Here is a 105,746-nt window from a genome sequence, read left to right as displayed (position 1 = left end):
TGGTCATCGGGCAGGCCGAACAGCCGGGCGTGCTGGGCGCGGCGGTGGCGGCATGGACGGGACTGGGCCGGTACGACAGCTTCGCGGCCGCCCAGGACCGGCTGGTGCGCGTGGCGCAGCGCTACGAGCCCCAGCCCGACCGGGCCCGCGCCTACCGCCGCATGTACGCGCAGTTCCGCGCCGCCGAAGCCGCGCTGGCTCCAGTGTCGCGGGCCCTGGCGGGCATCAGCATGCAGCCGCGGGTATAAACTACGACGCCATCGATGCCGGGCACGGGCCCGGCATCCGCACCATAATCAAAACGCAGCAAGGGTTGAGTCGATGCGCGGCATCCTGGAAAAATACGGCACGGCAATCGCGGGACTGGTCCTGGTCGGATTCTTCGCGTTGGCCGCGCCGAATTTCGCGGCGCCCAACAACCTCTTGAACATCGCCAAGGAAACCAGTTTCCTGGCCATCATCGCGCTGGGCTTCACGCTGGCGCTGGTGACCGCCGAACTGGACCTGTCGGTCGCCGACGTGGCCAGCCTGGCCGCCGTCGTCACCGGCGCCCTGGTCCATACCGGCCAGCCTGTGCTGCTTGCCATCGGAGCGGGCCTGGGCGTGGGGCTGCTTTGCGGCCTGGCCAACGGCGTCGCCGTGACGCGGCTGCGGGTGCCTTCCCTGATCGCCACCCTGGGCATGGCCGCCATGGCGCGCGGCTTCGCTTTCATGCTGACCGACGGCGTGTCCTACGTGGGCCGCTGGCCCGCCGCCTTCACCGACCTGGCCCGCGGCAAGCCCTTCGGCATCCCCGCCCTGGTGCTGTGGATGCTGGGCGCCGTGCTGTTGGCCTTTTTCCTGGTCAAGTGGACCCGCACCGGCGCCCGCATGACCGCCACCGGCGAGGCCGGCGAATCCGCCCGCCTGGCCGGCATCGACATCCGCGCCATGAAGAGCATCGGCCTGGCCCTGTCCGGCCTGTGCGCGGGCCTGGCGGCCGTCCTGCTCACCGCCAGCCTGTCGTCCGCCGCGCCCAACATGGCCGGCGATTACTTCCTGTACGCGATCGCCGCCGTGCTGCTGGGCATGACCATGTTCAATCCCGGCCACGCCAACATCCCTGGCACGCTCGTCGCGGCGCTGATCCTGAAGGTGCTGGGCAACGGCCTGGTCCTGATGGGCGCGCCGTACTACGTGCAGGACATCGTGCTGGGCTTCATCATCATCGCGTCCGTCGCGGTGTCATCGGCCGTGCTGAAGAAAGCGGCCTTCAAATTCTGACCGGAAGGGGAAACCACCATGCGTAAATCCTTGACGCGCACCCTGGCGCTTGCCGCGTTCGCCGCGCAGGCGCTGGCCGCCAGCGCCGCCGCCCACGCCTTCGACGTGGGCATCGTCGCGTTCCAGATGTCTTCGGAAACCCACGCCCGCGTCGCCAACGCCGCGGCCGGCGCCGCTCGCGAAAAGGGCTGGACCGTCACCCAGTTGAACGCCGAAGGGTCCTTGCCCAAGCTGGCCGAGCAACTCGACACCCTGGTCAACAAGAAGGTCGACGCCATCGTCATCGCCATGGGCAAGCCCGTGGAAACCGACGCCCAGCTCCAGGCCGCGAAGGAAAAGGGCATCCCCGTGGTCGGCGTCATGTCCGGCGCCAGCCCGCACATGCTGTTCGACGTCGAGGTCAATGAATACGCCACCGGCGCCCAGTCGGTCCTGTACCTGCTGGGCAAGATGGGCTACCAGGGCAACATCCTGTCCGCCCGCTTCGACGGCAACTCCGGCACGCGCATCCGCGGCAAGATGCTGGACGCCGTCCTGACCGAGAACACGGCCGTTAAGGACCTGGCCAAGTTCAGCATGGCCCGCACCCAGAGCTGGCGCGACGACGTGCGCAACGGCATGCAGGCGCTGTTCCTGCGCCACCAGGGCCAGTTCAAGGGCGTCTGGGCCTCGTTCGACGGCCAGGCCTACGTCATCGACGACCTGCTCCAGGCCCAGGGCCTGAAGAAGGGCGACATCACCCTGGTGTCCGTCGACGGCGGCCCCGAAACGTATCGCCGCATCGCGGATCCGGCCAGCCTCATCACCGCCACCATGATGATTCCGTTCGAACAACTGGGCGCCACCGCCGTCGACGCCATCGACCGCATCGTCGTCAAGAAGGAGCCCAGGGAGAACGTCGCCGCCGGCCCCTACCTCTTCATGGATTCCGTGCTGGTCGACGCCTCCAACGTCCAGAAATTCCTGCAACCCGCCAAGTAAGAGTCCAGCCGCCATGTCCGCCGCGTTGTCGCTACGCCAGATCAGGAAATCCTACGGCGCCGTCGAGGCCTTGAAAGGCATAGACCTGGACGTGCCGCAAGGCAAGGTCATGGCCATCTGCGGCGACAACGGCGCGGGCAAGTCCACGCTGATCCGCATCGTCTCCGGCGCGCAGGAACCCAGCGGCGGCGAACTCAGCCTGGACGGCACGAAGGTGGTGTTCGCTTCGCCCCATGACGCGCTGGTGCAGGGCATCGCCACCATCTACCAGGACCTGGCGCTGGCCCCGCGCCTGTCCATCTGGGAAAACATCTTCATGGGCGCCGAACTGGTGCGCCGCGTGGGCCCGTTCAGCGTGCTGGACAAGCGCCGCATGGCGCAGGATGCGCGCGGCTACCTGCAGCGCCTGTCCGTGCCCATCGACGACATGGAACGCCCCGTCGAGCGCATGTCCGGCGGACAGCGCCAGGCCGTCGCCATCGCCCGCGCGCTGCGCTGGGATGCCCGCGTCGTCATCATGGACGAACCCACCGCCGCGCTGGGCGTCAAGGAAACCGCGCTGGTGCTGAACCTGGTGCGCAAGCTGCGCGACGAAGGCCGCACCGTCATCCTCATCAGCCACAACATGGCGGACGTGGTCGCGCTGGCCGACCGCGTGGCGATCCTGAAGAGCGGCATGAAGGTCATCGAACGCGACGTGGCCGGGCTGGACGCGGATGCGCTGGCGCATATGGTGATGACGGGCAGGGAGTGATGCGGCTTCTTGCCGCAGGGCCCAAAAATAAAAAAGCCGCTGCCAGGGAGAGCCCGGCGGCGGCATTATTCTAAAAACAAGCGGAATCAGACCGGCGCTTCGTCCGCGTTGTAGCTGAAGAGCCACTCGTAGCGTTCACGCACACGGGTTTCGTTCCACTCGCGGTCTACATATTCGGCCGCGCCTTCCGCGTGCTCCAGCGCCGGATTGTGGAAGCGCCGCGCGTTTTCGGCCGAACCGCGCACCACTCGCGATGCCCGCTCCACGCGCGCGGCTTCGTAGTGTCTGAAGGCCTGCGGAATATCGCCGGGCCGCGATTCCAGCGCGCGAGCGAGCACATAGCCGTCCTCGATCGCCATCGCCGCGCCGGAGGCCAGCGTGGGCAGCGTCGGATGGCAGGCGTCGCCCAGCAGCGTTACCCGGCCCTGCGACCATACCGGCAGTGGCTCGCGCAGCATCAGAGCCCACTTGTAGGGTTCGTCCAACGCATGGATCAGCGTCTGCACATCCTCATGCCAGCCCTGGAAGTCCCGGGCGCATTCCTCCACGCTGCCTCGCTCGGTCCAGGATTCCACCTGCCAATCGTCGCGCTCCAGAATGCCCACGAAGTTCACCAGCTTGCCCTGCCGCAACGGGTAGTGGATCACGTGCGCGCCAGGCCCGACCCAGTTGCAGGCGTAGGGCTCGCGCAGATGCGCCGGCAGCTTCTCGGCCGGGATGACGCCGCGCCAGGCAACCGTGCCGGAGAACGTTGCGGCGTCCGCGCCGAATAGCGCCGCGCGTACCCGGGAATGCACGCCGTCGGCCCCGATCAGCGCCGTGCCATCTATGCGCTTGCCCGATTCCAGCGTCACTGTGACGCCGCTTTCGTGCTGGGTGAATTCCGCAACGCGCGCGCCCAGCGTGATGGCCTCGGGATCATTGGCCATCACAGCGCGCGCGAGGATCTGATGCAGATCGGCGCGGTAAATCGTCAGGTACGGATAGCCGTAGCGGGCAACCGATTCCGCGCCCAGATCGAACAGCGGCCAGGTCCGTCCGCTGGACCACAGCCGGATGCGCTTGCCAGCCGTGGGGCGGGCGACTTCCATCAACGCGTCCTCCAGGCCCAACTGGTAGAGCACGCGGTTCGCGTTGGCGCTGAGCTGGATGCCGGCGCCGACTTCGCGCAGCACCTGCGCCTGCTCCAGCACGCGCACGCGCAGGCCGCGCCGCTGCAGGGCCAGCGCGGCGGTCAACCCGCCGAGGCCTGCGCCGGCGATTAGGAACAGGGGATCGGACGTCGATGTGTGAGACATATTGCTGCGTCGGAAGAAGGTTAGTCCGGCTTGATGCCGGCTTGTTTGACGACCAGGGACCACTTGTCCAGGTCGGTGCGGATCGACTGCGCGAACTGCTCGGGCGTATCGCCCACAGGTTCGAGGCCGAGGTCGGCGAGTTGGCGCTTGACCTCGGGATCGCGAGCCGCGGCGCCCAGCGCTTTGGTCAGCCGCTCGATAACCGGCTGCGGCGTATTGGCGGGGGCCATCAGGCCGAACCAGGAATACGCTTCAAAGGGCTTGCCCAGCACTTCGGCAACCGTGGGGACATCGGGCAATTGCGGGTAGCGCTGAGCGCCGGTGACCGCGTAGGCGCGCAACTTTTGCGCCGCGATCTGCGGATACAGCAGCGTCACCGTGTCGAACAGCAGATCCACCTGGCCGCCCAGAACATCGCTCAGCGCCGGCGCGCCGCCGCGATACGGGATGTGCAGGATTTCCACGCCCGCGCTGCGGTCGAACAGTTCTGCGGTCAGATGGCCGACTGAACCGGTGCCGGCCGACGCCACCGTCAGCGGCTGGCGCCGCGAGAGATCGAGCAGTGCCTTCAGGTCCGGGCTGGGCAGGGCGGGGCGACTCACCAGAATGAGGGGGCCTCGCACCGCCATCCCGATCGGGGTAAAGGAAGCAATCGGGTCATAGTCCAGCTTAGGGTAGAGCGCCGGCGCAACCACCATGCTGCTGGTGCCGCCCCATAGCAAGGTGTAGCCATCGGGCTGCTCGCGCGTGACCGAAGTGGTGCCTACGGAACCGCCCGCGCCCGCGCGGTTTTCCACGATGACGGGCTGACCAAGCTGCTCGGCCATTGTCTTGCTGAACAGGCGCGCGCTCGTATCGGTCGGACCGCCCGGCGGGAAGGGCACCACCAGCCGGATGGGCTTTTCGGGGAAGGCCGCCAGCGCGGCGGACATGGGGGCAACGGCCGCGCATGCAATGGCGAACGCCGCGGCGATTCGCGGGGAAAGTCGGAACAAGTTCGTCTCCTGAAGGGAACTGCGCTTATTGTTTTGAGCCATCTCAATCGGAAGGCAACGCATTGATCTATTGCAACCTAAACGGATAAACAAGTAAAACTACGCTATTTTGTTCATTAACAACTTTTGATTGTTAATACCTTGCAGGTCCGTACATGAATTTCTCTCTACGCCAGTTGCGCGGATTTCTGGCTGTTGCCGAACACGCGAGCTTCACCAAAGCCGCGGCCCAGTTGCACGTGACGCAGGCTGGGTTAAGCGCGATGGTGCGTGAATTCGAGCAGACGGTCGGGTGCCGGCTGTTCGAGCGCAGTACCCGTGCGGTGCTGCTTACCGACGCGGGCCGCACGCTGCTGCCCGTCGCACAGCGCACGGTCGACGAATTGGTGGAAACGATGCGCCAGTTGGCCGCGGCCAACAAGCCGCGGGCGCGCGTGCTTCGGGTCGGCGTCACGCCGCTCATCGCCAGCAGCATCTTGCCGCAGGTGCTTCGGGCCTATGCCGAGGCGCAGCCGGAATGGCGCGTCGAAGTGGCCGACATGGACCGTGGCCTGATCCAGCAGGGAGTGGAGGACGGCACCCTGGACGCCGGATTTGGCGCCTTCTTCCAGAAGACCGCCGGCATGCGCAGGCGCGGGCTGTTTCCCGCTGAACTGGTACTAGCCCAGCCGGCGACGCTGGCCCCCAAAACGCGCCGGGCTCCGTTGTCGTGGCAGCGGCTGGATCCCGCCAGCCTCATCGTGCTGCCGCCGAGCAACCCCATCCAGCAACTGATAGACCGGCACGTCCCGAGCATGCCCGACGCCGCGCAGTCCACTGCGCGTCGTGTCTATAGCCATCTGGAAACGTTGCTGGCCATGGTCGAGGCCGGCCTGGGCCAGGCTGTGGTGCCCTCGTTTGCCGCGCTGACGGGTACGCGCTGGCGCGTGACCCTCCGTGACCTGACGCCGCGCGTGGCCCTGGATTACGCCATCGTTACCCGCAGCGGGCGTCGCGACAGCGCGGGCCTGAACGCCTTCGCGGATTGCCTGCGCGCGGCGGCGCAGCCCGCCTGAAGTCGCAATCCGAAGGCGGAAGCAAATGAAAAGGCCGCCGCCAGATCTTCTGGCGGCGGCCTGTTTGCTGGAATCCGAGAGACTCAGTCCTTGCGGCTGGTCACTTCGACCAGGTGGTAGCCGAATTGGGTCTTCACCGGGCCCTGGACCACGCCGACCGGGGCGCTGAACACCACGGTGTCGAATTCCTTGACCATCTGGCCGGGGCCGAACGAGCCCAGGTTGCCGCCGTCGCGGCTGGACGGGCAACTGGAGTTTTCCTTGGCCAGTTGGGCGAAGTCGGCGCCGTTCTCGATGGCGGTCTTGAGTTCGTTGGCCTTGTCTTCGGTGGAGACGAGGATGTGGCGGGCGGAGGCTTGTGCCATGAGGAGGCTCCTTGCGGGAAATGATAGGGGAGGGGAGAGTAACGCATTTGGGCGCACTCGCACTCCGCCATCATAAACGGGCGGCGAAGGACCGCCGCGACGTTTCGTTACACGGTTGCGGACGCGCGCAGGCACGCCTGGCCGCCGCAATGCAAAATAGGCATCCCTACCCAGACAGTCAGGACCGCCTCCGATGACGGATTCATCTTCAGCAGGAAAGCCTCGGCTCTTTTACTCCGAGGGATCGCCCTATGCCCGCATCTGCCGCATGGCGTTGCGCGAAAGAGGGCTGGCGCAGGCCGTGGACGAGGCGGTCACCACGCTGCGCGACCCCGCCGCCGCGGTGTTGCCCTACAACCCCGTCGGCCGCGTGCCCGCGCTCGCGCTGCCGGACGGCACGACTCTTACCGAGACCACGCTGATCCTGGGCTGGCTGGACGGCCATGGCGGCCGGCCGGGCATGATGCCCGCCAGCGCCTCGGGCCAGGCCGCGTACGGGCGCGTGCTGGGCCTGCTCGACGGCGTCGCAGTCTGGAACCGCGAGCTGCGTCGGCCGGCATCCGAACGCAGCCCTTCCGTCATTGCGCTGGAGCTTGGCCGGGCGAACCGGGTCGCCGATGTGCTGGAATCCCAGGCCGCGCAAGGTGCATTCTCGACGGTCGATGCGGGATTCCTCGCGCTGGCCGCGGTGCTGGGATACGCGGAGCGCCGGCACACCGTCTGGAAGTGGCGCGAAGGCCGGCCGTTCCTGGATCAGTGGTTCGCCCAGGCTTCCGGCCGCGCCGCTTTTTGCGAAACCCTGCCGCCGCCGAGCGGCATCTGACTGTTCAGGCGTCCATCGGCCACTTGGGCCGCCGCACGCGCCGATAAGGCAGGGCGCGCAGATCGAGCGCCACCGAACCCGGCGCGTCGGCGTAGACGATGTGCCGGGCCACCTGTGAAAACGCCGCGTGGAAGTGCTGCGCGGACTTGACCACGATCAGCGCCTTTTCCTCCAGCCGGCAGCCTAGCTGGGTGAAGACGTCGGTATGCAGCGCCTGCGCGCGCACCGTGATCAGCACGATCTCGATGCCGTCGGCCTCCACCAGCGCGGCATTGCCCACCGCGGCCGGCGAGCCGGACAGCCCCGTCATGATCATGCCCGGGACCAGGCTTTTCACAATGCAAACCAGATCAAGGGGCGCGCCCGACAGGGGCCCGATCTTGCCGCCGATGCGCAGCGGCAAGCGCGCGCCCACCCCGGCGCTGAAGGCGATGCGCACGGCGACGGGGTCCCACAGCGGCCCCACCGCCACGTTGCCGATCCCGCGTTCGCGCAGGCGGCGCAGCATGAAGGTGGAGTCGCCCGCGCCGCCGCCGCCGGGATTGTCGGCCGCGTCCGCGATCACCACCGGCGCCGCGCCGCAGGCAAGCGCCTGGTCGATGGCCTGGTCCGCATCCGGGTAGACGGGGGTGAGGCGTTCGCGCAGGCCGATCAGTTCGTCGGCGAGGCGGCGGGCGAGGGCTTGCGCGGCCCGCGCGTCGCCGTCCGCGTACACCAGCAGTTTGGTGCCCATATCGGGCACGTCGCCCCAGGGGAAGCCGTGCACCACCGAGATGGAAAGGATCCCGTCCTTGTCCTCAAGTGCGCTCAGTCTGTCGATATAGCTTCTGGCCGGTTCTTGTGGAGTCCGGATGGTCACGGCCATCTCGCAGTCCACCACCGCGGCCACCGGGCAAATGCGCCCTTCGGCCTGGGCCGCGCAGAAGTCCACCAGCTCCAGCGCGCGCTCGCGGATATCGGTGTGGGGGTATTCCTTGTAGGCCACCAGGATGTCGGCGTTCGCCACCATGGCGTCGGACAGATGGCAGTGCGGGTCCAGTTCGGCGCCCACCACCACGCCTCGACCCACGATCCCGCGCACGCGGGCCAGCAGGTCGCCCTCGCAATCCTCGTAGCCGTCGGCCACCATCGCGCCGTGCAGGCCCAGCACCACCATGTCGACGGGCAGCGCCTGGCGCAGGTCGCGCAGCAGTTCATCGCGCAGCGATTCATAGGCATGGCGGGTCGTGATGCCGCTGGGCTGCGCGCCCGCGGCCATGCCTTCGATCACTTCCCAGCCATGCTGCGCGCCACGCTGGCGCGCGGCCCACAGCGGTCCGCTGAAAATCGTCATCTCCGGCGGATGGGTGCCGGCGGGGAAATAGCCCCGATCGGCAAAGTCATCCCGCGACGTGGGCAATGGGGCGAAGGTGTTGGTCTCCGTCGCCAGCGAACCGGTAAAAACGCGCATGATACGAAAGCCTAGTCAGCGGTGGCGCCGGAGGCCTTGACCACTTCGCCATATTTGGCGATTTCCGAGGCCACGTGCTTGCGCAGTTCTTCCGGCGTGCCGCCGCCCGGCGTCGCCACCATGCCGGCGAGTTTCTCCTGGGTGTCCTTCTCTTCCAGGATCGCGTTGACTTCCTTGTTCAGCTTGTCCACGATGCCGGCCGGCGTGCCGGCGGGCACGAACAGGGCGTACCAGGACGTCATCTCATAGCCCTTGACGCCGCTCGCGTCTATCGTCGGGATCTCCGGCGCGAAGGGCTGCGGGCTGGCGCTGGTGACGCCCAGCGCGCGCAGCTTGTCGCCCTTGATGAGGGGCATGACGGACGGGGCGGTGTCGAACATCACCTGGATCCGGCCGGCCATCAGGTCCGTGAGGGCCGGCGCGCTGCCTTTGTATTGGACGTGTTCCATTTCCACGCCCGCCATCATCTTGAACAGTTCGGCCGACAGGCGCGTCGACGAACCCGCGCCCGACGACGCGAAGAAAATGCCCTTGGGATTCGCCTTGGCATAGCCGATGAACTCCTGCACCGACTTCGCCGGCACGGTGTTGTTCACCACCATGATGTTGGGAAAGCGCGTCAGCAGCGCCACCGGCTCGAAATCCTTCTGGAAGTCGAAGGGCAGATCCTTGTACAGCGACACGTTGATGGTGCTGGCGTTCGAGCCCAGCAGGATGGTGTAGCCGTCATTGGGCGATCGTGCCACCGTGGCGGCCGCGATGTTGCTGGCCGCGCCCGGGCGGTTCTCCACCACGAAGGTCTGGCCCAGCTTCTCCGACAGGCGCCCGGCCACCAGCCTGGCCACGGCATCGGAAGAGCCGCCCGGCGCGTAGCCGACCACGATCTTGACGGGCTTGGACGGATACGCGGCTTCTTGCGAGGCAAACGCGGCCTGTTGACAGAACACGCTCAGGGTGGCGGCTGCCAGGAGGGAAGCGATAGGTTTCATGCTTGTAGGCTCGAAAAGGCGTGACCTCGCATTGCCGTCGATGATGGCGTCCAGCCTCGACCGCAACCGAGCGGATTGGAAAGTAAGCGCATTATTCGCAATCGTCGGCCTGTGAATCAATGTAAGCTCACGGAAATTTTGTTGCCTTAAAGGCAACGATTTCCGGAAATCGTAGAAAACGAAAAGGAAAGAGACATGGTCGGCGGCCTGAGCGCGCGGCGCTTGCAGTATTTCTTCGAAGCGGTCACCACCGGCTCGGTGCGCGGCGCCGCCGAACGCCTGGGAGTCGAGCCGTCCATCGTCAGCCGGCAGATCCAATTGCTGGAGAAAGAACTGGGCGTGGCGCTGCTGGAACGCAAAGGCCGCGGCATCGTGCCCACCGACATGGCGGCCATCGTGATGGACCATTGCCGCGACCGCCAGGCCAGCGAGCAGGCCCTGCGGGCCCGGCTGGACGAAGCCAACGGCCTGCAGCGCGGCGACGTCCAGATCGTCGCCAGCGAAGGCTTTGTCGATCTCCTGATGAGCGGTGTCGTGGACGCCTTCTGCCGCGAACATCCGGGCATCCGCGTATCGCTGCGCGTGGCCGGGGCTTCCGACGCGGTGCGCGCCGTGGTCCACGACGATGCGCACATCGGCGTCGTGCTCGGCGCGCCCGCGGACCTCGCCATCCGCGTGGTCGACGCCCGCACGCATCCCGTGTGCGTGATCGCCTGGCCGGACCATCCGCTGGCGCGCCAGCGCAAGCGGCCGGCGCTCAAGGACGTGGCGCGCTATCCGGTCGCGCTGATGGCACCCGGCTTCGGCTTGCGCCAATTGATCGAAATGGCGGAGCTGTCGGAAAACATCGTCCTGGCCCCCGGCTTCATCGCCAACTCGGTCGTCACGCTGAAACGCTACGTCGAATCCCGCCTGGGCCTGACCTTCATTTCGGCGAACTCCGTCGTCAAGGAAGTCGCCCGCGGCGAACTGGTGGCGCTGCGCACCACCAACCCCATTTTCGAAGCCGCGCAGACACGCCTGCTGGTCAGGGCCAACCGGCCCCTGACGGGCGCCGTGCGCGGCATGCTGGAACGGATCCAGGCGTCGCCGCTGTTCCACGCCGGCAGGCAGCAAGGGGCGTAGAAGTAGGCAATGGCCTTGCCTAGCTCCTGGGGGGATAGGTGCCGAGCACCTTTTCGATCATCTTGCCGAACTCCTTACCCACCTTCCGGTAGCCCTTGGGAGTGAGGTGGATCTCGTTGATCCAATCGCCGGACTCTCCCTTTTCTCCGGGTTTCGCGGGCTTAATCCCGCCCATCGACGCGGAATCGAAGACGTGCAGCTTTGGGATGGCGTTTGGCGATCCGCTGCCCTGGTCCAGCGACAGCATGAACAGGCGCAATTGTTCAAACAAGTGGTCGCAGACCGGTTGCCAGAAGTCGGGCGGAACGCCGTAATTGTTGAACGCGGGATAGAGCCAGCCCTTGTCCCTGGGCAGCACGCCCGACGGACGCACCGTGGGTTTCGCGTAGGTATGGACAAAAATTGGGCGTCCCCGGTTCTTCCCCTGGTCGCGACGGCCTGCCATGGCCTGGAAATTCTGCAAAAGATAGCGCGTCAATGTCGCCCAACCCGCCGTGCTGACATAGCGTTCCGGGCCTGTCAGGGTGGAGCTTGCGGTTTCGTCCGGGCGCAGCAATATCCGCTTTTCGGCAGGCGTCGGCTTTCCTTCACTGTCTGTAAGCGGCGTGGCCGTCGCGTCGATGAAGTCGTTTCCACCCGCGGAAAGCAGAATGGCGTCCCATTTGTGCTCGAACCGCGGCAGATAAAGCAGCCTGTTGAACGTGCTTCGCTCCACGCTTTCGACCATGTGCTTGAGCGTGTCGCCCGGGTAGGCGCAGTTGAGGATCTGCGTGCGGATGGAAAGGCCCAGCTCGAACAGAAGGTTGCTCAGTCTCGACCCTTTCAGGGTGCCGAGCGTGTACCAGGAATCGCCTTCGGCGAGGAACCGGCGCCCTCCGGACAGGACCGGCGGCGGGTATTCATTCATCGTGTCGGCGGGATGGACCTGCGGTCGAGTTGCCATGACGCCTCCGTGGATCGACGGCCGATGGCCGGCGATCATGAATGGCCGTCGCGGGAGGCGACAGGCTTAGCAGGAGGATAGGAAGCGGGGAATGCGGCGTCGACTCTGCATAAGGATGAGAGCGTCATGCCGGAGGAGGAGGGCCGGATCTCATCCTGGGCGCGATTCGCCACGAAAAATACCCCCCGCGCCGCGCACGCTACGCGCGCTTGTTGCCCCAAGGGGGCGCTTTTGTCTTGGGGCGGCCCGGCTGCAAAAAAAGGGCAGGCCTTTCGGCGCTGCCCTTACGGATTTGTGGGCGGCTTCAGCGCACCGGCCACCCATACATCAGCCCGCCATCCCGGTACGACGCGTTCAGGCCGCGGGGCAGCTTCAGCGGGCTGCTCGGGCCCAGGTTCTTTTCGAAGCTTTCACCATAGTTGCCGATGGTCTTGATGACGTTGTAGGCCCACTTGTCATCGACGCCCAGGTTCTTGCCCATGCCCGGCGTCACGCCCAGCAGGCGCTGCACGTTCGGGTTGGTGCTCTTCAGCATTTCATCGACGTTCTTGGAAGTGATGCCGTATTCCTCGGCTTCCAGCATGGCGAACATGGTCCAGCGGACCACGTTGAACCATTGTTCGTCTCCCTGGCGCACCATGGGGCCCAGCGGTTCCTTCGAGAAGTTCTCCGGAAGAATGTCGTACTTCTCCGGATTCTCCAGATTGCTGCGGGCGGCGGCCAGTTGCGACTTGTCGCCGGTGAACGCGTCGCAGCGGCCGACGGCGAAGGCGCGGATGATCTCGTCCAGGCGCTCGACGACCACGGGCTTGAACACGATGTTCTGCGAGCGGAACCAGTCCGCCAGGTTCAGCTCCGTGGTGGTGCCGGGCTGGACGCAGACCGTGGCGCCGTCCAGTTCCTTGGCGCTTTTGACGTTCAGGGACTTGTTCACCATGATGCCCTGGCTGTCGTAGTAGTTCACGCCCACGCCGATCAGGCCCAGGGTGGTGTCGCGCGTGAGCGAAAGCGTCGTGTTGCGGGGAAGCACGTCGACCTCGCCGGATTGCAGGGCGGTGAAGCGCTGCAGCGCGCTGACGGCCATGATCTTGGCCTTGGAGGCGTCGCCGAACAGGGTGACGGCCAGCGCGCGGCACAGGTCCACGTCCAGGCCGATCCAGCCGCCCTTGCTGTCGTTCACCGAAAACCCGGCGACGCCGGTGGATACGCCGCACTGGACGAAGCCCTTGCTCTTGACGCTATCGAAAGTCACGCCCGCGCTGGCGGTCCACGACGAGATGAATAACGCGGTGCCTGCCGCAACAAGTTTCAGTGCCTTCATGATGTCTCCGCGCGGTCGGCGCAATGCAATGGTGTGTCCGTCAGCCGGTAGGCCTAGGGTGCGCGGAATGGTAGCCATCGGCCCGGGGTGGGAATATCAGGGAATTCCCGTTAAATTCGCCCATCGGAATTTACCCGGCGCGTCGGGCGAGATTGCCCGACGCGGAGGGATCGCCCATACTGGACCGACCCTCACCGCCGGTGGACGGGGTTGCCGGCAAGGTTGAATCATGAAAAGACAAGACGATCCGGAAAACGGTGGCGGCGGCCATGGGCCCTGGTTTTCGTTCGCCTCGGCCAGGGAGCGGCTGCAGGCGGTGTGGCGCGACCTGATCCGCGTCAATGCCAGCGACCGGCGCTGGGAAATGCCCTTGGCCGCGGCGCTTTCGTCCGGCCTGCCCCTGATGGTGGGCGCCTATTTCGGCCGCATGGACTACGGATTGATGTCCAGCCTGGGCGGCATGGTGTTCCTGAGCCTGCCCAATTCCTCGCTGCAGCATCGGATGATGATGCTGCTGGCGGCGTCCTTCGGCATGGTCGCCTGCTATGCCGTGGGTGCGCTGACCCAGTTCTGGCCCGCCGCGATGATCGTCGCGCTTACCTTGATCGCCATGGTGGTGAACATGGTCTGCCGATGCTACCGGCTGGGTCCGCCGGGCAGCCTGTTCTTCATCATGGCGACGGCGATCGCGGCCTACACGCCCGGGCGCGTGGAGGACGTTCCCCTGCGCGTGGGCATGGTGGCGTTGGGCTGTCTGGTCGCATGTCTGGTCGCTTTCGTGTATTCCCTGCACATGACGCGGGTGGCGCCGCCGCCGCCGGAAGCCGAACTGCCCAAGCCCACCTTCGATTTCGTGGTTTACGACTCCGTGATCATCGGCCTGTTCGTGGGCGTTTCCCTGCTGGTGGCCGAACTGCTGCAACTGCCGCGGCCCTACTGGGTGCCGGTCAGTTGCCTGGCGATCATCCAGGGGGCGAGCTTGCGGGCCGCCTGGAGCCGGCAGATGCACCGCATCCTGGGAACCGCCGTGGGATTGTGCGTGGCATGGGCGCTGCTCAGCCTGCCGCTGAACGTGTGGACCTTGAGCCTGGTGATGATGGCGCTGTCGTTCGGGATAGAAACGCTGGTGGTGCGCCACTACGCCAGCGCCGTGGTGCTGATCACGCCGCTGACGATCTTCCTCGCCGAAGCGCCCCATCTGGGGCAGGGCTATCCCGCGGCCGTCATCGAGGCGCGGTTCCTGGATACGGTGATCGGCGCCTTCATCGGCGCGCTGGGCGCCGTGCTGCTGCACAACCAGCGCATCCGGCCTCTTCTTTCGCGGTGGATGCGCGCGGTGCTGCCCAGGCGGGTGAACTGACGCCGTGGCGATGCGCCGACCGCGCGTCCGTTTTCCTCAATGCGCCGACACGCCCCCGATCTTCTTGATCAGCGCCGCCCATTTGGCGACGTCTTCGCGCAGGTAGGCGTTGTAGTGATCGGGATCGTCGGCCACGACCGTGCCGCCCTGTTGCAGTATTTTGTCCTGGAAGGCCTGGTCGGCGGCGGCCTCTTTGATGACGGCGTATAGCTGGTCGACGATGGGGCGGGGCGTGCCGGCCGGCGCGAGCAGGCCGAACATGGTGCCGATCTCGATATCCAGGCCTTGTTCGGCGAAGGTGGCGACGTCGGGCAGCACGGCCAGCCGGTCCTTGCTGGCAACGCCCAGGGCTTTCATCTGGCCCGCCGACAGCATGCCCTGCGCCGAAATGTAGGTGGTGAAGGTCATTTGCACCTGACCGGAGAGGACGTCGGTCAGCGCCGGGGCGGCGCCGGTATAGGGGACGTGCACGATGTCCAGGTTGGCCGCCTGTTTGAACATTTCCCCGGCCAGGTGGGGGGCGCCGCCGGCGCCGCTGCTGGAGAAATTGAGTTCGCCGGGATGCGCGCGGCCGTAGTCGATGAGCTTCTTGAGGCTATTGTCGGCGAATCCGGCCTTGGTCACCAGCATCATGGGCGCGAACGCGACCATGGTGACGCCGGTGAAGTTCTTGATCGGGTCGTAGGGCGTCTGGGGAATGACGGCCGGATTCAGCGTGAGATTGGTGCTGGTGAAGAGCAGCGTGTAGCCGTCGGGCGCGGCCCGCGCCACGATGTCGGCGCCGATGTTGCCGCTGGCGCCCGCCCGGTTTTCGACGATCACGGGCTGTTTGAGCGCCTTCGTCAGCCGTTCGGCGGTGGTGCGCGCCAGGATATCGGTGCTGCCGCCCGGCGCCCACGGAACGACCAGCCGGATGGGCTTGGATGGATAGGCCGCGGCGGCCCCGGCGGCTTGGGGAACGGCTAGACCGCATAGGGATACCGCGATGGCGTAGAGGACGCCGCGCAGACGCTGCTTCATTCCTGTCTCCTGATTGTCGGTGTTGTCCGCGCATTCTTGCGCGCGCGCGGCCCGGGCAAGAAGGCCCGGGGATCGAATGCTCCGTTCAACAATTCCGAAACGGACGCCGGCGCGAGCATTCAAGATAAGTGAATCGCCTCTTCGATCTCTTCCGGTTCTCCGATCGGCACGGGACGGGCAAAATGCCCCGCAAACCCAATACAAAACCAATGACAGGAGATGACCGTGAAGCGCTTCAAGATTTTGTTGGCCAGTGGCATGCTGGCCAGTCTGGGCCTGGCCGGCGCGGCCCAGGCCGACTATCCCGAGCGGCCGATCCGGCTGGTGGTGGGCTTTCCCGCGGGGGGCGCCTCGGACGTGGCCGCGCGCGCCATCGCCGGGAAGATGGCGGTCTTGCTGGGCCAGCCCATCGTCATCGAGAACAAGGCCGGGGCTGCCAGCAATATCGGTTCGGACTATGTGGCCAAGGCGGCGCCCGACGGCTACACGGTGCTTTTCGGCACCATCTCGCTGGCGGTCAACCCCAGTCTTTATCAGAAACTCACCTATGACCCGTTGAAGGACCTGGCCCCGATTGCGCAGGTCGCTTCGACGCCCTTCCTGGTGGTGGTCAACCCCGGCACGCCCTACCGTTCGGTATCGGATCTGATCGCCGAGGCCAAGAAGCCGTCCGAGAAGCCCATCTACTTCGCCAGCGCGGGCAATGGATCGGGCGCCCACCTCTTCGCCGAGCTGTTCAACAGCCAGGCCGGCGTCAAGATGCAGCACGTGCCCTACCGCGGCGCGGCGCCGGCCATGTCGGACGTGCTGGGCGGGCAGGTACCGCTGGCCTTCGACAACATCGTCACCACCCTTCCCCTGGTCAAGAGTGGCAAGCTGCGCGCCCTGGCGGTCACGACCAAGACGCGTTCGCAGGCCGCCCCGGATATTCCCACCTTGGCCGAGTCGGGCGTGCCCGGCTATGACGCCACGGCCTGGTTTGGCCTGTTCGCGCCCGCTGGCACGCCGCCCGACATCATCCAGAAGCTGAGCGCGACGGCGGCCCAGGCCACGCAGGCGCCCGAAGTGCGCGCCGCGCTGGAGGCGGTCGGCTGCGATCCGATGGGAACCAGCCCCCAGGAATTCGACGTTTTCTTCAAGTCGGAAGTGAAGAAGTGGGCCAAGGTCGTCGACGAGGCCCACGTTCGCGTGGATTGATCCACAACCCGTCCTATACAGTGGTTATATGAAAATCTGGCATCAAAGCTTTACCGTACTCAGCGACCTCGGGCCCTACAGCGAGGCGCTCAAGCGCCACTTTTCCAAGGTGGCGCGGCCCGACACGCAGATCGACATGCACGGCATGCAGGCCGGCACCTACCGCAGCAACTATCCCGGCAACGATATCCGCCATGCGGCCTTCCAGTATGTGCATGGCTTGCAGTTCATGGCGGCCGCGGTGCAGGCCCAGCAGCAGGGCTACGACGTCTATTCGCTGAGCACGCTGCCCGAGCCGGCCTTGCGCGAAATCCGCAGCCTGGTGGACATTCCGGTGGTGGGCTATGGCGAGTCCGCCATGCTGACGGCCTGCATGCTGGGCCGCAAGTTCGGCGTGCTGCTCTTCATCGACGACATGAACGAACTCATCGCCGAGAACGTCAAGAACCACGGGCTCGAATCGCGCTTCGTGGGCGCCATGCCGGTGGGTTTTACGTTCAGCGACGTGCTCAAGGGCTTCAGCGACCCCTCCGAGCTGATCGAGCGCTTCCAGGCCACGGCGCGCAGGCTGATCGCGCAGGGCGCCGACGTCATCATTCCGGGCGAGGCGCCGCTCAATGTGCTGCTGGCGCAGAACGGCGTCGTCGACGTGGACGGCGTGCCCATCCTGGATTCGCTGGCCGCGTGGGTGAAGCAGGCCGAGACCATGCACGATCTGCGGACCCTGTGCGGCATCAAGACCTGCCGCAGGGGCTATTACCACAAGCCCCCCGAGCCCGACCGCGTCAGAGAGGTTTTCTCTTTTTACGGCCTGGACCGACTGCAATCATCGTCGTGACGCTGGGGCGGCGCCGCGCATCGAAGATTTCCAGCAGGAAGTCGATGAAGGCGCGCACCTTGGGCGCCGCGAAACGCGATTTGACCGTCACGGCGTGGAAGGTCCGCTTGCTGGTCTGCCAGTCGGGGAAGAGCTCGACCAGCTTGCCCTGCTTGACCAGGTCGCTCACGAAGACGTCCAGCACGTAGATCAGGCCTACGTCCTGCAGGGCGGCCTGGATCAGCGCCGCCGTATTGTTGAAACTGAGCGGCCCGCCGGGGTTCACCACCACTTCGTCCTCGTCCTTGGAGAAGCGCCAGGGATTGGGCGCGTGGTTGCCTTCGGCGAACAGCCCCAGGCAGCGGCCGGGGTCCAGGTCGCGCGGCGTGGCGGCGCGCATGGCGCCGACCACTTCCGGCGTGCCGCATACGATGTATTGCGCTTCGTAGATGGGCCGGCCCACCAGGTCGGCGTCTTCCACGCGGTCCATGCGGATCGCCACGTCGGTGGCGCGTTCGATGAGGTTGTGCGGATCGTTGGTCAACGAAACGGAAACGGACAGGCCCGGGTGGCGGCGGGTGAGTTCGACCAGGGCCGGGCACAGCAGATTCTGGCCGATGGCGAACGGCGCCTCCACGCGCAGCGGGCCGACGACCTCGCTGCCCTGGATCTTCACATCCGATTCCGCGCGCGCCACGCTGCGCAGGATCTCCTGGCAATGCGGCAGGAATATCCGTCCCTCTTCGGTGAGGTGCAGGTGACGGGAGTTGCGCTGGATCAGCGTTGTGCCCAGGTGCGCTTCCAGGTTGCGCAGGCTGGTGGTAACGGTGGCGTTGGCGAGATCCAGCGATTCGGCGGCGCGCGAGAGGCTGCCGCATTCCATGACGCGTACGAACACCTCCATGGCCCATAGTTTGTCCATGAGTCTCCTTTCGATTTTTTCTAATTGCGCATTAGCCGCCAAGGGCTAACACACGGACAGCGAGCATCCTACTCTATCGAGTGTAGCGCCGATAAATACGGCGCCGATGTCTATTTCCCAAAGGATGGAGAGCATGGAACGTACATTCGATGTCGTGGTGGCCGGTTGCGGCGTGGCGGGCCTGTCCGCGGCCGTGGCGGCGGCCGAGCGTGGCTTGCAGGTGGCGGTGCTCGAGCGCGCCAGCCGCGCCGACCGGGGCGGCCAGAGCCGCTACACCGAGGCCTACCTGCGCATGAAGGCCATCGACCAGGTGTCCGATGACTTCGAGACGCATCTGGCGGAAAACGCCGCGGTCTACATGGACCCCGATTTCGAGGCCGAGATGGCGCAGGGCCGCGAGTCGTGGTCGCACGCCGCGCGCGCGTTGCCGGTGCTGGACCCCGAACTGATCAGTTGCTTCGCCGACCATGTGCCGGAAACCATCGCCTGGCTGCAGGGCATGGGCGTGAAGTTCGACTTCCTGCCCACGCAGTTCCTGACCAAGACCCAGCCCCGCCTCTTGCCGGTGGGCGGCGGCGAGGCGCTGGTCGAGGCCCTGGCCGCCAAGGCCGAAAGCCTGGGCGTGACTTTCCTCTACCACACCACCGCGCGGCGCCTGATCGTCGATGACAACGGCACGGTCCAGGGCTTGCTCGCCCACCATGCGCAGGAGGGCGGCTTGCGCCTGATGGGCAAAGTGGTGCTGGCCTGCGGCGGCTTCGAAGGCAACTCGGCGCTGATGGCCAAGTACATCGGCCCGCGTTCGGTCTACCTGCGCCCGGTGTGCAAGGGCGGGTACTTCAACCGCGGCGAAGGCATCGAGATGGCGTTCGAGGCGGGCGCGGCGCCCAGCGGCGAATTCGGCAGCTACCACGCCGAGCCGGTCGACCCGCGCTCGGGCGTGTCGGAACCGTCGATCTTCATCTTTCCGTACGGCGTCCTGGTCAACAAAGCGGGCCAGCGCTTCACCGACGAGGCCCCGGGCACGGTCGACGCCTATTACGAACGCGTCACCCGCCGCATCTACGAGCAGGAACAGGGCATCGCGTACGTCATCCTGGACCAGCGCGTGAAGGACGTGCCCAACTATCGCTTGGCCATCCGCACCGACCAGCCCGCCATCGAGGCCGACACGCTGGCCGCGCTGGCCGCCAAGATCGGCCTTCCGGAAGGCGCGCTGGAGGCCACCGTGGAAGGCTACAACGCGGCCTGCCCGGCCGAGGACGGCTTCAAGCCGCTGGAACTCGACGGCCTGGCCACGCAAGGCCTCGCGCCGCGCAAGTCCCATTGGTCGCGCCGCATCGAGCAAGGCCCCTTCATTGCCTATCCCATCATTTCGTCGAACGTCTTCACCTTCGGCGGCCTGAAGATCAACCCCTCGGGACAGGTGCTCGACACCGACGGCAATCCCATGGAGAACCTCTACGCGGCGGGCGAAATCGTGGGCACGTACTACACCAACTACACCGGCGCCACGTCGGTGCTCAAGGGGCTGGTGTTCGGCCGCCGGTCGGGCAACCATATCGCGGACGCGCGTTAGGCCGGGACCGGACATGGCAGCGGACAGTACATCGCTGAGCATCGAACTGGCGCAGGCCCTGCTGCAGGCGAGCCATGCCGGCGTGCCCGAGGATATGCGGGCCAAGACGCGCCTGCACATCGCCGATTCTCTCGGCATCGCGCTGGCGGCCCGCGGCACCGAGCTGGGCGGACAGGTGATCCAGGGCTTGCTCGCCGGCCATGGCGCGGGGACGAGCGGCCTGGTCGGCGGAGGGCGCGCCGCGCCGCTGGCGGCCGCTTTCATCAATTCGTCGCTGATCCACATCCTCGACTACGACGACATCCACGATGTCGGGCGCCTGCATCCCAGCACCTGTGTGCTCCCGGCCGCCATGGCGGCCGCGGGCCTGACGCGGGCCACGGACGCGGCGGTGGTCGACGCGGTGGCGCTGGGCAGCGAGTTGATGTGCCGGCTGGGGGCGATTTGCGCGCCGCAGGGCGAAGGCCCGGGCGCGGAATGGTTCCTGACCCAATTGTTCGGCTATCTGGGCGCCAGCGTGGCGGCCGGGCTCGTGCTGGGGCTGAACCCGCGGCAACTGGTCTCGGCGCTCGGCCTGGCCTATATGCAACTGGCCGGCGGCAAGGAGGCCGGCTTCGGCACCGGCGCGACGGCGCGCGGCATCTATCCGGCGTTCGCTGCGCAGGGCGGCCTGCAGGCCGCCCTGCTGGCGCGCGCCGGGGTGACGGGGCCCGCCGGCGCCATGGACGGCGCGGCCGGGTTGTTCCGCCTGTATCTCGCGGGCGCCCTGTCTTCGCGGCAGCGCGCCATGCTGCTGGATTTTTCGATCTGGCACGCGCGGCAGGTGGACATCAAGCCCTGGCCCAGTTGCCGTTTGTCGCATCCGTACGTCGCCGTCGCGCTGGCCGCGCGCGAGGCCTGTCTGGCGCATCCCGAGGCGCGGCTGCGCGTGGCGGTCAACCCCTCGGCGGGCCGCCTCTGCCGGCCGCTGGCCCAGCGCCGGCGGCCCGCCACGCTGCAGGACGCCAAGTACAGCATTCCCTTCATGACGGCCTATACCCTCGTGCATGGGGCGCCCACGCTGCAAGGGCTGTCCAGCCAGGCGCTGGCGGACGCGGCCGTCCTGCGCATGGCCGAAAGAATCGAGCTGGAGGACGGCCTGTCCGACAACCCGGGGCATCCGCAGGCGGTGCTGGCTTTGCTGGAGAACGGGCGAGTGCTGCGGCAAGCCTCCTTCCAGGCGGACGATCTCCGGGTCGACGGGACGCTCGCCAGGAAGAAATTCGATGACTGCCTGCGGCACGCGGCCTGGCCGGACCGGGCCGAGGCTTTGTGGACCACCCTGATGCAAGGCCGCGTGCAGGCGGCCTTCGATATGACTTTCAAGGAATCATGACATGTATCGCGATGATCTTTTCTCGGGCCGGGTCGCCCTGGTGACGGGCGGGGCCGGCGGCATCGGGCGGGCGGTCTGCACTGCTCTGGCCGCGCACGGCGCGCAAGTCGTCGCCGCCGATCGCGCGGCGTTCGAGCCGCCTGTTCCCGGCGTCCAGGGCGCGTCCCTGGACGTCACGCGCCGCGACGACATCGTGCGCTGCATGGACGATGTCGTCGCCCGGCTGGGCCGCCTGGATATCCTGGTGAACGTGGCCGGCATCGTGTCCATGGGCAACGCCGAAACCCTGGCCGAGGCGGAATGGGACCGCGTCATGGACATCAACCTCAAGGGCACCTTCCTGTGCTGCCAGGCCGCCATCGGCCACATGAAGCGCGCAGGCGGCGGCCGCATCGTCAACATGGGCTCGGTGATCGGCAAGAATGGCGGCAATCCGCGCCCCTGGCTGGCGCCAGGCGAACAGGACCGCGCCAGCAATGTTGCCTACGGCGCGTCCAAGGCCGGCGTGCACATCATGACGGCCTTCCTGGCCAAGGAGCTGGCGTCGGCCAACATTACGGTCAATGCGGTGGCGCCGGGCCCGGTCGCGTCGGCCATGACCACCAATTTTCCGCAGACCCTGCGCGACCTGATTCCCATGGGCCGCATGGGGGCGGCGGACGAAATCGCCGCGGCCGTGCTGTTCCTGGCCGCGCCGCAATCCGGCTTCGTCACCGGCGAGATACTGGATGTCAATGGCGGCATCTGGTGCGATTGAACGTTCTTTACCCAAGCAAACTTTTTTTAAGGCAGATTCAACCATGCAACAACCCCGAGCCCTATTCCTGGTCCTCGACATGCAGAACGACCTGGTGCACGCCGACGGTCCCAATGGCAAGAGCCCGCTGGGCGAGCAAGTGCGCGAACGCCAACTGATCGCCAAGACGGCCAGCGCGATTGCGCGCGCCCGCGCCGCGGGCATCGCCGTGGGCTTTGTGCGGGTCGGCTTCTCGGAAGGCTATCCCGAATGCCCGCAAGGCTCTCAGGTGTTCTCGGCCGCGCCGCAGCACGGCCTGTTCAAACTGGGCGCGTGGGGCACCGAGATCCACCCGGAACTCGAACAGAAGGTGGGCGACATCCAGGTCGTCAAGCATCGCGTCAGCCCGTTCTACTCGACCACGCTGGAAGCCCAGTTGCGCGCCCAGAACATCCAGCGCATCTATTTCTCGGGCGTCTCCACGCAGGCTGTGGTGCAGGCCACCGCGCGCGACGGCCATGACCGCGACTACGAAATGATCCTGCTCGAAGACCTGTGCGCGGCGCACAGCGCGCAGGAACATGCCAACTCGGTCGGCAGCATCGGCCGGTTCTGCAAGACCGAGAGCAGCGAAACCGTGGTGTTCGCTCACCCCTGACGCGGGCATGGGAGGATAGACCGTGAAAATCTGGCATCAGAGCTTTACCGACCTGGACGTGTTCGCGAAGTATCGCGACACGTTGCAGGCGCATGCCGATGCGGTCATGGGAGCGCGGGCGCAAGTCGTGGTGCACGGCCTGCGCCCGGGCACCTATCCTCCCGGCGTCGCGCCGATGAGCGTCAACAGCAGCGCGGGCATGCGCCTGCTCAATGTCCGCCAGGTCTGCGAGGCCGCCGAAACCGCGCAGGCCGCGGGCTACGACGCGTTCGCGCTGGGCTGCTTCTTCGACCCGGGCCTGGTCGAGGCGCGGTCCCTGGTGGACATTCCCGTGGTCAGCCTGACCGAGAGCTGCCTGTTGACCGCCTGTTCCCTGGGCCGCAGGGTCGGCATGATCGCGCTGACGCCATTCCAGAAAATGCAGACCGAAGACCTGGCGGCGCAGTACGGTTTGTCCGGGCGCCTGTCGGGCGTGGTGTCGATGAGCCCCGCGGTCGACCTGTTCGACCTGGAGGGCGACGAGGCCGCGGCGGCCTCCGTCCGGGACCGGTTCATCGAGGCCTGCCGCGTCGCCCTGGCGCAAGGCGTCGAAGTCATCATCCCGGGAGACGGCGTGCTCAACGAGTTCCTGGTGCGGCACCGGCTGCTGTCGGTGGAGGGCGCGGCCGTACTCGACGCGCTGGGCGTGTTGTTCCACCATGCGGCGTTCTTCGCGAACGCCCGCGCCGCCGGTTGTCTCGACATCAGCCGGCGGCAGCTCTACGCTTCGCCCACCGAGGCCATGAGGCGCCACGCCAGGCAGGCCCTGGGCGCGGCCGCCTATCCGGAAAGCGCATTCTCGGGCCGCGCCGGCTAGGCGCGGCCCGGTTCGTCAATTCGTCATTTCGACGCCGGCATCCTGGATGACCTTGCCCCAGCGCACGTAGTCGTCGGCCAGCCGTTTCTGGAAGTCCTGCGGCGTGTCCATGACCGCGGGCGCCATGGCGGCATCGGCCAGCGCCGTCTTCACTTTGGGTTGGGCCACTGCGTGGCGCAAGGCCGCATCCACCTTTGCGACGATGGCGTCGGGCGTGCCCGCCGGCGCGAAGATGCCCACCCAGTTCTCGACGTTGAAGCCCGGCAGGAATTCCTGGGCGGTGGGAACGTCGGCCAGGAAGTCCACGCGCTTCTCGCTGGTGACGGCCAGCGCCGTCAGGCGGTTTTCCTTGATCAGGCTGTAAAGGGGCGGCAGATCCATCACGATGCCGTCCACGTGGCCGCCCAGCGTGTCGGTAACGGCGGGCCCCGCGCCCTTGTAGGGCACGTGGAGGATATTGCCCTGGACCTTGCGGAGCAGTTCGATGGTCAGGTGGGGCAGGCCGCCCGAGCCGGAGGAGGACAAGGTTATCTGCTGCGTCTTGGCGCGATCCAGCAGTTCCTTCAAGGTCTTGACGCCGCTCAATCGGGGGCCGACGGCGATGGCTTCCGGCGTAAGCGCCATCATGTTGACGGCCTTGAACGCCTTGGGCGCGTAGAAGGGCGGCGACTTCATGGTCTGGGGCGCCAGCACGATGGGGCTGATGCTCGAGAGCAGCAGCGTATAGCCATCGGGGTCCGATTTGGCGACGTGGTCCGCGCCGATGACGCCGCTGGCGCCGGCACGGTTTTCCACCACGACCGAAGCGCCCAGGGCCTGGCCCAGTTCCGGCGCGATGATGCGCGCGGCGATGTCGTTGGAGCCGCCGGGCGGATAGCTCACGATGAGGCGTATGGGCTTGCTGGGGAAATTGTCCGCGGCCAGGGCGGGGGCTGCGGCCGCCAGGGGAAGAAGGGCCAGGAAAGCCGCCAGCTTGCGCAGCGCGCCGCGGCGGGTGGGGGGATGGTCTTGCATGGTTTGTCTCCGTCTTGTCATGGATGGTCTTCGCGTTCTGTGCCTGCGCGCCGCGATAGGGGTGTTCAAGGGGCTGGAATGGTATCCAGTGCGTCCAACAAGGCCGGCAGCAGAGTTTGCCACTCGGCGACGGCGCCAGCCTCGGCGACGTTGAAAATATTGGCTTCGGCGTCCTTGTTGATGGCGACGATGCGGGTGTGGGGATCGATGCCCGCCAGATGCTGGGGTGTACCCGAAATCCCGATCGCCAGATAGATGTCGGGGCTTACGTACTTGCCGGATATGCCCACCTGGCGGGTCACGGGCGCCCAGCCCGCATCGACGGCGGGCAGGCTGGCGCCGACCGCGCCGCCCAGCCTGGCCGCGATGTCGTACAGGAGGGGGAAGGCCGTGTCGCCGCCCATGCCGCGGCCGCCGGACACCACGATGCGCGCGCCGTCGAGACCGGCGTGGGGTTCATTGCGCGGCAAAGGCGTGAGCGGAAGCGCCGCCCGTGGGGCGGGCAGGCCGTCGAGCATGTGCATTGCGGTTTGCCGTGGCGGCGCGGACGCTTGCCCGGCCAGGGGCCGGACGGCGGCGATCATGGCGCCCGTGCAGGCATGGGTGACGGTAAGCCGGTTGCCGTAGGCGCCGCGCGTGGCGCGCAGCCCGCCTTGCGGGTCGAATTCAAGCGTCGCGCAGCGGCCCAGCGGCACCGCGCCCAGGCGCGCGGCCAGCGCGCCGGCGCAGGCCTCGTGATCGGGATGGGCGGCCACCAGCATCAGGGCATGAGGCACGTGCGCGGCCAGGCCTTCGGTTTGCAGCGCGCCGGCGAACAGGTCGGCGTATTGCTGCGGCTGCGGGGCGGGCGACGGCGTCGGGATGAACCAGGCATGGTCCAGCCCGGCGAGCCGCGCGCTGGACCATGCCGCTTCGCTTGCCGCCGGCGGTCCGGCCATCACGGCATGGGCGCCGCCGCCGCAGGCGTCGGCGAGTCGCCGGGCGTGGTCCATGAGGGCGCGATCGGCGGCCGGATCATCGCCGCAGTCCGGGACCAGGGCCAAGAGGGTGGGAGTATCGGACATGGATGGCATCTAGGAGTGGGCGGTCGCCGGCGCGCGCAGGTAGGCGGCAAGCGCGGCCGCCTGCGCTTGAACCGGGCCGGTGAACAGCTTGCAGGCCTGCGCGCCGCGCGCGGCGGCTTCGGCCGGCGCGGCGTGGACCAAGGCGGCGCGCGCGGCGGGCTGCGCCGCATCCGGCGTGGCCTGCTCGAATGTGAATTGCTTGGCCAGCGCCACGTTCTTCATGAGCGGATGGCGCAGGCGATTGCTCTTGTCGTTGCTGATGCTGGCCATGGCAGGCGCCGGAAGGGCCAGCGATTCGTCCTGTTGCGCGCCGCTGCGCAACAGCGTCCAGCCGCCTTCCGCGCGGGCCTGCACCTGCAAGGCCAGGCCCACATAGGGCAGGCCCCAGGTTTCCGCCAGGTAGGCCGGCGCCATGCCGTCGTCCAGATCGCCATGCTCTCGGCCGATCAGGATGAGGCCGGGCCAGGCATCGCCTTCGCGCAGCAGGCCGGGCGCATGCTGCGCCAGCCATGGCGGGTTGCCGCGCTGGGCGGCGGGCGGCGACAGGCCCCGCACCCGGTCGGGCTTGAGCGCCGCGATGGCCCGCAGCAGCGCCGGATCGTGGGCGCCGTCGGTGACGATGGCCGTGACGCGGGCCGCCGCGCCCTGGTCGCGCAACTTGAGCGCGATTTCCAGCGCCGCCTCGTCGAAGGGACTGAGCTTGTAGGAGACGGCGGCGGAGCCGGGCAGGTCGCGCCAGTCGCCCGAGGCGGGCTTGGGCAGCGGCTTCCTGGGATCGGCCACGCCGGCGAGGAGTACGGCGACATGCATGACTGTCCTCGTCTCAGTCGGCCAGCGCGGTACGCGCGGCGATGCGGCCGAAGATGGCGGCCTTGCCCAGGGCGGAGCCGGTCATGTAGGCCGCGCCATGCAGGCCGCCCACGACCTCACCCGCGGCGTACAGGCCCGCCAGCGGCTCGCCATAAACGTCCAGCACGCGCATGGCGGCATCGACGCACAGGCCGCAATAGGTCCCGTACACGGCCGCCGCGGAAGGATAGGCGTAGAACGGAGCCTTCTGGATTTTCACCAGCTTGCCGTGCTGGTGCACCAGGTGCTCGCGGCCGAATTCGGGATCGTGGCCGGCATCGACGTAGCGGTTGTAGGCGTCGACCGTGTCGACCAGCGCGTCGGCGGGCACCTCGATCATGCCGGCCAGTTCCTCCAGCGTGTCCGCCTGGATGACCAGGCCTTCCTCGTGGCGCCGTTCGATGTCCAGGATGCGGGTCTGGTTGTCGCCGCTATCGAAGATGGGCTGGTCGAAGATCTGGAAGGTGGCGCTATAGGGTTGCTGGATGCAGGCGTCGCCCAGCAGCTTGTACGAGATGGACTCGTCGACGTAGCGCTTGCCGTTCTGGTTGACGGCGATGGCGCCCTTGTAGACTGCCAGGAGGCTGTGGTGGTTGGTCTCGTCGGTGGGATGCTTGCCGTAGGTGCCTTTGATGTAGATCATGTCGCGGCAGTCGGCGCCCAGTTGCTGGGCCATCTTCAGGCCGTCGCCCATATTGCCCGCGCCGCCGATGAAGACGGCCGTCTCCTCGTTGTACTGCGGGGCATAGCGGTGGACAAGCCCGGCGTTCTGCACGAAACCGCCGCTGGCCAGCACCACTCCGCGGCTGCCCAGCACCTTGAAGGTTTCGCCGCCGCGCTCCGCGGTCACGCCGATGACGCAGCCGCCTTGCGCGTCGCGGACCAGGCGCAGCGCGCGGGTGCCGGCCAGGAGCCGGACGCGGCCGGTGCGCTGGGCGCTGGCCGCCAGCGCGCGTACGGCGTCGGCCGGATCCACATTGTGCACGCGGGGCACCGACTGGCCCGAGGAGGTTTCGATATGCGGTCCAAACTGCACGCCGGCCCGCTTCATCCATTCGTAGGTGTCGAGCTGGTTGTCGACGTAGGCGCGCACCAGGCTTTCGTCGTTCTCGAACTTGCCGACTTCGCGCAGGTCCTTGAACAGCAGCTCATTCGAGTCGTCGACGCCGTTGGCCAATTGCAGGTCGGTGCCGGCAAAGGCCAGGCACCCGCCCGACATGGCCGACGAGCCGCCGGTTTCGGAGAGCTTTTCCAGCAGGATGACATCGTGGCCGTCCTGGGCGGCCTGAAGCGCGGCCGCGAAGCCGGCCATGCCGGCGCCGACGACCACCAGGGTGGTATTCAGATCGGAATTTGTCATGCGGTATCCGTATAGGGTCGTGATGTCAGGAACGGGCTCATGCGCGGGCCAGCGACGCGGCGTGCGCGCCGGAAATGCGGCCGAGCACCGAGCCGGCGGTCAGGCCGATGCCGCCCGCGTACTTGACGTAGTACAGGCCGCCGACCATTTCGCCGGCCGCGTACAGGCCCGGCAGCGGATGGTCGTCGCCGTCGAGCACCTGGCCGTTCGGATTGACCTTGACGCCGGCATAGGTGCAAGTGATGCCGCAGGTGACGGCGTAGGCCACGAAGGGGCCGGTGTCGAGCGGATGGGCCCAGTTGGATTTGGGCACCGCCAGGCCGCGCGTGGCGCGGCCGTCCTTGATCGCGGGGTTGAAGGGCACGCTCTGGTCGATGGAGTCGTTGAACTCGCGCACCGTCTGGAGAAAGCCGCGCGGGTTGATGCCTTCCATTTGCGCGGCAAGTTCTTCCAGCGTGTCGGCCTGCAGGCGGGTGGCGTGCTTGACGCGATACTCGTCGGGCAGGAGGCCCGCGGTCTTGGCATCGAACACCTGCCAGGCCACGGCTCCCGGCTGGGCCAGCACGCGGGCGCCCATGCCCGAGTAGGTGTAGTTGCGGAAGTCCAGCCCCTCGTCGACGAAGCGCCGGCCATCGGCGTTGACCACGATGCCCAGGTTGAAATAGTTCTTCTGCTGGTTGAGCAGGTCGATGTCGCCGAAGGCGGGGGCATTCAGGTCGTAGAACACGGCGTGGCAGCCTGTCCAGTTGCCATGCGCGATGGCGCCGGCGCCCACCGCCATGTCGATGCCGTCGCCGGTGTTGTAGCGCGAGCCGCGCACCTTGGCGAGGTCCCAGTTGGGGCCCAGGTACTGGGCGCGCCAGCGCACGTTGGCATGGAAGCCGCCGGTGGCGAGCACCACGGCGCGCGCCCGCAGCTTGCGGGTGGCGCCGTTCTCCTCCAGGGCGACGGTCCAGGCATCGCCTTCGCGCTCCAGTCCGCAGGCGCGCGCGCCGTAGCGCAGATCCAGGCCCAGCTTCTCGGCGCGATCGTAGAGCGCCTGCATGAGGCCCAGGCCGCCGCCCGAGACCTCCACGGTCAGGCCGCCCCAGAACTTGTTCTTGCCGTCCACCTTGAAGGACTGGCGGCCGTAGATGGGCATGAAGCGTACGCCATGGGAACGCATCCACATCATGGTGGGGAAGCTCTGGGTGACCACCGTGTCGAGGACGTCGGCGTCGGCGCGATAGCCGCTCATGGCTACCGCCTCGTTGTAGAACTGGTCTTCCGTGTAGCTGCCGAAGTCGCTGTTGGCGAGTTCGTCCTCGCTCAGGTCGGGGATCAGCGTCTTGAGGTCGTCGTTGCCTTTGTACGCGATGCGGAAAGCGCCGCCGGTAAAGGCGGAGCTGCCGCCGCGGTTGTCCTTGGGGGCGCGCTCGATAACGATGACCCGGGCGCCCGATTCCTGGGCCGACAAGGCGGCGCACAGGGCGGCGTTGCCGCCGCCTATCACGGCGACATCGAAGATTTCCATCGTGTGTTTCCTATAGGTAGTAGTTGCGCGCCACGGCGGCATAGTCATCGCCGAGGTCCGAAGGGACGCCCGCGCCGGCCAGCGCGCCGTCGCGCAGGATGTAGTAGCGGTCGGCATGGCCCAGCGCCAGGGCCAGGTTCTGTTCAACGATCATCATGGTGGCGCCGCCGTCCTTGAGCACGCCCATGATGCGGCCGATTTCATCGACGAACCTCGGGGCGAGGCCGGCCGAGGGTTCGTCCAGCAGCAGCACGCGGGGGCGGCCCATCAGCGCGCGGCCGATGGCCACCATTTGCTGCTCGCCGCCGGACAGCGTGGCCACCCGCTGGTCGAGGCGCTCGCGCAGCCTAGGGAAATAGTCGTAGACGCGGGCCAGGTCGGTGGAGATATCGTCCTGGCGGGACACGGCGCCCAGTTCCAGGTTGTCGCGCACGGTCATGGCGGGGAACAGGTCGCGGCCCTGCGAGACCTGCACCACGCCGCGGCGGAAGACCTGATACGGCGGCATGCCGCCGATCGCCTGGCCCTGCATGCGGATGTCTCCGGCCGCGGGTTTGAGAAAACCGCTGACCAGATTGATGAGGGTGCTCTTGCCCGCGCCGTTGGCGCCCAGCAAGGCCACGACTTCGCCGGGGCGTATCTCGAGCGAGACCCCGCGCAGCGCCGCGGCCTTGCCGTAGCGGTAGGCCAGGCCGGAGACCGACAACAAGGCTTCAGTGCTTGCCAAGATACGCCTCCAGGACGGCGGGGTGCGAGCGGATGGCCTCGGGCTTGCCGTCGGCGATCAACTGGCCGTAGTTGAGCACGGCGATGCAGTCCGACACCGCCATGACGAGGTCGATCGTGTGTTCGACCAGCAGGATGGCGATGCCGTCGGCGGCCAGGCCGCGCAGCACGCGCATCAGATGGTCGCGTTCGCTGGCCGAGAGGCCCACGGCGGGCTCGTCGAGCAGCAGCAAGTCGGCTTTGGCGGCCAGGGCGCGCGTAATCTCGACGATGCGCTGCTGCCCCGAAGAGAGGTCGGCGGTCTTGCGGTCGGCCAGTGCGGCGATGTCCATCAGATCGAGCAGCGCATGGGCGCGCGCCAGGGCCTGGCGTTCGGCGGCGCGCGCCTTGGGCAGGCCGAAGAGCAGGCCGATCGCGGAGCTTGCCGTCTGCTGGCTCAGGCCGGACAGCACGTTCTCCAGCACGGTCATCGATGCGAAGGCGCCGCCGTTCTGGAAGGTCCGCCGCATGCCCAGGGCCGAGATGCGGTGCGGCAGCATGCCCCGCACATCGCGGCCTGCGAAGCGTACCGTGCCGGCGTGCGCGGGGATATAGCCGGTGATGGCGTTGAAGAGCGTGGATTTGCCGGCGCCGTTCGGGCCGATGATGGCGCGTATCTGTCCGGCTTCCAGCGTGAAGGACACGTCGGTCAGGGCGTTGAGCCCGGCGAAGGAGACGCTGACGCGGTCGAGTTCCAGCAAGGCCATGGCATCAGCTCCGGTAAAGGCGTTCGCGCAGCAGGGGCAGACGCGCGGCGAGTACGCCCATCAGTCCGCGCGGCATGAAGCGCAGCACGGCCATCAGCATCAGGCTGAAGAAGATCTCTTCGGCGCCCGGAACGTTGCGCAGCAACTCGGGCGTGGCGGTCAGGAGGGCCGCGCCCAGCAGCGATCCCCAGACGCTGCCCATGCCGCCGATCATCACCACCGCGAATTGCAGCAGCAGTTGGTTCAGGCCGAAGCTGTCGGGCGCGATGCGGCCGATCAGGACGGCGAAGAGGGCGCCGGCGATGCCGGTGACGAAGCCGCTGGCCACGAAGGCGGCCACCTTGTAGCGCGCGGGCCAGTAGCCCAGCGACGCGGCGGCGAATTCGTTCTCGCGGATGGCGACCCAGGCGCGCCCGATGCGCGAGCGCAGCAGGTTGAACGTGCCCCACACCACCAGCGCCACGGCGGCCAGTATCAGGTAGTAGCGCTGCGCCTGCGATTCCAGGGCCATGGCGCCCAGCGACGGCGCGGGGATGGCCAGGCCGCTGGAACCATGCGTATAGGCGTCCATGTGGATATAGCCCCAGCGCATCAGTTCGCCGAAGGCCAGGGTCACGATGGCGAGGTAGTAGCCCTTGAGCCGCAGCGCGGGCAAGCCCACCACGAGGCCCGCGGCGGCGCCAGCCAGGCCGGCCGGCAGGATGGCGGCCCAGAAAGACAGGCCGGCCTGTTCCATGAGAATGCCCAGCGCATAGGCGCCGATGCCGAAGAAGGCCATGTTGGCGAAGGCGAGCTGGCCCAGGTAGCCGAGCACGAGGTTGAAGCCCACGGCGGCCAGGCCATAGACCAGGATGAGATTCAGCACATACTGGACGTAGTCATTGGTGGCCAGGGGCAGGGCCACCAGCAAGGCTGCGACGACGAGGAATGCCAGGCGTTTCGGCACGCGGGTCTCCGATGCTAGACGCGTGTCAGGTCGGGCCGGCCGAACAGGCCTTGCGGCCGCGCGATCAGGACGACGACGATGACGAGATAGGAAAAAATGTCGATGAGCGCGGTGGACAGGTAGCCGCCCGCCCATTGCTCCATGACGCCCAGCAGCAGGCCGCCGACGACGGCGCCGCCCAGATTGCCGAAACCGCCCAGCGTCATGGCGGCAAACGCGCGGATGAGCGTCTGCCCGCCCATGTCGGGATAAAGCAGGGTCACCGGGGCGACCAGGATGCCGGTGATGCCGCCCAGCGCGGCCGCCAGGCCCCACATATTGCCGCTGAAGGCGTCCACGTCGATGCCGACCAGCGCCGCGCCGCGCGGGTTGGCCGAGGCGGCCTGGGCGATGCGGCCGAAGCGCGTCAGCTTGAAGAAGAGGAAAAACACCAGGACCAGCGCCAGCGTCATGCCCGCCATCAGGATGTCCTGCACCGTGATGATCAGGTCGCCGGCCTCGATGGGCGGAAACGAGAAGACCGGCGGCATGGGCAGCACTTCGCGGCCCCAGAACAGGCGGGCGATGCCGCGGAACAGATAGGACAGCGCCACCGTCATCATCGCCAGGATGATGTGCGGCGACAGGGAGATGGGACGGATGACCAGGCGTTCCACGCCGCGCCCGATCAGGAACATCGCCACGACGGCCACCGGAGCGGCCAGGGCGAACGGCGCGCCGACGTACTGGATCAGCACGTAGACCACGAAGGCGCCCAGCATGAAGAATTCGCCATGCGCGAAATTGACGACGCCCGTGGCGCGGAATACCACCGTCATGCCCAGGGCCAGCAGCGCGTAGATGCTGCCCTGGGCGATTCCGCTTAAGGTCAATTGCAGCAGCATGGATCTACTTTTGCGCGTCGGGCCAGCGCTTCACGACCACGGGCTTGCCGTCCTTGCCGTAGAGCAGGAAGGCGCCGCCCTTGACGCCGGCGTGGTCGGTCGGCGAAAAGCTGATCGGCGTGGCCGAGATGCCGGATTCAAAGTTCCGGATATTGTCGAGGGCGGCGATGAGCTTGGAGCGGGTCAGGTCGGGGCCCGCGTCCTTCAGCGCCTGCACCATGGCCAGCGCCCCGCTCATGCCCAGAAAGCTGAAGGCCTCGATGCGTTCGTTGGGGTAGTACTTGTGGATCAGGTCGCTCCACTTCCGCATCTCGGGGGTGTCGGTGGGATGGGAATAGGGGTAGTAGACGGCCATGTTGGCCACCGGCGCCAGGCTGCCCACACGGTTCCGGGTGTCCTCGAGCGAGATGGATTGCGGCGCCAGCACCGGGACCTTCACGCCGTATTTGTAGGCGTCGCGCATGAAAATGGCGACTTCGGCCGGATACATGAGCACCAGCACGAAATCGGCGCCGGCGCCGCGCAGCTTGAGTATCTGCGGGGTGGCGTCGGTGGAGCCGCGTTCCATGGTCAGGTCCAGCGCCGGCGCCAGGCCATATTTGGACTTGAGATAGGCGACGGCCGGGTCGCGGTTGGATTTCCCCCAATCGTCGGAGTGGCTGATGATGGCGATCTTCGCGGTGCCCGGCTTGGACATGGCGAAGTCGATCATCGACCGGCCCACCTCGTCGGTGGTGGCCACGGGCTGGAACATATTGGCCGCCAGCGGCGTGGCGATGCCGGGCGTGGCCGCGCCCAGGCCCATGAAAGGAATGCCGGATTTCTCGATGTCGGCCTTGGCCGCCATGACCACATTGCTGCACAGGCCGGCGTCCAGGGCGAACACCTGGTCCTGCGAGGCCAGCTTCTTGAAGGCCGCCAGGCCGCGCGTGGGGTCGCAGGCGGTGTCCTCGCGCACGAGCACGATCTTCCGGCCATGGATGCCCCCGGCATCGTTGACCGATTTGTAGACCGATTCGACGCCGAAAACGGCCTTGCCGAACAGCGCCGCGGCGCCCGTCATGGGGCCGAAGATGCCGATCTTGATGGTGTCCTGGGTCAGTCCGGTGGTTTCATCCGCATGCGCGATGCCGCCGGCCAATGCAAGGACGGCCAGCGCGCTGGCCATGCGTGAGAAGGTCGCCATGGTGTCTCCTGTGCCCGTCTGTGTGGCATGAGGTCATTTGTTCTTATCGATCTCTTCGGCAAGGAAAGCCGAGGAGACTCATGGCGATTGTGCGGCGCCGGGCTATGCAGGGGAATGCCGCCCAGTCGAAAGTGTTTTTCGATTTAATTGAACGTGTGGGATTTCCCGTGCCGTTGAACATGCGTCGGCGTGGAAGGCGCCCGATCGCCATTCCGCCCTCTGAAAAGGGCAAAAATAACTTCAAAAAATATCAACTAAATCCATATTGCTTCAACCATATGCAAGCTTCAGAATTCTGCTCATGGGCGTCGCGTATCGCCCGAGGGCGGAAAATGGACAGCAAGCATTCCACACATCAGAGGCAACTCACGGTCCGTATCTCTCGGGGAACCGAAGACGGAACCTTTTCGACCTACTCGGTCCCGTGGCGGGAGAACCAGACGGTCCTGGACGTCGTGACCGAAGTCCAACGGACGCAGGAGCCCGGCCTGTCTTATCGCTACGCATGCCGCGTCGGCGTGTGCGGGTCCTGTGCGATGACGGTCAACGGCAAGCCCCGCTGGACGTGCCGAACCCACGTGAGCCGCGTGGAAGAAGGGGGCGTGATCGTGATCGAGCCGTTGCGCAACATGCCGCGGATCAAGGACCTCGTCGTCGACATGCGCGAGTTCTTCCAGAAGTGGGCTCGCGCGGGAAACACCTTTGTCGGCACGGCCACGCGCAACGATCCGCCGGCGACGGTCTTGCCCCAGAGCAAGAAACGAAAGCTGGCGGACGCGGCCATCGAATGCATCAATTGCGGTGTGTGCTACGCGGCCTGCGATGTGGTTTCCTGGGACAAGGAATATCTCGGCCCCGCCGCCCTGAACAGGGCATGGACGCTGTTCAATGACGAACGGCATGCCGATCCGAAGGATGTGCTGCACAAGGCCACCTCCGGCAGCGGCTGCAATTCCTGTCATACCCAGGGAAGCTGTATGACGCACTGTCCGGTGAGCCTGAGTCCCACCGGCAGCATCGCAGGGCTGAAGCGCAGCTCCCTCTTGAGCCTGCTCAAAGGGGGCTGAAATGGAAGCCCGCCTCTTTGCGTTCCAGCGCCTCACGGCGGTGGTCATGGCGCCCTTCGTCTTCGTGCACGTCGGACTCATCATCTATGCGGTCCGCGGCGGCCTGACCGCGGGGGAAATTCTCTCGCGCACCCAGGGGAACTGGTTCTGGATCGCTTTCTACGGCCTGTTCGTGGCGAGCGTGTCGATCCACGTTCCTATCGGCGTCCGCAACATCCTGATCGAATGGCTCCGGATCGGCCGCAAGCCGGCGTCCGCCGTTGGGCTGGCGTTCGGCGCGGGCCTGCTCGTTCTGGGCCTGCGCGCGGTCGCGGCCGTGGGAGGGCTCGCGCAATGAAGTCAGCCCGCAACCACCGGGCCTACTGGGCCTTTCTGGGGCATCGCCTCTCGGGCCTTGCGCTGGCCTTGTTCCTGCCCGCCCACTTCTACGTGTTGGCCATGGCGCTGGACGAAGCGCGGCTTGACGGGTTCTTGAAGCTTGCCGAGATGCCGGCGATGAAGGTCGGCGAATGGGGGCTGGTGCTGCTGCTCACCCTCCACATGTTCTTCGGGCTGCGCCTTCTCGCGCTCGAGCTTCTGCCCTGGAATTCGACGCGGGACGCGCGCATCGCCTGGATCGGGTGGGGCTTTGCGGTCTCGATGGCGACGGGCCTGGTGTTCATCTCTGGAGTGATCTGACGTGCGGATCGATATTCACAAGACAGACATCCTGGTGCTGGGCACCGGCGGCGCGGGCCTGTTCGCGGCGCTGCATGCCAAGAAGGCGAACCCCGCCCTGAAGGTGACCGTGACCGTGAAGGGGCTGCTTGGCAAATGCGGCTGTACCCGCATGGTCCAGGGCGGCTACAACGTCGCGCTGGCCGCGGGCGACTCGGTGGAGCGCCACTTCATGGACACCATCGAAGGCGGCAAATGGCTGCCGCGCCAGGATCTGGCATGGCGGCTGGTCGAAGGCGCGGTCGAACGGGTGCGCGAACTGGAAAACGAGATCGGCTGCTTCTTCGACCGCAATCCCGATGGCTCGCTGCATTCCAAGGCGTTCGCCGGCCAGAGTTTCGACCGCACCGTGCACAAGGCCGATCTGACGGGCATCGAAATCATCAATCGGCTGATGGAGCAGGTGCGGGGGCTGGACATCGAAGAACTGGAGGAACACCGCGCCATCGAACTGATTCCCGCGGCCGACGGTTCCGGCATCTCGGGCGTCCTGTTCATCGACATGCGGGCGGGCACCTATCGGCTCATCCAGGCAAAGGCCGTGCTTCTGGCCACGGGCGCCGGCCCTACGATGTACCGGTACCACACGCCTTCCGGCGACAAGACCTGCGACGGCCTGGCCATGGCGCTGCGCTACGGGCTGAAGCTGCGGGACATGGAAATGGTGCAGTTCCATCCGACCGGCCTGCTCGGCGGACCGGACACCCGGATGACGGGCACGGTGCTCGAAGAAGGGCTGCGCGGCGCCGGCGGCTACCTGCTCAACGGCAACGGCGAGCGGTTCATGAACAACTATGACAAGCGCGGCGAACGGGCCACGCGCGACGTGGTCAGCCGCGGCATCTACGCCGAGATGCGTGCCGGGCGCACGGGGCCGATGGGCGGGGTCTACATCCAGATGAGCCATCTGGGCCCCGACAAGGTGGCCAAGACCTTCCCCGGCATGGTCAACCGTTGCAAGGACTGCGGATTCGATCTGGCCGGCGGCCAGGTCGAGGTCGTTCCGACTGCCCACTACCTGATGGGCGGCGTCGAGTTCAACGTGGACGGCTCGACCGCCTCGCCTGGCCTTTTCGCGGCCGGCGAAGACTGCGGCGGGGTGCACGGCGCCAACCGGCTGGGCGGCAACGGGGTGGCCAACTCCACGGTGTTCGGCGGGATCGCCGGCGACTCGATGGCCGCATATGTCGCGAAGGAAGGGCAGTGGCGCGACCCGGACAACCGGGTCATCGCGCAAGGGGTCGAGCGCGCCGAGTTTCCATTTTCCAGGCCGGCGGGGCGCATTCACGAACTGCGCGATGCGCTCGCCCAGACGATGTGGGACGACGTCGGGGTGCTGCGCCATCGCGAGGCGATGGAGCACGGCCTGGAAGCCGTGGCGGCACACCGTGGCGCCTTGCGCGGCATCGGCGTGGCGGACGGCGACCGGCGCTACAACCTCACCTGGCACGACTGGCTCAATCTCGAAAGCCTGGTCGATATCTCCAAAGTCATCACGGTCTCGGCGCTCGCGCGCGAGAACAGCCGCGGAGCGCATTTCCGCGAGGACTTCCCCGAACCGGGGGATCTGCACGCCAGCCATTACACGCGCGTGAGCGCGCAGGATGGCGACGTGCGGCTGGAGATGGTTCCGGTTTCTTTCGACATCGTAAAGCCCGGCGAATCGCTCATCGAAGGCGAGCCCGGAACCCCCCAGAACTGAGGCATCCCCAACCATGAGAATTCCTGTCCAGAAAGTTGAAGAGGCGGCGCTGGAGATCATGCGCCGCGCGGCGATCGAGATTCCTGCCGACTACAGGCAGGGCGTCCAGGAGCTGCAGAAAAAGGAAACCGGCAAGCTGCCGCGCTTTGTCATCCATGCCATGGTCGACAACTGGGACGCCGCCGACCAGGACCGGCGCCCCATGTGCGCCGACACCGGCCTTCCGCGGTACTACGTCAAGGTAGGCAACAACGCCTCGGTCGACGCCGGCTTCGTCGCGGTGGAACGCGCCCTGCGCCATGCGACGGCCGAGGGGACGGCCACCATTCCGCTGCGGCCCAATCGCGTGCATCCGCTCTGGCGCACCGACCACAACAACAACGTCGGCATCAACGCGCCCGAGATCGAGTGGTCCTTCGAGCCCGACGCCGACTGGATAGAAATCACGACGGTGCACAAGGGCGGCCTGTTCGGCACCGATTACCGGATGCTGTTCCCCGGCGACGGCATCGACGGCATCAAGCGCTTCGTGCTGGATACGCTGATCGCCTTCGGCAAGCGCGGGCTGGCGTGTCAGCCGGCCATCGTCGGCATCGGGTTGGGCGGGTCGAAGGACACCTGTATGCAACTGGGCAAGCAGGCCGCGTGCCTGCGGACGGTGGGCGACCGAAATCCCGACCCCAAGGTGGCGGAACTGGAGCTGGAACTGATGGCGCTGGGAAACTCCATCGGCATGGGCGCGATGGGTTTCGTGGGCTCCGGCATGGTGGTCGACTGCCACATCGAATGCGGGTACACCCACACCGGCGGAATGCCCATCAGCCTGCACACGTTCTGCCTGTCTTCGCGCCGCGCCACCGCGAGGATTCATGCCGACGGGGAAATCCAGTACCGCACCGATCCCCAGTGGTTCACCCCCTACATGCGCCGGGAGACGGTCGAATGGTAAGCAACGACGACGGAATCAAGGTCTTTCACCTCGACTTGCCGGCCAGGCGGGAGGACATCGCCAAGCTCGAACTCGGCTCGGCGGTCTATCTCAATGGCGTGGTGTACACGGCCCGCGAAGGCATCTACAAGAAGGTCCTGGACGAAGGTCTGCCACTGCCGGTGGATCTGCGGTCCATCAGCAATGTCAACTTCCATTGTTCGCCGGCCGCGGCGCCGGACGGCCGCGGAGGCTACAACGTGGGCGCCGTCACCGCCACCGCGTCGTTCCGGTTCTCCAAGTGGATTCCCCGATGGCTGGAACGGACAGACTGCCGCATCCTGATCGGCAAGGGCGGCATGCCCGCCGACGACTACAAGAAGGTGCTGGCGCCGGGCGGCGCGATCTACCTGACGACCGTCGGCTATGGCACGGGCGCGTTGCTGGGCCGCGGCATCAAGCGCGTGCGCGAGGTACATTGGCTGGACGAACTCGGCATCGCTCAGGCGATGTGGCTGTTCGACGTCGAAAACTTCGGGCCTTTCATCGTTGAAAGCGACCTGGACGGCAACTCGCTCTTCGCGCAGCACGCCGAAACGATCAACGCGGGTATCGAGAAGCTCTATGCGGGGCTGAAGCCCCCCGCGCTGCACCGCTACGGCGAGACGGACAATCGCAAGGACGAGGTGATGTAGGCGCGGTACTGCACGGCCCCCGCAACGAGTTTTCGGATAGAGACACTGCAATGATCATCGATTTTCGCCTCAGGCCTCCCGTGGGCGGCTTCCTGAATACGCTGATGTACTCGGCGGGAGAGCGCCGCGACGGATTTACCCGGACGGTGGGCTTCGAGCCTTCCGCGGCCGCGCAGCGGCAGTCGATGGACCTGCTCCTCCAGGAGATGGACGCCGCCAGGATCGATCGCGGCGTGGTCGTGGGCCGATTGGCGGGGGTGCTGGGAAGCGTGTCCAACGAGGACGTCCGCAATATCGTGGCCGGCCACCCGGGCCGGTTCATCGGGGCGGCCTCCATCGACCCGACCGACCGGCGCAAGGCATGCCAGACGATCAGCCAGGCGGTCGAGGACGGGTTCAGGCTGATCAACATCGAACCCGGCTCCTACCCGATACCCATGTATGCCGACGACCGGCGCCTCTACCCGATCTACGGTCACTGCGAGGACATCGGCGTGCCGGTGATCATGATGGTCGGAGGCACGGCGGGCCCGGACCTGAGCTATTCGGATCCGATCCGGACCGACCGGGTCCTTGCGGATTTCCCGGACCTGAACGTCGTGGTGGCGCACGGCGGATGGCCGTGGGTCAACGAGATCCTGCACCTGGGCTTCCGGCGGCCCAACCTGTGGCTGGCTCCCGACATGTATTTCTCCCGCATGCCCGGCTGGGAGGAATACCTGAAGGCGGCCGACGGTTTTCTCTCGGATCGGATGCTCTACGCCAGCTCCTTCCCGTTCTGCCCGGTGCTGGGATACAAGGAATGGTTCGAGAAGCTGCCGATCAAGGAAGATAACCTGAAGAAGGTCATGGGCGGCAACGCGCAAAGGCTGCTTGGCATCTAACGCTTCGTCCCCCCGCCTTTCAACGCTGGTCTCTACGAGGACGTATCTTGCATGGATATCCGGACGCTCTACACGCTGATAGCGATTGCAGACCATGGCAGTTTCGCCGAGGCCGGCAACACGATCGGCCTGTCGCTGTCGGCGGTGAGCATGCAGGTTCGCGCGCTTGAGGACGAACTCGGCATCACGATCTTCGACCGCAGCCGCCGTCCGCCGATCCTGACGGATACGGGGCTTGCGCTGGTGCACCGGGCCCGCGACCTGATCGCGCACTGGGAGAGCATGAGCGCCTCGCTCAAGAAAGGGACGTCGGCGGGATTGCTCAAGCTGGGCAGCGTCCATACCTGTGTATCGGGCGTGCTGCCGCTCGCCCTGCGCCATCTGCAAAAACAGGGGCACGGCCTGGAAGTCCATGTCACGACGGGACTGACGCATGACCTGGAACGGGCCATCTACCACCGCCAACTGGACGTGGCGATCGTGACCGAGCCCGACGCGCCCAGGTCGGGCCTCGATTTTCTGCCGTTCGTGGAGGAGGAACTGGTCGTCATTGCGCACCGTTCGGTGAAGGGCGCGAGCGACCAGGAGATTCTGGAACAAACCCCTTATGTCCGGTTCAATCGTTCGGCCCGGGTGGGACATCTCGTGCAGGAAGAGATGGTGCGCAGGCGGATAACCGTGCGCTCGACCATGGAGATCGACAACCTCGAAGGGGTCATCGCCATGGTCGCCAACGGCCTGGGCGCGTCGGTGGTGCCGGCCAGGCGGGGCAGGAACGAGTTCCCGCCGGGTATCCGTGTCATCCCGTTCGGCTCGCCGACCATCACCCGGCGGCTGGGCATCCTGGCCCCGAAGGAAAACCCGCGATCCCACCTCTCGCAGTTGCTGCTTGAGGCGTTGAAGTCGGTGTGCGCCGGCCAGCGCGAGCCTACGGAGAAGGCCGGCTCCGGCTAGTAGTCCGCCAATAAGAACCCCCGCAGTCCTTACCGAAGGAATCGGGCCTCTCGGCCCGAGGGATGGTTGTTGCCTGGCGAATCGTCTGCCTGCGGAACCCGGCAGGCCTCGCCGCCCCGCGAACTGAAGGAGACAGAGTCATGAAAAACACAACGCAATCCGCAACTACACGCCGCCGCATCGTCAAGGCCATGGGCGCCGGCCTGGCGCTTTCGCCATTTCTGGCGAGGCCAGCGTGGGCGCAATGGCCGTCGGACAAGGCCATACGGATGATCGTTCCGTTCTCGGCGGGCGGAGCCACCGATCTACTGGGCCGCGCGCTCGCGGTTGAACTGGGCAAGGGCCTGAAGCAGAGCGTGATCGTCGAGAACCGCGCGGGCGCCGGCGGCAGCGTGGGCGCGCAGGCCGTCGCCGGTTCTCCGGCGGATGGCTATACGCTGTTGCTCGCATCGGGCAGCATGTTCACCGTCAACCAATTCATCTACAGCAAGCTGCCGTACTCGCTGGACGACTTCAGCCCCATCAGCAAGATTGCCAGCGGCCCCATGGTCGTCACCGTCAATGCCAGCCTTCCCGTGAAAAACACCCGGGAACTGATCGAATACGCCAAGGCCCGGCCCGGGAAGCTCAGTTTTTCGTCCGCCGGCGTGGGCAGCCAGACTCATATGGCGGGCGAAGCCTTTACCGATGCGGCCGGCATCGAACTCATGCATGTTCCCTACAAGGGTGAAGGCCCCGCCTACACGGACCTCATGGCGGGCGTCATCGAAGTCGCCGTGGGCAACATCAACGCCATTTCCCCTTTGCTCAAGGGCGGGCGCTTGCGGGCGCTCTCCGTCACGGGCAAGGAGCGCTCCCCGCTGCTTCCCGACGTGACGACCACGGCGGAGGATGGCGTGCCGGGGTTCGAGTTCACCGGCTGGTTCGCGCTGATGGCGCCGGCGGGAACGCCTGGATCCTCGGTCGATCGGCTCCTGGCCGACGCCAGGGAAGCGGTCGAACAGCCGAACATGAAGCGCTATCTGGCGGACCAGGGCATGTATGCGACCATCGCGGCGCCGGCCGAGCTGAAAGACGAGATCGCCCGGGAGTCGGCCAAGTGGAAGGCGCTGGTGGAAAAGAAGAAGATCACCGCCAGTTGAGCCCCCCGCCCCAGCCATTTCCGGGGCTCCCATTGCATTCCGTGTCCCTCAAGCCCATCCTGCCCGCATGATGCCCGTCGAAACTCTCGCTTTTGTCGTTCCCGTCATCTTCGTCGCCTACGCTGTCTTCGGGATGACGGGATTCGGCGCGGCCATGGTGGCCGTGCCGGTTCTGGTCCAGTTCATGCCTTTGCAATTCGCCGTGCCGCTCGTCGTCCTGTTCGACCTGGCCTGCACCGCGCTGGTGGGCGGCAGCAACTGGCGGCGGGTTTCGCTCGACGAGCTCAAGCGGCTTTTTCCCTGGCTGCTGCTCGGCATCGGGCTGGGGGTCACGTTGCTGCACAACGCGGGCGCCCGATGGCCCTTGATGCTTCTGGGCGGTTTCGTGCTGGCCGTGTGCATCAGAGGGCTGCGAGGCTCGCCGGCCAAGACGAGCGTTCCGCTGCATGCATACTGGGCGCTTCCATTCGGCGTCTTCGGCGGAATTTTCAGCGCGCTGTTCGGCACCGGCGGGCCGATCTACACCATCTATCTTTCGCGCCGGCTCGACGCGCTGGACCAGTTCCGCGCAACGATCTCGGTCGTCATCCTGTCGAGCGGGGTCCTGCGGGCGGCGGCCTTCGGCGCGGCCGGACTTTACGGGCAAGCGGACATCCTGTCGGCCGCCGCGGTCCTGCTTCCGGTGTCGCTCGCCGGCCTTTATGCGGGGTCGCGCCTCAGGACTCTCGTGTCCCCCGGCTTGCTGAAACGAGCCATTCTGGTGCTGCTCGCCATCGCGGGCGCCGGCGCCCTCTACCGCGGCTGGATCTCGGCGTCGTGAAAGACGCCGCCGGCGCGCCGCGGTTGGGCCGCGCCAGGCGATCGGGTCTACTTCGCCGTCGGCATCGCGAACTCGGCGCCTTTGCCGATGCTCTCGGGCCAGCGCTGCATGATCGACTTCTGCCGGGTGTAGAAGCGCACGCCTTCCTCGCCGTAGGCATGCATATCGCCAAACAGACTGCGCTTCCAGCCGCCGAAGCCGTGCCAGGCCATCGGCACCGGGATCGGTACGTTGATGCCGACCATGCCCACCTGGATGCGCCGGCTGAACTCGCGCGCCACGTTGCCGTCCCGCGTGAAGCAGGCCACGCCGTTGCCGAATTCATGGGCGTTGATGAGGTCCACCGCTTCCTTCAGGTCTTTCACGCGCACGCAGCCAAGCACCGGGCCGAAGATTTCTTCCTTATAGATGCGCATGTCGGGCGTGACGTGGTCGAACAGGGTGCCGCCCAGCCAGAAGCCGCCGCCGCAGTTCGCGCCGGCTTGGGCGCCCTGGAAGCCGCGGCCGTCCACCAGCAGTTTCGCGCCCTCTTGTTCGCCCAAGGCGATGTAGCCGCTGATGCGCTCGTGGGCGGCGCGGGTCACGATCGGGCCCATTTCGGCAGCCGGGTTCTCGCCGTCCAGCACCTTCAGCGCCTTCGTGCGCTCGATCAGCCTGGGCAGCAGCCGGTCGGCCACGTCGCCCACCAGCACCGCCACGCTGATCGCCATGCAGCGCTCGCCGGCCGAGCCGTAGCCCGCGCCGACCAGCGCGTCCACGGCCTGGTCGATGTCGGCGTCGGGCATCACCACCATGTGGTTCTTGGCGCCGCCCAGGGCCTGCACGCGCTTGCCATGGCGGGCGCCGGTCTCGTAAATATAGTTGGCGATCGGAGTGGAGCCGACGAAGCTCACCGCCTTCACGTCGGGATGTTCCAGCAGGGCGTCCACCGCCACCTTGTCGCCTTGCACCACGTTGAACACGCCTTCGGGCAGGCCGGCTTCCAGCAGCAGCTCGGCGATGCGCAGCGACGGGCTGGGGTCCGTCGGGCTGGGCTTGAGCACGAAGGTGTTGCCCGCCGCGATCGCCACGGGGAACATCCACATCGGCACCATCACCGGAAAATTGAAAGGCGTGATGCCCGCCACGACCCCCAGCGGCTGGCGCAGCGTCCAGTTGTCGAGGCCGGTGGAAACCTGTTCCGTGTAGTCGCCCTTCAGCAGTTGGGGGATGCCGCAGGCGAACTCCACGATGTCGATGCCGCGCGCGACTTCGCCCTGGGCATCGGTGAACACTTTGCCGTGCTCGGCGGTGATAATGTGGGCGAGTTCGTCGCGGTGCCTGTTCATCAGCTCGAGGAACTTGAACAGCACGCGCGCGCGGCGGATCGGAGGCGTGTCCGCCCATTGCGGAAATGCCGCCTGCGCGCTGTCCACCGCGCGACGGACTTCGTCCGGCGTGGCCAGCGCCACGTGCTTCGCGACCGCGCCAGTGGCCGGATTGAAGATCGGCTGGCGGCTGCCCGTGCCCTCGACGTAACTGCCGGCGATGAAGTGCCCGGCATCGCGGGAGGCGGTGCTGGCCTTTGCTGTGTTCATGGTTTGCTCCTGTGCTCAAGAACGGCATGCGAGAGCTGGCAATGTCGCCCATCGCCAGCCGGCCGTCGAGACCGCGGCGCTGGAATCAGTGTTTGGCATTTCGAACAACGGAAGAAGGCATGACGAGAACAAGACGCCTGGAAGACCTTTGGTCACACATTCACTGCCTGGGAGTGCTGGCCAATACCGGCAGCTTCACGGCCGCCGCCCGCCGTTTGCAGATCAGCAAGGCATCGGTGAGCCAGCGGATTGCCGAACTGGAGCAGGCGGCCGGGGTTCCCCTCGTGCGCCGCACGACCCGCAGTGTCAGCCTGACCGAAGCCGGGCAGCGTCTGGCCGGCCAGACCGCCGAGGCCTACCTCCGCATCGAGGAAGGCTTCTCGGCGGTGCGGGACCTGTCCGATGCGCCGCGTGGCGTGCTGTCCGTGACCGCTCCCGTGGCGCTGGGACGCCAGATCATCGCGCCGCTGATACCTGGGTTCCTGAGCCGCTTCCCCGATGTCCGGATCCAGTTGGAACTCAGCGATCATCTGGCGTCATTGGCCACCGAGGGGTTCGACCTGGCCATCCGGCACGTCGCCGGCGTGCCGGAGACGCACGTGGCGTCGGTGATCTGCGAGACACGCTCGGTGCTCGTCGCGACGCCGGCATACCTGTCCAAGCACGGCACGCCGAGGACCCCGCTCGATCTCGCGGGCCACAACTGCCTTCACTACCTCCGGCGCAGCGGCGGCGCCACCTGGTCATTCGAGTCGCGCGCTGGAGGGAAAAGCGTGGTGGTGCCGGTGTCGGGAAGCTTCACGGCGAACAACAGCGAAGTGCTGCGGGAAGCGGCGGCCGGCTCGCTCGGGATCGCGCTGCTGCCGGATTTCAGCGCGGGCGAGGCCTTGCGCAGCGGGGTTTTGGTCGAGGTCCTGCCAGCCTGGCGTGTGGTCGGAGACTACGCGGAGCGGCTCTATGCGGTCCGGCCCTACACGGCGCGGGTGCCTCGGACCGTGTCCTCCTTCGTCAGTTTTCTTCGAGATGCCATCCCGGCATTCGGCGGCGCCGAAGGACCTGCCCCGGCGCAGCGCGCTCGCGGCTAGTTGATTTGCAGCCCCGATTTGGCCACCAGGTCGGCATAGATCGCGTCCCCCTGGCGGATGTACCGCTCGGTCTCGGCAGGCGACAGCACGTGGGGAATACCCCCGAAGTTGGCATTTCCGGCTACCCACTTCGGATCCCGCGCAATCTGTTTCAGCGCAGACGCCCATTTGTCGACGGCTTCCGGGTTCATCCCGGGCGGCCCGAAAAGCCCGCTCCAGCCTATGACCGCCTCTAGCTGAGGGAACCCCAACTCGCGCGCGGTCGGTATGTCCGGAAACTGCGCAATGCGTTCCGGCGTGGTCGTCAGCAGGGCACGCAGCTTTCCGCTTGCAAGAATGCCGGTCATCGAGCTCAGGTTATTGCAGGCGAAGTCGACGTCCTTGCTGAGCACCGCCAGCGCTACCTCGTTGCCCCCTTTGTACGGAACGCTTACCACGGCGTCCGCCTTCAGCCCAAGATTGCTGAGCAGCAACTGGGGCGCGAGGTTCTGCACCGTCGCCGGGCCGGAATGGCTGTAGTTGAGCATCCCGGGGTGCGCCTTCAACGCATTCGTCAGGTCGCCGAAAGTCTTGTACGGGCTGTCCGGATGCACCACACAGACCACCGGATTCAGTTCCAGCAGCCCGATGAAGGTGAAATCTTGGGAAGTGTACGGAGTCGTCTTCGGTTGCAGCGCGGGCAGCAACACCTGGGATCCGATCCGGCCGACCAGGAGCGTATAGCCGTCGGGCGCGGCATTCTTCACGGCGGTAGAGCCGATCGCGCCGTTCGCTCCTGCCTTGTTGACCACGACGACAGGCTGCCCCAGGGCGCCTTGCGCGGCGGCGGACAGATTGCGGGCCGCCATATCGGCGTCGCCGCCCGCGCTGAATGGAACGATGAGCTGTATCGGCTTGGCGGGATAGGTCTGGGCGGATGCCAGGCTGGAAAATGCGCCGAATAGACAAATCGCGGCGCGAGCGAACGCACCCGGGCGGGTGCCGGAAAGGCTGATCATGGGATGTCTCCTGTCGTTCTAAGGGACGAAACCGGACTGCAACCGTGCCCGGCGCGCCGAGGTCAATGACCGGTCGCGGACGGGTCCGATGCGCTAAAAGCCGGGGCGGCCTCTCCCGCCATGGAGACGTTGATACAGGCCGGCAGCCCGCTGTTGATCGCCAGCCCGAGCGCAGTCTTGAGGCTTTCGGCGTCATGGGCGGCGAAGCCGGCGCCTCCAAGCGCCGACGCCACATCGTGGTACCGCGCCGTCGGCGAAAGCTCGCAGCCGATCAGCCGCTGCGGGCCGTACGTGCGCACCTGGATCAAGTGCTCCGCATTCCAGCGCAGGTCGTTGCCGATCACCGCGATGATCGAGGCGTTTTCACGAACGGCGGTGTCGAGCTCCATCAAGTGAAAGCCCGCGGTGCCGTCACCCATGAGGACGACCACCGTCGCGTCGGGCCGGGCGATCTTCGCCGCGATCGCGTAGCAGACGCCCGCGCCGATTGCCCCGGACATCCCGTTGATGATGCGGGTGGGGGCTGTGCAAAATGCCTGCGCCCACTGGCCGAACTCGCCACCGTCGCAGACCAGGACCGGATCGGGCACGGACGCCAGGAAGGTCTGCACCGTTTCGCAGAGCGCGCGCGGCCCCAGCGGGGCGCCCGCGGAGGCGGCGAGACCGTGGCTGGCGCGGTTCCGGAGCGCCCCGTCCACCCGCGCGCGCCACGCGCTACGCTCGGCCGCCGGTCGCGCTGCCCGCAGCGCGGAAAGCACCGCCACGGGCTCACCCTGGAGCGTGAGCGCGAGGCGCTCGCCGAGGAGGCGGCCCGCGCGTTCGAGCATCCTGGCATCGGGATCGATCACCGCGACCCGGGCATGCTCGCCAAGCGCGCGCGTGCCGCCGAACCCCAACGTGAAGTCCAGGCACTTTCCTGCCAGCACGATGAGGTCTGCGTGGGGAATGATCTCGGACAGGGAGCCCAGGGAAGGGTCCTTGAGGCCGCGGGGGCTTTCCATCGGGACGACGGGAACCCCAAGCGCCTCTTCCAGCTTATCGAAGGCTGCGCGCATGTGCGATCGCGCGCCAGCCGGTCCCGCCAGGACCAGGGGGCGTTCCGCGCCAGTCACAAGCGCCGCGAGCCTTTCCAGGCTGCTCGCGTCGATCGGGGCGGCCGCCCGGCTGGCAGCCGGTTCGGGCAGTTCCTTCAGGCCCGTCTCGGCCGTCAACAAGTCAAAAGGGAGCGCCAGGTGGACCGGCCCGCGCCGAGGCGCGAGCGCCTGGCCGACTGCATTGTCGAGCGCGGGATAGAGTTCCTGTACGGTCAGCGGACGGATCGAGAGTTTGGTCAGCGGGCTGGTGATGGAGACCTGGTCCAGCTCTTGGAACGCGCCCGAGCCGTCTTCCCCCACGGAGGAATCGCCGGATATGAGCAACACCGGGCTTTCCGCCTGCGACGCCGAATAAAGGGGCGCGAGGCCATTGGTAATGCCCGGCGCCGCCGTGAGCATCGCGACTCCAAGCTCTCCGGTAATCTGGGCCCACGCGTCGGCCATGAAAACGGCGGCCGCCTCATGCCGCACGTGGATGATGCGGATACCAGCGTCGAGACAGGCATCATAGAGCGGCATGATCTGATTGCCAGACAAGCTGAAGATTGTCTTGACGCCCAGGCGATGCAGCGAACGGATAATCAACTGAGATCCAAGCACCTGTGTCTCCGTCATGGCCGCGCCTGGGAAAATCCGCGCGCGCATTTTCTTGCCGTCTAGGGGAGGGGCCAGTCTAACGACTATCCAGCGCCTGTTGGTTGATGATTTTTGAACCTACATGAGGGGCGCGCCGCCTGGAGATTGAAGCCGGCAGGCGCCGCGGAAAGTACTGACGCGGAGCGCGGACAGGCGGCTCGCACCGGTGTCTGGCACCCCTGCGAGATGACGATACGGCTTGAAAAGACGTTTCCCGGGTGCCAGACACCCGGCCCCGGATCGCATGGCATATCAAACAGCAGACTTGACGAATAACCAACCAACTAGTAGATTGGTTTCCTTGCCACGCTCATCGGCCGCCCCATCCAGGCCTGCCGCGGGCATCTTTGCAACCAGCCAACACCGACGATAGACATGGACACAGAACTTTCGCCCAGGGCCGCCGAGATCGCCGAGCACGCGAAGATCCTGCTCGCCGCGGGGGGCTACAACGGCTTTAGCTATGCCGACATTTCGGATCGGGTGCGCATCGGCAAGGCCAGCATCCACCACCATTTCCCCAGCAAAGCCGAACTGGTTTTGACCGTGGTCGTCCAGCACCGGGCGCAGTCCCGGGCTGGCCTGGCCGCGCTGGACAAGCAAGTCGCGGATCCGCGCGCGCGCCTCGATGCCTACACCGGCTACTGGACGGCGTGCATCCGGGACGCGACCTCTCCCATATGCATCTGCGCCATGCTGGCCGCCGAACTGCCGGCCGTCCCCCGCGAAGTCGCGGACGAAGTGCAAGGGTATTTCCGGGATTTGTCCGCCTGGCTCGAATCCGTGCTCAAGAAAGGCGCGGCCACCGGGCAATTCCGCCTCCAGGACACCGCGGCCGTCGAGGCCAACGCCTTCATGGCCACCGTGCATGGCGCCATGCTGTCCGCCCGGGCCTTCGACAACCCCGCGATATTCGAATCCATCACGCAGGCGGCGATCCGCCGGCTTGCGCCGGAAGCATGAAGTACATGCCGCCCATCCAGATGGGTCGGCTTTTTTTTATCGCACTAACCAACCAACTAGTTGATTGAATATCGAAGCAGCAGCCACCCACAACGGAGGCCTGCGCTCGATCCCAATCAGCGCCATCAGGAGCGAACCTTCATGTCCCACTCTCTTTCGCCACTAGGCATAGGCCATACGCTGATCAGCCTGATCCCGCTCGCCGCGGGGCTCTACAGCTTCGCGCGCCATCGCGGCATCGACCGCAACACGCGTTCGGGCAAAACCTATCTTGCGGGACTGATCTTGTCGGTGCTGACCTCCTTCGGCCTTTCCAGCACCGGCGGCATCAATGCGGGGCATGTGCTGGGCGTCCTCGCACTGCTTGCCGCATGCGCTGGCGTCTTCATCCATCGAATGCCGATTCTGGCTCGCCTGCACCCTTATCTGTCCGCCTTCCTGTTCTCATTCAGCTTTTTCCTGCTGGGCGTGCCCGGGATCGGCGAAACCCTGAGACGGCTCCCGCCCGCGCATCCGCTGGCCGCCAACCTGCAATCGCCGATCCTGCTCGGCACGCTGGCCTCATGGTTTGCCCTCTTCGTGCTGGGGACAGCATTGCAAGCCGGCTGGATCTGGTCACGACGCAAGACGCGGGTTTAGCGCACAAGCCCCTTGCTTTCCTTGGAGGATCCGTATGCTGTTGCCGATAGCCGCATCCGACAGACCGCACATCCATGCCACGCATCCGCTGCGGCATGCCGCCTACGCGGATCTTGCGACCCCAGCCCAAGCCGCCCACCAGATGCCGCCTTCATGCGCCGCGATGCTCCAACTGGCGGACATCGCGTTAGCCCCCCAGAATCCGGACGTGCTGCGGGACCAGTGCGCGGACGATCGTGTGCATCGCGCGGTGCAAGCATTCCAGGCTTCCGGCCGGGCGCTACCGGCCTGCGTCGGCGCGGCTTGGGGCTCAGTCGAATGCCTGCAGCGCTTCCAGCCCTATTTCGTCGTGCGCAGCGATCCGCCCATCGACACGGCCAATACCCCGGCGCCCGTCAGGCCATGGCGTCTGGCCGTGGCCGACACCGAACGCGCGACCCTGGACCGAGGCTTCGAAAACTCCCGCCAGCGCCGGCAATTGCCTGCCTGAGCCTTGGTTTCCCAAACAATGGATAGGCGATCACTCCATCGCGCTATCCATCATTTCTCCTGAAAATGCCGGGCTACCCATCGCTCGCAGACTACCCATAGTTGCGGGGCGCCCCTGGCGATGACAGGCCCATACCGGGCAAGCACCTGCTCAAGCGAAACGCCGCTTTCCTTCCAAGTGCCGCCGTCGGTGAACACATTCGTAAGAAGAGGCTGAAATCGATCGAGCGCCTTTGCGAACTTCGCGTCCTCGGTCTCAGCGCGCTCAAATTCTTGCCAAAGACCAAGGAATGCGTCGGCTTGCGGCTGCGGCAATAAGCCGAATATCCGCTCCGCAGCCCGGGCCTCCTGCTCGGCCTGGATTTCGCTCGATGTCCCGCCGTGGATCGGAAAATCGCCGACATCGATTTCGACGATGTCATGCAGCAAGAGCATTTGCATGACTCGATGTGCATTGATCGATCCGCATGCGTACTCGCTCAGCACCAAGGCGTACATGGCCAAGTGCCATGAATGCTCGGCCGAATTTTCCCTCCGGCTTCCATCAAGCAGTGGCGACTGCCGGGTGACGGCTTTCAGTCGATCAATCTCTCTCAAGAAAACCAGTTGCTGTTCCAGCTTGTTCAATGGCGTGACCCTCCTGGTTCTCCCTGATCGCAACTTGCGAATTACGCTTGCTGCCGCGTGGCGGCCAGGACGATTTCACGCACGCACACGCCATCCGGCTGCGAATAGGCGTAGTGGATGGCGTTGGCCACGTCCTCGGCGGCCAGCACCTTGCCGCCCATCTCGGCCTTCCAGGCTTCATAGCCCGTCTTGATGCCTTCATCGGTAGTATGGCCCAGCAACTCGGTTTCCACGGCGCCCGGCGCGATCGTCGTCACGCGCACATTGTGCGCCGACAGTTCTTCGCGCAGGTTCTCCGACAATCCGTGCACGGCGAACTTGGTGCCCACATAGGCCACATGGTTGGGAAAAGTCTTGCGGCCCGCCACCGAACTGATATTGATGATGTTGCCGCGCTTGCGCTGGACCATTCCCGCCGCGACGGCATGCACCCCGTTCAGCACGCCTTTGACGTTCACATCCAACATGCGGTCCCATTGGTCCGGATCCTGGCGGGTAATGTCGCCCAGCAGCATGACGCCCGCGTTGTTGATGAGGGCATCGGCCGGGCCAAAACGGTTTTCGCCTTCCTGGACGGCGGCGGCCAGCGCGGCGCGATCGGTCACATCCACGGACAGCGCCAGGGTGTGGGGCAGGTTCAGTGCCTGCATTTTTTCCAGCCGGCGAGCCAGCAACAGCAGGGGATGGCCGTGTGCCGAGAACAGGCGGGCGGTGGCCAGCCCAATGCCGGAACTGGCTCCCGTGATGATGACGAGGGGCTTTTTCAAGGAAGACATGATGGACTCCAGGTATCGGTTTTACATATGCTTTAGTGCTGTTCTCAATTCTATGGCTGCAAATAACCCTTGAGAAATGGTTTATTCTTTTGAGAGGAATCGGAGAAACTTATGGATAGCCGCCAACTCAAGGCTTTTGTCGCCGTCTTCGAAGAGCGCAACATAACGGTCGCCGCCCGTCGCCTCCATCTGAGCCAGCCCGCCCTGTCGGGAACGATCAAAAGCCTGGAAGACTTGCTGGGCACTCAATTGTTCATGCGCCAGGCGCGAGGTGTCGCCGTGACGGAGGACGCCCGTATCCTGTACCCGCAGGCGCGCCGCATCCTGTCGCAAACGGACTCGATGACCCACCAGTTCCGCCATGGCTCGCATACCTCGCGAATCGCTATCGGCGTCGGGGCGGATATTGCAGGACCAGACATCGTCGCTTTCGTGCACGCGGCGCGGCAAGCGGTGCCGGCGCTTTTTGTGAGCCTGCTCGAAGGCTGCGACGGCGATGCTCGACTGGCGACCGAAGACGAGCGCTGCGAGGACGAGCTGTTCTTGACGCTGTCCGTGGACCCCTACGTTCTGGCCATCCCCGAAGGCATCGGTGCCGATGCCGCATTGCCATGGATCGTATGCCCGAACCATCCAACACATCAGCGCCTTCTCCCCTTCTATGGCGCAGCGGCAAACATGCCAGCCGCGCACGCGGGGTCGCTGCGTTTGGCGCTGGAATTGACGGCAGCCAGAGTAGGCATCTGCGTGGCACCCGAATCCCTGGCGCGCAGCCAGGCCGGTGTCGAGATCCGACCTATGGACGGGTTGGAAATGTCGCGCCGCGTAGGTCTTTGCTATGCGGTGCAATCGCTGGACAAACCCGCGGTGGCCATGATCGTCGAGCGATTCCGGGAGCCGTCGGGCGCTTTGGTGTAGCGGGGGCGAAAGTGCGCACGGTGCTGCCCTGTGTCAGACACCCCTACGAAATGTCGGTACGGTTTGAAGAGACGTTTCCCGGGTGTCTGACTCTCCCAGGGGCAAATGTCGTCGCCATAGTTGGGTGTCAAACGCCAAACCTCGCCCAGCCATGAAAAAAGCCGTTGGCGCAAAAATGCCAACGGCTTTCAAATTCTGGTGCCCGGGGCCGGAACGAATCATCGACTTGAAAACCGTATGAATACTTGATGTGCGATTTTTTGTCTTTCGACATGCCGTCAAAAATACCGTCAGAAATGCGCCACTGGACCTGGACGGCCTGACAGGACGCTAGACGATTGGGGACGACCGGTTTGCCTGAACTCGTCAAGATCAGCACCCTTGCGGCTCCGCCCAGCTCAACGCAATGGAGTGGCGTTTCACCGCCTAGCCAACTCCGCTACGGGCGCTGAACACCTCGGGTCCAAAGTCAATTACCCCCCCGACAAAGGGGTAGGGCAAGGCCGGTTTTGTTGTGTCAGGAAACCGGCAACCTCGCATCAGCAGCCCATCTCGGTTTCGCCATGTCGGAGGCAGGTATTACGTCCGAGCCTGCCCTGGTCATCATACTCTGCGTCGAGACATGCCTCGACGCAGGACTAGCGGGCCAATACACTCCAGGGTACCGGTATTGGTGAAGTTGAAAGTTCACCGGGCTAAGCGTGGGCGTGCGCTCGGAAAACGAGTTCGCGACTCATGCCGATTGACACATCCCAGAGTTTGGCATGGGGGAACGCTTTGGCTGCGAGACTTACCGATAGGCGGGCTTCGGGAGAAATTAATGGGCCAAAGTACACGGCGCTGAGCTCCCGGCGATCAAACTTGTAGTCAGTAAAGTTGCCGGTATCCGCTGGTCGCTTGGAAGAAGCGATTCTCCACTCGGATTCGTACTTCCAATCGGACGATTTAGTGTAAGTCGCGACATCCAGAAGGGCCTTGACTGCAAGATCTTGGCGTAGGCACATGATTTCTGCCCATCCCTCCGCGGAGTATATCTGCGGCTTTTTCTCAGAATATGTCACTGGTTTTGCGATGAGCCATGGACTTTCGAGCTCATCGATGCAATCAAACTCCAGGACGATCCCGCGATATTTGTCTGCATAGTGATACCACATCGCAGTATGAGCGGCGCTTTCGGTGAGGCAGAGAATTCGATGGTCCGGAAGCAAGCGCCTCCAGAGGTTGCGCATTGCATCCATCCCCCCTCCCTCTGAGCGTTCCTCGCGCCCGATATCTTGAAGGCCGGAAAGCATCTCGGCCTTCAATTTTGCTGGGATGCCACGTTTGACCGTTTCGACCACGACGCGCAGCGTAGGATCCATCTGCGTCGTGTCGTCCGGAGGAGACTCGATAAGCTGCGTCAATTTTCGCCCCACTGCCAAATGGAGCGCCTCCCCGGTGATTCCGAAGGAAAGCTCCCTTGGCACATCGAACGGATCGTTAAAGAGTATCGGTGAGCTCCAGCGTAGGGTGCAGTTGGTGAGGACGAGTCGCGCCACATCGGCCGACATGTATTTGAAAAAGGATCTACGATCGTGGAGCCTGTTTGGGGAGCGCATTGATGTAGCGAACGAGAAATTTGGAACGATTAACCTATGCCGTTTCCAGTGGACGAGGCGTAGCACCGCGAAATTGAGCTGCTGTGTCTAAGACGTATCAGCCGTTGCCGATGCCAAGCGCGGCATACCCCCTTTCGATCTCGGGTAGCGTTAGGTATAAGCTGACAAACTTCGCGGGTCCGCGCAAATATTGCACAAAGATGACAGGGTTGCCTGGTGCGCTTTTATGCTGACTGATATCGACGTTCACTACCTCCTGGCAATAGGGTTCCCGTCTAACAATTTCCGCCGCTTTGTAGAGGTAGTCAGTGTATTGTTTCTGATCGGGCTTTAAGTAATCAGGATAGATTGCTCCCTCACCAATCGGTGCGAGGTTATCGAGATACTTCGGCGCATCTGCATATCGATCCGGAATGACCTTGGATTTCAACGCATAAGATGCAGGGGGGCTGACCACCTGAAAATACCGAACTCCGCGGCCAGCTAAAGCCTTCATGACCGAGTCAGTCACGTCTTCCGCGCATCGCAGGCCAAAGTACACTACTTGTACCGCTCGATAGTCATACTCATGCAGGCTTGGATGCGTAACGATTCGAACTTCTTCTTCATACCCCCATGGCTTGGATTTCATCCCAAGCATTTTCCGCAGAAGGCCGCTCGACGAGTTAGAGGTCAGATCAGTGGTGCATAGTGCTGGGATTTCGTCGCTGTACTGAACGTCTAAGATTTGATGTGCTGACGGCTCAAACGCGACAAGTGTTTCGATCTCATAGCCTATGCAGAAGCCCTGATGGGAGCCGCCATAATGTGCCCACATCAGCTCTTGCAGAGGGTTGAAGCTTAGAGAGAATACGCCGCTTTTATCCACAAACTCCAACACCTTCTCCGCGGCTTGCGAAACAGCGTCCAGTTTTGCTGAAGCAGCCGGCGCAGCGCCTGAAATCAATGACTTCAGCGCTGAGAACTGGATGTCATAAGCTCTACGATCGAAGCGACCCTCGAAAGGGTCATTCAAGGTGGATCTGACCGCTGCAAAAAAAGTCGAATTTTGCAACGACTCCAAATCACGATCGAGCGTGTTCGCACTACCACTGCGGTATTTGAATCCGATACGCGTGTCTGATGAAGTCACGACGTTGTATCTCCTAGCTTCGCGGTAAGCAAATATACAGCGCGCTTGTGCGCATGTTTAACGCCTTCTTCCTGAGAGGAGGGCCACAGACGGGTGATGATGGATAGAAAAATGCCCGCCATGTTTGTCGGCAGGCATTCTCAACATCTACCGACGCGTCCCAGAAATGCCTGCGTTTTCGCTCGAACGATCATGACTAGATCACCGGGCTTGCAACGCAACGATGTCTTAGTCATGGCGCGCGCCCGCGATGAAAGCGGCCAGCCCTGCCGAAAAGCCCTCGTCAAAGCCCTGGCACAGGGTCAGGAATTCAGGCGTTTGGGAGCAACCCAGCGCCAGCAGGAACGATGCGCGCTGCTGGTCTCGGCATTGCGCCAGCGTGAGCTTGTTTTGAGTTAGCCACGCCGCTACTCCGCTGCGACCGGCGTCGGCGGCCAATTGATGGATTGCAGGGGAAGATGTTTGCTCAGGACGAGCGAGGGCATTGGGACGCATGGCGCCCCCTATCAAGTCGTTAGACCCGCTCCCCACTTCCAAATGGAGTGGGCGGGCACAAGGCAGGGTTGGAAGACCGGCTCGATAGGACACCGGCGTGCGCAAGCGCACCCCACCCAAGGCCCGCCCATAGAAAAAGGCGCGCAAAGGCATACGGACGCAAAAATACCGCCTGACGGCGGTTGTCCGCCCATCGAATTTCCGGCTTCCACCCCGGGCTACCGTTGTTGCGGCAGCGAAGGCGGTATATGCCAGAACAGCGTTCACGATCTAGCGCCCCCGAGCACATAGACACCGACGCGATGCGGCACACCCGCTTCGGTGTAGCGCTCCATCCAGTGAGTGCTGATGTCGTACCCTTGCTTGCGGAGCTCGAAGACACGACGTGGCACATGGAGGATGTCCAGTTCGCGATAAGCCCTGACGGTATCGACGGGGCCTCGTTCCAACGCTGCCAACAAGCGCCCCCGTTGTGCTTCTGCACTGTTTCCGGAAACGGCCATGGTCAGCCCTCCGCAGTGTTAGCGGCCTGCCATGCGACAGGATCTGCTAGCCAGGTGCGCACGTCGGCCACCGGCCAGGCGCTGACGCGAGGCGACAGTTTGACGGGCTTGGGGAAACGGCCCTGGGCGGTCCAGGCCCACAACGTCGAAACCGCTATGCCCAGCACGCCGGATACGACGGGGGCGCGGGCATAACCCACGCCGGGCAGGGTGGCGCTGTAGGTTTCGGTAGTATGTACCGGCTTGCTAGACGGCGCGGTACGAGCCGAGTTGAGTTTGGCGGCGTGCATCTTTGCTGCGCTCCATGTCGTTGAACACAGAGGCAGCTTGCCCGCGATGAAAAAGGCTGGGTAGTTGGCTGCGCTAGCAGACGGGCCGCCTTGCTGGCGTATCGGATGGTCTGCTGGTTGACTGATGGGCGAGCTAGCTGGGGGCGCTGTCAGCTAGCAGGCCGACTATGACAAAGCGGCGGTCTTGCCCCATTCGCGGCACCAATCCTCGACGGTTCGCGTATTCACCAGATGGGCGCACTTCGTGAGCATGTCGCGGGCAAACGCCGCTTGGCTGGGGTAGCTTTCCGGCTTGGCCTGCCAGGCTTGCCAGCACTCACGCACCAGGGCTTTGTCGCGCTGCTTTGGGTCGGCTGACAATTTCGCGAGAGCCCCGGCTCTAGCTTGAGCCCGGCGCAAGTCGCTTTGAAGGTCAGGGTCTTCGCGTGCACAGTCATATGCGTTATTCCACGCGTCGAAACTGTCGGCTTGCACTCTCAAATCGTGTGCCTCGCAAACCGCATCCATTATTTCGGTGAGGGGAGTACCTCGCACCGTCATGGAATTGGCCTCGTGAAAAAAATAGCACGACGCCGCCGACAGAAGGTTACCCATCAGTCGTTCTTCATCGCCCTCAAGTAGCGCCTTCAACCTGGGGGCATGGGTGGTGCGAAGCATGGCTGAGAACAGGGCTTTTTGCTCGTCTAAAGACACGTTGAGCATCACGTTACCCCCGCCACCGTTGTGAGCAAGATAGCCCTTTGGGGTGGTGTGGCTTCGCGTGTAATCGTTGTCCAATATAGTGCCGCTGATGATGGATAGTTCGAACCAGCAAGCGCCATCCCACGCAGCGTACCAATACGCGGCGTATGCGCACGCAACAAATTGCGGTAGCTCATCCTGGAAGGCTCCATCTAGCCGAGTGAGTTCGGCGTCGTAGACTCTGGCAGTCGCCGGGCCAAGATGATTCAACGCCTTCACTAGGTCGATAGCGGACGGCAGCCCCATCTCCAAGGTCCTTTGGAGGGCCAGCGCCCCCACTTTTTCTCGAACCGCCTTTTCGGCGGCCCACAGTTCCTCGCGGCTGTTCCAGATCTTTATGTCAGCCTGCACCTCTTCCGTTGTTTGTTGTTCCGTCATACTCGCGCCGTCCTATGCGCCGTCCAAGGAATAGGAGCCAGCGCCAAGCCGGTGGACGTTCCGGCTTTTCGGGGATCAGCCTAGGCGCTGGCAAAGATGAATCTGAACGCCCCTGCATGATACTGGACAAAAAAACAGGACACCAGATGAGCGTTGTTCACGGGGGGCGTCGAAAGATGCAAGGGCAGGGGCGGCGCGTGCCTTGTCGGATATAACCCCCCCCATCGCCGCCGTGAAGCGGTAAGAGATGGTTGATCGCTCGGAAACCCGCATGAATCCTGGGCCTGGGGTAAATATTATTATTACCCCCTATGAACGCCCCCTGACTAGCGAGCGTCCCGGGTTCGAATTACCCTTGTCTGACCTCCTTTTGGAGGGGCCCCCGGGGCTTTGCCTACGAGGGCCAGCGCCTGCGCAACTGGGGGGCATAACTATCTGCCGGACATCCCCAAGTCACTGCAAATGGATTCAAGGTCCACCTGATATCCAGGTAGATCCCACCTGTCCATTACCTCGGGATGATGGTTTTTCACTAACCAATACACCAACAAACAGACGGGTTCGGCAAAAAACTCACGCGTGGCAGCCCTTTCAACTATACGCTTTCGCAGAATCGTGATGCTGGAGAACTGCTTTATTTCCGACTGCTGCGCCGTGTCCAACAGATGCAGATAAGTGTCGATCAAATGTGCAGCTAAGTGGGGCATCTCGACGCCGGGCCCAAGACCCAGGAGTTCATAAGACTCGCGCGCCACGCGAAGGAGCTGTTCGCGCGTGGAGACGACAGCATCTATCTCCTGCACCGCCTGGCAAAAAAAATCATCTGTGGATTCCATCAGCGCCATGCAACGCGCCACCATACGCTTCGCATTCACAGGTACACGCACAGAAGGCTTGTACACCCTATCGTGCACCAATTCAGCATAAGCGTGTTGCAAGAGTGTGCGGACTTGAATTTCGCACGCAGTCTCTGCTGGCACCAAGACTCCATCAATGTCGGTATCTTCTGGGCATCTCACGACGTAGTGGACAGACTGATAGTCAAATACTTCGGGATCTGCGAATACCTCCTGTTCGAAATGTCTGTCCCTCGTGCAAGACCATTGGTTCGAACGAATTATTACCCTGTCGAGCAGTTCAAGATCCGATCGCAACAAAGTTACGAAGCGCACCCCCACTAAGTCTGTCATTTGCACGGCTGGATGCGCGTAGCGCTTTTTCTCCAATTTCCTTAGGGCGGATGCTTCTTCCTTTACTCGAGGTTCAGGACGTATCTTGAGAAACTTGCTGTAGTGCTCTGGGCTCATCTCACGCTGTAACTGCTCGCAAACGGCCGACGTGACGAATTTCCCCCATGTCTCCAAGACTTGGCGGTGTTCGGTCAACCAGCTTGCGAATTGTTCAGCGTTCATTCTTGACGTTCAACAGTACCTTCGATTGTGACAGTGGTCTTGCCGTCAATGGCATCCCCCACAGTGACTAGTGCGATCTTATCGGCCGGTGTCGTAATCATCACGCCACTGGAAAATGCGAGTTTTTGTCGCCTGCGCAAGCGAGCAGTGATGTACTCCGTGTTTTTTGTGACACTGTGCGTGGGAAATGCACGTTGCGCCATAAACGCCGCATACTCGGTCGACTCGGCCCTATCGAGATACTTATCCGCAAACTCCTTGACGCTTACCGTTTGGGTATTGCTCCGCAGTTCTGAGCGCAGCGCCTCCCCGAGTTCTATCTTCTTAACTGGCAAATATCCACGCGAGTTCAAAAACTCCTGGGTAAGATTGAAAAAGTCTTGCGTTAGCCGCTTGTCCGAAGCCGCTACATCAGTCCCTAAAAAGGTGCCGTAAAAATAAAAAGCTGCATTGCGAGACTCAGTGCCTGTCACGAGATGATCAAAGAGGTGAACCGCAAAGTCCTCTTTCTTAAACTGGCCATCTTCCGCGCGTCCTGGCAGGGCGGGAAGTTGCTGAACAAAGCCGATTTTGAACAGGCGCTGACTGTCGGTCAAAAAGACCTTGTTCAAATAGGCGACTGTTGTGCGACCGTCTTGAACGTTTTCCGCCAGTGCATCCTGCATGTCCGCCTTAACCACGGCGAAGAATGGACGTTGCGCAGCACCTGTCTTCCCTCCCATCACGATCAACTTACTTGGTGTGTAGGGGCGCACCCCTTGTGCTTGACACAGCCGATAAGCAAATCGTGCCGAATGCGTCACGAAATCCTGTTCCGTCAGGTCCAGTGACGCCGCAGCCTCTTGAAAAAAGCTCGCTGGCCCATGCTCGGTAAAATCTACCTTTATCCCGTGAGAGCGGTGTCCTAAGGACTCGGCGATTCGCCGATTAAACATATCCAGTCCGTCGCCTTCAAGCGCGACGCTTTCAGTAGAAACGCCTGGAGTTGCAACTTGCTTATCCATCGCCTTGGGTATGTGATGGACGACCAAACGGTCGATGTTCAGGTACTGAAGATCTAACATGACATCTGTTCCATACGATGGATGTTTAACTTAGAACATCGACCTTACAATATGGAACAAAATGGTCCTACTGGTTATTTGTACAGCATACCTGTCACATGCGCAATGCGCAGAAGCGGAAACTCGCCGGCTTTCGCTTGGCGAGTTTAAGAATCGCCGGGTATTTCTGCTTCTGTTGCCCTGGCCGATGACGCTCTTGCCAATCTTCCCTTTGAGATCACACCGTCCGTGACAGCGGTACCAAGTTGCCGCCGATACGCAGCACGTCCAGATAGTCCGCCCATGCCTGCATCATCGCGCGGCGCTCCTTGATGAACTTGGTACGGTTGTAGGCGCCTTCCAGCAAGTCGGGCACGGCGTGGGCGAGCTGGTGCTCGATGACTTCCGGCTTCTGGCCCAGTTCTTCATGCAAGATGGTGCGAGCCATCGCGCGGAAGCCGTGGCCGGTGATCACCGTCCGAGTGTCGTAGCCCATCCGCCGCAAGGCCGCGTTGATGGCCGCGCCGCTCATTGGGCGTTCGCGGCTGCGCGCCCCCGGGAATACATACCGCCCCGTGCCGGTCAATGCGTGGAGGTCGCGCAGGACCGCCACGGCCTGACTTGATAGCGGTACGAGATGGGCGGTGTCGGTCTTGGTGATATGAAACCGTCACTCTCCCTTTTCCAGGTCGATATCCGCCCATTCGGCGGTGCGCAGCTTGCCTGGGCGAACAAAGAGCATCGGGGCGAGTTTGAGCGCGCAGAGCACGGGGAACGTACCCGAGAACGCATCAAACGCCCGGAGCATTTCTCCTACCTCCGGGGGATTGGTGATAGCAGCGAAGTGCCTTTCCACGGGTTGGGGTATCGCACCGATCAAATCCCGGGCCGGGTCGGTTTTGCACAGCCCTTGCTTGATGCCATACCGAAACACGCGACTGGTTTCACTGCGCAGGCGGTGGGCGGTGTATCGTGCCCCACGGCCGTCAACGCGCTTAAGTGCCGCCAAGACGTCGGGTGCATCGATATCAGTGAGGGCGCGGTTGCCTAGCCATGGAAAGGCATCATTCTCCATTCGGGCCAGCGTCTTCTTGTTCTGATCCTCAGCCACCAAGGATGCACGTTCCGCCATCCATGCTCGGGCTACCGCTTCAAAGGAGTTTGCCGACGCCTGCAATAGAGCACGGCGATCATCCCGCTTGGCTCGCATGGGGTCGGTGCCCGCCGCCAGTAAGGCCCGAGCGTTGGCGTGTCCATCTCTGGCCTGGGATAGCGATACGTCCGGATATAAGCCCAAGGCCATGGTCTTGCGCTTGCCGGCGTGACGGTAGTCCCAGCGCCAGTATTTGCCTTGCAAGTTGATCAACAGATATAGGCCGCCGCCATCGGCCAACTTGCGGGGTTTGTCGGTGGCTTTGGCCTGACGAATGGCGGTATCTGTGAGCGGCATGGCGGGCAGTCCTGACGGTGTCTATCGGCGGACGTGACGGTAGCCGCGCAGACGCTCCGTCATAGGGGAACGGCCCATTTGACGGTATGTAGTTGTCGGTACTGGCAACATACCGTCAAAACTACCGTCACCAGACGGTATCTGGCGGTAGATGGCGATAGATTACCTCAGACAACAAAAAAACCCGCATAGCCAGTGCTTATGCGGGTTTCGAGTTCTACGCTAGATGAATCTAGAGGGATATTTGGTGCCCGGGGCCGGAATCGAACCGGCACGCCTTGCGGCGGGGGATTTTGAGTCCTGTACGGATTGCTAGGATTCACGCGGCTTTTCAGCCAATCCGTTCCGCATTTTTTTGCCCTGACCATCGTAGGGGGCGGTGGCAAACGCGGAACGGATTTCAGCGTACCGGACGCAGGCGCGTGACCTTCGTGCGGTAGTGCTTCCGGGTAAGGTTGACGCTGCTGTGTTGCAGCAACTGACTTGCGGCTTCGTCGCTTTCGGACAGGTCGCCCGCGCGCTTGCGCATGTCGCGGAGGATCATTGCCCGGATACGCTCGGCAAGCTCCGTTTCCCCAGCCGCAGCCACGTTGAGAGCGGCCCATTCACGGGCGAACTCCCAGCGGTTGCGGAGCATCGTGTAAGTCACCGGCCGGCCTGTCGGCGTGCTGAGCAACATCAGGTGATGAGCGCGGACGGCCCGCCGGCGGTTGATGAGGCTCGGCAGGATCTCCGACAGTGACAAGTCAAAGTCGGCCTTCTTCCCGGTTTTGTTGGCGTGTAGGCGGAGCAGATCGCCGTCCGGCAGGGGTACGTTTATCGTGTCCTTGATCCGCATGCCCGTAGCCGTCGAGATATCCATGGCATCTTGCAGCACCTGATCGCCGGCCTGGTAGACCGCTTCGAAGAGATCATCGGTAACTTCGAATTCGCGCGCATTCTCTGGGTTCTTCCAGCGCGACTTCTCAAGCCCTGCCGCCGGCCAGTGGACCGCTGTGTATCCCTCCTTGCGCGCCCAGTTCCAAACAATCTGAAGAAGGGCCATTTCCCGGTTGCCGCGCGTCTTCGCGGTACGCCGGCGCAGATAGCCCGTAAGGTGCACCAACTCAACGGATTCCCAGGTGGCGGCGCCAAACACCGGCCGCAGCTTCTTCAGGCATTTGATGTATCCAGCCCGCGTTTCGGCGTTCTGGTAGGACGGCAGGCCGCCTTCCTTGTCGCCTTCCCAGGCTGCGAACGCCTCTTCAATCGTTCCGACGATGCGAGGGCCGCCTTTGCGGATCTCCTCCCATTTTGCGATTGCCTGTTCATAGTCGGTTCCAAGCGGGATATCGGGCTCGCCATTCTGGCGGCGGTCGTAAAAGTAATACGTGACGACCCGCCCACTCTTGCGCTTGCGCGTGTGGGATCGCAGGTTTGGATACTTATTGGTCATGTCACTGCTGAGAGGTTGGGGGCGGAATGGCGCGGGACCTCCCGGCCTTCCACCCAAGCGGTCACATGCGTGACCAAGACAATGGTGTGTTTGCGTACGACCCTGTAGGGGATGCCGTACTCATTGAGGACGCGTTGCTGGGCTGCTGCCTTCGTGTAGCCGGTCAACCGTTTCAACGCGGCATCGGATAGGATGGGATCATCCATATCGCCTCCAAAACGAAGCCCGCGCTAGGCGGGCTGTATCCAGTGCTTCTTTGTGGTGTCCAGCAGGCGCTGGATTGCTTCGGTCATTCCTTGTCTTGCTCAATTAATGATTCATAGATGCGACTAGCGCAATATTTATGGGCCATCGAGTGGGCTTCCGGAACCTTCCCGATTTCGACAAGGAACGCCATGGCGTCGGCGTATGCCCGCGATGTGCGCATCGGGTCCGGTCGTTCCTGGCCGATGACGTGGGCGCATTCCTGAAGGTGGGATGCGGCACGGGCCAGTTGCTCGCAGAGGCGTCCTATAGCCTGGGGGCTGGCCGCCTCAATGAACTCGCGCACTCCAGGGGCCATTGCAACGTCTGGATGCTGATCGAAGGGGTGGACTGTGCCGTGCAGGGCGCCGCCGTCGCGTCGGTCGGGCCCATCTTCGAACGTCAGCCGGCGGAACGAGCAGGAATCCCACCATTTCCAGTCCCGATTGCCGAGGGCGGCGGCAAGTTGCTGTATGTCATTCATAGACCGTGCCTCCATCGGTATGCTGGGTGGGCAGCCCTCCGGAAGGATCAGCTATTAGAGAATTTCGAATAGCTGCCGATTGCGGGGACGGGGTGGCAGGAAACCCCGCAATCGGTGTCCAGTGCGTGTGGTAGCCGGGCCAGTCTTGATAGTGCGGCGTACCGCACCAGGGCGCCTCACCCGCCCATTCGTGCCCGCACCAGGCCCACCACATCACCGGGCCGTCGTCCTCGTGCCACTCGTCCAGCGCGCGGGCGAGCAGGGGCGACACATCCCTGGCGCGCTGCTGGCCGTCCTTGGCCGCCGCGGGTGCGGGGTGGGTCTTGAGGACGCGGAAAGAATCGGTCTGATACCCTCCCAAGGCTCTGCGCGCGTCCCCGGTGCTGGCCAGGGGGGGGGCGGCGTACACAGGCACGGCCTCATATGTGCCGTCCCCGTTGTAAGGTCCGCATTCATAGTGCGTTATGGTTGCGCTGGCCCGGGGCGCGGCGCGCAGCTTCGCTGACACCCAGTGAGCCAATGCCTGCGCGGCCGGCTCCTTTCGCCCATCCGTCGACCCGATCACGCGGCGGCACTCCGCAATAACTTGGCGGCGCACGTCGTCCGGCATTGCCTGGGGCGCGGCATTCTCGATGGCTTCCAGGGCGCGCATCCACGGGCAGTTGCTGCTGCTGTGCTCACCGATTTCTACCAGCAGATGGTCGGCGATGGCATTCGCCAGCTTGTCGGCCATGTCGTGGTATTCGTCGCGCTCGGTCAGCGTCTGATCCCACAGAGCGTCATCAGATGGGCGGGCATGGCCGTTCAGGTAAACCAGTAGCGCGTCCATTTCACTGGCGGCCAGGCATGCTACCCAATGAACGCCTCCCTGGGGGCCGTCCGGCCCTTCGCTTCGGTCATCCTCCAAGGTGAAATCTTCCTCGGCGACGATGATCTGCCCGCTACCGTCAGGTTTCATGTGCAGGCTGGCGCCATCCATCGACAGGACGCCGCTGAGCCGACGCGACGTGATGCTGGCGGGCTGCGCCTCCCCGGCTACAGGGGCGCTTGCCAGGGCCGCGGGAGCGCCACTCAGGGACAATGGCCAAAAGCTGAAGTCATTATCCAAGTCGTAGCGGTCAAGCTTGACGCCATGGGGAAATTGCGCGGCAGCGAACAACGCTTCGGACTCTTCATAGAGTTTGTTCGATATCTCCGGATCCGCTTCGTTATACCAGTTGTTGGCATCTAAGCGCTCGTGGAGGTCGCGGCAATACTGTTGCAGATCGGCGGCGATTTGTTGGGCCATCGCTTCGGTCGGTACGGCCAGCAGCGGTCGGTCGCCACCGTTGTAATACTCGCGCGAGAGGCAGACCAGCCAGATATCCCGCTCATCTGCTACAGGGGCGCGTAGCGCGGACAGCACAGCGGCCTCAATCTCGCGAATACAAAGCTCGGCGCTGCCGGTGTTTACTCCGAAGACGCAAACCCAGTCTTTATAGAGTTCCCCGATCTGCTCCCGAGTCAGGACAGCTTGCTGGGGCGCCGCCTGGGCGGCGTTGTTCTGGTCGGTCATGCTGATTCCTAATAGCGAAGATGATGCCCATTGAGGAGCGCTGATATGATCAGCGTTATTAATCTCATCAAGGAGAGGGAAATGGCCGTGCAAAATGGGGGTGATGTGGGAACTTTGGAATCTCTGCGTGATGCGATCGAGAGAGGCTTGATACCGTCGACCGTAACCAGCGTCGAAGAGGCGAATTATTTCTTGCAGAGCAAGCTCATAAATGATCGCCTCGAAGCCATCGAAATCGACATTGACAAAATTGTGATGAGTCCCGTGGCGAAATCCGACCACACGAACCCAGCGTTCGCCGCGTTGATGCAGGAGAAGGCGAGGCTTCTGCGGGATAGCGATCACCTGAATATGAGCTGGGCTTCAAAGGTGACAGGCATTTCCCGTTAGTTGAGTCAGCGTTCCCATACTCACCTCCCGCCCTCGCTAGAAATGGCGGCGCTCAGCCTGAACCGCGACGGCGTCCAATCGCAGACCTCATCAGCGGCGATGAGGCCGTAGATCCCATTGCAGCGGCGGAAGTGCACGCAGTCGCCGCAGGTCTTGCCTTCGGGCAGGTTCATGTCGTATTCGTCGCGCGCCTGGCGCTTGTACGGTTGGCGGTCGGTAGCCATCAGGCGTCTCCTTTGCCCTGGGTGGCGTGATGCGCCGCCGCTTCCGCGGGGGTTGCTAGCTCGAAATGGGGATGCTCGATGCCGTCGGGCGTCACCACCACCATTCGGTGGGTCTTGAACAGCCCGCCCAGGCTCCAGTTGCAGGACCGGCCGTCGGGTTCCTTTCGGGGCGATCCTGCGCCCGTGAAGCGCCCGACGCAGTCAACGCCGACATACCGCGCCACGTCGCCCCAACCCTTACCCGCGCCGGCCGCTATGAAGTCAAGTCCGTTCTGCAACGTGCCGCACATCGGGCACTTCACGGTAGTCAACTCGCTACTGGGCGCCTGGGCCACGCAAGCGGCCTGGAACTCCTCTAGCGTCATGCGCTTCATGCTGCCTCCCTTTCAATGTCGCGATACATGCGGTCAACCGCCTTCTGCCGGGCGTCCAGCTTTCTTGTTCGCATCAGGTGGTCGTGCAGAGCTTTGTCGTAGGGTTCGATCTCGCGCAGCAGCCGGATCTTTTCTTGGATGTCGGTGGTCGCGTTACATTGGACGGCCAGGGCGTCGCGCTTCGCGAAGTCGGGTTTGTCAGTTGCCCAGCGGGCAAGCTCCGCATCGAAGTCGGCCATCAGCTTCTCGCTAGCAGTCTTCCAGCGGATGAAAAGCAGGTCTCGGCGACTGATGCGCAGGAAGAACCCCTTTTCACGCACGAAGGCGATGATTTCCTCCTTCGTGAACTCGTTGAGGACATCGAGGCCGTTTGTCATGCCTCACCGCCTTTGCCCTGCTGGGCGGCGCGGCGGACCCAGACGCAGACCGGCCCCCAGTCTTCGGTGTCGTGGATGGACAGGACAAACCAGCCTTCGCCCTCGGGGCGGGGCGGTTCCCAGGTGCTGATGTTGGAATCGCCGGCATCGCTCCAGTACGCCAAGGCTGCGGGGTGGTCCTCGGGTTCACTTTCCAGATAGGCGACGTGATATTCCAACTGCTGTGCCGCGAACCAGGCGCTCGCTTGCTCGTCCTGGTCCTCACCGAAAGCGGGGTGTGCCGGGTGCGTCCAGTAGCCGTCGCTGTCGCGTTGGACGGGGGCGGCCTGGATCGGGGGCGCGTTGGAGACTGCGGGGAGTCGAGTGTTGAGCATGAATTGCCTCCAGGTGTGCCGGGTGAGGGCACATACGCAGATGAGGGCGGCAAGGGCCACGCTGGCGTGGATCGGCTGTTGTAGGATCGCCGCTGCGATGGCGCATGAAGTCCATGCGACGATTGAGAGGGGGAGCGTCCAGTAAGTGAATAGGAAGCGGCGCATTAATTGCCTCCCTGCCGGGCGGCAATGGCGGCGCGGTCCAGGCGCTCAATCTCGGCCAGGACCAGGGCTCCGGCTTTGATGAGTTCACGGCGGCGATCCCCGGGCTTCCACCATGCGACGTCCCACGGCCAGAATTCGGGCGGATCGGGGATTGTGTAGTCGCCCTGGGGGAGCGCGTAGCACACTGCCGCAAGTGCCAACTGCTCGGCGGTGTTGTTGTCATCATGCTCCGGCGTCCAGCCCTCGGCGCTGATCTGGCGCTGGCGCTCGGCCAGCACGTCGCGCGCGGCATCGGTCAGTGCATCGCCCGCAGTTGGAGCGATATCGGTGCTGCGGATGACTTCGCACACCTTGTGACCGTGTTCCAACCATCGCTTTGCCACGGCCACGGAATCGGTGAAGAGGGCGGGGAAGGACCCTTCGCAGTACCAGCCGAGGATCTGGCGGGCTGTGTTGTGTGTGGCGTTCATGCGGTGGCCTCCTCCTGCGCGAGGTCGATAGGGGCTTGTGTATCGAGGGCGGCTTGCTGCGCTTCCTTGGCGGCCTTCTCGGCGCGTTTGGCGCGGACAGTTTCCACGGCGCCGTGCGCCTGGAACAGATCCAGGAGATCGTTGGCGTTTACCGTGATGGTTCCGTCCGCTACGCGCCCCTCTAGCGTGTCCAGCAGGATGACGCGCTGTTTAGCCGTCAGCCCGCCCATGAACTTGTCCACGCCGATGATGAGCGGGGAGACGACTTTGCGGGGCAGGACACGACCGTGGATGCTGCTGGGCGTCACCCTGGATTTGCCGGCAGCCTTGGCCTTTTCAAGCTGGGCTTGCAGGAAGGTGCCGGCGGCTTCGCCATGCTTGGCGATTGCTTCGATGGCGGTGGAGGCTTTGGCCGCGCCGGAGCGCACCAGGGCGTGTACATCGCTGTTGGCATGGGCGAGGGTGAGCATCTTTGCGACCCACTGCGGCGACACCTGGTCCAGGCGTGCGATGCGGTCGTTGTCCCACCTGAAGCCGGCCAGCTTGGCGTAGCCGAAAGCGATTTCAAGCGGGCGGAGGTGGCGGCCCTTGGCGCTGCTGATAACGCGGGCGGTTCGTTCGGCGTCGTTGCCCACGAATGCCACAACGTCAATCCAGACGATGCCATCCTCGTCCTGGAGCGGCGCGCCGGCTGCGATTGCTCGGCCTATCTGTTCATGGCGGCGGTGACCGTCCACGATCCACACGCCTACGCCGGGGCGGGGGCGGACCTCCAGCGGTGGAACCTTGCCGCCGGCCATGATGTGTTCAAACAGCGCTTTGTCGTCTTCCTCGGCGGCTTCGCGTTCCTCGCCTTCCAGGAGTTCGATAGGGGTACGCAGGTTGAAGTCGGGTTCGACGTGCAGATCCTCGTAGCGGACCTGCATGGCGTGGGCGCGCTTGATTTCCTTGGACAGGATCTTCTGCCGGAACGAAACGGGGGCGGTGGGTTGGTCGGTCACGGGGATACCTCGTTGGGGTACGATTTGGGCACCTACTACGGAGGGGCCATGGATAAAGAATTCGAATACCGGGGTTGCCGTGTATATGTCCGAGTACATGAGATCACTGGGGAGACGCCGGGATCCCTGTCGGGGCTGTGGCGGGCGCACGTAACGGTGCAACCACAAGGAACGGACTGGGCAGAAGTGGGGAACGGCATGCCATTCCCGGATCCTGATTCGGCCTATGAGGACGGCGAGGTCCGGGGCAAGGCGTTCATCGACGGCTTACCCCTGCACAAGGGTGGCTAGATCTTCTTTTCACCGCCCAGGGCGTCGACCAGTTCGGCCAGCAGCTTTGCCAGTTCGCCGGTCATCAGGGCCATGTCCGAATCGAATTTCTCGTCGTCGTTGCTGGCGATGGTGTCGTTGCCTTCCTTCAGCACGTCCAGGGGAGCGACGCGCTTGATGTCCAGGCCCTCGGTCAGCACGAACGAGATGCGGTCGGCCCAGGTCATGGCCAGGCGGGTGCATTGCTTGCCGGACTGGATGTGGCGGCGCACGTCGTCGGCGTCGATGGAGTGCTTGACGTAGCGGATGGCCGCGCCGCTTTCGCCCGAGGAGCGCAGTTCGGTGTCCTGGTCGATGGAGAAGTTGACCGGGGCCTCGTCTTCGGCCAGCCAGCCGGTCATCGCCGACGCGGGCGACTGCGCCACGTACAGGTTCTCGAGCGGGAAGGGGCCGATGCACTTGGCCAGCAGGCCGATGACTTCATCGGCCTTGGACGAGGCGGCGGCGTCGATCACCAGCCAGCGGTTGCGCGGGTCGATCCACACCCGAGTATCGCGGTACACGCTGAAGGCGCGCGGCAGAAGTTCGTCCGTCACGCATTCCTTGATTTCCTTCATCTGCTTGCGGCCGGGCTTGTAGCCCTGCTGCTCTTCGATTGCCTGGGCGCGCGCCTTGACGGTCTGGTTGATGACGCGGGCCGGTAGATGCTTGGATTCCACGCGCAGGGCCAGCAGGATCTGGCCGTTCACGACATGGGCCAGGCCGCCGCCTTCGCGCGGGGGGATCCAGCCCAGGCTTTGCATTTCCAGATTGGTGCCGGGTTTGAATGCCTGGCGGCCCAGGGCGGCCTCCAATTCATCGCCCAGGAGGGACCAGGGGGCGGAGAGGCGGTAGATTTTCAGGTTCTTGAACCACATGGGGGAAAGCCTTCTGTTTGAATTAATAGGGAATCCAGCCGATGACGGGCTTCTTGGTCGTTTTGCTGATGATCGGCGCGCCCTTGGCGTCCTGTTTCTCGCCGCGCACCATGACCGCCAGGCGGGAGGTTCGGTGCATTTGCCGGGCGAGCCTGATGTAGTCGTTGGCGAACTGGGGGGCGTCGAACGAACCGGATACCTGCACCGGTTTGGCTTTCGCCAGGAGGTATTCCGTCCTGACGGCGATCCAGTCGGCTTCGTCCTTATCCGTAAGCCAGCCGCGGACTTCCTTGGTCATCGTGGCAAGGTGCTTGTCCCAGGCCTTCGCGGCTGCTTTGCGGGCGATAGGCTCGGTCATGCCGAAAACGCAAAATGCGCTCATTTCTGCTTCCTTTTGGCTCGGGGGCGCGCAGGGCGCGGGGAGAGGCCAGCGGAACAGCGACCGGCCCAAATGTTGCTGATGGTTTGAGGGGAGACGCCGTAGCACTGGGCCAATTCGTAGGTGCTGAGCCGGCCGCGTGCGGAGCGGATAAATTCGATTTCTTCGGGCTTGATCGCTTCGGCCTTCGGGTCAGCCCACCGCAGGCGGCGGCGCGGCAGCGGCACGGGTGGCATCCACCCGGCGCGGTCGCGCACTATGAAGTCGATACCGTTCATACGATGAGGCGAACCAGCCAGCCAAGCGCCTGTGGGCCAAAGAAGAAGAACGCGGCAAAGGCGAGGGCGCCGGGCCATGCGTACCAGGGGATATCTGCGTTCGTGTCCCAGTTGCCCTTGCCCGCGTGGTCGCGGGGGGCGATCAGGCCGCCCAGCTTGCGGCAGACCTTGGCGCCCAGGGCCAGGGGGTGGATGCGGGCCGGGGGCGCGCTTGCGCGGATAGTGTTCATGTGGCGCTCCAGGGATCGGCCGCGATGTAGCGGCGGTTGAGGTGTTCGCCGATGGGAACCAGGGCCACCGCCACCAGGGCGAGCAGCGCCAGGCCCCACCAGATGGCGGGGATAGTTGAGGGCATGGGGGGATCTGCGCGGGGTGCGCGGTGGTTGGCTTCGGAGAGCGGGCCGGTAGCCCGGTGTGTTCCTGAAAGTCACTTTCAGCGCCGGTGACGTTGCGGCGCCGGCCCGCTCTCCGAAGCCGCCCCTATGGCGGGGCAGGCGTGCTGCTACTTGCTGATGTCATTGCCGAAGTTGGCGATATCCATCAGTTCTTCGATGAGGCGGATGAGGATGGCAAGCATGGTTATTCCTGGGGGATATTGCGTGGCCGAAAGGCTCGCGTCAGGTCTACACTGATGGTTAAACCGCGTTTTCTTAAAGCGTTGGCGATCCTGGCGCGGTCGTGTCTGGTATCGGCGTGGCGGAGAAGCCCGAGATAGCTGTTCCCGGTTTCGTAGAGGCTATCGGCAGGCGCAGCTTCGATACGGCGCAGCGCGTGACGCACCGTCCGCCTACGGGCCTCAAGCCTGTGGGGCTTGACCACAAAACCAGCAAAATCCACCCCGCGCGCCACGGGCTGGCGTATGGTTTTCGTCGGGTTGAGGGCCAGGTTCAACCCAGGAAGGAACGCATTGATTGCATCGTGTGCCGCATCAATCCAATCCCTCGATTCGTGCACAAGCACGAAGTCGTCCACGTAGCGCACGTAGTGCCGCGCCCTGATGTGGTGCTTGACATGCTGGTCTAGTTGGTTGAGCAGCACATTGGCGAAGAACTGAGAGGACAGGTTTCCAATCGGCAGGCCATGGTCCTTCGGCGCTGTCATAAGCCGCTTATGCTGCGGGACTTTCGTCAGAACTGAGGGCCGGCCACGTATATCCACGCTATCCCTGGGATCGTGAAACAGCACGGTGCGCGTGAGGTTTCTCCACCAGGCTGCTGGAATGCGATTGGCAAGGAGCGGCCACAGGGCGCGCTTGTCAATGCTCACAAAGAAATTGGCGAGGTCCATCTTGCAGTACATGGCTGGCCGTCGCCAATTCTGGGTCACGCTACGAACGTGTTTTTCCAAGCGCTGCGCTGCGTAGAGTGTTCCACGCCCAGGAATGCAGGCGCATGAATCCGCGATGAACCGCGGGTGAAAGATGGGCGCGAGGTGGTTGTAGACCAGGTGGTGAACAATCCGATCGGGGAAATCGGCCGCCCACACCTCGCGGGGTTTTGGTCTGGTTATGGCGAAACATACCGATTTCCCAGGTCGGTACGAACCGTTGAGCAGGTCTTCGTGCAAGGCGATGATGTTTCGCTCAAGGTTCAGTTCGAACCTCAAGGCGCTCGCGGTGTTCCGCTTGTGCTTCCTGCAATCGTAGTAGGCCTGCAAAAGCAGAGCGAACGTATAGCTTGAATCCATAGCAACACCCGATTTGATATGCGGAAAGGACGGACACGCCACTCGTTGTTACGGTTGTTGGTGTTGACGTTGCCGTTCTCGAAATCGACGACCCACACGTTGTTGCTGCCGTAGGGCGTCCTATCGTGCTATTCACGTCGTCTCGCCGAAGGCGTTGCCGGATCAGCGAGAAGACTGCGAGGGACTCGGCCGGAACGACCGGCGAGTATCCCTGTATCGCTTGGCGGTGGGCGGCCAAAGAGGAAGCGCCCAGCGGCACGACCAGATCAATTGCGCATTGACCCAGCCGCCTTGGCGACTGGATTGGCGAGCGCTTTTTCGGTTTGCTGCTTCCACCCGGTTGACTGCTTTCCAATGCTCTGCGTCAGGAGAATGACATCGGCCTGTTGGCGGGGAGTCAGCGCGCGGATGCGGCGGTCCGCGCAGATCCTGGCCGCTACTTCTACTTGACCAACAGCCCAGCGCAGTTCCTCTATATGTGCGATTCGCTCATTGCCGAAACGGCCGTTGGCGATCTGGATTCTCTGGATGATTTCACGGCAATCCCGGCGCATATCTGCGCCGATGGTGCCGCGATAGTTCCTATCCATCGTTGCCACATACCTATTGCACAGGACGGAAAGTTCGTGGGCGGTCTTATAGATGTTGAGTTCAGTGAAGAGAGCCATACCGGGCGCGGGCTATGCCCGCGAAAGGGGTAAAGGGATCAAGCGATGATGCTGCGGAAAGGACGGACACGCCACTCGTCGTAACGGTAGTTGGGGCTGACGCTGCCGCTCTCGAAATCGACGACCCACACGTGGCCGCTGCCGTAGGGCGTGGAGGTCATGTAAATCGAATCCCAGCCCGACCGCATGAAGTTGTCGGGCGCGTGGATGAAGGCCAACATCAGTTCCCGCTGGTCGGGCGCGCGCCAGTCGGAGAATCCGTTGATTCCGATGTTCGTCGGGCTTTCGGCCAGTTTGTTGAAGGAGGCCTTGATATCGGTGTCCACGCCGTCGGCAATGATGCCGTGGTGCAACTGGCCGGCTTTGACATAGGACCCGACGTAGCGGCCTCCCTGTTCCGGCCAGAGTGCGCCGGGTTGCGGCGGGGTGATCAGGATGGCGGGGGCTTCGGCAATGGCGTTCATACGCGTCTCCGTGGGTGTGGGCGAGGTGGGTTGCTACGTGAAAGAAGGCGAAGGGATTAATAGGTAAATCTGCGGAAAGGACGGACACGCCACTCGTTGCTACGGAAGTTGGTGTAGACGTCGCCGCTCTCGAAATCGACGACCCACACGCTGTAGCTGCCGTAGGGCGTGGAAGTGCAGTACCAGCCGCTCTTCTCGAACAGGTGAGGGGCATTGGCCTGCGCGATGATCAACTCCCGGCGGGCGGGGAGATAGAAATCGACGTGACCGCCTTCTTCGTGTTCGGCAGTCAGCAGGGCTGCGGGGTGCTTTTCGTCCCTGATGCGGTTCGTGTTCGACACGCCGTCCCAGTTGCTGAAGCCGTCATGCGTGCCGTCAGGGCCCCACGTTGCTTTGCCGGCATCCTTCTTGGCGGCGATCAGGCCATAGGTCACGCCATCGTCGCCGCGAATATCACCAACGAAGTGGCCGCCCTGACCGGGCACATACTCGCCGAGGGCGTAGCGGTTGGGTCGCGGTGCGCTGTGGTTCAGCAGACGGGCGGTCAGGGCCTGCGTGACCTTCTCGGCGGGCAGGGCGACAGAAGCCCCGCCGCCCAGGTCGATCTGGATAGTGTCGGTCATGGTTATCTCAGGTGAGGGGCCGCGGACGCGGCGAGGAAGTGGTGGGGCTTGCTTTCTGACGCGGGCAGTGGCTACCCGGGGCTGTTGGCATACCCGTCGGAGCACATTGCTGGCCCCACCAGCAATCAGGCACAGCGCCTGCCGATACCCCGCACGCGGGGCATGAGCCGGGGCTGTCAGGCGGCGAAGCGCGGCACGAAACACCTCGTCAGGCATCCGGTAGTTCGATCCATATGCGAGTCGATGCCGTACAGGTCATGCAGGAAGTTGAAGTCGTCGGCGTGGAGCCATTCAGCCAGGCGCAACGGAGTGCCGTTCAGGTGGCAAGCGCTGATATCCATTTCGCTGTTGATGCGGTTGCGCTTCTTTAAATGGCCCATCGTTTCGGCACGATCAAGGATCTGGTCAATCAGCGCCTTGTCCTCGTCGGTGGTATTCCAGTTGATTTTGGTAGGTGCAGGTTTGGGCATGGTCATTTCCTCAATGCTGTGGTGGAAGGCCAGGGGACGGGACCGGCACCAGGTTGCCGAAGTCGTCCATGACGCCGGGGTAGCAGTCGCCGGGCGTGAACTTGGTGCCGACAGCCCAGGCGGTCCAGTAGCGGCGGTCTTCGCTCCACCGGGCGCCGAAGAAGCCGTGCAGGCGGTCGGTCATGTAGTTGCAACTGACATCGTCAGTCGTGAAGATGGTGGTCATGTTCAATCGCCCTGGGTTGGTTGTTGGCGATGAGCCGATTCAAGCGGCGCTTGAGGATGGGCCGCAGGGCTGCATCCACTGCGGCGCGCATTTCGTCATCGAGGGGGATATCGCCGTAGCTGGTGCTGACTGCGTAGGCGCCGGCGAGTTGCTTGGAGATTGCATAGGAGAGGTCTTCGGCGTTTTCCATGGTGAGTTACTCGAATCGGATCGTGGCGGCCTTGGTGAACCAGCCCCAGCCCTGGCAGACGATGCCGCTGACATGGGCGCCGCCTGGCCCTTTAGCGGTGAAGCCGGTGCGGACTGTGTCGTCCTCGCTGCACCCGAACCAGCGGTAGCCGGTGATCTGGATGTCGGAATAACCGCTATTGGTCAGGAGGCGGTGCGCGTTCTGGGCGTCGGTGCAGCCGGCGACGGCCATCGCGAGGGCAATGATGAGAATGGCTTTCATGGAGGTTCCTTGCCCCGGCGCCCGGGGCGGGTGGGGTTAGGCAGAGACAAGAACCAAACGGGCTTCCTGTTCGGGCAGCATGTGGGCCGCAAACGTCACAGCAGTCGCTTTGTCCATCTTTTCGGACTGGCGCGCATTGCCGTGCGCATCCCACCAAATGACGATGTGCTTCCGTTCCACGTTGTTCTCCTAGTCCCTGCCGGTGCGCTCGGCCAGGCCACCAATGACAAAGGTGTCTCGGCAACCGTCATAGGGCCGCTCGTTCTTTATCGTGGATCCGGCAGGAACGAAGGGTGGTGCGTCCAGGCTGGCAACGTCGCCTTCGTGCAGCCAGAATCCGCTTCGCAGGTCGTGTGCGTTGCAGTTCGTTCCAGTGATGGCCCAGGGCTGGTCTGCGTGTCGAATGGTTGCCATGCTGTTCTCCTAGCCCCTACCGGGGCGGGTGGGGGTTAGGCGGCGCGCAGTCTCGTGTTGTGCTTGGCGGCCTTACCGCGACAGGCATTGCACGCGGCTTGGCCGAAGTAGCGCACGACCTCAGCCACGCGCGGGTCGGCTTCGATTTCCGCAATGTCAGCGAAGGACAGCGGCTTGCGGCAGTTGTGGCAGTCAGTAGGCATTGCTGTTCTCCCGTTCTCCCCGGGGTGGGGAGGTGTTGGCTTCGGTAAGCGCTGACTCGCAGCGCTGGCCGAAACCCGCTTTTGAGCGGTTCGGATGCCGGGATTCCAACCGGCGTGACTGTTTCTGTTCTTGGCCGTCTACGCCTCACCCTGTTGATCCGTGGACCGCGCTATGGCGGACTGGATACGGCAGGGACACCGCGCAGAGCCGCGGCCTTGCCCGCGGGTGCGATTGAGCCGGACGAACGCCCCACATAGGCGGGCGAGCAACATCGGCGGCAGGTTGTTAAGGAGCGGTTCCGTTTCGTGCGCTGCATCGAAGCGGCATGGATAGAAGTATTACCGAAACGGTAACACCAGTCAAACCATTTAGGTAACTTTTCAATTGGAATTTTTTACCTAATGGGTAAATTTGATAGATTTATGGACGAAAAAAAGCCGCCCTAGGGGCGGCTGGCGGCATGGTTGGCGCTTGAGGGTTACAACAGGCGTTCGTCAACACCGTTGCGAAGGTCATACGGTGACCACAGGATGCGGCCCACAATGCAGACATCGCGCCCGTCGTCTTTTTCGAGCGGGAACGGCTCGTATGCAGGATTTAGCGACTTTGCAAGCAGGGTTCCATCGCGCTCGCGCCGAATACACTTCACGATCATCTTGCCGCCGTAGTTGATGGCATAGACGGTCCGAGCGTCGATCAAACGCGGATCGGTTACTTTTTCCTCATAGAACAGCATTGGTCCCTCATTGCGAATGACCGGTTCCATGCTGTCGCCGTCGGCGTACACGATCTTCATCCGTTCAATGGGTAGCCTGAACGACTCAAGGAAGGATCGACGCAGGAGAATCTGGCCGATTGCAGTTTCGTGGTAGTTCTCGATTCCAAGTTTGCCGGCCGCCAGCCGCACGTCTAGCTCCGGGACGGCCAGGAACTCCTGATCGTTGGCCGAATATCCGGCGCGCGGAACGTGGCCCACATTGGCGATCCGACTCAAACGAAGGTTGTGGGCTTCCCGCTCCATTTGCTTGGTCGTCTTCCCTCCATCCCAGGGCGCTACGTCCAGGCCGGGAATGCGGAAGCTGAACTCGTCCGGCACCTCGTCAAAGTCAATGAGCCGGCCCGGCTTGTGCGCAGGAGGAGCCTTCGGCCCGGAAGGCGGACCGCTCGGTGTGACCGAGATTCCCAAGTTGAGTTGGGCGATGGCGAGCGCCATGGCGCCTTCAAGCGCTGTGAGCTTCGTGGGCGGCAGGGCGCGAATGTCACTTTCCGAAATCGAGGGGAACGGCCATGACGGTACGTCGGAACGGCGCACCACTACCTCACCTGGGTTCTCGTGGTCCGTGTCCATCCAATTAGCTGGAAGTTCAAACACCTCTTCCATCTTCCGGGCCGCGCGGTCGCCAATGTCCTTTTTGCCCGTCGCGTAGCGACTGACGAGCGAAGGCGTGGAGTATTCGAGACGTGCGGCGGCGTCGGTCTGATTACCGGAGCACTTTTCTTCGATGGCGCGCGCGAAGTTTGCGCGTCGAATCTCTTTGATGGACTTCATATCGGTCATTGGAACCGGGATTACCTTTTAGGTAAATAAACTGTTTCGGTAACTAGTTTTGGTTGAACTATTACCAAAAAGGTAATAAGATCAATCCCCATGAACAGAGCTAATCCCCCAGCAAGCTTCAAGACCTTCTACTTGGCGCTATCTACCAGAGAGCGCGAAAGGTTCGCTAAACGTGCGGGCACGACGGTCGCCTACATAGAGACCCATCTGCTCTATGCCCGAAAGGTTCCTCGCAAAGGAACGATGGAAGGGCTGTGGGAGGCGAGCCAAGAGTTCGGCGCGCCATTCGGTCGCGGTGACTTGCTCCGGTTCTTCTACGACATTCCTACAGCGCAACAGGAGAGCTTGCATGCATAACCTCTACGCCCGCCTCGTGCTTTGGTTGATTCGGCCCGCCCTTATCCGCCATGCGGAAGAGGGCGAGCGCATTAAGGCAACCGTGTTGGCATCTGCGGCCAAGGCTTTTCGTTCGCTTAAGAGGCCTCTGTGATGGCCCCCACTAGTTCCACTATCCGACCGAACTCCGCGTCGAAGCCGCTGCGCATCACGGCCCATTGTTCGTCCGAAAGTGCGGAATGGCCCGGAGCGTTCTTCAGCAGGTCCTCGACGATGACATCGCGCAGGTTGGCCAATCTGTCCGCTGCATTCAATGCATCTCCCGTAGCCCCTCGGGCCGCCCACACCATGGCGATTGCGATGGCAATTGTTTGGGCGGACGAGCGGCCTTGTTGTTGGAAGTCCATGGTCAGTTCCTTCTGGAAAAAGGTTGTTGTGTGGAAGCTCAATCATATCTGGCGGGAACTGGCCGCCTCTTTGGTCGTCGGCGCGCACTTCGGTCACCACCGGCTGGCGCCGGGCGAGGCCGCGTGGTTCTTCAATAGCCCGGCAGGTGCGGACGAGGAAGGGCGCCCTGAGCCCGCGCATGTGCCCGGTGACACGGCATCCCCGCCTGCGCCCGGCGCGATCCAGATTGGTCCCGCTGATGTATGAGCGATCAATGCAATGTCGCGCCGTCGCGCTCATCGTGGCCGGGGCCTGTCAGGTCCCGTTCGGAACAAAGCTCATGGAAGACATCCATGACGGCACGTTCGGATGGATTCGGGAACGTCCGGCCGGCGATCTGCTGGGCTTCCTGGAGGAGTCTTTCGGTCTTGGTCATGAGCGTATCGGCTTGGTTGTGATGACCGAGATTTTCCACAGGTTGACTCTGTTATCGACGCTGTTAGTTCATGAAATTTTCCTACCGCTTTTCTGCGAAATGTTGCATGGGGGCGCGGCCAGGGCCAGGCCGCGCAGGAACGGCCAACCGCCTGAAGAGAAAGGGATTTTCTTGGCCCTCTCGCCTGGATGGACATTGCGGCCGCCTGATGGCGAAGGTTATGGAACGCAATTTTCCCCCCTTTGACGCTGTTACTCATGCTGTTAGTCGATAGGGCACACCTATTGAAAGGCTGAAGGTATGCAATTCAATTCGGAGATTTTTTTTGCCGCGCCACGCGAAGCGCCGATGGAGCCCATGCGGTTTCTCGAACAGTCCGAAATCGCTCGGTGCGCGACCTACCGCCAGGCGGTGCGGCTGGCCTGGGAGCAGCGGCAGCCGCACGGGATGACCATGCGCACGCTGGCCGAGCTTTGCGGTATGTACCCGCAGCACGTCAGCAGCTATCTGCATGAAGACCCTTTGATGCCCAGCGGCGCGCCCAGGCTGAACCTACCCGCCGACAAGATCAGCGTGTTCGAGGCCGCAGTCGGCAACTACGCGGTCAGTCAGTACCTGATTCGGCTCGGTCACCTGACGATCATGCAGGAAGTGATCGCCACTCAGGGGCGTGCATGAGCAATGAGCAAGCTGAGGCGATTGTCAGGCGCGCTTATGAAGAAGAGTTGCGCCGGCATTCATGGGACCAAGCCAAGGCGTACGAGGCCGTGCTTCTGCGGGAGGGGCGCGAACCCCAACTGCGCACGGCACTGCTGCTGGTGGGCCTGAACCACGTATTTGCGACGAGACACTGAATATGTTGACACGGAACGATTCTGGAAGCCCCGTAAGAGCGCGTTGCGCGCCGGGGGCGGGCAAGGGGGCGGCGCTGTCTCGCGCGGCTGCAATGATGTGCAACGGCGCGAAATTCCAGCGGTGGGTTGTTTCCCGCATCGGCGCCGCCCCTGAGGGCGTGTCCGCGAGCCAGCACGCGGCGCAGTACGTGCGCGACATGTGCGGGATCGCCAGCCGCGCGGAACTGGATCACAACGCCAGGGCCGCGACCTTGTTCCATGAGGCCGTCCGCAAGCCGTTCGTCAAGTGGAGCGGGATCTATGGCTGACTGCCTGCATATGTTCAGGGGCTACCGCGTGCCGCCGGAGGCGGTGGAGGCGGTCCGCCAGGCCATTATCGAGACGCCGCGGCGGGTCGATGTCCGGGCGTTGCGGGAGGTGGTCGAACCGGCGCTGGTGTCGGTCAATCCCTGGCCCAGCACCACGCGGAGCGAAGCCGCCCGTTGCGCGGTCAGCGCCTTCCTGTTTGATGCAGTACGCGCCGGCCTGGTGAAGCGGCGCGTGAACGCCTGGCAGCTTCCGGCCTGGTGGCGCGTCCGCAAGCCCACGGGGGCGGCATGACGTTGCAACGCAAGACACCGCTCCGGCAGAAGGCGCCGATGAAGCGTGGTGCCCCGATGCGCCAGCGCTCCGGCATGAAGGCCGCCGGAAAGCGTATGCCCAGCCGCCGCGCTAGGCCGCGTGCCACCAAGACCATGTATCGCAATCCGGCATTGCTGGCCCTGGCAAAGGGCATGCCCTGCAAGATCCGCGTGCCGGGAATCTGCTGCGGGGATCCCGCGACCGTTGTTGCTTGTCACTCGAATCAATCACGCCACGGCAAGGCCGGCTGGCTGAAGGCGCACGACTGGGCCACCGCGTGGGGGTGCCGGACGTGCCACGCCTATATCGACCAGAACACCACTGGCGCGACCTATGAAGAGAAGGTCGCGCTGTGGGAGGCTGGATTTCAAGAAACCCGCTTGTCCCTGATCGTGCTGGGCCTCTGGCCCCTTGAGGCAGAGATCGGGTATTTGAGCTTGTATGGAGAGTCGCCATGAGCGTGAAAGTCATGGGGATGGTGTTTGACCGCTATCCGAACGGGGGCGGGGAAATGATTCTGGCCCTTGCGCTGGCGGATCATTCGAGCGATCAGGGCACGGGCATCTATCCGTCTATCGCGTCCCTGGCTGAGAAGACTCGGCAATCGGTGCGCGCGGTCCAGTACCAGTTGCGTGGCATGGAGCAGGCCGGCTGGTTGATCCTGGTGAATTCGGGCAATGGCGGGCGCAATCAGCGCCGCGAGTACCGAATTTCCGAGGCTTGGATAAAGGGTGCAAATTTTTCATCCCTCAAACCGGCCGCGCCGGAACTGGAAAACGGTGCAGATATTGCACCCCCCGAATCTGCAGGAAAGGGTGCAAACCACGACATAAAGGGTGCAACTGACGACCTAAAGGGTGCAAACCACGACATCAAAGGGTGCAACGGGTTGCACCCGCATATAACCGTCATAGAACCGTCAGAACCATCAAGAACCGTCAAAGGCGCGCGCAAGCGCTCGCCGGGATTCGACGCGCTGGACATCGAATTGCCGGAATGGCTGGACCGAAGCGATTGGGAGGTCTGGGTTGCCCACCGGAAGGAAATCGGCAAGCCGTTGGCGGAACAGGCGGTGAAGCAGCAGTTGAAAAGCCTGGCCGAGTACCGGGACCAGGGTTGGAAGCCCGCGACGGTCATCAGGCACTGCGTGAACGGCAGCTATCAGGGCCTGTTCAAGCCGCCTGGCACGCCGCCGAACTGCACGGGTGTCAACGGGGGCGGCAAGCCCGGCAAGTTCAACCCCACGGAATACGTGAATCGCAATCGCACGCAAGGAGGCAACGGCCATGACGACGGTCGCACAATCGACGCCTGAGCGGTCAGTCTGGGCCGTGCCGCTGGCGAAGCTGGAAGGCATTTCGCTGATCGACCACCTCTGGAACCGGCTTTCCGGCACGTACGGGGGGCGCTGGCTCAAGGACTTCCCGGACATGCAGAGCATCGAGAACTGGAAAGCGGCGTGGGCCGAGGCGCTGGACGAAGAGCGGGTGACGCCGCACGAAGTTGCCGAAGGGCTGCGGACCTGCCGCCGGATGTTCCCGGACTGGCCGCCGGCCATGGGCGAGTTCATCCGGGCTTGCCGGCCGGGCCTGATTCCGGAAAACGCCTTTCACGATGCCGTTGCAGGCATGACCGCGCGCCGCCGTGGCGAAATGGGGCAATGGAGCCATCCGGCCGTGTACTGGGCCGCAGTGCGTGTCGGATCCCATGACCTGCTGAACTGCGGTTACTCGGTCATGCAATCGCGCTGGGAGCGGGCGCTTTCGGACGAGTTGGGCCGAGGAGAATGGGCGGCCATTCCCGCGCCTGCGGTGGCGTTGCCGGCGCCGGGGGCGATTCATACCACGCCGGAAGAGGCCGCGAAGGCGTTGGAGGCGATGGGGGCGGGCGCGATCCTGAACCAATCCGGTCGTGATCCGTTGAGCGGTTGGAAGCGAGTTATTGCCGAAACCGAGAACCCCAAGGGCAAACGCTACTCGCCCGGGATTGTCGCCATGGCGCGCAATGCGCTGCGCATGGGAACGGATCAGGGGGCGCAGGCATGAAGCGCTGGCCGAGAATGGCGCCGACGACGCCCCGCACACCGACCAAGCCGCCCAGGAATCCAGGTGCTGTGGATGAGGAGACGATACAGGCTCAGGTGATCGCGTGGGCGAATATGCAACTGAAGGCTCATCCCGAACTGGCGCGCCTATTTCACGTTCCTAACGGCGGGCTCCGGCATGCCGTGGAGGCCGCGAAGATGAAAGGGCAGGGTGTCAAGCCTGGGGTGCCGGATCTTTGCTTGCCCGTGCCGCGCTTCGGGTGCCCTGGGTTGTGGATCGAAATGAAGACCGCAAACGGACGGGTTAGCCCGAACCAGAAAGACTGGATTGCATACCTCAAGGGTGCGGGGTATCGCGTTGTGGTGTGTCGAAGCTTTGATGATGCGCGCGCCGTGCTGCTCGACTACCTGAACCCGAAAGTGCCTTATTCCCCGGAGATTATCTGATGGAAAGGGGATTCCCGCGCTGGGTGGAAGATGAGCTTTGGAACTGGTCCAGGTGGTGTTGGCTGGGTGACTGGCCGCATCCCAATCCCAACGTTAGATGCGCATCGGCGGAACGCAACTATGTAGCTCCGACCGAAGAGGATGAGGTGGACGAGGATGACGAGCCGCGCCCGACTCCGGTTCATCACGACAACGCGCGAAGGGTTCAGGCCGTGTATGAACGGTTGGTGTTGGTTGAACAGCGTGTGGTGCAGGCCGAGTACCCGCGCCGACATGAGTACGCAGGCCTGACCGCTTCACAGAGGATTACTCAGGCCTGCGATTACCTCGGCATCAGCTCTATCTACTACAGGATTGCGTTAGGAAACATGAAGGAGCAGGTCCGGAGGGCGTTCAAGTGAAATATGCGAAGGAAGTGATCGATCTGCTTGCGGCCTATCCGGGGCGCCGATTCAAAATGACCCATATCTTGAATCATGTGGCGCCGCGTGCAACGGGGGCGGAACGGAATCGGGTGAAGATCGGGGTATGGCGCGCCCTGAATGCGCTTCGAGCGGCGGGTTCAGTCTCTTGCGAAGAGGCTGATCGTAGCGGGGCGCACGCTGAGTATTGGTGGAAAAGCGTTACATCGAGTGCTGGCGAAGCGTTACGCAAACCGTCACAATACGTCCGGGCTCTTGCGCCCTGAGAAAACGCAACGATTGTTGTGTGCGACGAAAGGCCTCGGCGGAGCAATCCCGCTGGGGCCTTTGTCCTTTTAGCGGCAGGAGCTGGAGCGATGATTGAAATCAGGATCGACTCGAACATGCGCGACGTGATGCGGCGCATCGACGCCTTCACGGCGCGTCAGCTTCCGTTCGCCATGGCCCAGGCGGTGAATGCCACTGCCGCACGGGTGCAGGCGGCAGAAACAGAGAATATCGAGACGACTTTCGATAACCCCACGCCCTTCACGCGGAAGTCGGTCGGCCTACGCAAGGCAAGGAAGTCGAGGCCCGAGGCCATCATCTATATCAAGCAGATTGCCGCGGCGTACCTGTTGCCCTATGAAACGGGTGGCACGCACAAGCTCAACGGGCGGGCGCTACTCAATCCGAAGGGCGCCAGGCTGAATAGCTATGGAAACCTGCCGCGCGCCGCACTGGGGCGCATGAAGGCTCGGCCCGATGTGTTCGTCGGTGCGATCCAGACCCGGGGAGGTCAGGTCGTCAACGGGGTATGGCAGCGCGTTGCACCCAAGCGTGCGAAGGGGGTGGCGAAGGTGAGACCCCCGGGCCAGGTGATCACGAAGGCGACGCCGGCACCCGCCGCCTCAAAGGGGAAGCTCAAGCTGCTGATTCGCTTCGGCGACGCGCTTCCCGTGAACAAGCAACTCAACTTCGGCACCACGGCCCGGGAGATTGTCGAGCGGCATTTCGCCGGAGACTTTGACGCCGCATTGGTGCAGGCTCTGAAGACTGCCAGATGAGATGGATATGAAGAGAACGAGAAAGGCTGTGCTGCATGATGTAACGCGCCTTGCCCGTGGCAGATCGGTTCGTATTGCTCGGCGCTGGCGGAGATTGGCGGCCAAGCAGTTGGATGCAGCCCTTCGTGCCGCCCAGCCCTTTCGGGGTGGGCGGGCGACGGCTGCGACGGTGGGCGACTTGACGCTCGCCATCCGGGGCGCCATTGCCATCGTGGATGACCGCCATGGTCGCCTGTATTCCTGATCGTGCTTGCCTCGCCGCTATCCGGTTTTCGGATGGGTCCCCTCCAGGGGGTCAAGCCACGCGGGCATTGCGCGCCGCGTTTTGGGCCCAGCGCCAAGGTGTGAAAGGTGTTCGCACCTGTTCGCACCGGAGCGCCAAGATCGCCGCAAGCGAGTATCCACGTGGCATTCGGGGATTTTTAGGGTGCAAACACCTGTTTGCACTGGTGTTCGCATTCTGTTCGCGCTGGCACGTTCGCGCTGTCAGCGGAAACGCAATGCGCGCGCGGGCTTGCGGCGGTTCGCGCGGCTGCAATCGCGTCTGGAATTGAGGTGCGAACAGGAAACTTGGAGGTGTTCGCACTATGGCAAAAGCGGAAAAGGGCCTTTCGATTCGAGAGTTCGCCCGCCGGGAAGGCTGTTCCGACACGCTGGTGCGGCGTGCGATCACGCAGGGGCGGTTGAAGGCGAAGAAAGATGGAACGCTTGACCCGGCCTTGATCGGTTCGCCGTGGCGCCAAGCTAATGCGACTGCCTCCAAGCCCGACGCGAAGCCCGCGCGACCGGCGTCATCTCGCCGGTCGGCCGGCTCTCAAGGCTCCGAGAAGTCGGCTCCTGGTGACGTCGACTCACTGGAGGCAGAAGCCAGTCGGCTGTTGAGCGAGGACGATGGGGTCGACTATGCCGAGGCCCTGCGTCGAAAGGAGAACTGGCTGGCGCTATTGCGGCAGATGGAATACGAACAGAAATCCGGGGCGCTGGTGGAGTTTGCCGTGGCCCAGGCCGTACTTTTCGAAGCCTTTCGGGGGCAGCGCGACGCATGGCTGAACTGGCCCGCGAAGATTGGTCCGCTGCTGGCCGCCGAGCTTGGGCTGGAAGAGGCCGACCGGGTCACCGAGGCTTTGACTGCGCATGTCCACAAACAAATCTCAGAACTTGGCGAACCCGCCGCCGACTTCAGCCCAGGGTAAGCAGGCGGCATTGTGGCGGGCTGCGCGCCAGGGGTGGACGCCGCCGCCGCGCATCAGCGTGCCGGAATGGGCGGACCGATATCGGAAGCTGGCGAAGGAAGCCGGCAGCACCTCGGGGAACTGGTCGACCAGCACTGTGGAGGTCGCGCGCGGCCCGATGCTCGCACCGACGGAACCTGGCGTACACGTCATCACGGCCATGGTCAGCACGCAAATGCTGAAGACCGCATTGCTGGAGAACATATTCGGGTATTTCGCCCACCTGGATCCCTGCCCGATGCTGCTGCTGCAGCCTAAGGAAGACGCCGCGGAGCAATTCAGCAAGGAGCGCATCAACCCCATGGTGCGGGTGACGCCGGTGCTGCGAGAGTTGGTGGGATCCAGCAAGACACGCACTGCCGACGAAACACTGCTGTTCAAGTCATTCCCTGGGGGCTTCCTGGCACTGGCGGGCGCCGGCAGTCCTGACAACCTGGCGCGCCGGCCGGTGCGGGTGATTCTTGCCGACGAAGTCGACAAGTACCCTGTCACCCGGGAGGGCGATCCTATCTCGCTCGCGGAAGAGCGTACGGCGAGCTTCGGCGCCAACTGGTTGTCGGTCCGGGCTTGCTCACCGACCGTGCAGGACGAAAGCCGAATCGAGAAAAGCTACTTGTCTTCGGACCAGCGGCGCGCCTCCGTGTGCTGTCCTGGGTGTGGCCATCGCCAGTTTCTGGACTTCTTCCGTCACGTCGATTGGAAGAAGCGCAAGGACGACAAGGGCGTGGTGTTGGAGCATTTTCCCAGGACCGCACGAATCTTCTGCGAGGCGTGTGGTCTAGGTTGGTCGGAAGGCGAGCGTCTGATGACGCTGCGCACCGTGCGTTGGCACCAGACGCGCCCCTTCAACTGCTGCGGCGGCCGTCACGTGCCCCTGGACATGTACGACCGCGCCTGGCGAGATGCAGAGGCTAAGGATCCTGGCAGTGGCGGCATTACGGCGGTGGCCGCCGTGTGGGACTGGTGGGCGAGTGAGCGACACGCCGTGTATCGCGTGAAGTGTCCGGACTGCGGCAACTGGGCCGTGGACAACCAGCACGCCGGCTTTCAGGCCAGCAAGCTTTATTCCCCCTGGAGCAAGGACAAGCCATCGGACATTGCGACGAAGTGGTTGGCGGCAAAGGATGACGAGGATCTGAAGCAGGCATGGTGGAACACCCAGATGGGCATGCCCTATCGGGCACACAGCGGCAAGGATCTGGATCTGGAAACGCTGGCCTCGCGCGGCGAGCTATGGGCGGCGCAGGTGCCCTTCGGTGTCGGGGTGTTGACTGCCGGCCTGGACGTGCAGCCGGACCGTGTGGAATGTGAACTGGTCGGCTGGGGGCGAGACGAGGAAAGCTGGTCCATCGACTACGAGGTGTTCGAAGGCGATCCAGAGACACCGGAACTGTGGGCACGCGTAGATGCGTACTTGATGAAGACTTGGTATCGCCACGACGGGCGGCCGTTTAACGTCTCGTCCGCGTGTATCGACTCCGGCGGCCACAACACGCAGCGCGTCTACGAGTTCGCGAAGGCCCGTTTGGGCCGTCGAATCTATGCGATCAAGGGGGAATCCGCGCGGAATGGACAGCGCTCGCCGGTCTGGCCGACGAAGGTCCCGAGCCGCCGAAACAAGGCCACCTATCGGCCGACCATTATCGGCGTGAACACCGCCAAGGACACCATCCGGAATCGGTTGAACAAGGACGCGCCGGGCCCGGGATTTATGCACTTTCCCGCGGATCGCGATCTGAATTACTACGCGCAGCTCACGTCCGAGCGAATCGTGGTCAAGGAAGCGAGCGGGCACAAGTACCGCGTCTGGGAACTGCCCTCGGGCCGCGCCAACGAGGCGCTGGACTGCCGGGTATACGCCTATGCCGCGCTCTGTGCATTGATCCACTTCGGTCTGAGGCTGAATCGGACCGTCGAGGACCTGGCCGAGGTTCTGCATGGTGCGCCGCCTTTGCCTGAGGGCGAAGTCTCTGTAGCGCCGACGCCGCAGGCTGGCGCCGCCCAGGGCGGCCCCTCCGTGCGGGTCAAGTCGGCCGCGCCAGGGCGCTCGCGTGTGAGCAAACTTGCATAACGAGGTACGCAATGAGCGTCTATGACGGAATGAGCAGGGCGGAAATGCAGGCGCGGCTGGCCGCTCTGAAGGCCGCCTATTTTGAACTCCTGACCGGGAAGCAGGTGGCAGCGGCCAGCTACGCGCAGTCGGACGGGTCTAAGTCGGTCACCTATAGGGCGGCCGATATGAGCCGGCTCCAGGGCGAGATCGCCCTCCTGCAACAACTGCTTGGCATCGCCCCTCGGGCACGCCGGCAGATCAGCTTCGTGATGCGCTGATGGAAAACTCTATTTCTATCCTCGACAGGCACGGCAAGCCATTGCCTGCTGTTCGCCGTCGCGGGGCTATGTTGGCGCCGGGCAGCAACGCGCCCTATGACGCCGCCGACCAGAACGGCGGCCACGTGCGTGATTGGCAACCATACCTCTGGTCTCCGGACGGTGAAGTCAACATGTATCGCGACCGCCTCGCGGCGCGTGCGCGTGACCTGATCCGCAACGACGGCTGGGCGACCGCCGCGGTGATGCGGACCGTCGACAACGTCATCGGACCTGATTTCCGGCCGATATCGAAGCCCGATTATCGATGGCTGCGGACTGTGACCGGCATCGAGGCGTTCGATCACCGTTGGGCCGATGAGTTTGGCCAGGCCGTGGAAGCCAACTGGCGCTCGTGGGCGAACGATCCTGCCTTCTACTGCGATTCGGAGCGGATGCTGTCGTTCCCCCAAATGATGCAACTGGGTTTTCGACATCACCTCATCGACGGCGACTCGCTCTCGATGCTGCATTGGCTGCCGCAGCGCATCGGGGTGGGGCGCGCTCGCTATGCAACGGCCGTGCAGATCATGGACCCGGACCGTCTTTCGAATCCGCAGCAGAACTTCGATCAGCAGGCGCTACGCGGAGGCGTGGAGGTCGACAGCTACGGCGTTCCGACCTGGTATCACATTCGGCGCGCTCATCAGGGAGACTGGTTCAGTGCGGGCGAAAGCGTGCGGTGGGACCGTATCCCACGAGAGACGGATTGGGGGCGTCCGATTGTGGTGCATAGCTTCGACCATGATCGGGCGTCGCAGCACCGTGGCGTTGGCTTTCTGACGCCGGTGATCCAGCGGTTCAAGATGCTGATCAAGTACGACAGCACCGAACTGGATGCGGCCATCATCAACGCATTCTTTGCGGCCTATATCCAAAGCCCGTTCGATCCCGATCTGGTCGAAGAAGCCCTGTCCGGTTCGGACAAGGTCAGCGCGTACCAGCGCGAGCGCTCGCAGTTCCACCAAGAGCGCCGAACCCGCATGGGCGATGTCGGCATGACGCACCTGTACCCGGGGGAGACTATCGGCACGGTGGCCTCCAGTCGCCCGAGCAGCAATTTCGCCTCGTTCGAGAGCGCGATGTTGCGGCATTTTTCGGCCGGGACTGGGTTGGCCGCACAGCAGATCAGCCAGAACTGGGCCGAGGTGAACTACAGCGCCTATCGTTCCGCGATGCTGGAGGCGTGGAAGACATTCGCCCGCCGACGGATCGGCTTTGCGTCTGGACAGGCGCACCCGATCTATTGCGCATGGTTGGAGGAATCCATGGACGTGGATGACTATCCGATGCCGCGAAACGCGCCTGAATTCATCGAGGCACGCGCGGCGTATGCGCGAGCTAAGTGGATGGGGCCCGGCCGCGGCCTGGTGGATATCGTCAAGGAGCGCCAAGGCGCGCTGCTCGGGATCGATGGAGGCATGTCGTCGCTGGAGGATGAATGCGCCGAGATCTCCGGCACTGACTGGCGCGATGTGGCCGACCGCCGTGCTATCGAAATGGAGCGCTACGAGCGATTGGGGCTTCCCATTCCCGCAGTGCTCCAGGGGGCGGACTCGAAAGACGCAGTCCAAGTACCGGAGGAAAAATAAATGCGTTTTGCGCACTTGGGCCAGCGGCTGTTCAACACGCCGCTGGCGATTCGCCAGGACAAGGCTGAAGTCATCATGGCCGCACTCGCCGAGCGGCTGGGCGTCAGCCAGATCATGCGTTTGGACGGAGCGAACCTGCGCCCGATGGCCTGGGATGACTATGACGACGACCTGACCAAACCCGGCGAGACGATTCGCGACGCCGGCTATGACATGGTGGGCGATACGCCGGTCGCCTGCATCAAGGTGCATGGCACGCTGGTGCAGAAGCTGGGCTCGCTCCGCCCCTATTCGGGCATGACGGGCTATGACGGTATCCGGCAGAGCATCCTGAGCGCTCACGCGGATCCGGCCGTCGAGGCGATTGTGCTCGACGTGGACTCGCCGGGTGGCGAGGTCGCGGGCTGTTTCGACCTGGTCGACACCATCTATGGCCTACGGGGCGACAAACCCATATGGGCGATCCTGACGGAGTCGGCCTATTCGGCGGGATACGCGATTGCCAGCGCCGCCGACAGGGTCATCGTGCCGCGCACTGGTGGAGTCGGTTCCATCGGCGTAATTGTGATGCACGTCGACCTGTCCAAGGCGCTGACGGCGTCGGGAGTGGCGGTGACCTTCATCACGTACGGGAGCCACAAAACGGACTTCCGCCCGGAGCTTCCCCTCTCGGAGGAGGCGCTGAACAGTGTCCAGGCCGAGATCAACACGATGGGCGAGCTTTTCGTGGAAACGGTCGCCCGCAATCGAAACATCGCGCCCGAATCCGTGCGCGACACACAGGCCGCCTGCTTCATGGGGGCGGCCGGCGTCAGCCGCGGCTTGGTGGACGCAGTCATGGCGCCCGACGCCGCCTTTCTTGAATTGCTGGACCTGCTGGGCCGGTAAACAACCTGTGAGACTACTGCAATGAAGAAGAAAACCTTCGCTTCTGCCCCCTTCGCCTCGTTGCTGGGCCTGGGGCGCGTCCGTGGCGCCCGCGCTGAACAAGATGACGAGGACGACAAGGACAAGCCGGACGACGACCGGAAGCAGCGGGAGGGCGAGTCCGACGAGGACTATGCCCGGCGCATGGAAGAGCGCGACCGTGAAGACGACGAGCGCGACGATGTTCTGGAAAACGGGGAAGACCCGGACGCCGAAAAGGACGACGACGGCGACGACAAGGAGAAAGATCAGTCGAAGAAGGCGGCCAGGGCTGCCGAGCGGGCGCGTTGCGCCCGCATCGTGGCCCACGGCCTGCGGCTGGGCGTCGCGCGCCAGGCGTGCGTTTTCGCCTTCGACACGGGCATGTCTTCCAACGCCGCGATCGCGGCTCTGGACGCTGGCCGAGCGGATCAGGCGCCGCCGGCACGCCGCACCCTGTCCGAGCGCATGCAAGGCACGATCATCCCCAACCCGGGTTCGGGGGGCGGCGACAGCCAGATGACCCTCGCGCAGAAGATCGTCGCGGCGGGCAAAAAGCGCCGCGGCGAGGCTTGATCCCCGCAATTCAGCTATTCAGGAGCAATACTCATGACGCTTCCCGTCAATCCCGTGGGGAACAGCCCCCAGAAGCCCGGCGTCCGGGCAGATGTCTTCGTTCCCGATCAACTCATTGCGGGCGGTCTGCAGATCGTCTCGCAGCCCATCATCCTCGCGGCGGGTAAGCTGCCGCGCGGGGCGGTGCTGGGCATGATCACGAGCAGCACCGCGGTCGCTACCGCCGCCGGAACCAACACGGGCAACGGCACCTTCGGCACCGTCACTGTTGGTGCCGGCGCCAAGCTGGGGAATTACCAACTCACCGCCACCGCCGCAACCACGTTCAAGGTGGTCGACCCGGAAGGCACCACGCTCGCAAATGCGACCGTGGGAACGGCCTACACGCAAGGCGGGCTGGGGTTCACCATCACCGCAGGCGCCACGGCATTTGCTGCGGGCGACTCGTTCGTTATCGACGTCAACGACGCCGTCGGCCAGTTCGTTCTCTCGGTGGAAGGGGCGACCGATGGCAGCCAGGTCCCCTCTGCCATTCTGGCGGACTATTCCGATGCGACGGATGGCCCGGTCAACGCCGGCGCCTATGTGCAGGTCGAGGTCAACGGCCGCGCGCTGTACTACGACCCGAGCTGGACGCTGCCCGCGCTGACCGCGGCCCTGCGCCAGTACGCCATTCACGTCAAGTCGTCGGTCTCGGCCGCTGACCCGATCTAAACCTAAGCGCAACGCATGGAAAAAGGCCCCGCCCAGCGGGGCCATTTTTGTATATACGCCAAGAATTTCTGGAGATGACGAATGTCCTCTTTGTCCTACACCACGATCGACCTGATCGGGGTCGTTCCGAACCTGAAAACCGCACAGTCCTTCCTGCTGGACCGCTTTTTCCCCAACATCGTGACCTCCGATACCGAGGAGGTCGCCATCGACGTTGACATCGGCAAGCGTCGTATGGCGCCGTTCGTATCGCCCCTGGTCGAAGGCAAGCTGGTCGAGCAGCGCCGCTTCCAGACCAACAGCTTCAAGCCGGCCTATGTCAAGGACAAACGCGCGCCGGACCTGCTCAAGCCGGTACGCCGCATGATCGGTGAACGCATCGGCGGTGATCTGACGGGCGCCGAACGCGAAATGGCCAACCTGGAAGCGGAAATGACCGACCAGGTGGATATCCTGACTCGTCGCCTGGAATGGATGGCCGCCAGCGCGCTGCGTTCGGGCCAGGTGACCATCGAGGGCGAGGGCTTCGAAACCGTGATCGTCGATTTCGGGCGTGATGCCTCCCTGACGGTTGCCCTGACCGCCGGCCGCAAGTGGACTGCCGCCAATATTGCCGCAGGCACGGCATCGCCGACGCGTGATATCGAAGCCTGGACAACCCGCATCCTCAAGAGTTCGGGAGCTACGGTTTCGGAGCTGGTGTTCACCCCGAGTTCGTGGGCTGGCTTCAAGCTCGACCCGGAGCTGAAGGGAGCCATCGTGCTGCCCGCCCAAGCCTCGTTCGGCAACGCGATCAACCCCGCCACCGAAGTTAAGCAGGGCGCGGTGTACAAGGGAAAGTGGGGCCAGTTCGACCTGTGGGTCTACAACGACTGGTTCGTGGACGAGAACGACGTCGAGCGGCCGATGCTGTACGACGGCGATCTGATCATGTCCGGCCCCAATCTGCAGGGCACGCGTGCCTTCGGCATGATCAAGGATCCTGCTTTCAATTACCAGTCGCTGCCTTTCGCGCCGAAGACCTGGGTCCAGGAAGACCCAGCGCAGCGTTTCCTGATGATGCAGTCGGCTCCCATCGTCATCCCCAGCCGAGTGAATGCCTGCCTGTCGGCCAACGTCTGCGATCCGGTGGTGGCCTGATGAGCGGCGCCACTACTCCGAAAGACAAGGCGCCGACCACGGCGAAGCTCGTTACCGCCGTCGTGGCGCACGGGCGCGTCCTCCTGGCGGAAGACGGCGAGTCGCTGATGGCTGGCGATGAGGTGGACCTGCCGGCAGACGAGGTTCAGCGGCTGCGGCAGCTCGGCTTCCTGGAAGATCCGGACGCGCCGGTGATTCGTCGGGACAATGGCCCGCGGTTCGGATCTGCTGCCGGTCCCCAGATCCGCCGGGGCTGACATGGTCGACTTTGACCAGGTCAACCAGGCCGTTAACGGCGCGTTTGGTGAGGAACTGGTCTATCAATCTGTGGGCGGCGGCAAGCCCGAGCCCGTGCCCGGGGTCTTCACCGATGCCTACAAGACGGCGTTCCAAGACGGGCAGGGCGGCGTCGGGTGGGTGACGACCGCACCGAGCGCAGGCTTTCGCCTGGCCGATCTGCCGCGGGTGCCCGCGAAGGACGACCGCATCACCCGCAAGAAGACCGGCGAATCGTTCCTTGTCTTCGAACAGCAGCCGGACGGCATGGGCTGGGTACACCTGAAACTGAAAAAGCTATGACCACGACAAACCAACTTCGCGCCTTGGCAGTGCAGGCGCTGACGAACACGACCGACGCGGGAGAGCGGGCGTACTCGCCGCGGGACCAGGCCTCCTGGGACGGAGAGTATCCCGTGCTGTTCGTGCGCACGAACGATGAGGCCGGCGTTTCGTTCGGTCGAAGCGGCGCCCCGGCGTTCACGGTGACTTCGGCACTGGTTGTCGAGGCGAGGGCAGATCACCCTGGCGAGCCGGACGACGCCGGCGCGGCTGCCTTGCTGGTCAAGCTGGAATCCTTGCGGGACCAAATCAAGGCTGCCGTCATCAACTACCCGCCGCTCATGCGAGAACTCAACCAGTTCTCCTATTTCCGCACCCGCATCGCGCCGGGCCCGGAAGACTCCGGGCACCATCTGGGCTCGGTGCTGGTGGAACTGGGGCTGGAGTTCGTGCAGGGGCCGGAGGATTTCTTCCCTGTGCCGACCAATCCCTTGGAAGGGGTGGATACGCGAATTCAAATGCCCGACGGCACCGCCGTTCCCGGCTTGGATATCGACCTACCGCAATAGGAGCGACCTATGTACATCAAACCCCGCGCCGGGCTGCAAGTGATTGACCCGGTGCGAAAACAGTTCATGCCCGAGGAGGGTATGGAAGTGGACGATTTTGACCTTTACTGGGCGCGCCGCCTGCGCGATGGCGATGTGGTACGCGCCAGCACGTCGGCTTCCGACAGCAAAGTCTCCTCTCTGGCCACCACTTCGGAGGTCACCGCCACGCCCAGTAAGGGGGGCAAGTAAATGAGCATTCAGTTTCCCAATATTCCGCAGAACCTCCGGGTGCCGCTGTTTTATGCTGATCTGGATCCGAGCCGCGCCAATACGGGGCAGTTCAACCAGCGCGCGCTCATCATCGGACAGGTGACGGACAGCGGTACGGCGGTGGTCAACAAGCCTGTGATTTCTCAGGGCGCTATCGAGGCTAAGACGATGGGCGGCCAGGGCTCCATGCTGGCGATCATGACTGCGGCCTACCGTGCCCGCGATAGCTTCGGCGAGGTCTGGTATCTGCCGCTGGCCGACGACGAGAACGGGGTTGCTGCGACGGGCGCCATCACCTTCACCGCATCCGCCACGGCCACGGGGGTGCTGTCGCTGTACATCGCGGCCTTCGCTGGCTCGCCTATCGTCTCCCTGGTTTGCACCCCCACGATGACGACGGCGCAACTTGCGACGGCGCTGGTGGCGCAGATCAACTCGCTGCCCGATCTGCCGGTGACCGCCGCCGTCGATGCTGAGGTGACATCCAAGGTGAACATCACCGCCAAGAACAAGGGCTTGGCGGGAAACGATATCGACCTGCGGCTGAACTACTACGGCGCGAGTAACGGCGAGACGCTGCCCCCGGGCTTGGCGGCGACCGTCGCGCCCATGTCTGGAGGCTTGCTGAATCCGTCGTTGGTCACCGCGCTGGCGAACTTGGGCGACATGACGTTCGACTTCATCGCCATGCCCTACACCGATGCGACATCGCTGAACGCGGTGAAATCGCTGTTGTCCACAGTCACGGGCCGCTGGAGCTGGTCGAAGCAGTTGTACGGCCATGCTTACGGAGCCTATCGAGGGACGCTGGGAGAGTGTCAGACGTTCGGCGCCACGCGCAACGACGAACATATGTCGATCATGGGCTTCAATGACTCGCCGACGCCCGCGTGGGTGATGGCGGCGGATATCACCGCTGCGGCCGCCGTCTCGTGCCGCGCCGATCCGGCGCAGCCGATGCAGACGGTGGCTCTGGCCTGCTTCCTACCGCCTCCGGTCGAAGCGCGCTTCGAGCTGACCGACCGCAACACGTTGCTGTGGACGGGCATCAGCACTTTCACGGTGGCTGATGATGGTACGGTGGCGCTGGAAAATCTGGTCACTACCTACCAGGTGAATGCGTTCGGGCAGCCGGACAACAGCTACTTGGAGGTCGAGACCATGAACACGCTGATGGCCGTCCTGCGACGGCTGAAAATCGTGGTCACGTCCAAGTACGCCCGAAAGAAGCTTGCCAGCAATGGCACGCGGCCGGCACCGGGGTCGAACATCGTCACGCCCAATACCATTCGGGCGGACCTCATCGCGGACTACCAGGCGATGCAGGACGATTCCGGGTGGGTGCAGGGCGCAGACGTATTCGCGAAGGGACTGATCGTGGAGCAAAACCAGTCGAATCCGAACCGTGTGGATGTGCTCTACCCCGCTGTGCTGATCAACCAGCTCCGCATCTTTGCGCTGCTGATGCAGTTCAGCAACATCGTTCCCGCCTCGGCCGCAGTCGCAGCCTAAGCCTGTTGCGAGCAATACAAATAGTCGCCTTCGGGCGGCTTTTCCATTTCTAGGAGCCGAAACATGGCAAAACTTCTGGCCGGCACCGCGCAGGTCACGGTTGACGGCAATTCCTACATGATCGAGGGGGCGGCGAAGTACAGCGCCTCTTCGGTTCGGCGCGAATCGCTGACGGGCATGGACGGGTATCACGGCGTGAAAGAGACGCCCATTCCTGGCTCGATTTCCTTCAGCGCACGCGATGCGGGCGACCTGACGGTCGAAGACTTCAATCGCATGCGGAACGTAACCGTCGTTCTGCAATTGGCCAACGAAAAGACTGTTGTTGGCCGCAACATGGCCTGCGTGGATGCGCAGGAAGTAGATACCACCGAGGCAACGTTCGATTTGAAGTTCGAAGGCCCATCGGTGTCCGAACAGACTGCGAGCTGACATGGCAAAGAAAGAACTGCAAGACGAACTGGTCGTCACCCTGCGCAAGCCCATCACGCTGGGCGCCGGAGCGGACGCTGAGACCTACACCGCCCTCAATCTCTGCGAGCCGGATGTGGAGGCAATCCTGGAATTCAATCGACGGGCGGCCAAGGATCCGGGCGATGCCATGCGTTATCTGATCGCGAAAATCTCTGGCGTTCCGCTCGCCGTCATCAACAAGGTGAAGGCGCGTGACTTCACCAAGTCCGCGGCTTATCTCACGGCGTTCATGGGCGATGAGGACGACGCCCAGGGAGATGAGGAACCCCCTGAGGGAAAGTAACTCGGCCGCGGCCTGATTGGGGGTTGATTGCCGCGGCCACCGCGAAGTTCTACGGCTGGTCGCCGCGCGATGTGAAGGGGCTCAAGCTCAGCGAGTTGCGCTGGTGGCATGACGCGGCGATCCGCCTGGGAGGTAGGAATGTCGAATGAACTTTCTTTCCGAATTTCGGCTATCGACAATGCGTCGAAGGTGGCGGATAAGGTGCGCGGCTCGTTTGGGCGTATCTCAGATCCTGTAGGCCGGATGAGCCAGCGCTTTTCCGAGGTGGGAAAGCGGGGGGCGGCAGCGCTCGGAAAGGTCTCTACCGGGCTGGATTCCATTTCCAAGGGTGCCCGCACCGTCGCTGATCGCATCGCGTCCATTGTTCCGGGCATGGCCGCGCTTACGGGATTGGCGGGTGCGGCTGGGGTGGGTGCGCTGGCTCAGCGCTGGGCTTCTTTGGGCGCCAACGTACAACGTACGTCGCGCCAGTTGGGGGTGTCGGCGCAAGGCCTGCGCGCGTGGCACTACGCCGCCCAGCGTGCTGGGGTCGCGGCGGAGCAGTTCGACCAGAGCATGATTTCCTCGCAGAACACCATCCGCGAGGCAGCATTCGGAGCAAATCCGCAGGCCATGATGTTGCTCTCACGCCTGGGGGTGCAGATTTCGCGGACAAAGGATGGGCAGATAGATTACCAGCGCACACAGCACGACGTGCTGACGGCACTTGGAAAAATCAAGAATCCCGCCGGACAACGCACTGCTGCCGATGCTCTTGGTGTGGGGGCGCTCCTGCCGATGATCCAAAGAGGAACCTTTGACGCGGACCGTCAGCGTGCCGTTCTGAATGGGTATGCCCCGGGGGAGGAGGCAATCAGGCGTGCGGCCGAATTCAACGACCGCATCAATGAACTGACCAGTGGCGCAGGCGCACTTGCAAGCACCATCGGCGACAAGCTGGTGCCAGTCCTGACGCCGATGGTGGAAAAGTTCTCCTCATGGCTCACGGAAAACCGCGTGAACATCGCGGACCGCCTTGCCGATGCAGTTGGAAAGCTGACGGGGTGGATAACCAGTGTGGACTGGGGCGCTTGGTATGAGCGTGTTAATGCCATTGCCGATGTGTTCGGTGGGTGGGGCAATGTGCTGACGGCCATCGTTGGCATCAAGTTTGCGTCCACGCTGCTGGAATGGACCGGCGCTCTAGCTGGTCTCGCATCGACGTTGACCGCAGCGAAGACGGCGGCCGAGGGGTTGAAGACGGTTGCGGGCGGGGCTGGGGCGGCCGGCGCAGCTTCTGCGGCACCCTGGTGGGCACGTGTGCTCAACCCGTGGGCGGTCGGGGCTGGCGCCTTGCTGTACAGCTCCAATCTTAATGGCGGCGAAGAGGAAATGTTGCGGCAGGCGCGTCAGGCCGACGGCAAGCGTTACCTCACGCCGCAGGAGAGCGCTCCGGGCGGCGCCAGTGATCCGAAGATCGTGGGCATCGCCCGGCGGCTTACGGAACTTGGTTGGGGTCAGGAACAAGCCGCGGGGATCGCCGCGAACATCCTTCGGGAGTCCGGGGGGAATCCCTATAGCGTCGGCGACGGTGGGCGAGCCTATGGCATCGGTCAGTGGCATCCGGACAGGCAGAAGGACTTCGAACGAGTATTCAAGAAGGACATTCGAAGTTCGACGCTGGACGAGCAAATTCGATTCTTCGACTGGGAGCTGCGCAACGGGCCGGGCCAGCAAAGGTACGCCGGAGACCTTCTCCAAAAGACAGGAAGCGCAGGTGCTGCGGCTGCAATCGTGTCTCAGTACCACGAACGTCCCCAGGATGTTGAGGGCGAAAAGGCCAAGCGTGCTGCTATGGCAGACCAAGTGCTGAGGGCTATGGGTGGCTCCCCGGTGGCGTCCTCGGGAGGGGCGGACGCAGCCCCCGCGTTGAGCGGTCCAGGGATGGATCAGATATCTCGCGCGCTTGAATCTTCGTTCCAGCGGCTGGCGTTGAACATCAACGTGTCTGCCCCGCCGGGCACGCGCGTGGAGGCGCAGGATGCCAATAGTGCGGCGCTGCCGACGAGGGTGAACTATTCGATGGGGCTTGGAGCGATGCCATGAGCATTACTGATGTGGTGAATGTCGCCGGAAGTATCGGGGGTGTTGCAAACGCCATCGGAGATTTGTTCGGTCCCGGGGCCGGCAGTTGGGAGGCCTCGCTACAAAAGGCATCCTTCGGTGGCGTGCCCTTTGGCGTGACTACCGCCCGGACGCATGCAGGCCGTCGGACGGCCGTGCACGTGTATCCCTATCGGGATGATGTGTGGGCGGAAGACCAGGGGAAGTTGCCCAGGCAGTTCCGTATTCATGGCTTTCTCATCGAGGACAGCCTTGTATACGGGGGGGGCGGGGTGGTTGCCCAGCGCGAAGCCCTGATTTCCGTGTGCGAGACGAGCGGGCCGAAGACTTTGGTCCATCCCACCTTCGGAACCGTGCAGAGCGTCGTTTGCGTGGGTGGCATCGAGGTGGAGGAACGCAAGGACCTCGGCCGGGTGTTTGAGTTCACCATGACCGCTATGGTGACAGGGGAGCGCCAATACCCAGGCACAGAGCAGTCCACGGAAGACGCGGTAGGGGAAGCGGCTGAGGAAGTGCGCGAAAAGAGCCTGCTTGACCTGGCCGGCGAAGTGGCGGAAGACATCCGGCAAGGTGCGGCGGTGGTACAGCAAGCTGTATCGACGGTCGTGGGTTATTACCAGATGGCCGTCGGCATCGTCAACAGGGTGAGGCGGGTTTTCAATGCTGTCTCCAACCTTGCGGGAAACTTCGGCCGGCTGTTCGGAGGGGGAAATTCCGGTTTTTCGGGGTCCAATCGAAGGGCTTCGCGCTCCACGTCAGTCGCCGATGCGTTGGCTGCTGACGTTGCTGCCTCCGCTGCGGTTGTCGCGGCTGGCGAGCGAATGCAACTCGCGGCGGCCAACATCGCCGATACGGATGCCTACGCGGTGACGGTCCGTGACTTTGTTGCGGCGGTTGCCGCGACAGCGGTGGATCCCGCGGATCGGATTTCGATGCTTAGTGAACTGGCTTCGTTCGCCCCGGCATCCATGCCGTCGACTTCACCTGTCGGCCAGGCTATGGCGTCTATGAGCGAGGCCATTGCGGCACACCTGCGCAGGTCAGCCATCGCTGAGCTTGCGGAGGCCGTCACGCAGTATCAGCCGGCATCGCAGAATGATGCCGCCGCTGTCCAGACGACAGTCACAGAAGTTGTGGATGCGGAGATTCTCGTTGCGGGCGATTCGGGGGACGACGCCAGCTACGAATCGTTGCGCGCGGTCCGTAAATCCATCGTCGCGGACCTCCAGGCGAGGGGGGCGGACCTTGCCGAAATTGGGGCCTTCGCATTCGCCGGGACGATGCCCGCGCTGGCGCTCGCCAATCGAATCTATCGGGACGCTGGGCGCGCCGATGAGCTGGTGCGGCAGGTCGATCCGGTGCATCCGGCGTTTATGCCCCCGAGATTTGAGGCCTTATCAAAATGACGAGCGACGACTTGACCCTGCGCGTGTCCACGCCAACACGCAATGGGAATGGGTACACCCTTTCTAATGCTCGGAACCTGGGCGGCTGGCAAGACGTCAGATTTACCCGGGGGGTCGAGAGGTGCCCCTCGGACTTCCAGACTTCCATGACGGACGTGTACCCAATGGCTGATCCGCCTGATATGCAGGTGCAGCCCGGCGACTTTTGCGAGGTCTTCCTAGGGGGGGACCGGGTGAGTACCGGCTGGGTCGACCAGTTCATTCCGGGCTTCAACGATGGGTCGCATACGGTCACCCTGACCGGGAGAAGCAAGTGTCAGGACCTAGTGGACTGCGCTGCGGTCTATGACGGGTTCCAGCTTAGCAACGCTAGCGTGCTTTATATCGCCCAGACGCTGGCCGCGCCTTTCGGCATTCGGGCCGCGCTCGCGCCAGGAACGGACCAGGGGGCACCCGTGGAGCAGGTAGTGATCCTCGCCGGGGAAACCGCCTATGACGTGCTGGAGCGCGTTTGTCGCTACCGCGGCCTTCTTCTCTACGACACCACGTCCGGAGACTTGGAGATTTCCAGCGTTGGTAAGGCGACCGCGGCAAGCGGCTTCCAGGAAGGCGTGAACGTTGAACGGGCAGTGGCGATGTACTCGATGAATCAGAAATTCAGCGACTACTACGCGATTTATCAGGGCCTGGATCAGTTCAGCGATATTGGCGGGGCGCCGAACCAGATCGCGCACCTGGTTGACCCCAGTGTGCAGCGATATCGGCCACGCGTCGTGCTGTCCGAAAACGTGATGGGCGGCAGCGTGATAGCTGAGGACAGGGCGAAATGGGAATTGTCGCGGAGGCAGGGGCGTTCGTTCCTCGTGAGATTGACGACGGATTCGTGGAGGGACGCTGCGGGTGCGCTGTACGCGCCCAACACGCTCGCGCCCCTTGTTCTTCCGTCGCTGAAGCTGGGAACGCCTCAGTCGCCGGTGATGTGGTTGATCGCGGAGGCCACCTACAAGCGGGGCAGGAACGGAACGACGTGCGAGCTGGTACTGATGCCGCCGCAGGCCTTCTACCAGCAGCCCTTTATCTGGGCGCAGTTCGGACCCGATCAGACGGTGCAATGACATGGAACAGATCCTGGAACGGCTTTTTCTTCGCCTTCGAATGATGGTCGGTCGGGGGCGGGTGGCGTATGTCGATGACAGCGGCCCCGTGCAGATTATGCAGGTCCGGGCGAGCGGTCTGGAACTGGCTGACCGCCGGGTCCGGCCGCAGGAGTTTGGGCTCACATCGAATCCGCCTTTCGACTCCGACGCGGTGCTCTTGTCGGTCGCAGGCGATAGGTCCGCGACGATGGTAACGGGCGTAAACCATCAGGGGAGTCGCCCGCGAGGACTGAAGCCGGGAGAAACTAAGCTCTACAGCCTGGATGGGAAGTACATCTACCTGACGGCCGGGGACGGCCTCGTGGTAGATGCGCAGGGCCAGGACGTGGTCGTCAACAACGCACGGGATGTGACGTGGAACCTGAGCGGGAAGCTAACCATCGCGGCACCCGGCGGAATTGATCTGAAGGCGCCGGAGGTCAGGGCGACGGGCGACATGCTGGACAACTACGAAACCAATGAACGCACGATGAAGGACATGCGCGAAATCCACAATGAGCACGACCATGATGTGGAGGGCGTGCAGCCCGGATCCGCAACGATCAGGTCGAAGAAACCGGAACAGCAGCAATGAGCGATATTCGGATTGTGTGGGATGGCGCGACGGTCCATGGTGACTGGGTGCTGGAGGGGGGCGATCTGCTTACCGACGGCGACCTAGCCACTGCCATGCTGCTCAGCGTCTTCACTGACGGTATGGCTGCTCCTGATGACGTGATCCCTGATGGAACTGGCGATCCTCGCGGCTGGTGGGGGGACCAGTTCGATCCGACCCGGCCGATAGGTAGCAAGTTATGGCTGCTGGAGCGCGAGAAGCAGACACAGCGGACACTCAACCGCGCTTATGACTACCTCGCCGAATGCCTGCAATGGCTCATTGATGATGGTGTGGTGTCGCGGTTTGACATCAAGGTGGAATGGACGCGCGAGACGTTTCTTGGCGCCCAGATTATCGCTTTTTCGCCCGGTGGAGATGCCCTGCATACGGGGAAGTACCTATGGGCCTGGAATGGAATTAACTGACATGCCATTTTCCCGTCCTACGCTCTCTGACCTGCGCAAACAGGTTATGGCGGATATCAATGCTTCAGCCTCGGGGGCGAACGCCTTTCTTCGAAAGGCGGTGCTTCGGGTGATGGCCGTCGCGCAGGCGGGGCTTGCGCATCTGCATTTCGGGTATCTGGACTATATCGCCAAGCAAGGCGTCCCCTGGACGGCCACAGGCGAGAATCTGGCGGCCTGGGGCGCCATGAAGGGTATCTATCAGAAGAACTCCGTGGCAACCAGGCTTGCTGTGGAGTTTTCGGGGACGCCTGGCCGCTCTATCAGCTCGGGCGTTAAGGCAACGCGGCGAGATGGCGAGCGCTACTCCGTGATGGAGTCCGTGACGGTGGGCGGCGATGGCAAGGCGCTTGTCATTGTGGAGGCCGTCACGCCAGGCACAGCGGGGAATTGCGCTGCTGGTGAGGGGCTTACGCTGGCGACGACGATAGAAGGGGTGCAGTCCACCGGCGTGGCGGTGAACACGATCACAACCGGGGTGGACGTGGAGGACTCGGAGGCGTTCGGGGAGCGCATCATGGATGCCTACCAGGAAGCCCCGCAGGGGGGCGACCGAGACGATTACAAACGATGGGCACTGGGTGTCCCGGGGGTTACCCGAGCGTGGTGCTCGCCAAATGGCTTTGGTGTGGGAACTGTGGTGCTGCGCTTCATGATGGATTCGGCTCAGGCGGCGCACGATGGTTTTCCGCAGGGAAGCGATGGCGTGTCGCAGTTCGATCAGGGCCCGGACGGCCTGCCGCGCGACCTGGTCGCCACTGGCGATCAGCTCACGTTGGCCGACGCCATCATCGACCGAGAGCCAGTCACCGCGCTTGTCTTTGCTTGCGCGCCCAAGCAAAACCGACTCGTCCTCACGATTTCGGGACTTTCCAATGCTAGTACGGCTACGCGCAACTCGATTGCATCCTCCATCACGGACATGCTGTTTCGCAACGCGGATCCGCGCGCGGGGACCATCAACCGCAATGACATTGAGGGGGCAATCAATAGCGTCGCCGGAACGTCGGGGTGGCTCATGGAGTCGATCACCGGGACCGTGGATGGGGTTACCACGCCGTACCCGGGGAACATCACCAGCGGGATGGGCGAGCTGCCCGTTCTTGACGAGATTATTTACCTGTAGGTGGGGCTATGGCTTTGAACCTGAGAGCCGGAGATTTTCTCCAGGCTTTTCTCAAGCTCTTGCCTCGCGGCCGCGTTTGGTCTCGGGATTTGAGCAGCGTGCAGAACCGAACGCTGCTCGGGCTCAACAAGGTGTATGAGACGAATACCGCGAGGGCAAACCAGCTTCTTGTCGATGTGTTTCCGGGCTCCACGTATGAGCTATTGCCGGAATGGGAGGCCACGCTGGGGTTGCCAGATCCTTGCGCGGGTCCAGCGCCAACTGTTCAGGCGCGAAGAGCCCAGGTCGTTGCTAGGCTGGTTGCCACCGGCGGCCAGTCCATTCCTTACTTCACGACCCTCGCGAAGAATCTGGGCTACGAAATAACGATTACCCAGTTCATGCCGTCACGCTTCGGTAAGCGCTTTGGGACGCCATTTGGCGGCGCCGACTGGGCTCATTCGTGGCAGGTAAATGCGCCTACCTTCACTGTAAATCGGTTGCGTTTTGGCGATTCCTTTGGCGGCCCGTTCGCCTATTGGAACAACAACGTCCTTCAGTGCGAGTTGCTTGCGCTCAGGCCGGCCCACACCGTGCTGAATTTTTCTTATTCGGAGTAGAAAAAAACATGGATCTTTTGATCGCGCCTCACACTGTCGCCAAGGAGCAGGCCGATACCGCTCCGGCAACGGGCACGCCCGGCTGGGCGACGGACGGGAACCCAGGAACGAATACTCCGGCGACGCAATGGCCTGCGTATGCCTTCAACGCCATCCAGGAAGAGTTGACCTCCGTTATCGTCGGCGCTCAGCTTTCGCCAAGCCGGAATGACAACGCGCAACTGATCAAGGCTATCAATAAGCTCATCACCGCAGCCGTTGCCGGACGCCCGCTTGCCTATTCGATTTCAGCGTTGCCCGATGAGGATGTTGGCCCTGTCGTCGTCATTGAGTGCGGGGAGGTCTGGATCTGGACCGAGACCCCGTACTTCACCGGCTACCGATCGCCGCTGTGCGGTCGGCCCGTGGACGGACACACCTTGACGCCGCTGGCGAGCGAGGTTGATGCGGTAGGGGGAGTGCTGCCAAAAGCGGCCTACGCGCGGCTGTGGGGATACGCCCAGGAAAATGGTCTGGTGGTTACGCAGACGTTCTGGAATGCAAACAAGGGTGGTCATTACTTCGTCGACATCGACGCCAATACGTTCCGCGTACCGGATCTGCGCGATATGTTCCGTCGTTTCACCGGGACTGACGCTGACACTGCAAATGCACGGGCGTTGGGATCTGCGCAGATGGACGCCCTGCAGCAGATCAGCGGAACCTTTGGACTTCGACGTTTAAACGATGGAAACTCCCTCGTCGGCAACTCTGGGGTTTCTGGGGCCTTCACTTTCGCCGCCGGCGCACGTGGACCGTCGCCGCGCTTGCAGTCTGCGACGGATGCGGCAACTTTGGCGGATGACCAGTTGACCTGGTCAGCTTCCTCCGGTGGCGCCCGGACGTCTATGGAGACGCGCGGCCGGAACACCGCTTACCACCCGCGCATCCATGCTTAGCGTCCTTGCCACTGCAAATGCAAGAGCTATGGGTAGCGGGCAAGCGGATGCGCTGCAAGGGTTCCGCGTGCGCTTTCGTTGGGGCCAAGATCCTGCGGGTAGCCCATACATCGGTGGCACCGGGACATACAGTGGCTACACGTCGTTCAATGAAGGTACACAGTCGCTTGTCAATGATGGAATTCACGGCACGCCGCGAATTTCTTATGAAACGCGCGGCCTCAACGTCGCGTATCACCCCCGAATTCACGCCTAGGCTATGCGTGGATCCGAGGGTGATACGCGGCGTTCGACCCGCGGGTTTCCGTCGACGTGCGTGCCACGCGGCTGGTGTCGAACGTGACAAGATCCAGGTTTGTCGTGCCCGGGTCTGTTGCCAAGATCGTGCCGCCACTAGCGCCGCCTCGCGATTGCAGCACGTAGGCGCCCGACGCCGCCGCAATCGCGCCAGCAGCCGAAGGAATCGGCCGAGATTGCAGGGCTCCGGTGATGACTTGCATGGCGTCGGCCTGTCGGCTGCCGAGCGGCCTTGCATTTGCAGTGGCATGGTCAGGCTAGGCATGCAGCCGCGGAAAGTATGCGGTGTTTTTCGATCGGGTTTCGACGGCAGTGCGCGGTGCTCCAGAAATTCCGTCAGTGATCGGATCGGCAATGAGCGAGTTGGTGTCTGCGATGCTACTGGCGTCTCCGGCGCCCGCCACCAGCCCCGCCGCTCCAGCCCCGCTAGACCGGGTGAGTTGACGGTGACGGTGCCCTTGAAGCGCGTCGAGTTGCAGTGTCGCGAAGGTCCGCGCATTTGCAGTGCAAATTCCTTTACTTGGAGATCTATATGCAAAAAACTGTTTTTCAAACCGATATCGACGGGCTGTATGCCTACCCCTCAATCGCGAACGAACTCGCGCTCGCGCCAGGACATTTCAATATCCCGTTCGGTGCGTACGAAGACCCGCCGCCCGAGGCG

The 105,746-nt window shown here is 63.7% G+C and carries 129 protein-coding genes and 1 pseudogene (1 of these 130 running past the window's edge); 67 read left to right on the top strand and 63 right to left on the bottom strand.

Going from position 1 to position 105,746, the window contains the following annotated elements:
- The 4 genes from AVE30378_RS11365 to AVE30378_RS11350 all read left to right on the top strand — a co-directional run.
- Window positions 1-248, top strand: partial view of a xylulokinase gene (locus AVE30378_RS11365; RefSeq protein WP_129240961.1) — the end only. Its footprint begins 1,264 nt before the window's first position; the window shows 248 of its 1,512 coding nt (coding positions 1,265-1,512); the start codon falls outside the window, past its left edge; its stop codon occupies window positions 246-248.
- Between the two features lie 73 nt (window positions 249-321).
- Window positions 322-1,263, top strand: coding sequence for an ABC transporter permease (locus tag AVE30378_RS11360; RefSeq protein ID WP_129240960.1), 942 nt, complete (start codon window positions 322-324; stop codon window positions 1,261-1,263).
- An 18-nt stretch (window positions 1,264-1,281) separates the two neighbouring features.
- On the top strand, window positions 1,282-2,244 hold the full coding sequence (locus tag AVE30378_RS11355) for a sugar ABC transporter substrate-binding protein (protein ID WP_129240959.1): 963 nt from the start codon (window positions 1,282-1,284) through the stop codon (window positions 2,242-2,244).
- Window positions 2,245-2,257: 13 nt separating this feature from the next.
- Window positions 2,258-2,998 carry an ATP-binding cassette domain-containing protein gene (locus AVE30378_RS11350; RefSeq protein ID WP_129240958.1) on the top strand — a complete coding sequence of 247 codons (741 nt, stop codon included), beginning with the start codon at window positions 2,258-2,260 and terminating at the stop codon, window positions 2,996-2,998.
- Window positions 2,999-3,084: 86 nt separating this feature from the next.
- Here AVE30378_RS11350 and AVE30378_RS11345 read toward each other — a convergent pair whose 3' ends face one another.
- Both AVE30378_RS11345 and AVE30378_RS11340 read right to left on the bottom strand, forming a co-directional pair.
- Window positions 3,085-4,296 carry an FAD-dependent monooxygenase gene (locus AVE30378_RS11345; RefSeq protein WP_129240957.1) on the bottom strand — a complete coding sequence of 404 codons (1,212 nt, stop codon included), beginning with the start codon at window positions 4,294-4,296 and terminating at the stop codon, window positions 3,085-3,087.
- Between the two features lie 20 nt (window positions 4,297-4,316).
- Entirely contained in the window at window positions 4,317-5,291 is a 975-nt protein-coding gene (locus tag AVE30378_RS11340) for a Bug family tripartite tricarboxylate transporter substrate binding protein (RefSeq protein WP_244235022.1), read from the bottom strand.
- 155 nt (window positions 5,292-5,446) lie between these two features.
- Here AVE30378_RS11340 and AVE30378_RS11335 point away from each other — a divergent pair, with 155 nt between their 5' ends.
- A complete protein-coding gene (locus tag AVE30378_RS11335) occupies window positions 5,447-6,346 on the top strand; it encodes a LysR family transcriptional regulator (protein WP_129240956.1) in 900 nt (299 codons plus the stop codon).
- 83 nt (window positions 6,347-6,429) lie between these two features.
- Here the strand turns inward: AVE30378_RS11335 and AVE30378_RS11330 are convergent, their stop codons facing one another.
- Entirely contained in the window at window positions 6,430-6,711 is a 282-nt protein-coding gene (locus AVE30378_RS11330) for a peptidylprolyl isomerase (protein ID WP_129240955.1), read from the bottom strand.
- Window positions 6,712-6,904: 193 nt separating this feature from the next.
- Between AVE30378_RS11330 and AVE30378_RS11325 the strand changes: the two genes are divergently transcribed.
- Window positions 6,905-7,534 (top strand): glutathione S-transferase family protein, encoded by a 630-nt coding sequence (locus tag AVE30378_RS11325; protein WP_129240954.1) that lies wholly within the window; start codon window positions 6,905-6,907, stop codon window positions 7,532-7,534.
- Between the two features lie 4 nt (window positions 7,535-7,538).
- On the opposite strand, the gene AVE30378_RS11320 is transcribed toward AVE30378_RS11325, so the two are convergent.
- Window positions 7,539-8,984 carry a M81 family metallopeptidase gene (locus tag AVE30378_RS11320; RefSeq protein ID WP_129240953.1) on the bottom strand — a complete coding sequence of 482 codons (1,446 nt, stop codon included), beginning with the start codon at window positions 8,982-8,984 and terminating at the stop codon, window positions 7,539-7,541.
- Between the two features lie 11 nt (window positions 8,985-8,995).
- Entirely contained in the window at window positions 8,996-9,973 is a 978-nt protein-coding gene (locus AVE30378_RS11315) for a Bug family tripartite tricarboxylate transporter substrate binding protein (RefSeq protein ID WP_129240952.1), read from the bottom strand.
- Between the two features lie 195 nt (window positions 9,974-10,168).
- On the opposite strand from AVE30378_RS11315, the gene AVE30378_RS11310 reads away from it, so the two are divergent.
- Window positions 10,169-11,098 carry a LysR family transcriptional regulator gene (locus AVE30378_RS11310; protein ID WP_129240951.1) on the top strand — a complete coding sequence of 310 codons (930 nt, stop codon included), beginning with the start codon at window positions 10,169-10,171 and terminating at the stop codon, window positions 11,096-11,098.
- Window positions 11,099-11,117: 19 nt separating this feature from the next.
- On the opposite strand, the gene AVE30378_RS11305 is transcribed toward AVE30378_RS11310, so the two are convergent.
- Complete coding sequence (locus tag AVE30378_RS11305) at window positions 11,118-12,041, bottom strand: hypothetical protein (protein WP_129240950.1); 924 nt, start codon at window positions 12,039-12,041, stop codon at window positions 11,118-11,120.
- Between the two features lie 304 nt (window positions 12,042-12,345).
- The gene (locus tag AVE30378_RS11300) at window positions 12,346-13,362 is read right to left on the bottom strand and encodes an amino acid ABC transporter substrate-binding protein (RefSeq protein ID WP_129240949.1); all 1,017 of its coding nucleotides are present in this window, start codon (window positions 13,360-13,362) and stop codon (window positions 12,346-12,348) included.
- Between the two features lie 229 nt (window positions 13,363-13,591).
- On the opposite strand from AVE30378_RS11300, the gene AVE30378_RS11295 reads away from it, so the two are divergent.
- Complete coding sequence (locus tag AVE30378_RS11295; protein ID WP_129240948.1) at window positions 13,592-14,722, top strand: FUSC family protein; 1,131 nt, start codon at window positions 13,592-13,594, stop codon at window positions 14,720-14,722.
- 36 nt (window positions 14,723-14,758) lie between these two features.
- Here AVE30378_RS11295 and AVE30378_RS11290 read toward each other — a convergent pair whose 3' ends face one another.
- On the bottom strand, window positions 14,759-15,742 hold the full coding sequence (locus AVE30378_RS11290) for a Bug family tripartite tricarboxylate transporter substrate binding protein (RefSeq protein WP_129240947.1): 984 nt from the start codon (window positions 15,740-15,742) through the stop codon (window positions 14,759-14,761).
- 219 nt (window positions 15,743-15,961) lie between these two features.
- Here AVE30378_RS11290 and AVE30378_RS11285 point away from each other — a divergent pair, with 219 nt between their 5' ends.
- A complete protein-coding gene (locus tag AVE30378_RS11285; protein ID WP_129240946.1) occupies window positions 15,962-16,939 on the top strand; it encodes a tripartite tricarboxylate transporter substrate binding protein in 978 nt (325 codons plus the stop codon).
- 28 nt (window positions 16,940-16,967) lie between these two features.
- Complete coding sequence (locus tag AVE30378_RS11280; RefSeq protein ID WP_129240945.1) at window positions 16,968-17,777, top strand: aspartate/glutamate racemase family protein; 810 nt, start codon at window positions 16,968-16,970, stop codon at window positions 17,775-17,777.
- On the opposite strand, the gene AVE30378_RS11275 is transcribed toward AVE30378_RS11280, so the two are convergent.
- Window positions 17,725-18,678, bottom strand: coding sequence for a LysR family transcriptional regulator (locus AVE30378_RS11275; RefSeq protein ID WP_129240944.1), 954 nt, complete (start codon window positions 18,676-18,678; stop codon window positions 17,725-17,727). The two genes, AVE30378_RS11280 and AVE30378_RS11275, sit on opposite strands and share 53 nt — an antisense overlap.
- Before the next feature lie 133 nt (window positions 18,679-18,811).
- On the opposite strand from AVE30378_RS11275, the gene AVE30378_RS11270 reads away from it, so the two are divergent.
- The 5 genes from AVE30378_RS11270 to AVE30378_RS11250 are packed head-to-tail and all read left to right on the top strand — an operon-like array spanning window position 18,812 to window position 23,882.
- Window positions 18,812-20,257 (top strand): FAD-dependent oxidoreductase, encoded by a 1,446-nt coding sequence (locus AVE30378_RS11270; protein ID WP_129240943.1) that lies wholly within the window; start codon window positions 18,812-18,814, stop codon window positions 20,255-20,257.
- Window positions 20,258-20,270: 13 nt separating this feature from the next.
- Window positions 20,271-21,632: an MmgE/PrpD family protein gene (locus AVE30378_RS11265; RefSeq protein ID WP_129240942.1), complete on the top strand. Its 1,362-nt coding sequence runs from the start codon at window positions 20,271-20,273 to the stop codon at window positions 21,630-21,632.
- Between the two features lies 1 nt (window position 21,633).
- The gene (locus AVE30378_RS11260) at window positions 21,634-22,389 is read left to right on the top strand and encodes an SDR family NAD(P)-dependent oxidoreductase (RefSeq protein ID WP_129240941.1); all 756 of its coding nucleotides are present in this window, start codon (window positions 21,634-21,636) and stop codon (window positions 22,387-22,389) included.
- A 43-nt stretch (window positions 22,390-22,432) separates the two neighbouring features.
- Window positions 22,433-23,026 carry a cysteine hydrolase family protein gene (locus tag AVE30378_RS11255; protein ID WP_129240940.1) on the top strand — a complete coding sequence of 198 codons (594 nt, stop codon included), beginning with the start codon at window positions 22,433-22,435 and terminating at the stop codon, window positions 23,024-23,026.
- A gap of 22 nt (window positions 23,027-23,048) precedes the next feature.
- The gene (locus AVE30378_RS11250) at window positions 23,049-23,882 is read left to right on the top strand and encodes an aspartate/glutamate racemase family protein (RefSeq protein WP_129240939.1); all 834 of its coding nucleotides are present in this window, start codon (window positions 23,049-23,051) and stop codon (window positions 23,880-23,882) included.
- 15 nt (window positions 23,883-23,897) lie between these two features.
- Here AVE30378_RS11250 and AVE30378_RS11245 read toward each other — a convergent pair whose 3' ends face one another.
- The 10 genes from AVE30378_RS11245 to AVE30378_RS11200 form a co-directional block, all read right to left on the bottom strand.
- Complete coding sequence (locus tag AVE30378_RS11245) at window positions 23,898-24,896, bottom strand: Bug family tripartite tricarboxylate transporter substrate binding protein (RefSeq protein WP_165360153.1); 999 nt, start codon at window positions 24,894-24,896, stop codon at window positions 23,898-23,900.
- A 65-nt stretch (window positions 24,897-24,961) separates the two neighbouring features.
- Window positions 24,962-25,960 carry an electron transfer flavoprotein subunit alpha/FixB family protein gene (locus AVE30378_RS32740; protein ID WP_208742379.1) on the bottom strand — a complete coding sequence of 333 codons (999 nt, stop codon included), beginning with the start codon at window positions 25,958-25,960 and terminating at the stop codon, window positions 24,962-24,964.
- 9 nt (window positions 25,961-25,969) lie between these two features.
- Entirely contained in the window at window positions 25,970-26,770 is an 801-nt protein-coding gene (locus AVE30378_RS11235; RefSeq protein ID WP_129240936.1) for an adenine nucleotide alpha hydrolase family protein, read from the bottom strand.
- 13 nt (window positions 26,771-26,783) lie between these two features.
- Window positions 26,784-28,169 (bottom strand): FAD-dependent oxidoreductase, encoded by a 1,386-nt coding sequence (locus AVE30378_RS11230; RefSeq protein WP_129240935.1) that lies wholly within the window; start codon window positions 28,167-28,169, stop codon window positions 26,784-26,786.
- 37 nt (window positions 28,170-28,206) lie between these two features.
- Window positions 28,207-29,682, bottom strand: coding sequence for an FAD-dependent tricarballylate dehydrogenase TcuA (gene tcuA, locus AVE30378_RS11225; RefSeq protein WP_129240934.1), 1,476 nt, complete (start codon window positions 29,680-29,682; stop codon window positions 28,207-28,209).
- Window positions 29,683-29,692: 10 nt separating this feature from the next.
- Complete coding sequence (locus AVE30378_RS11220) at window positions 29,693-30,409, bottom strand: ABC transporter ATP-binding protein (protein ID WP_208742378.1); 717 nt, start codon at window positions 30,407-30,409, stop codon at window positions 29,693-29,695.
- Window positions 30,396-31,154 (bottom strand): ABC transporter ATP-binding protein, encoded by a 759-nt coding sequence (locus tag AVE30378_RS11215; RefSeq protein WP_129240933.1) that lies wholly within the window; start codon window positions 31,152-31,154, stop codon window positions 30,396-30,398. Before AVE30378_RS11215 ends, AVE30378_RS11220 begins: the two co-directional genes overlap by 14 nt.
- A 4-nt stretch (window positions 31,155-31,158) precedes the next feature.
- Complete coding sequence (locus AVE30378_RS11210) at window positions 31,159-32,100, bottom strand: branched-chain amino acid ABC transporter permease (protein WP_167507611.1); 942 nt, start codon at window positions 32,098-32,100, stop codon at window positions 31,159-31,161.
- Window positions 32,101-32,114: 14 nt separating this feature from the next.
- Entirely contained in the window at window positions 32,115-32,984 is an 870-nt protein-coding gene (locus tag AVE30378_RS11205) for a branched-chain amino acid ABC transporter permease (protein WP_129240931.1), read from the bottom strand.
- A gap of 4 nt (window positions 32,985-32,988) precedes the next feature.
- Window positions 32,989-34,170: an ABC transporter substrate-binding protein gene (locus AVE30378_RS11200; protein ID WP_129240930.1), complete on the bottom strand. Its 1,182-nt coding sequence runs from the start codon at window positions 34,168-34,170 to the stop codon at window positions 32,989-32,991.
- Window positions 34,171-34,502: 332 nt separating this feature from the next.
- Here AVE30378_RS11200 and AVE30378_RS11195 point away from each other — a divergent pair, with 332 nt between their 5' ends.
- The 10 genes from AVE30378_RS11195 (at window position 34,503) to AVE30378_RS11150 (ending at window position 43,079) form a co-directional block, all read left to right on the top strand.
- Window positions 34,503-35,237, top strand: coding sequence for a succinate dehydrogenase/fumarate reductase iron-sulfur subunit (locus tag AVE30378_RS11195; protein ID WP_129241056.1), 735 nt, complete (start codon window positions 34,503-34,505; stop codon window positions 35,235-35,237).
- A 1-nt stretch (window position 35,238) separates the two neighbouring features.
- Window positions 35,239-35,574 carry a succinate dehydrogenase gene (locus AVE30378_RS11190; RefSeq protein WP_129240929.1) on the top strand — a complete coding sequence of 112 codons (336 nt, stop codon included), beginning with the start codon at window positions 35,239-35,241 and terminating at the stop codon, window positions 35,572-35,574.
- On the top strand, window positions 35,571-35,915 hold the full coding sequence (locus AVE30378_RS11185) for a succinate dehydrogenase/fumarate reductase transmembrane subunit (RefSeq protein WP_129240928.1): 345 nt from the start codon (window positions 35,571-35,573) through the stop codon (window positions 35,913-35,915). Before AVE30378_RS11190 ends, AVE30378_RS11185 begins: the two co-directional genes overlap by 4 nt.
- A 1-nt stretch (window position 35,916) precedes the next feature.
- The gene (locus tag AVE30378_RS11180; protein WP_129240927.1) at window positions 35,917-37,656 is read left to right on the top strand and encodes an L-aspartate oxidase; all 1,740 of its coding nucleotides are present in this window, start codon (window positions 35,917-35,919) and stop codon (window positions 37,654-37,656) included.
- 13 nt (window positions 37,657-37,669) lie between these two features.
- Entirely contained in the window at window positions 37,670-38,605 is a 936-nt protein-coding gene (locus AVE30378_RS11175) for a fumarate hydratase (protein ID WP_129240926.1), read from the top strand.
- Window positions 38,599-39,279 carry a fumarate hydratase C-terminal domain-containing protein gene (locus tag AVE30378_RS11170; protein WP_129240925.1) on the top strand — a complete coding sequence of 227 codons (681 nt, stop codon included), beginning with the start codon at window positions 38,599-38,601 and terminating at the stop codon, window positions 39,277-39,279. Before AVE30378_RS11175 ends, AVE30378_RS11170 begins: the two co-directional genes overlap by 7 nt.
- A gap of 50 nt (window positions 39,280-39,329) precedes the next feature.
- Window positions 39,330-40,163: an amidohydrolase family protein gene (locus AVE30378_RS11165; protein WP_129240924.1), complete on the top strand. Its 834-nt coding sequence runs from the start codon at window positions 39,330-39,332 to the stop codon at window positions 40,161-40,163.
- 51 nt (window positions 40,164-40,214) lie between these two features.
- On the top strand, window positions 40,215-41,117 hold the full coding sequence (locus AVE30378_RS11160) for a LysR family transcriptional regulator (RefSeq protein ID WP_129240923.1): 903 nt from the start codon (window positions 40,215-40,217) through the stop codon (window positions 41,115-41,117).
- 140 nt (window positions 41,118-41,257) lie between these two features.
- On the top strand, window positions 41,258-42,259 hold the full coding sequence (locus tag AVE30378_RS11155; protein WP_129240922.1) for a Bug family tripartite tricarboxylate transporter substrate binding protein: 1,002 nt from the start codon (window positions 41,258-41,260) through the stop codon (window positions 42,257-42,259).
- Window positions 42,260-42,326: 67 nt separating this feature from the next.
- A complete protein-coding gene (locus AVE30378_RS11150; RefSeq protein ID WP_341868031.1) occupies window positions 42,327-43,079 on the top strand; it encodes a sulfite exporter TauE/SafE family protein in 753 nt (250 codons plus the stop codon).
- 47 nt (window positions 43,080-43,126) lie between these two features.
- Here the strand turns inward: AVE30378_RS11150 and AVE30378_RS11145 are convergent, their stop codons facing one another.
- On the bottom strand, window positions 43,127-44,656 hold the full coding sequence (locus AVE30378_RS11145) for a CoA-acylating methylmalonate-semialdehyde dehydrogenase (RefSeq protein ID WP_129240921.1): 1,530 nt from the start codon (window positions 44,654-44,656) through the stop codon (window positions 43,127-43,129).
- A 119-nt stretch (window positions 44,657-44,775) separates the two neighbouring features.
- Here AVE30378_RS11145 and AVE30378_RS11140 point away from each other — a divergent pair, with 119 nt between their 5' ends.
- Window positions 44,776-45,741, top strand: coding sequence for a LysR family transcriptional regulator (locus AVE30378_RS11140; RefSeq protein ID WP_129240920.1), 966 nt, complete (start codon window positions 44,776-44,778; stop codon window positions 45,739-45,741).
- On the opposite strand, the gene AVE30378_RS11135 is transcribed toward AVE30378_RS11140, so the two are convergent.
- Both AVE30378_RS11135 and AVE30378_RS11130 read right to left on the bottom strand, forming a co-directional pair.
- Window positions 45,738-46,739, bottom strand: a complete 1,002-nt coding sequence (locus tag AVE30378_RS11135) for a Bug family tripartite tricarboxylate transporter substrate binding protein (RefSeq protein WP_129240919.1) — start codon at window positions 46,737-46,739, stop codon at window positions 45,738-45,740. The two genes, AVE30378_RS11140 and AVE30378_RS11135, sit on opposite strands and share 4 nt — an antisense overlap.
- Window positions 46,740-46,801: 62 nt before the next feature.
- Window positions 46,802-48,448 (bottom strand): thiamine pyrophosphate-binding protein, encoded by a 1,647-nt coding sequence (locus AVE30378_RS11130; RefSeq protein WP_244235020.1) that lies wholly within the window; start codon window positions 48,446-48,448, stop codon window positions 46,802-46,804.
- 396 nt (window positions 48,449-48,844) lie between these two features.
- Here AVE30378_RS11130 and AVE30378_RS11125 point away from each other — a divergent pair, with 396 nt between their 5' ends.
- From AVE30378_RS11125 to AVE30378_RS11115, 3 genes are all read left to right on the top strand, one after another.
- Entirely contained in the window at window positions 48,845-49,432 is a 588-nt protein-coding gene (locus tag AVE30378_RS11125; protein WP_129240918.1) for a TetR/AcrR family transcriptional regulator, read from the top strand.
- Between the two features lie 141 nt (window positions 49,433-49,573).
- Window positions 49,574-50,071, top strand: coding sequence for a hypothetical protein (locus AVE30378_RS11120; protein WP_129240917.1), 498 nt, complete (start codon window positions 49,574-49,576; stop codon window positions 50,069-50,071).
- Between the two features lie 34 nt (window positions 50,072-50,105).
- The gene (locus AVE30378_RS11115; protein ID WP_129240916.1) at window positions 50,106-50,561 is read left to right on the top strand and encodes a hypothetical protein; all 456 of its coding nucleotides are present in this window, start codon (window positions 50,106-50,108) and stop codon (window positions 50,559-50,561) included.
- Window positions 50,562-50,611: 50 nt separating this feature from the next.
- On the opposite strand, the gene AVE30378_RS11110 is transcribed toward AVE30378_RS11115, so the two are convergent.
- On the bottom strand, window positions 50,612-51,187 hold the full coding sequence (locus AVE30378_RS11110; RefSeq protein ID WP_129240915.1) for an HD domain-containing protein: 576 nt from the start codon (window positions 51,185-51,187) through the stop codon (window positions 50,612-50,614).
- A 41-nt stretch (window positions 51,188-51,228) separates the two neighbouring features.
- Window positions 51,229-51,963: an SDR family oxidoreductase gene (locus tag AVE30378_RS11105; protein ID WP_129240914.1), complete on the bottom strand. Its 735-nt coding sequence runs from the start codon at window positions 51,961-51,963 to the stop codon at window positions 51,229-51,231.
- Between the two features lie 111 nt (window positions 51,964-52,074).
- Between AVE30378_RS11105 and AVE30378_RS11100 the strand changes: the two genes are divergently transcribed.
- On the top strand, window positions 52,075-52,881 hold the full coding sequence (locus tag AVE30378_RS11100; protein ID WP_129240913.1) for a LysR family transcriptional regulator: 807 nt from the start codon (window positions 52,075-52,077) through the stop codon (window positions 52,879-52,881).
- Window positions 52,882-53,008: 127 nt separating this feature from the next.
- On the opposite strand, the gene AVE30378_RS11095 is transcribed toward AVE30378_RS11100, so the two are convergent.
- The 14 genes and pseudogenes from AVE30378_RS11095 to AVE30378_RS11025 all read right to left on the bottom strand — a co-directional run bounded on the left by AVE30378_RS11095 (window position 53,009) and on the right by AVE30378_RS11025 (window position 65,640).
- Window positions 53,009-53,260: a hypothetical protein gene (locus tag AVE30378_RS11095; RefSeq protein ID WP_129240912.1), complete on the bottom strand. Its 252-nt coding sequence runs from the start codon at window positions 53,258-53,260 to the stop codon at window positions 53,009-53,011.
- Window positions 53,261-53,576: 316 nt separating this feature from the next.
- Window positions 53,577-54,431 carry a DUF2971 domain-containing protein gene (locus AVE30378_RS11090; RefSeq protein ID WP_165360152.1) on the bottom strand — a complete coding sequence of 285 codons (855 nt, stop codon included), beginning with the start codon at window positions 54,429-54,431 and terminating at the stop codon, window positions 53,577-53,579.
- A gap of 145 nt (window positions 54,432-54,576) precedes the next feature.
- Window positions 54,577-55,611, bottom strand: coding sequence for a DUF2971 domain-containing protein (locus AVE30378_RS11085; RefSeq protein WP_129240910.1), 1,035 nt, complete (start codon window positions 55,609-55,611; stop codon window positions 54,577-54,579).
- 228 nt (window positions 55,612-55,839) lie between these two features.
- Window positions 55,840-56,106, bottom strand: coding sequence for a hypothetical protein (locus AVE30378_RS11080; protein ID WP_129240909.1), 267 nt, complete (start codon window positions 56,104-56,106; stop codon window positions 55,840-55,842).
- Between the two features lie 263 nt (window positions 56,107-56,369).
- Window positions 56,370-56,609, bottom strand: coding sequence for a helix-turn-helix domain-containing protein (locus AVE30378_RS11070; protein WP_129240908.1), 240 nt, complete (start codon window positions 56,607-56,609; stop codon window positions 56,370-56,372).
- A gap of 2 nt (window positions 56,610-56,611) precedes the next feature.
- Window positions 56,612-56,899, bottom strand: a complete 288-nt coding sequence (locus tag AVE30378_RS11065) for a helix-turn-helix transcriptional regulator (RefSeq protein ID WP_129240907.1) — start codon at window positions 56,897-56,899, stop codon at window positions 56,612-56,614.
- 165 nt (window positions 56,900-57,064) lie between these two features.
- Window positions 57,065-58,018: a hypothetical protein gene (locus AVE30378_RS11060; RefSeq protein WP_129240906.1), complete on the bottom strand. Its 954-nt coding sequence runs from the start codon at window positions 58,016-58,018 to the stop codon at window positions 57,065-57,067.
- Window positions 58,019-58,449: 431 nt separating this feature from the next.
- Window positions 58,450-59,430, bottom strand: a complete 981-nt coding sequence (locus AVE30378_RS11055; protein WP_129240905.1) for a GTP pyrophosphokinase — start codon at window positions 59,428-59,430, stop codon at window positions 58,450-58,452.
- Window positions 59,427-60,494: a nucleoid-associated protein gene (locus AVE30378_RS11050; protein WP_129240904.1), complete on the bottom strand. Its 1,068-nt coding sequence runs from the start codon at window positions 60,492-60,494 to the stop codon at window positions 59,427-59,429. Before AVE30378_RS11050 ends, AVE30378_RS11055 begins: the two co-directional genes overlap by 4 nt.
- 217 nt (window positions 60,495-60,711) lie before the next feature.
- A pseudogene (locus tag AVE30378_RS11045) lies at window positions 60,712-61,923 on the bottom strand (tyrosine-type recombinase/integrase).
- A gap of 400 nt (window positions 61,924-62,323) precedes the next feature.
- Window positions 62,324-63,358 (bottom strand): site-specific integrase, encoded by a 1,035-nt coding sequence (locus tag AVE30378_RS11040; protein WP_244235019.1) that lies wholly within the window; start codon window positions 63,356-63,358, stop codon window positions 62,324-62,326.
- Window positions 63,355-63,564, bottom strand: a complete 210-nt coding sequence (locus AVE30378_RS11035; RefSeq protein WP_129240903.1) for a DUF4224 domain-containing protein — start codon at window positions 63,562-63,564, stop codon at window positions 63,355-63,357. The genes AVE30378_RS11040 and AVE30378_RS11035 overlap by 4 nt, the downstream gene beginning before the upstream one ends.
- Window positions 63,565-63,647: 83 nt before the next feature.
- Window positions 63,648-64,085: a hypothetical protein gene (locus AVE30378_RS11030; protein WP_129240902.1), complete on the bottom strand. Its 438-nt coding sequence runs from the start codon at window positions 64,083-64,085 to the stop codon at window positions 63,648-63,650.
- Window positions 64,078-65,640 (bottom strand): hypothetical protein, encoded by a 1,563-nt coding sequence (locus AVE30378_RS11025; RefSeq protein ID WP_129240901.1) that lies wholly within the window; start codon window positions 65,638-65,640, stop codon window positions 64,078-64,080. Before AVE30378_RS11025 ends, AVE30378_RS11030 begins: the two co-directional genes overlap by 8 nt.
- A gap of 45 nt (window positions 65,641-65,685) precedes the next feature.
- Here AVE30378_RS11025 and AVE30378_RS11020 point away from each other — a divergent pair, with 45 nt between their 5' ends.
- The gene (locus AVE30378_RS11020) at window positions 65,686-66,030 is read left to right on the top strand and encodes a hypothetical protein (protein ID WP_129240900.1); all 345 of its coding nucleotides are present in this window, start codon (window positions 65,686-65,688) and stop codon (window positions 66,028-66,030) included.
- 20 nt (window positions 66,031-66,050) lie between these two features.
- On the opposite strand, the gene AVE30378_RS11015 is transcribed toward AVE30378_RS11020, so the two are convergent.
- The 6 genes from AVE30378_RS11015 to AVE30378_RS10990 all read right to left on the bottom strand — a co-directional run bounded on the left by AVE30378_RS11015 (window position 66,051) and on the right by AVE30378_RS10990 (window position 69,015).
- Window positions 66,051-66,254, bottom strand: a complete 204-nt coding sequence (locus AVE30378_RS11015) for a hypothetical protein (protein WP_129240899.1) — start codon at window positions 66,252-66,254, stop codon at window positions 66,051-66,053.
- On the bottom strand, window positions 66,254-66,628 hold the full coding sequence (locus AVE30378_RS11010; RefSeq protein ID WP_129240898.1) for a VVA0879 family protein: 375 nt from the start codon (window positions 66,626-66,628) through the stop codon (window positions 66,254-66,256). The genes AVE30378_RS11015 and AVE30378_RS11010 overlap by 1 nt, the downstream gene beginning before the upstream one ends.
- Window positions 66,625-67,005 carry a hypothetical protein gene (locus AVE30378_RS11005; RefSeq protein ID WP_129240897.1) on the bottom strand — a complete coding sequence of 127 codons (381 nt, stop codon included), beginning with the start codon at window positions 67,003-67,005 and terminating at the stop codon, window positions 66,625-66,627. The genes AVE30378_RS11010 and AVE30378_RS11005 overlap by 4 nt, the downstream gene beginning before the upstream one ends.
- On the bottom strand, window positions 67,002-67,379 hold the full coding sequence (locus AVE30378_RS11000; protein ID WP_129240896.1) for a hypothetical protein: 378 nt from the start codon (window positions 67,377-67,379) through the stop codon (window positions 67,002-67,004). Before AVE30378_RS11000 ends, AVE30378_RS11005 begins: the two co-directional genes overlap by 4 nt.
- Before the next feature lie 164 nt (window positions 67,380-67,543).
- Window positions 67,544-68,014 carry a hypothetical protein gene (locus AVE30378_RS10995; RefSeq protein WP_129240895.1) on the bottom strand — a complete coding sequence of 157 codons (471 nt, stop codon included), beginning with the start codon at window positions 68,012-68,014 and terminating at the stop codon, window positions 67,544-67,546.
- A complete protein-coding gene (locus AVE30378_RS10990; protein ID WP_129240894.1) occupies window positions 68,011-69,015 on the bottom strand; it encodes a ParB/Srx family N-terminal domain-containing protein in 1,005 nt (334 codons plus the stop codon). Before AVE30378_RS10990 ends, AVE30378_RS10995 begins: the two co-directional genes overlap by 4 nt.
- A gap of 48 nt (window positions 69,016-69,063) precedes the next feature.
- Between AVE30378_RS10990 and AVE30378_RS10985 the strand changes: the two genes are divergently transcribed.
- Entirely contained in the window at window positions 69,064-69,306 is a 243-nt protein-coding gene (locus AVE30378_RS10985) for a hypothetical protein (RefSeq protein WP_129240893.1), read from the top strand.
- On the opposite strand, the gene AVE30378_RS10980 is transcribed toward AVE30378_RS10985, so the two are convergent.
- From AVE30378_RS10980 to AVE30378_RS10905, 18 genes are all read right to left on the bottom strand, one after another.
- A complete protein-coding gene (locus AVE30378_RS10980; protein ID WP_129240892.1) occupies window positions 69,303-70,202 on the bottom strand; it encodes a recombination-associated protein RdgC in 900 nt (299 codons plus the stop codon). The genes AVE30378_RS10985 and AVE30378_RS10980 overlap by 4 nt on opposite strands.
- A 22-nt stretch (window positions 70,203-70,224) precedes the next feature.
- A complete protein-coding gene (locus AVE30378_RS10975) occupies window positions 70,225-70,584 on the bottom strand; it encodes a hypothetical protein (RefSeq protein ID WP_129240891.1) in 360 nt (119 codons plus the stop codon).
- A complete protein-coding gene (locus AVE30378_RS10970; protein ID WP_129240890.1) occupies window positions 70,581-70,859 on the bottom strand; it encodes a hypothetical protein in 279 nt (92 codons plus the stop codon). The genes AVE30378_RS10975 and AVE30378_RS10970 overlap by 4 nt, the downstream gene beginning before the upstream one ends.
- Window positions 70,856-71,089, bottom strand: coding sequence for a hypothetical protein (locus AVE30378_RS10965; RefSeq protein WP_129240889.1), 234 nt, complete (start codon window positions 71,087-71,089; stop codon window positions 70,856-70,858). The genes AVE30378_RS10970 and AVE30378_RS10965 overlap by 4 nt, the downstream gene beginning before the upstream one ends.
- The gene (locus tag AVE30378_RS33015) at window positions 71,086-71,214 is read right to left on the bottom strand and encodes a hypothetical protein (RefSeq protein WP_279636193.1); all 129 of its coding nucleotides are present in this window, start codon (window positions 71,212-71,214) and stop codon (window positions 71,086-71,088) included. The genes AVE30378_RS10965 and AVE30378_RS33015 overlap by 4 nt, the downstream gene beginning before the upstream one ends.
- A 224-nt stretch (window positions 71,215-71,438) precedes the next feature.
- A complete protein-coding gene (locus AVE30378_RS10960; RefSeq protein WP_129240888.1) occupies window positions 71,439-72,545 on the bottom strand; it encodes an RNA-directed DNA polymerase in 1,107 nt (368 codons plus the stop codon).
- Window positions 72,546-72,811: 266 nt separating this feature from the next.
- On the bottom strand, window positions 72,812-73,213 hold the full coding sequence (locus AVE30378_RS10955; protein ID WP_129240887.1) for a four helix bundle protein: 402 nt from the start codon (window positions 73,211-73,213) through the stop codon (window positions 72,812-72,814).
- Between the two features lie 38 nt (window positions 73,214-73,251).
- Window positions 73,252-73,677: an Lcl C-terminal domain-containing protein gene (locus tag AVE30378_RS10950; protein ID WP_129240886.1), complete on the bottom strand. Its 426-nt coding sequence runs from the start codon at window positions 73,675-73,677 to the stop codon at window positions 73,252-73,254.
- Between the two features lie 56 nt (window positions 73,678-73,733).
- A complete protein-coding gene (locus AVE30378_RS10945; RefSeq protein ID WP_129240885.1) occupies window positions 73,734-74,300 on the bottom strand; it encodes an Lcl C-terminal domain-containing protein in 567 nt (188 codons plus the stop codon).
- 176 nt (window positions 74,301-74,476) lie between these two features.
- Window positions 74,477-74,770, bottom strand: coding sequence for a DUF6874 family protein (locus AVE30378_RS10940; protein WP_129240884.1), 294 nt, complete (start codon window positions 74,768-74,770; stop codon window positions 74,477-74,479).
- Window positions 74,771-74,780: 10 nt separating this feature from the next.
- On the bottom strand, window positions 74,781-74,996 hold the full coding sequence (locus AVE30378_RS10935; RefSeq protein ID WP_129240883.1) for a hypothetical protein: 216 nt from the start codon (window positions 74,994-74,996) through the stop codon (window positions 74,781-74,783).
- Window positions 74,974-75,186 (bottom strand): hypothetical protein, encoded by a 213-nt coding sequence (locus AVE30378_RS10930; protein ID WP_129240882.1) that lies wholly within the window; start codon window positions 75,184-75,186, stop codon window positions 74,974-74,976. Before AVE30378_RS10930 ends, AVE30378_RS10935 begins: the two co-directional genes overlap by 23 nt.
- A 6-nt stretch (window positions 75,187-75,192) precedes the next feature.
- Entirely contained in the window at window positions 75,193-75,447 is a 255-nt protein-coding gene (locus AVE30378_RS10925; RefSeq protein WP_129240881.1) for a hypothetical protein, read from the bottom strand.
- Window positions 75,448-75,483: 36 nt separating this feature from the next.
- Window positions 75,484-75,627, bottom strand: a complete 144-nt coding sequence (locus AVE30378_RS32575) for a hypothetical protein (protein ID WP_165360151.1) — start codon at window positions 75,625-75,627, stop codon at window positions 75,484-75,486.
- 9 nt (window positions 75,628-75,636) lie between these two features.
- Window positions 75,637-75,861 carry a hypothetical protein gene (locus AVE30378_RS10920; RefSeq protein WP_129240880.1) on the bottom strand — a complete coding sequence of 75 codons (225 nt, stop codon included), beginning with the start codon at window positions 75,859-75,861 and terminating at the stop codon, window positions 75,637-75,639.
- A 35-nt stretch (window positions 75,862-75,896) separates the two neighbouring features.
- Window positions 75,897-76,064 carry a hypothetical protein gene (locus tag AVE30378_RS32570; RefSeq protein ID WP_165360150.1) on the bottom strand — a complete coding sequence of 56 codons (168 nt, stop codon included), beginning with the start codon at window positions 76,062-76,064 and terminating at the stop codon, window positions 75,897-75,899.
- A 479-nt stretch (window positions 76,065-76,543) separates the two neighbouring features.
- Window positions 76,544-77,623: a S24 family peptidase gene (locus tag AVE30378_RS32825; RefSeq protein ID WP_244235018.1), complete on the bottom strand. Its 1,080-nt coding sequence runs from the start codon at window positions 77,621-77,623 to the stop codon at window positions 76,544-76,546.
- Window positions 77,624-78,096: 473 nt separating this feature from the next.
- Window positions 78,097-78,366 (bottom strand): hypothetical protein, encoded by a 270-nt coding sequence (locus AVE30378_RS10905; protein ID WP_129240879.1) that lies wholly within the window; start codon window positions 78,364-78,366, stop codon window positions 78,097-78,099.
- Between AVE30378_RS10905 and AVE30378_RS10900 the strand changes: the two genes are divergently transcribed.
- The 35 genes from AVE30378_RS10900 (at window position 78,365) to AVE30378_RS10725 (ending at window position 104,785) form a co-directional block, all read left to right on the top strand.
- Complete coding sequence (locus AVE30378_RS10900) at window positions 78,365-78,613, top strand: hypothetical protein (protein WP_129240878.1); 249 nt, start codon at window positions 78,365-78,367, stop codon at window positions 78,611-78,613. The two genes, AVE30378_RS10905 and AVE30378_RS10900, sit on opposite strands and share 2 nt — an antisense overlap.
- 73 nt (window positions 78,614-78,686) lie before the next feature.
- Complete coding sequence (locus tag AVE30378_RS32565; RefSeq protein WP_165360149.1) at window positions 78,687-79,028, top strand: hypothetical protein; 342 nt, start codon at window positions 78,687-78,689, stop codon at window positions 79,026-79,028.
- A gap of 54 nt (window positions 79,029-79,082) precedes the next feature.
- Window positions 79,083-79,460 (top strand): XRE family transcriptional regulator, encoded by a 378-nt coding sequence (locus AVE30378_RS10895; protein WP_129240877.1) that lies wholly within the window; start codon window positions 79,083-79,085, stop codon window positions 79,458-79,460.
- On the top strand, window positions 79,457-79,636 hold the full coding sequence (locus AVE30378_RS10890; RefSeq protein WP_129240876.1) for a hypothetical protein: 180 nt from the start codon (window positions 79,457-79,459) through the stop codon (window positions 79,634-79,636). The genes AVE30378_RS10895 and AVE30378_RS10890 overlap by 4 nt, the downstream gene beginning before the upstream one ends.
- A 92-nt stretch (window positions 79,637-79,728) precedes the next feature.
- The gene (locus tag AVE30378_RS10885; RefSeq protein ID WP_129240875.1) at window positions 79,729-79,944 is read left to right on the top strand and encodes a hypothetical protein; all 216 of its coding nucleotides are present in this window, start codon (window positions 79,729-79,731) and stop codon (window positions 79,942-79,944) included.
- Entirely contained in the window at window positions 79,937-80,236 is a 300-nt protein-coding gene (locus AVE30378_RS10880; RefSeq protein WP_129240874.1) for a hypothetical protein, read from the top strand. The genes AVE30378_RS10885 and AVE30378_RS10880 overlap by 8 nt, the downstream gene beginning before the upstream one ends.
- Window positions 80,233-80,715, top strand: coding sequence for a nuclease domain-containing protein (locus tag AVE30378_RS10875; protein WP_129240873.1), 483 nt, complete (start codon window positions 80,233-80,235; stop codon window positions 80,713-80,715). Before AVE30378_RS10880 ends, AVE30378_RS10875 begins: the two co-directional genes overlap by 4 nt.
- Window positions 80,712-81,572 carry a helix-turn-helix domain-containing protein gene (locus AVE30378_RS10870; RefSeq protein ID WP_129240872.1) on the top strand — a complete coding sequence of 287 codons (861 nt, stop codon included), beginning with the start codon at window positions 80,712-80,714 and terminating at the stop codon, window positions 81,570-81,572. The genes AVE30378_RS10875 and AVE30378_RS10870 overlap by 4 nt, the downstream gene beginning before the upstream one ends.
- A complete protein-coding gene (locus AVE30378_RS10865) occupies window positions 81,544-82,302 on the top strand; it encodes a replication protein P (RefSeq protein ID WP_129240871.1) in 759 nt (252 codons plus the stop codon). Before AVE30378_RS10870 ends, AVE30378_RS10865 begins: the two co-directional genes overlap by 29 nt.
- The gene (locus tag AVE30378_RS10860) at window positions 82,299-82,748 is read left to right on the top strand and encodes a VRR-NUC domain-containing protein (protein ID WP_129240870.1); all 450 of its coding nucleotides are present in this window, start codon (window positions 82,299-82,301) and stop codon (window positions 82,746-82,748) included. Before AVE30378_RS10865 ends, AVE30378_RS10860 begins: the two co-directional genes overlap by 4 nt.
- Window positions 82,748-83,149 carry a hypothetical protein gene (locus AVE30378_RS10855; protein WP_129240869.1) on the top strand — a complete coding sequence of 134 codons (402 nt, stop codon included), beginning with the start codon at window positions 82,748-82,750 and terminating at the stop codon, window positions 83,147-83,149. The genes AVE30378_RS10860 and AVE30378_RS10855 overlap by 1 nt, the downstream gene beginning before the upstream one ends.
- Before the next feature lie 377 nt (window positions 83,150-83,526).
- A complete protein-coding gene (locus AVE30378_RS10845) occupies window positions 83,527-84,216 on the top strand; it encodes a hypothetical protein (RefSeq protein ID WP_244235017.1) in 690 nt (229 codons plus the stop codon).
- Between the two features lie 587 nt (window positions 84,217-84,803).
- Window positions 84,804-85,409, top strand: a complete 606-nt coding sequence (locus tag AVE30378_RS10840) for a hypothetical protein (protein WP_129240867.1) — start codon at window positions 84,804-84,806, stop codon at window positions 85,407-85,409.
- On the top strand, window positions 85,351-87,519 hold the full coding sequence (locus tag AVE30378_RS10835) for a phage terminase large subunit family protein (protein WP_129240866.1): 2,169 nt from the start codon (window positions 85,351-85,353) through the stop codon (window positions 87,517-87,519). Before AVE30378_RS10840 ends, AVE30378_RS10835 begins: the two co-directional genes overlap by 59 nt.
- A gap of 11 nt (window positions 87,520-87,530) precedes the next feature.
- Window positions 87,531-87,779 carry a gpW family head-tail joining protein gene (gpW, locus tag AVE30378_RS10830; protein WP_129240865.1) on the top strand — a complete coding sequence of 83 codons (249 nt, stop codon included), beginning with the start codon at window positions 87,531-87,533 and terminating at the stop codon, window positions 87,777-87,779.
- Window positions 87,779-89,410 (top strand): phage portal protein, encoded by a 1,632-nt coding sequence (locus AVE30378_RS10825; RefSeq protein ID WP_208742377.1) that lies wholly within the window; start codon window positions 87,779-87,781, stop codon window positions 89,408-89,410. Before gpW ends, AVE30378_RS10825 begins: the two co-directional genes overlap by 1 nt.
- Window positions 89,411-90,298, top strand: a complete 888-nt coding sequence (locus tag AVE30378_RS10820; protein WP_129240864.1) for a S49 family peptidase — start codon at window positions 89,411-89,413, stop codon at window positions 90,296-90,298.
- A 21-nt stretch (window positions 90,299-90,319) separates the two neighbouring features.
- The gene (locus AVE30378_RS10815) at window positions 90,320-90,892 is read left to right on the top strand and encodes a hypothetical protein (RefSeq protein WP_129240863.1); all 573 of its coding nucleotides are present in this window, start codon (window positions 90,320-90,322) and stop codon (window positions 90,890-90,892) included.
- A gap of 33 nt (window positions 90,893-90,925) precedes the next feature.
- On the top strand, window positions 90,926-91,606 hold the full coding sequence (locus AVE30378_RS10810) for a head decoration protein (protein ID WP_129240862.1): 681 nt from the start codon (window positions 90,926-90,928) through the stop codon (window positions 91,604-91,606).
- An 81-nt stretch (window positions 91,607-91,687) separates the two neighbouring features.
- Entirely contained in the window at window positions 91,688-92,746 is a 1,059-nt protein-coding gene (locus tag AVE30378_RS10805) for a major capsid protein (protein WP_129240861.1), read from the top strand.
- Window positions 92,746-93,003, top strand: coding sequence for a hypothetical protein (locus AVE30378_RS10800; RefSeq protein WP_129240860.1), 258 nt, complete (start codon window positions 92,746-92,748; stop codon window positions 93,001-93,003). The genes AVE30378_RS10805 and AVE30378_RS10800 overlap by 1 nt, the downstream gene beginning before the upstream one ends.
- Window position 93,004: 1 nt before the next feature.
- Window positions 93,005-93,325 (top strand): head-tail joining protein, encoded by a 321-nt coding sequence (locus AVE30378_RS10795; protein ID WP_129240859.1) that lies wholly within the window; start codon window positions 93,005-93,007, stop codon window positions 93,323-93,325.
- A complete protein-coding gene (locus AVE30378_RS10790) occupies window positions 93,322-93,873 on the top strand; it encodes an ATP-binding protein (protein WP_129240858.1) in 552 nt (183 codons plus the stop codon). The genes AVE30378_RS10795 and AVE30378_RS10790 overlap by 4 nt, the downstream gene beginning before the upstream one ends.
- Window positions 93,874-93,882: 9 nt before the next feature.
- Window positions 93,883-94,104 (top strand): DUF2635 domain-containing protein, encoded by a 222-nt coding sequence (locus tag AVE30378_RS10785; protein ID WP_129240857.1) that lies wholly within the window; start codon window positions 93,883-93,885, stop codon window positions 94,102-94,104.
- Entirely contained in the window at window positions 94,105-95,637 is a 1,533-nt protein-coding gene (locus tag AVE30378_RS10780) for a phage tail sheath subtilisin-like domain-containing protein (protein WP_129240856.1), read from the top strand.
- Between the two features lie 63 nt (window positions 95,638-95,700).
- On the top strand, window positions 95,701-96,069 hold the full coding sequence (locus AVE30378_RS10775; RefSeq protein WP_129240855.1) for a phage tail tube protein: 369 nt from the start codon (window positions 95,701-95,703) through the stop codon (window positions 96,067-96,069).
- A 1-nt stretch (window position 96,070) separates the two neighbouring features.
- Window positions 96,071-96,394, top strand: coding sequence for a phage tail assembly protein (locus tag AVE30378_RS10770; RefSeq protein ID WP_129240854.1), 324 nt, complete (start codon window positions 96,071-96,073; stop codon window positions 96,392-96,394).
- Between the two features lie 138 nt (window positions 96,395-96,532).
- The gene (locus AVE30378_RS10760) at window positions 96,533-98,479 is read left to right on the top strand and encodes a phage tail tip lysozyme (RefSeq protein WP_129240852.1); all 1,947 of its coding nucleotides are present in this window, start codon (window positions 96,533-96,535) and stop codon (window positions 98,477-98,479) included.
- Complete coding sequence (locus AVE30378_RS10755; RefSeq protein ID WP_129240851.1) at window positions 98,476-99,903, top strand: DNA circularization protein; 1,428 nt, start codon at window positions 98,476-98,478, stop codon at window positions 99,901-99,903. The genes AVE30378_RS10760 and AVE30378_RS10755 overlap by 4 nt, the downstream gene beginning before the upstream one ends.
- Entirely contained in the window at window positions 99,900-101,018 is a 1,119-nt protein-coding gene (locus AVE30378_RS10750; RefSeq protein WP_341868030.1) for a phage baseplate assembly protein, read from the top strand. The genes AVE30378_RS10755 and AVE30378_RS10750 overlap by 4 nt, the downstream gene beginning before the upstream one ends.
- 1 nt (window position 101,019) lies before the next feature.
- A complete protein-coding gene (locus AVE30378_RS10745) occupies window positions 101,020-101,634 on the top strand; it encodes a phage baseplate assembly protein V (RefSeq protein ID WP_129240849.1) in 615 nt (204 codons plus the stop codon).
- On the top strand, window positions 101,631-102,083 hold the full coding sequence (locus AVE30378_RS10740) for a phage GP46 family protein (protein ID WP_129240848.1): 453 nt from the start codon (window positions 101,631-101,633) through the stop codon (window positions 102,081-102,083). Before AVE30378_RS10745 ends, AVE30378_RS10740 begins: the two co-directional genes overlap by 4 nt.
- A gap of 1 nt (window position 102,084) precedes the next feature.
- Window positions 102,085-103,248 carry a baseplate J/gp47 family protein gene (locus AVE30378_RS10735; RefSeq protein ID WP_129240847.1) on the top strand — a complete coding sequence of 388 codons (1,164 nt, stop codon included), beginning with the start codon at window positions 102,085-102,087 and terminating at the stop codon, window positions 103,246-103,248.
- A gap of 8 nt (window positions 103,249-103,256) precedes the next feature.
- Window positions 103,257-103,847 (top strand): YmfQ family protein, encoded by a 591-nt coding sequence (locus tag AVE30378_RS10730; protein WP_129240846.1) that lies wholly within the window; start codon window positions 103,257-103,259, stop codon window positions 103,845-103,847.
- A gap of 8 nt (window positions 103,848-103,855) precedes the next feature.
- Window positions 103,856-104,785, top strand: a complete 930-nt coding sequence (locus AVE30378_RS10725) for a phage tail protein (RefSeq protein ID WP_129240845.1) — start codon at window positions 103,856-103,858, stop codon at window positions 104,783-104,785.
- A gap of 257 nt (window positions 104,786-105,042) precedes the next feature.
- Here AVE30378_RS10725 and AVE30378_RS10720 read toward each other — a convergent pair whose 3' ends face one another.
- Entirely contained in the window at window positions 105,043-105,285 is a 243-nt protein-coding gene (locus tag AVE30378_RS10720) for a hypothetical protein (RefSeq protein ID WP_129240844.1), read from the bottom strand.
- Between the last annotated feature and the right edge of the window lie 461 nt (window positions 105,286-105,746).

This window comes from Achromobacter veterisilvae (assembly GCF_900496975.1).
GTDB classification, from domain to species: domain Bacteria; phylum Pseudomonadota; class Gammaproteobacteria; order Burkholderiales; family Burkholderiaceae_B; genus Achromobacter; species Achromobacter veterisilvae.
Note: the sequence above shows the minus strand (reverse complement) of the source record. Positions and strands in the feature narration are given on the sequence as shown.

Excerpts from the sequence above, each read along its gene's own strand:
- AVE30378_RS11360 (WP_129240960.1), top strand. The coding sequence starts at position 322 with ATGCGCGGCATCCTGGAAAAATACGGCACGGCAATCGCGGGACTGGTC.
- AVE30378_RS11355 (WP_129240959.1), top strand. The coding sequence starts at position 1,282 with ATGCGTAAATCCTTGACGCGCACCCTGGCGCTTGCCGCGTTCGCCGCG.
- AVE30378_RS11350 (WP_129240958.1), top strand. The coding sequence starts at position 2,258 with ATGTCCGCCGCGTTGTCGCTACGCCAGATCAGGAAATCCTACGGCGCC.
- AVE30378_RS11345 (WP_129240957.1), bottom strand. The coding sequence starts at position 4,296 with ATGTCTCACACATCGACGTCCGATCCCCTGTTCCTAATCGCCGGCGCA.
- AVE30378_RS11335 (WP_129240956.1), top strand. The coding sequence starts at position 5,447 with ATGAATTTCTCTCTACGCCAGTTGCGCGGATTTCTGGCTGTTGCCGAA.
- AVE30378_RS11330 (WP_129240955.1), bottom strand. The coding sequence starts at position 6,711 with ATGGCACAAGCCTCCGCCCGCCACATCCTCGTCTCCACCGAAGACAAG.
- AVE30378_RS11325 (WP_129240954.1), top strand. The coding sequence starts at position 6,905 with ATGACGGATTCATCTTCAGCAGGAAAGCCTCGGCTCTTTTACTCCGAG.
- AVE30378_RS11320 (WP_129240953.1), bottom strand. The coding sequence starts at position 8,984 with ATGCGCGTTTTTACCGGTTCGCTGGCGACGGAGACCAACACCTTCGCC.
- AVE30378_RS11315 (WP_129240952.1), bottom strand. The coding sequence starts at position 9,973 with ATGAAACCTATCGCTTCCCTCCTGGCAGCCGCCACCCTGAGCGTGTTC.
- AVE30378_RS11310 (WP_129240951.1), top strand. The coding sequence starts at position 10,169 with ATGGTCGGCGGCCTGAGCGCGCGGCGCTTGCAGTATTTCTTCGAAGCG.
- AVE30378_RS11305 (WP_129240950.1), bottom strand. The coding sequence starts at position 12,041 with ATGGCAACTCGACCGCAGGTCCATCCCGCCGACACGATGAATGAATAC.
- AVE30378_RS11300 (WP_129240949.1), bottom strand. The coding sequence starts at position 13,362 with ATGAAGGCACTGAAACTTGTTGCGGCAGGCACCGCGTTATTCATCTCG.
- AVE30378_RS11295 (WP_129240948.1), top strand. The coding sequence starts at position 13,592 with ATGAAAAGACAAGACGATCCGGAAAACGGTGGCGGCGGCCATGGGCCC.
- AVE30378_RS11290 (WP_129240947.1), bottom strand. The coding sequence starts at position 15,742 with ATGAAGCAGCGTCTGCGCGGCGTCCTCTACGCCATCGCGGTATCCCTA.
- AVE30378_RS11285 (WP_129240946.1), top strand. The coding sequence starts at position 15,962 with ATGACCGTGAAGCGCTTCAAGATTTTGTTGGCCAGTGGCATGCTGGCC.
- AVE30378_RS11280 (WP_129240945.1), top strand. The coding sequence starts at position 16,968 with ATGAAAATCTGGCATCAAAGCTTTACCGTACTCAGCGACCTCGGGCCC.
- AVE30378_RS11275 (WP_129240944.1), bottom strand. The coding sequence starts at position 18,678 with ATGGACAAACTATGGGCCATGGAGGTGTTCGTACGCGTCATGGAATGC.
- AVE30378_RS11270 (WP_129240943.1), top strand. The coding sequence starts at position 18,812 with ATGGAACGTACATTCGATGTCGTGGTGGCCGGTTGCGGCGTGGCGGGC.
- AVE30378_RS11265 (WP_129240942.1), top strand. The coding sequence starts at position 20,271 with ATGGCAGCGGACAGTACATCGCTGAGCATCGAACTGGCGCAGGCCCTG.
- AVE30378_RS11260 (WP_129240941.1), top strand. The coding sequence starts at position 21,634 with ATGTATCGCGATGATCTTTTCTCGGGCCGGGTCGCCCTGGTGACGGGC.
- AVE30378_RS11255 (WP_129240940.1), top strand. The coding sequence starts at position 22,433 with ATGCAACAACCCCGAGCCCTATTCCTGGTCCTCGACATGCAGAACGAC.
- AVE30378_RS11245 (WP_165360153.1), bottom strand. The coding sequence starts at position 24,896 with ATGCAAGACCATCCCCCCACCCGCCGCGGCGCGCTGCGCAAGCTGGCG.
- AVE30378_RS32740 (WP_208742379.1), bottom strand. The coding sequence starts at position 25,960 with ATGTCCGATACTCCCACCCTCTTGGCCCTGGTCCCGGACTGCGGCGAT.
- AVE30378_RS11235 (WP_129240936.1), bottom strand. The coding sequence starts at position 26,770 with ATGCATGTCGCCGTACTCCTCGCCGGCGTGGCCGATCCCAGGAAGCCG.
- AVE30378_RS11230 (WP_129240935.1), bottom strand. The coding sequence starts at position 28,169 with ATGACAAATTCCGATCTGAATACCACCCTGGTGGTCGTCGGCGCCGGC.
- tcuA (WP_129240934.1), bottom strand. The coding sequence starts at position 29,682 with ATGGAAATCTTCGATGTCGCCGTGATAGGCGGCGGCAACGCCGCCCTG.
- AVE30378_RS11215 (WP_129240933.1), bottom strand. The coding sequence starts at position 31,154 with ATGGCCTTGCTGGAACTCGACCGCGTCAGCGTCTCCTTCGCCGGGCTC.
- AVE30378_RS11205 (WP_129240931.1), bottom strand. The coding sequence starts at position 32,984 with ATGCTGCTGCAATTGACCTTAAGCGGAATCGCCCAGGGCAGCATCTAC.
- AVE30378_RS11200 (WP_129240930.1), bottom strand. The coding sequence starts at position 34,170 with ATGGCGACCTTCTCACGCATGGCCAGCGCGCTGGCCGTCCTTGCATTG.
- AVE30378_RS11195 (WP_129241056.1), top strand. The coding sequence starts at position 34,503 with ATGGACAGCAAGCATTCCACACATCAGAGGCAACTCACGGTCCGTATC.
- AVE30378_RS11190 (WP_129240929.1), top strand. The coding sequence starts at position 35,239 with ATGGAAGCCCGCCTCTTTGCGTTCCAGCGCCTCACGGCGGTGGTCATG.
- AVE30378_RS11185 (WP_129240928.1), top strand. The coding sequence starts at position 35,571 with ATGAAGTCAGCCCGCAACCACCGGGCCTACTGGGCCTTTCTGGGGCAT.
- AVE30378_RS11175 (WP_129240926.1), top strand. The coding sequence starts at position 37,670 with ATGAGAATTCCTGTCCAGAAAGTTGAAGAGGCGGCGCTGGAGATCATG.
- AVE30378_RS11170 (WP_129240925.1), top strand. The coding sequence starts at position 38,599 with ATGGTAAGCAACGACGACGGAATCAAGGTCTTTCACCTCGACTTGCCG.
- AVE30378_RS11165 (WP_129240924.1), top strand. The coding sequence starts at position 39,330 with ATGATCATCGATTTTCGCCTCAGGCCTCCCGTGGGCGGCTTCCTGAAT.
- AVE30378_RS11160 (WP_129240923.1), top strand. The coding sequence starts at position 40,215 with ATGGATATCCGGACGCTCTACACGCTGATAGCGATTGCAGACCATGGC.
- AVE30378_RS11155 (WP_129240922.1), top strand. The coding sequence starts at position 41,258 with ATGAAAAACACAACGCAATCCGCAACTACACGCCGCCGCATCGTCAAG.
- AVE30378_RS11150 (WP_341868031.1), top strand. The coding sequence starts at position 42,327 with ATGATGCCCGTCGAAACTCTCGCTTTTGTCGTTCCCGTCATCTTCGTC.
- AVE30378_RS11145 (WP_129240921.1), bottom strand. The coding sequence starts at position 44,656 with ATGAACACAGCAAAGGCCAGCACCGCCTCCCGCGATGCCGGGCACTTC.
- AVE30378_RS11140 (WP_129240920.1), top strand. The coding sequence starts at position 44,776 with ATGACGAGAACAAGACGCCTGGAAGACCTTTGGTCACACATTCACTGC.
- AVE30378_RS11135 (WP_129240919.1), bottom strand. The coding sequence starts at position 46,739 with ATGATCAGCCTTTCCGGCACCCGCCCGGGTGCGTTCGCTCGCGCCGCG.
- AVE30378_RS11130 (WP_244235020.1), bottom strand. The coding sequence starts at position 48,448 with ATGACGGAGACACAGGTGCTTGGATCTCAGTTGATTATCCGTTCGCTG.
- AVE30378_RS11125 (WP_129240918.1), top strand. The coding sequence starts at position 48,845 with ATGGACACAGAACTTTCGCCCAGGGCCGCCGAGATCGCCGAGCACGCG.
- AVE30378_RS11120 (WP_129240917.1), top strand. The coding sequence starts at position 49,574 with ATGTCCCACTCTCTTTCGCCACTAGGCATAGGCCATACGCTGATCAGC.
- AVE30378_RS11115 (WP_129240916.1), top strand. The coding sequence starts at position 50,106 with ATGCTGTTGCCGATAGCCGCATCCGACAGACCGCACATCCATGCCACG.
- AVE30378_RS11105 (WP_129240914.1), bottom strand. The coding sequence starts at position 51,963 with ATGTCTTCCTTGAAAAAGCCCCTCGTCATCATCACGGGAGCCAGTTCC.
- AVE30378_RS11100 (WP_129240913.1), top strand. The coding sequence starts at position 52,075 with ATGGATAGCCGCCAACTCAAGGCTTTTGTCGCCGTCTTCGAAGAGCGC.
- AVE30378_RS11090 (WP_165360152.1), bottom strand. The coding sequence starts at position 54,431 with ATGTCGGCCGATGTGGCGCGACTCGTCCTCACCAACTGCACCCTACGC.
- AVE30378_RS11080 (WP_129240909.1), bottom strand. The coding sequence starts at position 56,106 with ATGCGTCCCAATGCCCTCGCTCGTCCTGAGCAAACATCTTCCCCTGCA.
- AVE30378_RS11070 (WP_129240908.1), bottom strand. The coding sequence starts at position 56,609 with ATGGCCGTTTCCGGAAACAGTGCAGAAGCACAACGGGGGCGCTTGTTG.
- AVE30378_RS11065 (WP_129240907.1), bottom strand. The coding sequence starts at position 56,899 with ATGCACGCCGCCAAACTCAACTCGGCTCGTACCGCGCCGTCTAGCAAG.
- AVE30378_RS11060 (WP_129240906.1), bottom strand. The coding sequence starts at position 58,018 with ATGACGGAACAACAAACAACGGAAGAGGTGCAGGCTGACATAAAGATC.
- AVE30378_RS11055 (WP_129240905.1), bottom strand. The coding sequence starts at position 59,430 with ATGAACGCTGAACAATTCGCAAGCTGGTTGACCGAACACCGCCAAGTC.
- AVE30378_RS11050 (WP_129240904.1), bottom strand. The coding sequence starts at position 60,494 with ATGTTAGATCTTCAGTACCTGAACATCGACCGTTTGGTCGTCCATCAC.
- AVE30378_RS11040 (WP_244235019.1), bottom strand. The coding sequence starts at position 63,358 with ATGACCAATAAGTATCCAAACCTGCGATCCCACACGCGCAAGCGCAAG.
- AVE30378_RS11035 (WP_129240903.1), bottom strand. The coding sequence starts at position 63,564 with ATGGATGATCCCATCCTATCCGATGCCGCGTTGAAACGGTTGACCGGC.
- AVE30378_RS11030 (WP_129240902.1), bottom strand. The coding sequence starts at position 64,085 with ATGAATGACATACAGCAACTTGCCGCCGCCCTCGGCAATCGGGACTGG.
- AVE30378_RS11025 (WP_129240901.1), bottom strand. The coding sequence starts at position 65,640 with ATGACCGACCAGAACAACGCCGCCCAGGCGGCGCCCCAGCAAGCTGTC.
- AVE30378_RS11020 (WP_129240900.1), top strand. The coding sequence starts at position 65,686 with ATGATCAGCGTTATTAATCTCATCAAGGAGAGGGAAATGGCCGTGCAA.
- AVE30378_RS11015 (WP_129240899.1), bottom strand. The coding sequence starts at position 66,254 with ATGGCTACCGACCGCCAACCGTACAAGCGCCAGGCGCGCGACGAATAC.
- AVE30378_RS11010 (WP_129240898.1), bottom strand. The coding sequence starts at position 66,628 with ATGAAGCGCATGACGCTAGAGGAGTTCCAGGCCGCTTGCGTGGCCCAG.
- AVE30378_RS11005 (WP_129240897.1), bottom strand. The coding sequence starts at position 67,005 with ATGACAAACGGCCTCGATGTCCTCAACGAGTTCACGAAGGAGGAAATC.
- AVE30378_RS11000 (WP_129240896.1), bottom strand. The coding sequence starts at position 67,379 with ATGCTCAACACTCGACTCCCCGCAGTCTCCAACGCGCCCCCGATCCAG.
- AVE30378_RS10995 (WP_129240895.1), bottom strand. The coding sequence starts at position 68,014 with ATGAACGCCACACACAACACAGCCCGCCAGATCCTCGGCTGGTACTGC.
- AVE30378_RS10985 (WP_129240893.1), top strand. The coding sequence starts at position 69,064 with ATGGATAAAGAATTCGAATACCGGGGTTGCCGTGTATATGTCCGAGTA.
- AVE30378_RS10980 (WP_129240892.1), bottom strand. The coding sequence starts at position 70,202 with ATGTGGTTCAAGAACCTGAAAATCTACCGCCTCTCCGCCCCCTGGTCC.
- AVE30378_RS10975 (WP_129240891.1), bottom strand. The coding sequence starts at position 70,584 with ATGAGCGCATTTTGCGTTTTCGGCATGACCGAGCCTATCGCCCGCAAA.
- AVE30378_RS10970 (WP_129240890.1), bottom strand. The coding sequence starts at position 70,859 with ATGAACGGTATCGACTTCATAGTGCGCGACCGCGCCGGGTGGATGCCA.
- AVE30378_RS10965 (WP_129240889.1), bottom strand. The coding sequence starts at position 71,089 with ATGAACACTATCCGCGCAAGCGCGCCCCCGGCCCGCATCCACCCCCTG.
- AVE30378_RS33015 (WP_279636193.1), bottom strand. The coding sequence starts at position 71,214 with ATGCCCTCAACTATCCCCGCCATCTGGTGGGGCCTGGCGCTGCTCGCC.
- AVE30378_RS10960 (WP_129240888.1), bottom strand. The coding sequence starts at position 72,545 with ATGGATTCAAGCTATACGTTCGCTCTGCTTTTGCAGGCCTACTACGAT.
- AVE30378_RS10955 (WP_129240887.1), bottom strand. The coding sequence starts at position 73,213 with ATGGCTCTCTTCACTGAACTCAACATCTATAAGACCGCCCACGAACTT.
- AVE30378_RS10950 (WP_129240886.1), bottom strand. The coding sequence starts at position 73,677 with ATGAACGCCATTGCCGAAGCCCCCGCCATCCTGATCACCCCGCCGCAA.
- AVE30378_RS10945 (WP_129240885.1), bottom strand. The coding sequence starts at position 74,300 with ATGACCGACACTATCCAGATCGACCTGGGCGGCGGGGCTTCTGTCGCC.
- AVE30378_RS10940 (WP_129240884.1), bottom strand. The coding sequence starts at position 74,770 with ATGCCCAAACCTGCACCTACCAAAATCAACTGGAATACCACCGACGAG.
- AVE30378_RS10935 (WP_129240883.1), bottom strand. The coding sequence starts at position 74,996 with ATGACCACCATCTTCACGACTGACGATGTCAGTTGCAACTACATGACC.
- AVE30378_RS10930 (WP_129240882.1), bottom strand. The coding sequence starts at position 75,186 with ATGGAAAACGCCGAAGACCTCTCCTATGCAATCTCCAAGCAACTCGCC.
- AVE30378_RS10925 (WP_129240881.1), bottom strand. The coding sequence starts at position 75,447 with ATGAAAGCCATTCTCATCATTGCCCTCGCGATGGCCGTCGCCGGCTGC.
- AVE30378_RS10920 (WP_129240880.1), bottom strand. The coding sequence starts at position 75,861 with ATGGCAACCATTCGACACGCAGACCAGCCCTGGGCCATCACTGGAACG.
- AVE30378_RS32570 (WP_165360150.1), bottom strand. The coding sequence starts at position 76,064 with ATGCCTACTGACTGCCACAACTGCCGCAAGCCGCTGTCCTTCGCTGAC.
- AVE30378_RS32825 (WP_244235018.1), bottom strand. The coding sequence starts at position 77,623 with ATGACCGATATGAAGTCCATCAAAGAGATTCGACGCGCAAACTTCGCG.
- AVE30378_RS10900 (WP_129240878.1), top strand. The coding sequence starts at position 78,365 with ATGGTCAGTTCCTTCTGGAAAAAGGTTGTTGTGTGGAAGCTCAATCAT.
- AVE30378_RS10905 (WP_129240879.1), bottom strand. The coding sequence starts at position 78,366 with ATGGACTTCCAACAACAAGGCCGCTCGTCCGCCCAAACAATTGCCATC.
- AVE30378_RS32565 (WP_165360149.1), top strand. The coding sequence starts at position 78,687 with ATGGAAGACATCCATGACGGCACGTTCGGATGGATTCGGGAACGTCCG.
- AVE30378_RS10895 (WP_129240877.1), top strand. The coding sequence starts at position 79,083 with ATGCAATTCAATTCGGAGATTTTTTTTGCCGCGCCACGCGAAGCGCCG.
- AVE30378_RS10890 (WP_129240876.1), top strand. The coding sequence starts at position 79,457 with ATGAGCAATGAGCAAGCTGAGGCGATTGTCAGGCGCGCTTATGAAGAA.
- AVE30378_RS10885 (WP_129240875.1), top strand. The coding sequence starts at position 79,729 with ATGATGTGCAACGGCGCGAAATTCCAGCGGTGGGTTGTTTCCCGCATC.
- AVE30378_RS10880 (WP_129240874.1), top strand. The coding sequence starts at position 79,937 with ATGGCTGACTGCCTGCATATGTTCAGGGGCTACCGCGTGCCGCCGGAG.
- AVE30378_RS10875 (WP_129240873.1), top strand. The coding sequence starts at position 80,233 with ATGACGTTGCAACGCAAGACACCGCTCCGGCAGAAGGCGCCGATGAAG.
- AVE30378_RS10870 (WP_129240872.1), top strand. The coding sequence starts at position 80,712 with ATGAGCGTGAAAGTCATGGGGATGGTGTTTGACCGCTATCCGAACGGG.
- AVE30378_RS10865 (WP_129240871.1), top strand. The coding sequence starts at position 81,544 with ATGACGACGGTCGCACAATCGACGCCTGAGCGGTCAGTCTGGGCCGTG.
- AVE30378_RS10860 (WP_129240870.1), top strand. The coding sequence starts at position 82,299 with ATGAAGCGCTGGCCGAGAATGGCGCCGACGACGCCCCGCACACCGACC.
- AVE30378_RS10855 (WP_129240869.1), top strand. The coding sequence starts at position 82,748 with ATGGAAAGGGGATTCCCGCGCTGGGTGGAAGATGAGCTTTGGAACTGG.
- AVE30378_RS10845 (WP_244235017.1), top strand. The coding sequence starts at position 83,527 with ATGATTGAAATCAGGATCGACTCGAACATGCGCGACGTGATGCGGCGC.
- AVE30378_RS10840 (WP_129240867.1), top strand. The coding sequence starts at position 84,804 with ATGGCAAAAGCGGAAAAGGGCCTTTCGATTCGAGAGTTCGCCCGCCGG.
- AVE30378_RS10835 (WP_129240866.1), top strand. The coding sequence starts at position 85,351 with ATGTCCACAAACAAATCTCAGAACTTGGCGAACCCGCCGCCGACTTCA.
- gpW (WP_129240865.1), top strand. The coding sequence starts at position 87,531 with ATGAGCGTCTATGACGGAATGAGCAGGGCGGAAATGCAGGCGCGGCTG.
- AVE30378_RS10825 (WP_208742377.1), top strand. The coding sequence starts at position 87,779 with ATGGAAAACTCTATTTCTATCCTCGACAGGCACGGCAAGCCATTGCCT.
- AVE30378_RS10820 (WP_129240864.1), top strand. The coding sequence starts at position 89,411 with ATGCGTTTTGCGCACTTGGGCCAGCGGCTGTTCAACACGCCGCTGGCG.
- AVE30378_RS10815 (WP_129240863.1), top strand. The coding sequence starts at position 90,320 with ATGAAGAAGAAAACCTTCGCTTCTGCCCCCTTCGCCTCGTTGCTGGGC.
- AVE30378_RS10810 (WP_129240862.1), top strand. The coding sequence starts at position 90,926 with ATGACGCTTCCCGTCAATCCCGTGGGGAACAGCCCCCAGAAGCCCGGC.
- AVE30378_RS10805 (WP_129240861.1), top strand. The coding sequence starts at position 91,688 with ATGTCCTCTTTGTCCTACACCACGATCGACCTGATCGGGGTCGTTCCG.
- AVE30378_RS10800 (WP_129240860.1), top strand. The coding sequence starts at position 92,746 with ATGAGCGGCGCCACTACTCCGAAAGACAAGGCGCCGACCACGGCGAAG.
- AVE30378_RS10795 (WP_129240859.1), top strand. The coding sequence starts at position 93,005 with ATGGTCGACTTTGACCAGGTCAACCAGGCCGTTAACGGCGCGTTTGGT.
- AVE30378_RS10790 (WP_129240858.1), top strand. The coding sequence starts at position 93,322 with ATGACCACGACAAACCAACTTCGCGCCTTGGCAGTGCAGGCGCTGACG.
- AVE30378_RS10785 (WP_129240857.1), top strand. The coding sequence starts at position 93,883 with ATGTACATCAAACCCCGCGCCGGGCTGCAAGTGATTGACCCGGTGCGA.
- AVE30378_RS10780 (WP_129240856.1), top strand. The coding sequence starts at position 94,105 with ATGAGCATTCAGTTTCCCAATATTCCGCAGAACCTCCGGGTGCCGCTG.
- AVE30378_RS10775 (WP_129240855.1), top strand. The coding sequence starts at position 95,701 with ATGGCAAAACTTCTGGCCGGCACCGCGCAGGTCACGGTTGACGGCAAT.
- AVE30378_RS10770 (WP_129240854.1), top strand. The coding sequence starts at position 96,071 with ATGGCAAAGAAAGAACTGCAAGACGAACTGGTCGTCACCCTGCGCAAG.
- AVE30378_RS10760 (WP_129240852.1), top strand. The coding sequence starts at position 96,533 with ATGTCGAATGAACTTTCTTTCCGAATTTCGGCTATCGACAATGCGTCG.
- AVE30378_RS10755 (WP_129240851.1), top strand. The coding sequence starts at position 98,476 with ATGAGCATTACTGATGTGGTGAATGTCGCCGGAAGTATCGGGGGTGTT.
- AVE30378_RS10750 (WP_341868030.1), top strand. The coding sequence starts at position 99,900 with ATGACGAGCGACGACTTGACCCTGCGCGTGTCCACGCCAACACGCAAT.
- AVE30378_RS10745 (WP_129240849.1), top strand. The coding sequence starts at position 101,020 with ATGGAACAGATCCTGGAACGGCTTTTTCTTCGCCTTCGAATGATGGTC.
- AVE30378_RS10740 (WP_129240848.1), top strand. The coding sequence starts at position 101,631 with ATGAGCGATATTCGGATTGTGTGGGATGGCGCGACGGTCCATGGTGAC.
- AVE30378_RS10735 (WP_129240847.1), top strand. The coding sequence starts at position 102,085 with ATGCCATTTTCCCGTCCTACGCTCTCTGACCTGCGCAAACAGGTTATG.
- AVE30378_RS10730 (WP_129240846.1), top strand. The coding sequence starts at position 103,257 with ATGGCTTTGAACCTGAGAGCCGGAGATTTTCTCCAGGCTTTTCTCAAG.
- AVE30378_RS10725 (WP_129240845.1), top strand. The coding sequence starts at position 103,856 with ATGGATCTTTTGATCGCGCCTCACACTGTCGCCAAGGAGCAGGCCGAT.
- AVE30378_RS10720 (WP_129240844.1), bottom strand. The coding sequence starts at position 105,285 with ATGCAAGTCATCACCGGAGCCCTGCAATCTCGGCCGATTCCTTCGGCT.